This window comes from Commensalibacter sp. W6292M3 (assembly GCF_016101315.1).
Classification (GTDB): domain Bacteria; phylum Pseudomonadota; class Alphaproteobacteria; order Acetobacterales; family Acetobacteraceae; genus Commensalibacter; species Commensalibacter melissae.
In genome coordinates this window covers 634385-749727 of the sequence record NZ_JACFQT010000001.1, presented here as the reverse complement: position 1 = coordinate 749727, position 115343 = coordinate 634385, and the positions used below count along the sequence as shown (strand labels likewise).

General features: G+C 36.9%; 108 protein-coding genes and 2 tRNA genes (2 of these 110 running past the window's edge). 37 read left to right on the top strand and 73 right to left on the bottom strand.

Going from position 1 to position 115343, the window contains the following annotated elements:
- The 3 genes from dut to H3T57_RS03405 all read left to right on the top strand — a co-directional run.
- On the top strand, positions 1-316 hold the 3' portion of the coding sequence (dut, locus tag H3T57_RS03415) for a dUTP diphosphatase (RefSeq protein ID WP_198193191.1). The gene continues 143 nt to the left of window position 1, outside the view; the window shows 316 of its 459 coding nt (coding positions 144-459); the start codon falls outside the window, past its left edge; its stop codon occupies positions 314-316.
- A gap of 87 nt (positions 317-403) precedes the next feature.
- Positions 404-2128 carry an ABC transporter permease subunit gene (locus H3T57_RS03410; RefSeq protein WP_198193190.1) on the top strand — a complete coding sequence of 575 codons (1725 nt, stop codon included), beginning with the start codon at positions 404-406 and terminating at the stop codon, positions 2126-2128.
- A gap of 10 nt (positions 2129-2138) precedes the next feature.
- A complete protein-coding gene (locus H3T57_RS03405) occupies positions 2139-3470 on the top strand; it encodes an AAA-associated domain-containing protein (RefSeq protein ID WP_198193189.1) in 1332 nt (443 codons plus the stop codon).
- Between the two features lie 2 nt (positions 3471-3472).
- Here the strand turns inward: H3T57_RS03405 and msrA are convergent, their stop codons facing one another.
- The 4 genes from msrA to H3T57_RS03385 all read right to left on the bottom strand — a co-directional run bounded on the left by msrA (position 3473) and on the right by H3T57_RS03385 (position 9035).
- Complete coding sequence (msrA, locus tag H3T57_RS03400) at positions 3473-4030, bottom strand: peptide-methionine (S)-S-oxide reductase MsrA (RefSeq protein ID WP_198193188.1); 558 nt, start codon at positions 4028-4030, stop codon at positions 3473-3475.
- 126 nt (positions 4031-4156) lie between these two features.
- Entirely contained in the window at positions 4157-6838 is a 2682-nt protein-coding gene (locus H3T57_RS03395; protein ID WP_198193187.1) for a valine--tRNA ligase, read from the bottom strand.
- A 31-nt stretch (positions 6839-6869) separates the two neighbouring features.
- Entirely contained in the window at positions 6870-8333 is a 1464-nt protein-coding gene (locus H3T57_RS03390; RefSeq protein WP_110437977.1) for a TolC family outer membrane protein, read from the bottom strand.
- A 54-nt stretch (positions 8334-8387) separates the two neighbouring features.
- A complete protein-coding gene (locus H3T57_RS03385; RefSeq protein ID WP_198193186.1) occupies positions 8388-9035 on the bottom strand; it encodes a protein-L-isoaspartate O-methyltransferase in 648 nt (215 codons plus the stop codon).
- Positions 9036-9171: 136 nt separating this feature from the next.
- Between H3T57_RS03385 and H3T57_RS03380 the strand changes: the two genes are divergently transcribed.
- Positions 9172-9246: transfer RNA gene (locus tag H3T57_RS03380), tRNA-Cys, on the top strand.
- Positions 9247-9250: 4 nt separating this feature from the next.
- Here the strand turns inward: H3T57_RS03380 and H3T57_RS03375 are convergent.
- Complete coding sequence (locus H3T57_RS03375; protein WP_198193185.1) at positions 9251-10084, bottom strand: SDR family oxidoreductase; 834 nt, start codon at positions 10082-10084, stop codon at positions 9251-9253.
- A 97-nt stretch (positions 10085-10181) separates the two neighbouring features.
- On the opposite strand from H3T57_RS03375, the gene H3T57_RS03370 reads away from it, so the two are divergent.
- On the top strand, positions 10182-11348 hold the full coding sequence (locus tag H3T57_RS03370) for a hypothetical protein (protein ID WP_370552863.1): 1167 nt from the start codon (positions 10182-10184) through the stop codon (positions 11346-11348).
- Positions 11349-11357: 9 nt separating this feature from the next.
- On the opposite strand, the gene hflX is transcribed toward H3T57_RS03370, so the two are convergent.
- Genes hflX through dusB form a run of 7 tightly spaced genes read right to left on the bottom strand, consistent with a single transcriptional unit; the run spans position 11358 to position 20232 of the window.
- Entirely contained in the window at positions 11358-12647 is a 1290-nt protein-coding gene (gene hflX, locus H3T57_RS03365) for a GTPase HflX (protein WP_198193184.1), read from the bottom strand.
- 12 nt (positions 12648-12659) lie between these two features.
- Entirely contained in the window at positions 12660-12932 is a 273-nt protein-coding gene (hfq, locus tag H3T57_RS03360) for an RNA chaperone Hfq (protein WP_122124269.1), read from the bottom strand.
- Positions 12933-12986: 54 nt separating this feature from the next.
- On the bottom strand, positions 12987-14396 hold the full coding sequence (locus H3T57_RS03355; protein WP_198193183.1) for a sigma-54 dependent transcriptional regulator: 1410 nt from the start codon (positions 14394-14396) through the stop codon (positions 12987-12989).
- Positions 14386-16632 carry a PAS domain-containing sensor histidine kinase gene (locus tag H3T57_RS03350; protein ID WP_155566793.1) on the bottom strand — a complete coding sequence of 749 codons (2247 nt, stop codon included), beginning with the start codon at positions 16630-16632 and terminating at the stop codon, positions 14386-14388. The genes H3T57_RS03355 and H3T57_RS03350 overlap by 11 nt, the downstream gene beginning before the upstream one ends.
- Entirely contained in the window at positions 16602-18062 is a 1461-nt protein-coding gene (locus tag H3T57_RS03345) for a sigma-54 dependent transcriptional regulator (protein WP_198193182.1), read from the bottom strand. Before H3T57_RS03345 ends, H3T57_RS03350 begins: the two co-directional genes overlap by 31 nt.
- Positions 18063-18079: 17 nt before the next feature.
- Entirely contained in the window at positions 18080-19183 is a 1104-nt protein-coding gene (locus tag H3T57_RS03340; protein WP_198193181.1) for a nitrogen regulation protein NR(II), read from the bottom strand.
- Between the two features lie 5 nt (positions 19184-19188).
- Positions 19189-20232, bottom strand: coding sequence for a tRNA dihydrouridine synthase DusB (gene dusB, locus H3T57_RS03335; RefSeq protein ID WP_198193180.1), 1044 nt, complete (start codon positions 20230-20232; stop codon positions 19189-19191).
- A 132-nt stretch (positions 20233-20364) separates the two neighbouring features.
- Here dusB and H3T57_RS03330 point away from each other — a divergent pair, with 132 nt between their 5' ends.
- Positions 20365-21546: a bifunctional 2-C-methyl-D-erythritol 4-phosphate cytidylyltransferase/2-C-methyl-D-erythritol 2,4-cyclodiphosphate synthase gene (locus tag H3T57_RS03330; protein ID WP_198193179.1), complete on the top strand. Its 1182-nt coding sequence runs from the start codon at positions 20365-20367 to the stop codon at positions 21544-21546.
- A 45-nt stretch (positions 21547-21591) separates the two neighbouring features.
- On the opposite strand, the gene H3T57_RS03325 is transcribed toward H3T57_RS03330, so the two are convergent.
- From H3T57_RS03325 to H3T57_RS03305, 5 genes are all read right to left on the bottom strand, one after another.
- Positions 21592-22317, bottom strand: coding sequence for an ATP12 family chaperone protein (locus H3T57_RS03325; RefSeq protein WP_198193178.1), 726 nt, complete (start codon positions 22315-22317; stop codon positions 21592-21594).
- A 29-nt stretch (positions 22318-22346) separates the two neighbouring features.
- The gene (locus H3T57_RS03320) at positions 22347-24503 is read right to left on the bottom strand and encodes an AsmA family protein (protein WP_198193177.1); all 2157 of its coding nucleotides are present in this window, start codon (positions 24501-24503) and stop codon (positions 22347-22349) included.
- A 127-nt stretch (positions 24504-24630) separates the two neighbouring features.
- The gene (locus H3T57_RS03315) at positions 24631-25605 is read right to left on the bottom strand and encodes an RluA family pseudouridine synthase (protein ID WP_198193176.1); all 975 of its coding nucleotides are present in this window, start codon (positions 25603-25605) and stop codon (positions 24631-24633) included.
- Between the two features lie 5 nt (positions 25606-25610).
- Complete coding sequence (locus H3T57_RS03310; RefSeq protein WP_232349755.1) at positions 25611-26879, bottom strand: replication-associated recombination protein A; 1269 nt, start codon at positions 26877-26879, stop codon at positions 25611-25613.
- Positions 26880-26994: 115 nt separating this feature from the next.
- On the bottom strand, positions 26995-27255 hold the full coding sequence (locus H3T57_RS03305; RefSeq protein ID WP_110438584.1) for a hypothetical protein: 261 nt from the start codon (positions 27253-27255) through the stop codon (positions 26995-26997).
- A gap of 285 nt (positions 27256-27540) precedes the next feature.
- On the opposite strand from H3T57_RS03305, the gene H3T57_RS03300 reads away from it, so the two are divergent.
- Positions 27541-27903 carry a hypothetical protein gene (locus H3T57_RS03300; protein ID WP_198193174.1) on the top strand — a complete coding sequence of 121 codons (363 nt, stop codon included), beginning with the start codon at positions 27541-27543 and terminating at the stop codon, positions 27901-27903.
- Between the two features lie 48 nt (positions 27904-27951).
- On the opposite strand, the gene H3T57_RS03295 is transcribed toward H3T57_RS03300, so the two are convergent.
- The 6 genes from H3T57_RS03295 to H3T57_RS03270 form a co-directional block, all read right to left on the bottom strand.
- Positions 27952-30306, bottom strand: coding sequence for a phosphoketolase (locus tag H3T57_RS03295; protein ID WP_198193173.1), 2355 nt, complete (start codon positions 30304-30306; stop codon positions 27952-27954).
- Between the two features lie 60 nt (positions 30307-30366).
- Entirely contained in the window at positions 30367-31593 is a 1227-nt protein-coding gene (locus tag H3T57_RS03290; protein ID WP_198193172.1) for an acetate/propionate family kinase, read from the bottom strand.
- 190 nt (positions 31594-31783) lie between these two features.
- Entirely contained in the window at positions 31784-32266 is a 483-nt protein-coding gene (gene smpB / locus H3T57_RS03285; protein WP_198193171.1) for an SsrA-binding protein SmpB, read from the bottom strand.
- Positions 32267-33154, bottom strand: a complete 888-nt coding sequence (gene dapA, locus H3T57_RS03280) for a 4-hydroxy-tetrahydrodipicolinate synthase (RefSeq protein WP_122123581.1) — start codon at positions 33152-33154, stop codon at positions 32267-32269.
- A gap of 82 nt (positions 33155-33236) precedes the next feature.
- On the bottom strand, positions 33237-34076 hold the full coding sequence (locus H3T57_RS03275; RefSeq protein WP_198193170.1) for a prephenate dehydratase: 840 nt from the start codon (positions 34074-34076) through the stop codon (positions 33237-33239).
- Positions 34077-34088: 12 nt separating this feature from the next.
- On the bottom strand, positions 34089-34820 hold the full coding sequence (locus H3T57_RS03270) for a 3-deoxy-manno-octulosonate cytidylyltransferase (protein WP_155568111.1): 732 nt from the start codon (positions 34818-34820) through the stop codon (positions 34089-34091).
- A gap of 125 nt (positions 34821-34945) precedes the next feature.
- Here H3T57_RS03270 and H3T57_RS03265 point away from each other — a divergent pair, with 125 nt between their 5' ends.
- The 4 genes from H3T57_RS03265 to H3T57_RS03250 all read left to right on the top strand — a co-directional run bounded on the left by H3T57_RS03265 (position 34946) and on the right by H3T57_RS03250 (position 39246).
- Entirely contained in the window at positions 34946-35443 is a 498-nt protein-coding gene (locus H3T57_RS03265) for a cytochrome c family protein (RefSeq protein WP_122123584.1), read from the top strand.
- A 210-nt stretch (positions 35444-35653) separates the two neighbouring features.
- The gene (locus H3T57_RS03260) at positions 35654-36439 is read left to right on the top strand and encodes an inositol monophosphatase family protein (RefSeq protein WP_347400789.1); all 786 of its coding nucleotides are present in this window, start codon (positions 35654-35656) and stop codon (positions 36437-36439) included.
- Positions 36440-36464: 25 nt separating this feature from the next.
- A complete protein-coding gene (gene serA / locus H3T57_RS03255) occupies positions 36465-37724 on the top strand; it encodes a phosphoglycerate dehydrogenase (RefSeq protein WP_155580416.1) in 1260 nt (419 codons plus the stop codon).
- Positions 37725-37761: 37 nt separating this feature from the next.
- A complete protein-coding gene (locus tag H3T57_RS03250) occupies positions 37762-39246 on the top strand; it encodes a YifB family Mg chelatase-like AAA ATPase (protein ID WP_198193169.1) in 1485 nt (494 codons plus the stop codon).
- Here the strand turns inward: H3T57_RS03250 and metC are convergent.
- Positions 39238-40461, bottom strand: a complete 1224-nt coding sequence (gene metC / locus H3T57_RS03245; RefSeq protein WP_198193168.1) for a cystathionine beta-lyase — start codon at positions 40459-40461, stop codon at positions 39238-39240. The two genes, H3T57_RS03250 and metC, sit on opposite strands and share 9 nt — an antisense overlap.
- Positions 40462-40736: 275 nt before the next feature.
- Between metC and H3T57_RS03240 the strand changes: the two genes are divergently transcribed.
- A complete protein-coding gene (locus tag H3T57_RS03240; RefSeq protein WP_155566812.1) occupies positions 40737-41393 on the top strand; it encodes an endonuclease/exonuclease/phosphatase family protein in 657 nt (218 codons plus the stop codon).
- Here the strand turns inward: H3T57_RS03240 and cls are convergent.
- Entirely contained in the window at positions 41388-42824 is a 1437-nt protein-coding gene (gene cls / locus H3T57_RS03235) for a cardiolipin synthase (protein WP_198193167.1), read from the bottom strand. The two genes, H3T57_RS03240 and cls, sit on opposite strands and share 6 nt — an antisense overlap.
- 67 nt (positions 42825-42891) lie before the next feature.
- Between cls and H3T57_RS03230 the strand changes: the two genes are divergently transcribed.
- On the top strand, positions 42892-43287 hold the full coding sequence (locus H3T57_RS03230) for a YraN family protein (RefSeq protein WP_198193166.1): 396 nt from the start codon (positions 42892-42894) through the stop codon (positions 43285-43287).
- On the opposite strand, the gene H3T57_RS03225 is transcribed toward H3T57_RS03230, so the two are convergent.
- The 9 genes from H3T57_RS03225 to purB form a co-directional block, all read right to left on the bottom strand.
- On the bottom strand, positions 43284-43649 hold the full coding sequence (locus H3T57_RS03225; protein WP_198193165.1) for a hypothetical protein: 366 nt from the start codon (positions 43647-43649) through the stop codon (positions 43284-43286). The genes H3T57_RS03230 and H3T57_RS03225 overlap by 4 nt on opposite strands.
- A gap of 122 nt (positions 43650-43771) precedes the next feature.
- Complete coding sequence (grxD, locus tag H3T57_RS03220; protein WP_155565467.1) at positions 43772-44101, bottom strand: Grx4 family monothiol glutaredoxin; 330 nt, start codon at positions 44099-44101, stop codon at positions 43772-43774.
- Between the two features lie 24 nt (positions 44102-44125).
- Positions 44126-44353, bottom strand: coding sequence for a BolA/IbaG family iron-sulfur metabolism protein (locus tag H3T57_RS03215; protein ID WP_198193164.1), 228 nt, complete (start codon positions 44351-44353; stop codon positions 44126-44128).
- A 2-nt stretch (positions 44354-44355) separates the two neighbouring features.
- On the bottom strand, positions 44356-46566 hold the full coding sequence (purL, locus tag H3T57_RS03210) for a phosphoribosylformylglycinamidine synthase subunit PurL (RefSeq protein ID WP_198193163.1): 2211 nt from the start codon (positions 46564-46566) through the stop codon (positions 44356-44358).
- On the bottom strand, positions 46566-47264 hold the full coding sequence (gene purQ, locus H3T57_RS03205) for a phosphoribosylformylglycinamidine synthase subunit PurQ (RefSeq protein WP_198193162.1): 699 nt from the start codon (positions 47262-47264) through the stop codon (positions 46566-46568). The genes purL and purQ overlap by 1 nt, the downstream gene beginning before the upstream one ends.
- Entirely contained in the window at positions 47264-47665 is a 402-nt protein-coding gene (locus tag H3T57_RS03200) for a Rap1a/Tai family immunity protein (RefSeq protein ID WP_155566819.1), read from the bottom strand. Before H3T57_RS03200 ends, purQ begins: the two co-directional genes overlap by 1 nt.
- Complete coding sequence (purS, locus tag H3T57_RS03195; RefSeq protein ID WP_155565471.1) at positions 47662-47904, bottom strand: phosphoribosylformylglycinamidine synthase subunit PurS; 243 nt, start codon at positions 47902-47904, stop codon at positions 47662-47664. Before purS ends, H3T57_RS03200 begins: the two co-directional genes overlap by 4 nt.
- Positions 47901-48671: a phosphoribosylaminoimidazolesuccinocarboxamide synthase gene (gene purC / locus H3T57_RS03190; protein ID WP_155566992.1), complete on the bottom strand. Its 771-nt coding sequence runs from the start codon at positions 48669-48671 to the stop codon at positions 47901-47903. The genes purS and purC overlap by 4 nt, the downstream gene beginning before the upstream one ends.
- Before the next feature lie 137 nt (positions 48672-48808).
- Entirely contained in the window at positions 48809-50161 is a 1353-nt protein-coding gene (gene purB / locus H3T57_RS03185; RefSeq protein ID WP_155569258.1) for an adenylosuccinate lyase, read from the bottom strand.
- Between the two features lie 124 nt (positions 50162-50285).
- Between purB and H3T57_RS03180 the strand changes: the two genes are divergently transcribed.
- From H3T57_RS03180 to H3T57_RS03170, 3 genes are read left to right on the top strand one after another with little or no spacing between them, the layout of a single operon-like run.
- Positions 50286-50885 carry a YjbE family putative metal transport protein gene (locus H3T57_RS03180; RefSeq protein ID WP_198193161.1) on the top strand — a complete coding sequence of 200 codons (600 nt, stop codon included), beginning with the start codon at positions 50286-50288 and terminating at the stop codon, positions 50883-50885.
- 26 nt (positions 50886-50911) lie between these two features.
- Entirely contained in the window at positions 50912-52885 is a 1974-nt protein-coding gene (locus H3T57_RS03175; RefSeq protein ID WP_198193160.1) for a lytic transglycosylase domain-containing protein, read from the top strand.
- A gap of 34 nt (positions 52886-52919) precedes the next feature.
- Positions 52920-53429, top strand: a complete 510-nt coding sequence (locus H3T57_RS03170) for a CinA family protein (protein WP_232349717.1) — start codon at positions 52920-52922, stop codon at positions 53427-53429.
- Positions 53430-53496: 67 nt separating this feature from the next.
- Here the strand turns inward: H3T57_RS03170 and H3T57_RS03165 are convergent, their stop codons facing one another.
- From H3T57_RS03165 to H3T57_RS03130, 8 genes are all read right to left on the bottom strand, one after another.
- Positions 53497-53943: a hypothetical protein gene (locus H3T57_RS03165; protein WP_122123599.1), complete on the bottom strand. Its 447-nt coding sequence runs from the start codon at positions 53941-53943 to the stop codon at positions 53497-53499.
- Between the two features lie 187 nt (positions 53944-54130).
- On the bottom strand, positions 54131-54565 hold the full coding sequence (locus H3T57_RS03160) for a type II toxin-antitoxin system RatA family toxin (protein WP_122123600.1): 435 nt from the start codon (positions 54563-54565) through the stop codon (positions 54131-54133).
- Between the two features lie 40 nt (positions 54566-54605).
- Positions 54606-55541 (bottom strand): lipoyl synthase, encoded by a 936-nt coding sequence (gene lipA / locus H3T57_RS03155; RefSeq protein WP_198193159.1) that lies wholly within the window; start codon positions 55539-55541, stop codon positions 54606-54608.
- A 56-nt stretch (positions 55542-55597) separates the two neighbouring features.
- Complete coding sequence (trpC, locus tag H3T57_RS03150) at positions 55598-56455, bottom strand: indole-3-glycerol phosphate synthase TrpC (protein ID WP_122123602.1); 858 nt, start codon at positions 56453-56455, stop codon at positions 55598-55600.
- Between the two features lie 12 nt (positions 56456-56467).
- Positions 56468-57544 carry an anthranilate phosphoribosyltransferase gene (gene trpD, locus H3T57_RS03145; protein ID WP_155565479.1) on the bottom strand — a complete coding sequence of 359 codons (1077 nt, stop codon included), beginning with the start codon at positions 57542-57544 and terminating at the stop codon, positions 56468-56470.
- Between the two features lie 2 nt (positions 57545-57546).
- Positions 57547-58149, bottom strand: a complete 603-nt coding sequence (locus H3T57_RS03140) for an aminodeoxychorismate/anthranilate synthase component II (RefSeq protein WP_198193158.1) — start codon at positions 58147-58149, stop codon at positions 57547-57549.
- A 39-nt stretch (positions 58150-58188) separates the two neighbouring features.
- Complete coding sequence (gene trpE, locus H3T57_RS03135; protein WP_198193157.1) at positions 58189-59700, bottom strand: anthranilate synthase component I; 1512 nt, start codon at positions 59698-59700, stop codon at positions 58189-58191.
- 21 nt (positions 59701-59721) lie between these two features.
- A complete protein-coding gene (locus H3T57_RS03130) occupies positions 59722-61644 on the bottom strand; it encodes a peptidylprolyl isomerase (RefSeq protein ID WP_198193156.1) in 1923 nt (640 codons plus the stop codon).
- A 210-nt stretch (positions 61645-61854) separates the two neighbouring features.
- Here H3T57_RS03130 and tpiA point away from each other — a divergent pair, with 210 nt between their 5' ends.
- Genes tpiA through kdsA form a run of 4 tightly spaced genes read left to right on the top strand, consistent with a single transcriptional unit; the run spans position 61855 to position 65465 of the window.
- The gene (gene tpiA, locus H3T57_RS03125; RefSeq protein WP_198193155.1) at positions 61855-62610 is read left to right on the top strand and encodes a triose-phosphate isomerase; all 756 of its coding nucleotides are present in this window, start codon (positions 61855-61857) and stop codon (positions 62608-62610) included.
- A 40-nt stretch (positions 62611-62650) separates the two neighbouring features.
- Positions 62651-62944 (top strand): preprotein translocase subunit SecG, encoded by a 294-nt coding sequence (secG, locus tag H3T57_RS03120; RefSeq protein WP_155565483.1) that lies wholly within the window; start codon positions 62651-62653, stop codon positions 62942-62944.
- A gap of 56 nt (positions 62945-63000) precedes the next feature.
- A complete protein-coding gene (locus H3T57_RS03115; protein ID WP_198193154.1) occupies positions 63001-64632 on the top strand; it encodes a CTP synthase in 1632 nt (543 codons plus the stop codon).
- Positions 64629-65465, top strand: a complete 837-nt coding sequence (gene kdsA / locus H3T57_RS03110; protein WP_155566831.1) for a 3-deoxy-8-phosphooctulonate synthase — start codon at positions 64629-64631, stop codon at positions 65463-65465. The genes H3T57_RS03115 and kdsA overlap by 4 nt, the downstream gene beginning before the upstream one ends.
- Here the strand turns inward: kdsA and H3T57_RS03105 are convergent.
- Positions 65446-65922, bottom strand: coding sequence for a DUF3429 domain-containing protein (locus H3T57_RS03105; RefSeq protein WP_196424853.1), 477 nt, complete (start codon positions 65920-65922; stop codon positions 65446-65448). The two genes, kdsA and H3T57_RS03105, sit on opposite strands and share 20 nt — an antisense overlap.
- Positions 65923-66128: 206 nt before the next feature.
- On the opposite strand from H3T57_RS03105, the gene eno reads away from it, so the two are divergent.
- Complete coding sequence (gene eno / locus H3T57_RS03100) at positions 66129-67418, top strand: phosphopyruvate hydratase (protein WP_155565487.1); 1290 nt, start codon at positions 66129-66131, stop codon at positions 67416-67418.
- Positions 67419-67453: 35 nt separating this feature from the next.
- Positions 67454-67783 (top strand): septum formation initiator family protein, encoded by a 330-nt coding sequence (locus H3T57_RS03095; protein WP_198193153.1) that lies wholly within the window; start codon positions 67454-67456, stop codon positions 67781-67783.
- Positions 67784-67885: 102 nt separating this feature from the next.
- Here the strand turns inward: H3T57_RS03095 and rpmG are convergent, their stop codons facing one another.
- From rpmG to H3T57_RS03075, 4 genes are all read right to left on the bottom strand, one after another.
- Positions 67886-68053: a 50S ribosomal protein L33 gene (gene rpmG, locus H3T57_RS03090; RefSeq protein ID WP_008853818.1), complete on the bottom strand. Its 168-nt coding sequence runs from the start codon at positions 68051-68053 to the stop codon at positions 67886-67888.
- 156 nt (positions 68054-68209) lie between these two features.
- Entirely contained in the window at positions 68210-69625 is a 1416-nt protein-coding gene (gene bioD, locus H3T57_RS03085; protein ID WP_198193152.1) for a dethiobiotin synthase, read from the bottom strand.
- Complete coding sequence (locus H3T57_RS03080) at positions 69618-70283, bottom strand: alpha/beta fold hydrolase (protein ID WP_198193151.1); 666 nt, start codon at positions 70281-70283, stop codon at positions 69618-69620. Before H3T57_RS03080 ends, bioD begins: the two co-directional genes overlap by 8 nt.
- A 2-nt stretch (positions 70284-70285) precedes the next feature.
- The gene (locus H3T57_RS03075) at positions 70286-71458 is read right to left on the bottom strand and encodes an 8-amino-7-oxononanoate synthase (RefSeq protein WP_198193150.1); all 1173 of its coding nucleotides are present in this window, start codon (positions 71456-71458) and stop codon (positions 70286-70288) included.
- Between the two features lie 76 nt (positions 71459-71534).
- Between H3T57_RS03075 and H3T57_RS03070 the strand changes: the two genes are divergently transcribed.
- Complete coding sequence (locus H3T57_RS03070; RefSeq protein WP_198193149.1) at positions 71535-72785, top strand: adenosylmethionine--8-amino-7-oxononanoate transaminase; 1251 nt, start codon at positions 71535-71537, stop codon at positions 72783-72785.
- Here H3T57_RS03070 and H3T57_RS03065 read toward each other — a convergent pair.
- The 3 genes from H3T57_RS03065 to uvrC all read right to left on the bottom strand — a co-directional run bounded on the left by H3T57_RS03065 (position 72782) and on the right by uvrC (position 76037).
- Entirely contained in the window at positions 72782-73414 is a 633-nt protein-coding gene (locus tag H3T57_RS03065) for a hypothetical protein (protein ID WP_198193148.1), read from the bottom strand. The two genes, H3T57_RS03070 and H3T57_RS03065, sit on opposite strands and share 4 nt — an antisense overlap.
- 87 nt (positions 73415-73501) lie before the next feature.
- Positions 73502-74080, bottom strand: coding sequence for a CDP-diacylglycerol--glycerol-3-phosphate 3-phosphatidyltransferase (gene pgsA, locus H3T57_RS03060; RefSeq protein WP_155565494.1), 579 nt, complete (start codon positions 74078-74080; stop codon positions 73502-73504).
- Between the two features lie 94 nt (positions 74081-74174).
- Positions 74175-76037, bottom strand: coding sequence for an excinuclease ABC subunit UvrC (gene uvrC / locus H3T57_RS03055; RefSeq protein WP_198193147.1), 1863 nt, complete (start codon positions 76035-76037; stop codon positions 74175-74177).
- A gap of 448 nt (positions 76038-76485) precedes the next feature.
- On the opposite strand from uvrC, the gene xth reads away from it, so the two are divergent.
- On the top strand, positions 76486-77280 hold the full coding sequence (gene xth, locus H3T57_RS03050; protein WP_198193146.1) for an exodeoxyribonuclease III: 795 nt from the start codon (positions 76486-76488) through the stop codon (positions 77278-77280).
- 4 nt (positions 77281-77284) lie between these two features.
- On the opposite strand, the gene H3T57_RS03045 is transcribed toward xth, so the two are convergent.
- A complete protein-coding gene (locus H3T57_RS03045; protein ID WP_198193145.1) occupies positions 77285-78001 on the bottom strand; it encodes a response regulator transcription factor in 717 nt (238 codons plus the stop codon).
- A gap of 204 nt (positions 78002-78205) precedes the next feature.
- Here H3T57_RS03045 and H3T57_RS03040 point away from each other — a divergent pair, with 204 nt between their 5' ends.
- The gene (locus H3T57_RS03040) at positions 78206-79450 is read left to right on the top strand and encodes a sodium:proton antiporter (protein WP_155565497.1); all 1245 of its coding nucleotides are present in this window, start codon (positions 78206-78208) and stop codon (positions 79448-79450) included.
- Here H3T57_RS03040 and H3T57_RS03035 read toward each other — a convergent pair.
- The 4 genes from H3T57_RS03035 to H3T57_RS03020 all read right to left on the bottom strand — a co-directional run bounded on the left by H3T57_RS03035 (position 79447) and on the right by H3T57_RS03020 (position 84199).
- The gene (locus H3T57_RS03035) at positions 79447-80742 is read right to left on the bottom strand and encodes an RsmB/NOP family class I SAM-dependent RNA methyltransferase (protein WP_198193144.1); all 1296 of its coding nucleotides are present in this window, start codon (positions 80740-80742) and stop codon (positions 79447-79449) included. The two genes, H3T57_RS03040 and H3T57_RS03035, sit on opposite strands and share 4 nt — an antisense overlap.
- Positions 80743-80780: 38 nt before the next feature.
- Positions 80781-82265: an IMP dehydrogenase gene (gene guaB, locus H3T57_RS03030; protein WP_198193143.1), complete on the bottom strand. Its 1485-nt coding sequence runs from the start codon at positions 82263-82265 to the stop codon at positions 80781-80783.
- Positions 82266-82444: 179 nt separating this feature from the next.
- A complete protein-coding gene (locus H3T57_RS03025) occupies positions 82445-83164 on the bottom strand; it encodes an RlmE family RNA methyltransferase (protein ID WP_155569277.1) in 720 nt (239 codons plus the stop codon).
- Between the two features lie 36 nt (positions 83165-83200).
- On the bottom strand, positions 83201-84199 hold the full coding sequence (locus H3T57_RS03020; protein WP_155569278.1) for a Ppx/GppA family phosphatase: 999 nt from the start codon (positions 84197-84199) through the stop codon (positions 83201-83203).
- Between the two features lie 192 nt (positions 84200-84391).
- Between H3T57_RS03020 and H3T57_RS03015 the strand changes: the two genes are divergently transcribed.
- Together H3T57_RS03015 and H3T57_RS03010 are read left to right on the top strand one after the other, a co-directional pair.
- Positions 84392-84465: transfer RNA gene (locus H3T57_RS03015), tRNA-Gln, on the top strand.
- Between the two features lie 35 nt (positions 84466-84500).
- Positions 84501-85202 (top strand): NUDIX hydrolase, encoded by a 702-nt coding sequence (locus H3T57_RS03010; protein ID WP_155569279.1) that lies wholly within the window; start codon positions 84501-84503, stop codon positions 85200-85202.
- Here H3T57_RS03010 and H3T57_RS03005 read toward each other — a convergent pair whose 3' ends face one another.
- From H3T57_RS03005 to H3T57_RS02995, 3 genes are all read right to left on the bottom strand, one after another.
- Entirely contained in the window at positions 85203-86750 is a 1548-nt protein-coding gene (locus tag H3T57_RS03005; RefSeq protein ID WP_155569280.1) for a peptide chain release factor 3, read from the bottom strand.
- Positions 86751-86841: 91 nt separating this feature from the next.
- Positions 86842-87459 (bottom strand): 30S ribosomal protein S4, encoded by a 618-nt coding sequence (rpsD, locus tag H3T57_RS03000; RefSeq protein ID WP_110438048.1) that lies wholly within the window; start codon positions 87457-87459, stop codon positions 86842-86844.
- 244 nt (positions 87460-87703) lie between these two features.
- Positions 87704-88630, bottom strand: coding sequence for an SEL1-like repeat protein (locus H3T57_RS02995; RefSeq protein WP_198193142.1), 927 nt, complete (start codon positions 88628-88630; stop codon positions 87704-87706).
- Between the two features lie 172 nt (positions 88631-88802).
- On the opposite strand from H3T57_RS02995, the gene H3T57_RS02990 reads away from it, so the two are divergent.
- Positions 88803-89333, top strand: a complete 531-nt coding sequence (locus H3T57_RS02990; protein ID WP_110438050.1) for an HdeD family acid-resistance protein — start codon at positions 88803-88805, stop codon at positions 89331-89333.
- A 5-nt stretch (positions 89334-89338) separates the two neighbouring features.
- Here H3T57_RS02990 and H3T57_RS02985 read toward each other — a convergent pair whose 3' ends face one another.
- Positions 89339-90106, bottom strand: coding sequence for an RNA methyltransferase (locus H3T57_RS02985; protein ID WP_196424250.1), 768 nt, complete (start codon positions 90104-90106; stop codon positions 89339-89341).
- Positions 90103-91458, bottom strand: coding sequence for a cysteine--tRNA ligase (gene cysS / locus H3T57_RS02980; protein ID WP_155569396.1), 1356 nt, complete (start codon positions 91456-91458; stop codon positions 90103-90105). Before cysS ends, H3T57_RS02985 begins: the two co-directional genes overlap by 4 nt.
- A gap of 92 nt (positions 91459-91550) precedes the next feature.
- Here cysS and H3T57_RS02975 point away from each other — a divergent pair, with 92 nt between their 5' ends.
- Positions 91551-92930 carry an MATE family efflux transporter gene (locus H3T57_RS02975; protein ID WP_155569284.1) on the top strand — a complete coding sequence of 460 codons (1380 nt, stop codon included), beginning with the start codon at positions 91551-91553 and terminating at the stop codon, positions 92928-92930.
- Positions 92931-92937: 7 nt separating this feature from the next.
- Here the strand turns inward: H3T57_RS02975 and H3T57_RS02970 are convergent, their stop codons facing one another.
- From H3T57_RS02970 to H3T57_RS02945, 6 genes are all read right to left on the bottom strand, one after another.
- Entirely contained in the window at positions 92938-93963 is a 1026-nt protein-coding gene (locus tag H3T57_RS02970) for a lipid A deacylase LpxR family protein (protein ID WP_198193141.1), read from the bottom strand.
- 136 nt (positions 93964-94099) lie between these two features.
- Complete coding sequence (gene dnaQ, locus H3T57_RS02965; RefSeq protein WP_198193140.1) at positions 94100-94795, bottom strand: DNA polymerase III subunit epsilon; 696 nt, start codon at positions 94793-94795, stop codon at positions 94100-94102.
- Positions 94792-95388 (bottom strand): dephospho-CoA kinase, encoded by a 597-nt coding sequence (gene coaE / locus H3T57_RS02960; RefSeq protein ID WP_110438055.1) that lies wholly within the window; start codon positions 95386-95388, stop codon positions 94792-94794. The genes dnaQ and coaE overlap by 4 nt, the downstream gene beginning before the upstream one ends.
- A gap of 9 nt (positions 95389-95397) precedes the next feature.
- Positions 95398-96237 carry a shikimate dehydrogenase gene (locus H3T57_RS02955; protein ID WP_198193477.1) on the bottom strand — a complete coding sequence of 280 codons (840 nt, stop codon included), beginning with the start codon at positions 96235-96237 and terminating at the stop codon, positions 95398-95400.
- The gene (locus tag H3T57_RS02950) at positions 96234-97022 is read right to left on the bottom strand and encodes an N-formylglutamate amidohydrolase (protein ID WP_198193139.1); all 789 of its coding nucleotides are present in this window, start codon (positions 97020-97022) and stop codon (positions 96234-96236) included. Before H3T57_RS02950 ends, H3T57_RS02955 begins: the two co-directional genes overlap by 4 nt.
- Before the next feature lie 28 nt (positions 97023-97050).
- Positions 97051-97794, bottom strand: a complete 744-nt coding sequence (locus H3T57_RS02945; protein WP_198193138.1) for a JAB domain-containing protein — start codon at positions 97792-97794, stop codon at positions 97051-97053.
- Between the two features lie 50 nt (positions 97795-97844).
- Here H3T57_RS02945 and H3T57_RS02940 point away from each other — a divergent pair, with 50 nt between their 5' ends.
- The 7 genes from H3T57_RS02940 to H3T57_RS02910 all read left to right on the top strand — a co-directional run bounded on the left by H3T57_RS02940 (position 97845) and on the right by H3T57_RS02910 (position 105960).
- Positions 97845-100058 carry an ATP-dependent helicase gene (locus H3T57_RS02940; protein ID WP_198193137.1) on the top strand — a complete coding sequence of 738 codons (2214 nt, stop codon included), beginning with the start codon at positions 97845-97847 and terminating at the stop codon, positions 100056-100058.
- Positions 100055-100960 carry a 50S ribosomal protein L11 methyltransferase gene (locus H3T57_RS02935; RefSeq protein WP_155568154.1) on the top strand — a complete coding sequence of 302 codons (906 nt, stop codon included), beginning with the start codon at positions 100055-100057 and terminating at the stop codon, positions 100958-100960. Before H3T57_RS02940 ends, H3T57_RS02935 begins: the two co-directional genes overlap by 4 nt.
- Complete coding sequence (locus H3T57_RS02930) at positions 100957-101463, top strand: GNAT family N-acetyltransferase (protein ID WP_155568155.1); 507 nt, start codon at positions 100957-100959, stop codon at positions 101461-101463. The genes H3T57_RS02935 and H3T57_RS02930 overlap by 4 nt, the downstream gene beginning before the upstream one ends.
- Before the next feature lie 21 nt (positions 101464-101484).
- Positions 101485-103242, top strand: coding sequence for an aminopeptidase P family protein (locus H3T57_RS02925; RefSeq protein WP_198193136.1), 1758 nt, complete (start codon positions 101485-101487; stop codon positions 103240-103242).
- 96 nt (positions 103243-103338) lie between these two features.
- The gene (locus H3T57_RS02920; protein ID WP_198193135.1) at positions 103339-104367 is read left to right on the top strand and encodes an isocitrate/isopropylmalate dehydrogenase family protein; all 1029 of its coding nucleotides are present in this window, start codon (positions 103339-103341) and stop codon (positions 104365-104367) included.
- 159 nt (positions 104368-104526) lie between these two features.
- Positions 104527-104862 (top strand): DoxX family protein, encoded by a 336-nt coding sequence (locus H3T57_RS02915; RefSeq protein ID WP_110438064.1) that lies wholly within the window; start codon positions 104527-104529, stop codon positions 104860-104862.
- Positions 104863-104943: 81 nt separating this feature from the next.
- A complete protein-coding gene (locus tag H3T57_RS02910; protein ID WP_198193134.1) occupies positions 104944-105960 on the top strand; it encodes a HoxN/HupN/NixA family nickel/cobalt transporter in 1017 nt (338 codons plus the stop codon).
- A gap of 7 nt (positions 105961-105967) precedes the next feature.
- Here H3T57_RS02910 and H3T57_RS02905 read toward each other — a convergent pair whose 3' ends face one another.
- Together H3T57_RS02905 and H3T57_RS02900 are read right to left on the bottom strand one after the other, a co-directional pair.
- Entirely contained in the window at positions 105968-106432 is a 465-nt protein-coding gene (locus H3T57_RS02905; protein WP_198193133.1) for a hypothetical protein, read from the bottom strand.
- Positions 106433-106461: 29 nt separating this feature from the next.
- Entirely contained in the window at positions 106462-107133 is a 672-nt protein-coding gene (locus H3T57_RS02900) for a glycine zipper domain-containing protein (RefSeq protein WP_230873059.1), read from the bottom strand.
- Positions 107134-107410: 277 nt separating this feature from the next.
- Here H3T57_RS02900 and H3T57_RS02895 point away from each other — a divergent pair, with 277 nt between their 5' ends.
- Positions 107411-108934, top strand: a complete 1524-nt coding sequence (locus H3T57_RS02895) for a carboxylesterase/lipase family protein (protein ID WP_198193132.1) — start codon at positions 107411-107413, stop codon at positions 108932-108934.
- A gap of 63 nt (positions 108935-108997) precedes the next feature.
- On the opposite strand, the gene H3T57_RS02890 is transcribed toward H3T57_RS02895, so the two are convergent.
- The 5 genes in view from H3T57_RS02890 to H3T57_RS02870 are tightly spaced (each overlapping or abutting the next) and all read right to left on the bottom strand, a layout consistent with a single transcriptional unit that may run on beyond the window.
- Positions 108998-110572, bottom strand: coding sequence for an SUMF1/EgtB/PvdO family nonheme iron enzyme (locus H3T57_RS02890; protein WP_198193131.1), 1575 nt, complete (start codon positions 110570-110572; stop codon positions 108998-109000).
- The gene (locus H3T57_RS02885; protein ID WP_198193130.1) at positions 110569-111795 is read right to left on the bottom strand and encodes an ABC transporter permease; all 1227 of its coding nucleotides are present in this window, start codon (positions 111793-111795) and stop codon (positions 110569-110571) included. The genes H3T57_RS02890 and H3T57_RS02885 overlap by 4 nt, the downstream gene beginning before the upstream one ends.
- Complete coding sequence (locus tag H3T57_RS02880) at positions 111788-112498, bottom strand: ABC transporter ATP-binding protein (RefSeq protein ID WP_198193129.1); 711 nt, start codon at positions 112496-112498, stop codon at positions 111788-111790. The genes H3T57_RS02885 and H3T57_RS02880 overlap by 8 nt, the downstream gene beginning before the upstream one ends.
- Positions 112498-114450: a vWA domain-containing protein gene (locus H3T57_RS02875; RefSeq protein ID WP_347400959.1), complete on the bottom strand. Its 1953-nt coding sequence runs from the start codon at positions 114448-114450 to the stop codon at positions 112498-112500. Before H3T57_RS02875 ends, H3T57_RS02880 begins: the two co-directional genes overlap by 1 nt.
- On the bottom strand, positions 114447-115343 hold the 3' portion of the coding sequence (locus H3T57_RS02870) for a sel1 repeat family protein (protein WP_198193128.1). Its footprint extends 339 nt past the window's final position; 897 of the gene's 1236 nt are visible here — the last part of the coding sequence; the start codon falls outside the window, past its right edge — the gene reads right to left on this strand; it ends in the stop codon at positions 114447-114449. The genes H3T57_RS02875 and H3T57_RS02870 overlap by 4 nt, the downstream gene beginning before the upstream one ends.

Below are 115343 nucleotides of genomic sequence, written 5' to 3'. Positions count from 1 at the left end.
AGAAATAGCGCTTATTCCTACAGGGTTACAGATAGCTTTACCCCATAATTATGAGTTGCAAATCCGTCCCAGATCAGGATTGGCCCTGAAACATGGAATATTACTTCCCAATTCTCCCGGTACGATTGATGAAGATTATCGTGGTGAAGTTAAAGTGATTTTATTGAACACAGGGAATGAATCCTTTGTGGTCGAACGTGGTATGCGCATTGCGCAAGCTATTATAGCCCCAGTTATTCGGGCAGTTTGGGAAGAAACAGATATTCTTGAAGAAACGGAACGATCGTGTGGAGGTTTTGGAAGTACGGGTGTCTGATCATTTTTTATACAATATGATCGAGTTTAGTGAATAATTATCGTTCAATCTAACAATAAAATACAATTAAGAGGACTAGGCGGGCAAATGAAAAAACAGAATATTCCCGCCAGCGTAACTGTTCAATCGAAACCAAATATCTTTGATGCAATCACCATCATATGTGTGATTGCACTAGGGGTATCGATTGCAACAGCTACACGGCACGTTATACAACCCTTGAATATGCCAAATGCGCAACTTATACACCTGGATCCCATCTATTTGCCAGGATATGCCATGCGTACAACTTTACGCATGTTTGCCGCTCTTTTCGCTTCTTTACTTTTTACCTTTGGATACGCAGTCTTGGCAGCCAAAAGTCGTAAGGCGGAAATGCTGCTAATTCCTGTTCTCGATATATTGCAATCTGTGCCCATTTTAGGGTTTTTAACCTTTACAGTTGTCTTTTTTATGGGATTATTTCCCGGCAAAATTCTTGGTGCCGAACTGGCTGCAATTTTTACGATTTTTACCAGTCAGGCATGGAATATGGCATTTAGTTTGTATCAATCCCTCAAAACGATACCTCCTGATATGGAAGAAGCCGCACGTTGTTTTGGTTTAACTGGATGGCAACGTTTTTGGAAACTGGAAGTTCCATTCGCTATTCCAGGATTGATCTGGAATATGATGATGTCCATGTCCGGTGGCTGGTTCATGATTGTCTATTCAGAAACAATCACTGTTGGAAATACAAACATTGTTTTGCCTGGAATAGGATCGTATGTAGGTATGGCAATTGAACAAAGAAATCTGGCCGCAATTTTTTATGCAATTGGAGCAATGTTGTTTGTTATTTTGGCATATGACCAATTACTATTCCGTCCCTTGGTTGCATGGTCATCAAAATTTAGATTTGAAACTACACAAAGCGAAACAGACACTGCTCCTTGGTTTTTACGTCTTATACATAAAACCTATTTTATTCGGTGGGTAATGACCTTTATTGGTAAATTAATGCATAAGATTGCAAACCTGCCTCTTGGCAGAAAAAATAATTTCTTCAATGAAAAATCCATTGCAACAAAAACATCAGATGTCATTTATATTTCTGTATTATGTTTTCTGGGCATAATCGCTGGTTTTTACATTTATCACGCTGTCCATGACCAATTGACCATTCATGAAATTTTATATGTTATCTGGCTGGGATTTTTAACATTTTTAAGAGTTATAAGCATGATAATTCTGGCAAGTATCATTTGGGTACCTGCAGGAATATGGTTGGGATTACGTCCCAAATGGGCAAAAAGAACACAGGTAATCGCGCAATTCATGGCTGCCTTTCCAGCCAATCTGTTTTTTCCCTTTTTTGTTGTTGGAATTGTTCATTTTCACTTAAGTAGTAATATTTGGTTGACGCCATTGATGATCCTGGGAACACAATGGTACATTTTATTTAATGTTGTTGGGGGTGCCTCAAATTTTCCCGGTGATTTAAGAGAGGTGGTAAACAATTTACAAATCCATGGAAAATTATGGTGGTTTAAGGTTATGTTGCCTGCCATTTTTCCCTATTATGTTACTGGAGCACTCACTGCGTGTGGAGGAGCTTGGAATGCCTCCATCGCTGCAGAATTAGCAAGTTGGGGCAATACAACCTTGATTGCTGAAGGTTTGGGATCATATATCGCACTTGCAACAGAAATGGGCAATACATTTAAGGTCGGACTTGGCATGGTTGTAATGTCGGCGTTTGTCATTCTTTTCAATCGGATTGTCTGGCATCCTTTATATAGTTTTGCGCAACGACGCTTGTCCTTTATCTAAGGAAAAAACCATGAATCAAAAACAGGATATTTTACTTCAAATCAAGAATTGTCAAAAATCATATAAAAAAGATAATAATTCTGAATTGGTGGTTTTAGATAACGTCAATTTAACCTTGAAACAAGGGGAGATTGTCGGATTATTGGGACGTTCTGGCTCTGGAAAATCCACTTTATTGAGAATTATTGCTGGTTTAATCCCACCAAGCAAAGGAGAGGTAAAATGGAAAAACCAATTATTGTCAGGTCCGGCAAAAGATGTAGCAATGGTTTTTCAATCTTTCGCTCTTTTTCCATGGTTGACTGTACAAGATAATGTTCAGCTGGGACTTGATGCAAAAAACACCCCACGAAAAAATATGGAACAGTTAAGTGAAGAGGCAATAGATCTTATTGGTTTAGGGGGTTATGAAAAAGCTTATCCAAAAGAGCTTTCGGGTGGAATGCGTCAACGTGTTGGATTGGCAAGAGCGTTGGTAGTGCATCCAGATCTTTTATTGATGGATGAACCTTTTTCTGCCCTTGATGTTCTTACAGCTGAAAATTTAAGAACTGATCTTATTGAACTGTGGGTAGAAAAAAAATTACCAGTAAAATCCATTTTGATTGTTACACATAGTATCGAGGAAGCTGTATTGATGTGTGACCGTTTACTTATATTTTCTTCAAATCCGGGTACAATTGCCCACGAGTTGGAAGTTACGTTTCCTCATCCCCGTAATCGGGAAGATCCGGCTTTTCGACAATTTGTTGACCGGATTTATATTCTCATGACTCATCGTGATCCAATCAATGTCGATCCAAACAATATCGATATGAAACAAGCGGTAAATAATCGTTATGCAGCGCTTCCACGTATGTCAATGAATCTTATGATCGGTATGATGGAAACATTATATACAGAACCCTATTGTGGAAAGGCAGATTTGCCTCAATTGGCTAAAAGTCTGCAAATGGAGCTGGATGATTTACTGCCTATTGGTGAAACCTTGCAAATGCTTGAATTCGCTGATATGGCCGAAGGTGATATCCGCTTAACTGAATTGGGAAAAAAACTTGTTAATTCTGAACTGGAAGAACGTAAGGATATTTTCCGTAAGAGCTTGATAAAGAATGTTTCATTGATTCGTTCGATACGTTCCATTCTGGATGAACGACCCAATCATAGAGCAAGTGCTGAAAGGTTCCGCGATGAATTGACTGATACCATGTCACCAAATTCAGCACGTCAGACTTTGTTAACCATTATTGGTTGGGTCAGATATGCAGAAATTTTTGATTTTGATGAGGAAACTGACCAGTTTTTTCTTGATGAAGATGATAAGAATATTGATAAATCATAATATTATTTTTTTAGGTAGTCGATAAATTTCTGTTGGAATTTCCTGACTTTTGGTTCAATTACAGCCTGACAATAAGCCACTTCAGGATGTAATTCAAAATAATTTTGATGTTCTTTTTCAGCTGGATAGAATTTATCCAGCATTTTAATTTCTGTTACAATTGGATTTTTCCATATTTTTTCATCTTGAATTTCTTTTATAATTTTATAGGCAATTTTTTCCTGCTCTACAGATGCGGGTAAAATTATTGAACGGTATTGCGAACCGATATCTCCACCTTGTCGATCTTTCGTCGTGGGATCGTGAATAACAAAAAATAATTTTAATATGTTATCAAGGCTAATAGTATCAGGATCATAAGTGATTTTTACCACTTCGGCATGCCCAGTTTGATTAGTGCATACCTCCTTATAAGTTGGGTTTTCAGTATATCCTCCTGAATAACCAGGTATTATAGTACGGATACCCTTAACATTTTTTAAAATTGCTTCTATACACCAAAAACATCCACCACCCAAAACTATATTGTTTGTCAATTGATTTTTTTCATTTCCATGCATATTTTTTCCTTTATACAAGATAAATTTTTTCGATGAATAATCAACCATGATATTTGTAAATATTTGTACAATTAAAAGGATATTGAATTACCTTTTCAACATCCTTAATAGTTGAAAGTTTTACTTTTAATTTAAATGCAATAAAGCGGTTTTAAATCGCTTTTCAGATTTTACCAACTGTTTTAACCGTTCACGATTTTCTTCAACAATTTCAGGTCTTGCCTTACTAAGAAAATTCTGGTTGGATAATTTTTTATTCAGCTGTTCAATTTCCAATGCAATTTTTTCGATTTCCTTTGTTAAGCGTTCTTTTTCTTTCTTTATATCAATAATGCCTTGTAAAGGTAAGACTAAGATTGTATCATCTATAACTGTTTGAATCGAACCAGATGGTATTTCATTCTGTAATTTGGCAATAGATTGCACTCTGGCCATTCTGCCAATGGCATCTGACCATTGTTCAATAATTTGGAAATGTTTTTGATCAATATCTTTAACCAGAACAGGTATTAATTTTGCTGGCGGGATATTCATTTCAGCTTTTAAAACACGAATTTCAGTTATTAATTTTATTATAAAATCTATTTCATCATTTGCCTTTTGAGAAATAGCTGTCTCCAATTCATAACTTTTTGGCCATGAAGACGTGATCAGGCTTCCTTTTTTACCAAATCCAAATTCAGCCCAAATAATTTCTGTTACAAACGGAATAACGGGATGTAAAATTTTTAACAAATTCTTTAATACAAAAGCAGTGATTGTTCTAACTTCTTTTACTGTATCGTGGTTATTTTTTTGAAACGCTGATTTTGCAAATTCTAAAAACCAATCACAAAATTTATCCCATGTAAAATGATAACAAACAGAAGCATATTCATCATAACGAAAATTATCCAGAGCAGCTGTGGCCTGTCTAATCGTTTTTGATAATTCTGCTAAAATCCATTGACTTAGGGATAACTGAATATCGGATAGTGAAAATTCAGTATTTTCAGTCACTTGATTCATTTCGCAAAATCGTGCAGCATTCCATAACTTGGTGATAAATGTACGATATTCTTCAATACGTTTTTTACCTAGTTTGATATCTCGACCCGGCCCTGTCAAAGCGCAAATAGTGAATCGCATTGCATCAGCACCGAACTCGTCGATTATTTCAATAGGATCGATACCATTCCCTTTGGTTTTGGACATTTTTTGACCTTTTTCGTCACGTACAAGTCCATGTAAATAAATGGTTTTAAAGGGAATATCTTTCATAAAATGCATTCCCATCATCATCATTCTCGCAACCCAAAAGAAAATGATATCAAAACCTGTTATTAACACGTTTCCAGGATAATAACGGTCTAGCTCTATTGTTTCATTTGGCCACCCCAATGTCGAAAATGGCCACAATGCGGATGAAAACCATGTATCCAAAACATCTTCATCTCTTCGTAATTCCTGCTCACATCCATAATATTTTAATGCTTGCTGTTTAGCCTCGTTTTCATCATAGGCTACAAAAACAGTATTATCTGGACCATACCACGCGGGTATTTGATGCCCCCACCATAATTGACGACTTATACACCAGGGTTGCAGATCCCTCATCCAAGCAAAAAAAGTGTTTTCCCATTGTTTGGGGACAAATTTCATCCTTCCCGATTGTACCGCCCTGATAGCAGGTTCAGAAAGCGTTTTTGCGTCACAATACCATTGTGTGGTTAATCTAGGTTCAATAACTGCCCCTCCACGTTCAGCATGAGGGACCTGATGTTTATGCGATTCTATTTTTTCAATATATTCAAGCTTTTTTAATTCTTCGACAATGATTTTACGTGCTTTATCACGAGGTAATGATTGTAAAGAACATATAAAATCTGATTTTTCATTTTCAGATAACTCATTTAGATCAATTGCTGCACTTTCATCCAAAATTGTTATCAATTTCAGGTTGTGACGACGACCTACTTCAAAATCATTAAAATCATGAGCAGGTGTAATTTTCACTGCTCCTGTACCTTTTTCAGGATCTGAATATTCATCGGCAACAATTATAATTTCACGATTAGTTAATGGAACAACAACTTTTTTGCCTATTAGATCTTTATAACGGTCATCTTTTGGATGAACAGCGATCGCAGTATCACCCAACATTGTTTCTGGACGAGTTGTTGCAATAACGATAAATTGAGTATTATCCTCCACTAACGGGTATTTGATATACCAGAGATTTCCCTGTATTTCTCTATTCTCGACTTCAAGATCGGAAACGGCAGATCTGAAAACAGGATCCCAGTTCACCAAACGTTTATCCTGATAAATCAATCCTTCTCGATAAAGCGTGATGAAGACTTTTTTAACAGCTTCAGACAAACCTTCATCCATTGTAAAGCGCTCTCTCCTCCAATCAAGAGATGCACCAACCCGTCTCAATTGTTGGGTAATTTGACCACCAGATTCCTCTTTCCATTGCCAGACACGTTCAATAAATTTTTCCCTGCCCAAGGTTTTACGATCAATGCCTTGAGCTGTTAATTGACGATCAACAACCAATTGAGTCGAAATACCAGCATGATCCGTACCTGGTTGCCACAACACATCATATCCCTGCATACGACGAAACCTTACAAGGGTATCCTGTAAGGTCATCGTTAGAGCATGTCCTATGTGCAAGGTACCCGTCACATTTGGTGGCGGGATCATTATGGCAAAAGGTTTTCTTTCATTTATTTCCGGGTTGGCTGAAAAAGAACCATTTTTTTCCCATATATGGTATAAATCGTTTTCACAAGCAGATGGATTAAATTTTTTATCTAACATTTATTATTTTTATTATACTAAAGAAAAATTATTAACGTCCAGGTTGATCCTGTGCGTAGTCACTCATACCCCACCATCTGTTTTTAACAGCATTATAATATGCTGTATAATCATAATGGGGAACATTCAGTTTAAGGTCTTGTGCCGTTAAACGCCCAATGGCTGAAGCAATACTATAAGATGCCGTTACCATTGAGCTTAAATTCTGAATAAGTGTGGTTTGTGAATTTAGCAAGGTTTGTTGCTGTTGCAACATTTCCAATGTTGTACTTGTTCCAACAACAGCCTGTTTTTCAACACCAGCCAAAGCAATAATATTTGACGCAATGGCGGCACGGTTGCTTGCTATGGCCGCTTTGGCTGCCATTAATTTTTGCCAGTTTGTAGAGGCAAGCTGCATGGCACTTCTTCGTTGAGAACTGACTTGACGATGTGCAGCCTGAGCCAACTGTTTTGCTTCACGTATTTTAGAATATTCCGCACCACTTTGATAAATGGGAATGTTTAATTGCAACATACCCATTTTTTGATCTGATGTATTCTGTCCTACTCCTTGATTGACCATGCGTTGATAGGATAAAGAAGCATTAAGCTTAGGCATAATTTCCGATATAGCCACATTTACATCATCTTTTTGTGATGCTTCAGTAAACAGGGCTGAAATCACGTCTGGATTATTTGATGCTGCCTGTGCAATTGCCTCTTGTTCTGTTTTGATCGGTAAAATCAGAGGTTGAGGTGGTTTGAGATTAGGAGCTGGCGCAATCCCCACAACTTGGGTATAGGTTGCCTCAGCACCACGCAAATCTCCTTCAGTCGTTTGACGCTGTGCTCGTGCTGCGGCTAATGCCGCTTCTGCCTGTGCAGAATCGGTTCGCGTAACTTCTCCAAGATTAAAACGCTGATGTGTGGCCTTGACCTGTTCAGCCAGAATTTTTTCATTGTTAATATTAATCTGTAACAGCTGCTGATATTGTATAACAGCTACATAAGCATCAATAACCTTGCTAAAAACCTTTTGTTCAGTTGATAAAAGTTTTGCCCTTTCAGCCATGACCTTGTTTATTGCCTCATGCGTTTGAGCAGTCGTTTTCCCACCCTGATAAATAGGTTGTGTTATATTAACATTTGCACCATATCCAAGTCGTCCACCTGATTTTTGTTCTGTAGTAGATTTAGGATAATGAACCCCTGCAGCACCTAATGCCGGTTCAGAAACACCTAAGTTATAACCCTCTGTCACAACACCAGTCAAACCTGTCGTGATAGTCGGTCTCCAACCTGCATGTGCTGTCGAAACCTGTTCATCCACGGCTCTCAAGCTGGCACGTTCCTGTTGCAAATCTGGATTGGTTAGATAAGCTGTCGCCAGAGCTTCTTCAAGCGTATGCGGAATAAAACTTGGCATACCTGATCCATCATAATTTTGAGCATATACAGTAGTCGATGCAAAAAATGTTAATAAACTTATTCCAAAATTACGATTGACGATCATGATAATACCTTATTAATAACACTTCAAAATAAAATAGCAGCTCAAAAATATAAATTATTTCATGAATTCTGGTAAATAAGGTAAGGCAGCATAAAAACTTTTTTGTATTACTATACCTTCATCAGTCTTTTTTGCTATAACTGCATGACCTATATCACCATCTTTTTTTAAAACCGTAATAATATGACCATTTTTATTTAATTGATCAATCAGTTTTTTTGAAATTTCCTTAATACAGCCGTCAATTATTATAGCATCATAAAATTTATTTTTTGGATATCCATCCTGTAATATTCCATCACACCATTGCACGTCAGATGCATATTCATTACAGAATTTTTTTCCAATAACAGACAACTTTTCATTTTCTTCCAGTGCATATACTTCCGCACCCATTAAGGAAATAATGGCTGAAAGATATCCAGTCCCTGCACCAATAACCAATATTTTTTGCTTTGCCTCAATATTTGCTAGTTGAACAAGTCTGGCAAGCACTCTTGGCTCACTAAGATACCGTTGATCAAAAAGTGAAATATTAATATCTGAATAAGCCATTTCTTTTTGGTTATTCAGAACACAATATTCGCGTGGTAAAACACGCATTATTTCTATTAATTTAACATGACTGACTTCAGCAGGACGTAACTGATTTTCAATCATGTTTTGCCGGGCCTGAACAAAATCAAAATTCGGATGGGTCATTGTTTATAAAATCTCTATATCTATGCTTTCAAAATTAATACCATGAACTACTCAAATATGAAAAGTAAAGTTTTTATACATTTTTTTCTTGACCTTTTTACCAATTTCATTGATATAGGCAATAGCTTGATCAAATGGTCCGGTGGCAGAGTGGCTCATGCAGCGGATTGCAAATCCGTTTACGGGGGTTCAATTCCCTCCCGGACCTCCAGATTTCAAGATTGTTTCACTTTAAGACGAGAGAGAATAAAGTCTTTTAATCTGTTAGGCATAACAAGATCAATCCATTTTAGATAAACAAACAATTTAGGCATAATTAGCTCTGTTTTTCCCTCATCAACCGCTTTAATTATTTTTTGAGTTGCGGTTTCTAATGAAATCATAAAAGGTTTGTTACATTCCAACCTTTGGCTCATGGGTGTATCGACAAATCCAGGAGTGATTAAAGTGATTTTTATATTCCATTTTTTCACGGAAATTCTCAAAGAATCAACAAAACGACTTAAACCAGCTTTTGAACTACTATAGGCAGTTGCAAAAGGCAATGAATGAAATGCAGCAACCGAACCGACAAAGACCAATTGTCCATAAATTCCACGATCAATCATTTGTTGAGCTATTTTATTACCCATGACACATGGTGTTACATAATTCAAATGCATCAGTTTCAATAATAACTCATCACTTTCCAAATTGTTTTGATCCTCCCTTATATCCCCAGAACCGGCAGCCATGATTGCCATATCAATTGTATAATTGATTAATAATGTTTCCAGTTGGTGTAAGCTATTTTTTGAATCTGCAAGATCGATACCAAATATTTGAACCTTTGCCCCTCTGTTTAGACATAATTGTGCCGTTCTATCCAACTTTTCTTGAGAACGACCCCATAAAAAAAGAGTTTTGCCTTTGTTTGCACATGCTATTGCCAACGATTGGCCTATTCCACTGGAAGCCCCGGTAATCAGAATATTTTTTGCAGAATTAAATTGAGTTTTTGGTTGATAATTTAAGGTTTGATTGTTTTTTGATAAATTTATATCTATCAAGACAAAATCCTTTTATATATAAAAGCAGAAAATGCTATTTTATAGTTTACATTGGTAAAATTCAAAAATAATAATTCATAATTTCTATGGTTTTTACATGTCCCTTAATTCTTGCTCCATGAATAATATTGATATTGTTCCTGTTCAAACCAAACAACAGCTTAAACTTTTTATTCAATTGCCACGTCTTCTATATAAAGGTTTATCTGGATATGTCCCTCCCTTGGACTGGCAAGAATCAAACTTATTAGATCCTAAAAAATCAGCTTTTTTTCGATATGGTTCAGCAAAATATTTCATAGCATATAAAAATCATCAACCTGTTGGACGTATTTCTGCACAAATTGATCCGAATGCGTTAAGACAATGGAAGGAACCTGTCGGTTTGTTCGGTGCGTTGGATGCAATTGATGATTTATGCGTCGTAAAAAAATTAATAGACGCTGCAACCAAATGGTTGAAACATAATGGCATGGAAAAAATCAGGGGACCTTATACTCTAAATGCCAATTCTGAAATAGGGATAATGATAACAGGGCAAAATGCCTTACCAACCGTTGCCATTCCCTGGCATCCAACCTGGCTTCATCACCATATTGAAGCAGTCGGTCTTGAAAAAGCCATGGATCTACTTTCATATCAGATGAAATTCGGTCCACAAGCTAAACAGGCCCATAAAATACCTGCAGGTTTGAAAATGGGATGTGGAAAATTGGGTAACATCACAACCAGAAAATTAAATACAAAAGAAATTGCGCGGGATGGTGAAATTCTTCGCCAACTTTACAATGATGCATGGCATGATACTTGGGGCTTTGTTCCCCTCACCTCAATCGAGATGTCTGTATTAATTAAAGATTTAAAATCCATGCTAAAACCTGATAATTTTGTTCTGGTTGAACAAAATTATATTCCAGTGGCTGTTGCTTTGGTAATTCCCAATATTTATGATTTAATCATTGATATCGGACCTGATCCATCCCTTTTGGGATATAGTAAATTGATTTATCGAATCTTACGACACCAATTTCATTCAGCCCGCGTTATTTTACTTGGTATAAGTGGATCCATAAGAGATACAGCTCTAGGAGCTTTGATGCCATCATTGGTTATATCCGAACTTTTTGAACGTGGAGAAGTTTTACCCTATAAAACAATTGAATTGGGATGGATTTTGGAAACAAATCATGGTATGCGAAACTTAATTGAACGGATTGTTCCAGAGCCCAATAAAATTCATCGAATGTATGAAATGAAAATATAAAAAAAATTTTTAGTACGTATAAAGCTGTTCAAATCGAGCTTTATCTATAGGAGAAAGTAACAGCGTTACCTGAATGATTTTTTCGCTATCATGACGCTCAAGAATTTCTCCATGATCATAAAGCCATGCTAAAGCTGAACCATCAACAATATCAATAGCATATGTCAATTTTTCCATTGAACATTGCAATCTTTGGTCAATTTTAGAAATGAGCGAGGGTAGATTTTGTCCTGTCAAGGCAGATACACCGACAATATTATCATTTTTGCCTGTTAATTCAGTATAATCTACGAGGTCAATTTTATTGAGAACTTCAATTGTCGATGACCTCCAGTTTTCACTCAATACATCATCTTTCACCATCATGTCCAATACAGAAGAAACATCTTGTTGTTGTTGACGGGTCTCTGGATGTGAAATGTCTCTTACATGCAATATGATATCCGCTTCGGAAATTTCTTCAAGCGTTGCTCTAAAAGCAGCTATCAATTCAGTTGGGAGGTCGCTAATAAAACCAACTGTATCAGAAAGAATGACTGTTTTTCCTGATGGCAGATCAATCTTGCGCATGGTGGGATCAAGTGTAGCAAAAAGTTGATTCTGAGCATGAACAGAAGCCCCTGTCAAATGATTGAATAAAGTGGATTTTCCTGCATTTGTATAGCCAACTAAGGCAACTATAGGAAAAGGGACTTTTCTTCGAGCCTTACGATGCAATCCTCTTGTCCTTCGAACCTGTTCAAGATCTTTTTTTAAACGGGTAATCCGTTCATCAATCAGTCTTCTATCCGCTTCAATTTGGGTTTCACCGGGCCCCCCCATAAACCCAAACCCACCTCTCTGCCTTTCTAAATGAGTCCATGATCTAACTAGTCGGCTACGCTGATATTGAAGGTGGGCAAGTTCAACCTGTAACACACCTTCTCTGGTCTGCGCTCTTTCACCAAAAATATCAAGTATTAAGGCTGTTCGATCTATAACCTTACAATTAAGTTCTTTTTCAAGGTTTCGTTGCTGAATTGGACTTAAACGTGCATCAAAAACAACAACTTGAATCTTTTTCTCAATAATAACAGATTTTAATTTTTCGATATTTCCCCGCCCTATTAAGGTTGAAGAACGGAATGACCGAATATTTATAATCTCTCTATAGACAATATCAATTTTAATAGATGATACTAATCCAACAATCTCATCAAGCCTAGATTTAGAATTCCTATCATTTTGTTTTAGATTTACATCCCATGGAACAATGACTGCAGCAAAATTTGATGATTTCACTGAATCGGATTCAATCATAAATATAAATTCTCACTTTTCTTCAGATGTTGTGGAAGTTGAAGTCGCTGCAGGTGCATTAAAGGGGAGTTGAACAGGTGACGAGGGCATAATCGTACTTACAGCATGTTTATAAACGAGCTGCGCATGACTTTCTCTACGTAATAATATGGAGAAATTATCAAATCCAGAAATGATTCCCTGTAATTTCACGCCATTCACTAAGAAAACAGTAACTGAAACTTTGGAACGGCGGATCTGATTTAAAAAAACATCTTGAATATTTTGATATGTATCTTTTGACAAAATAAAACCTTTACCAATCACTTTATGAAATTGAAACTTGCATATATTAACAGTTTAATTATTTATATTATTATTATTTCTTTCTTCTGACCCGGTAACTCCTAACTGTTTCAATTTTCTGTGTAAAGCACTTCGTTCCATTCCAACAAAACCAGCAGTCCGACTGATATTGCCACCAAACCGCATTAATTGAGCTTGTAAATATTGCGTTTCAAAAATATCACGAGCCTCTCTTAACGGAAGACTGATGATATCAGTTTGTGTATCGATTTTCAATAAACCCGGTGCGTTTTGACCGACATTTGATGGCAACATATCAGTACGGATGGCTTCATTAACATTTCCAGGCATCATGATTAAGAGCCGTTCCATTAAATTGCGTAATTCACGTACGTTTCCTGGCCATTCATAAGTCTGTAAGGTTGTTAGAGCATCTGCTGATAATTCAATGACTGGCACTCCGGTTAATTCAGAATAATGCTTCAAAAAGAAAGTTGCGAGTTCAGGTATATCTTCTCTTCTTTCCTTCAAGCTTGGAATTTTCAAAGGCACAACTGCAAGACGATAATATAAATCCTTGCGGAATCTTCCATTGGCAATTTCTTGGTTTAAATCCTTATTCGTAATGGCAATAACCCTCACATCAACCTTAACGCGGCTGGAACCGCCAACACGTTGAAATGTTTGATCCTGTAATGCTCGAACAATCTTTCCCTGTGTTTCAAGAGGCATGTCGGCAACTTCATCTAACACCAGCGTACCTCCATGAGCCTTTTCAAGAACACCGGTACGTCTTTGCAAATTATTTTGTGTATTGCCCTCAATACCAAACAATTCCTCTTCAAATCTTGTTGGGGAAAGGGTTGCGCAATTTAATACAAAAAAAGGCCCCTCTGCTCTTTTGGATAATTTATGTATAGCTCGAGCAGCCACTTCTTTTCCCGTACCTGGCGCACCATATATTAAAACTCGAGAATTAGTTGGCGCAACACGCTCAATTTGACTTTTGACAGAATTGATAGTTTGACTTTGTCCATTTAATTTAACTTCGTATCCACTTCGAAAACGTAATTCTTCATTTTCCCTTGCCAATTTTGCAGCTTCCAGAGCACGACGGACTACTACTAGCAGATGATCTGTCTTGAAAGGTTTTTCAATAAAATCATATGCACCATGTTGAAGTGCGGAAACAGCAGTTTCTATTGTTCCATGACCTGATATCATGATAGTGGGAACAGCAGGTTTTTCATTTTGTATGAGTTTAAGAATTTCCAAACCATCCATTTTTGACCCTTGCAACCATATATCAAGAATGACTAAGGATGGTCTTCTTGCATGAAAGGCCTTAATCGCTGAAGCCGCATCCCCGGCAAGTCGAGTTTCATACCCCTCATCTTGTAAAATTCCCTCAATGAGTAGTCTAATATCTGGCTCATCATCGACGATTAAAATTTCATGCGTCATATTGTCCTCGTATTTGAAAAGTCAAAATTGATATTGTTCCCCGACCTTCGATCCGATCTTTTAACTGCAATGTCCCATTATGTTCTTCCATAATTTTTTTTACAATAGCGAGACCTAATCCTGTTCCCTTAGGTTTATGGGTTACATAAGGTTCAGTTAACCTTAACCTGTCCTCCTGTGGAAGACCAATTCCATCATCTTTTACTGAAATGATAATAGTATTCTTATTTAACTCTAATGTAACCCAAATATTTCCTATGTAATTTTCATGACCGTTACTTTTTTCATTTTTCATATTTATAGCATCTGATGCATTTTGAAACAAGTTAGTGAGAGCCTGACTTATCAATCGCGCATCACAATTCATTTCAATTTTGTCATTAGGCAAATCCGTATGATATCTTATTTCACAATGTGCATTCTGCTGAAGAAATAATGTTTCCCTAATAATGCGTGTCACTTCGTTTGTTTTGATAACAGGTTGGGGAAGTCGAGCAAAAGATGAAAACTCATCCACCATTCTACCTATATCACCAACGTGACGTACAATTGTATCAATACACTGATTATATATATCCTGATCTTTGGATATCTCTTTAAGAAAACGTCTTCGAAGTCGTTCTGCAGAAAGTTGGATAGGTGTTAAGGGGTTTTTGATTTCGTGCGCAATTCGACGGGCGATATCTGCCCAGGCGGCTTTTCTCTGCGCCGCCTGTAAATCCGTTATATCATCAAAGGTAATTACAAATCCCTCAATTTCATTTCCCCTGATTTCTGGCCCAATCTGAGCAAGCAACATTCTACTCCCAGCAGAGGTTTTGATCTGAATTTCCTTTTGAATTAATTTATGATTGTTATTGATGATATCTATTTCTTCGGAAATAATTGATAGCAAGGGAGAGAATTCTGGTACAACATCTGTAATTTTATGTCCTATATAATTCATTAAATCAATAGATAGAAGCTGATTTGCTGATCGATTAGGCAATTCAATTACTGCCTGCTTGTCCAACCCAATCACTCCACTGGAAACACCGGATAAAACCGCTTCGGTGAAGCGTCTGCGTTCATCAATTTGCTGATTGGCCTCTATAAGTTCTTTATGCTGGACAGAAAGTTGATTGGTCATTTGATTAAAGGCACGTGCCAAATCGGTTATTTCATCATCCTTACCATATTCAGGTACCCTAACATTTAGGTTACCCTTACTGATTTTTTGTGCGGCTAACGTCAATAACCCGACAGGACGAGCAATTTGATTGGCAATAAAAAGCCCTATCAAAATGGCCACTAAAACAACAAGCAATGCAATCAATGCAAATATAATTACAAACATCACCTGAATTTTTGAACTTTTGTTGTTCAAATCATTATACTGCATAACAACTTTTTCAGTTTTATGCATATGATTAAGAATAACCGGATCAACAGGCCTTATAATCAATAAAACGAGCGGCGGAGTATCGTTAATAGGAATGGCAGCACGAACTGTTTCCTCATCAGGTGAATCCAAAATTGCCACATCATTATGCGACATCAAGGTCGCTGATCGAGGCAATTGTTTGGCGTATGATGTATTATTGAATAGACCGCCCGACGCAATTATTTTTTGCGTAAAAGAGTTATAGACAAACGCAGCATTTAATCCTCTTAATGTTGCTTGAGAATCAAGAATCTGATCAAGGCTATTACTATCATCATATAGATCCTGACCTGCTTGAGCGTAATTGTTTTGAATACCTTGTATATAATTGGCCAAAGAAAAGGCTTCAGTGCGTATATTGTCATTATGTTCCTGTAAATAACCTTTTGAAGCCAGCAAAGCCTCGTTAAGCGCTGTGCTTACCCTGTTATTAAACCAGTTTTGAATGCCAAAATGAAATAAAATTGTCGCAAAAATTCCAACCAAGATGGTTGGAACTATGGCAATAATACTAAATAACACAATTAGCTTGATATGTATTTTTGAACCAACCAATCGTCGTCTATGTTCGGAAATCAAACGAAATATACAAAAGAATAAAGCTAGTATCAATAAAACAAGAACTAATCCGTTAATACTTAAAATAACAAATTGTACCGATGATTTATGAGATGTAACAATTCCACCTGAAAGAATAACAAAAGTGATGATTGTAAAAATCAAGGCTAGCACAACCAAGAAAATAGTGGCTTTTCTATTAGAAAATTTTTCAGTAACCTTATTCACTTTCTGCTTATAGATTTTTCCAGACATGTTGAGCCTTTATGTTTTTTACTCAATTCAAGAAGATTAAACATTTTCATTTTTTTACGTAACGTATTTCGATTTATTCCCAGCATCGAAGCCGTTTTTATTTGATTGCCTTCAGCTTCCACAAGAGCCATTTCAATCAAGGGTCGCTCAACTTCCATTATAATTTTTTCATGTAAATTTGAAATTGGTTGACCTTTATTTTCAATAAAGTAACGGTTTAGATGACTTTCAATCAGTTTTGACAAAGGCTTTAAACTGTCCAACTTGAATGATTTATCAATCATGGAAGAATCATTTAAAATCTTTTTTACAAAATCAACCTCGATTGTTTCATAGGGATATAGAATCAATAGACGAGTTATGATATTCTTTAATTCACGAATATTTCCTGGCCAACTATAAGTCAAAAAATAATCCATAGTCTCGTTAGAAAAATTTATAATATTTTGATCATTTTTTAAAAAATGTTGGATAAGTAAAGGTATATCCTCAGTTCTCTCCCTTAAAGGGGGAAGATATAATGGTGCAATATTTAAACAATAAAAGAGATCTTCTCTAAAATGCCCGGTTTTAACCAACTCAAATAGATTGTTTTTTGACGTCGCTATGATACGGTAATTTTTTGTGTTTGAATTATTCGTTGAGAAACAAAAATTTTTTTCAAGAAATTTCAATAGATGAAATTGAGCAGATAATGATAACTCACCTATTTCATCCAAAAATAATGTACCTTTATAGTTTTTCTCCAGATTATCTATTTCTTTTTTATTTTCATGAATAAAAGGAGTATATTTCAAAAGCTCATTTTCAATATCATCATCTTGTAAAATAGCCAAATTTATCGTTATAAATGAATTGTTTTTTCTATTACCATAATTGTGTAAAACTTTTGCAACGAGCTCTTTACCTGTTCCGCTTTCTCCCGTGATAAGAACAGTCAAATCAGATTGAATTAGCCTAGCGATCATACGATACAATTCCTGCATCGCTGTTGACTGACCAATTAAGGGTAAATTTTCTTCATGAATAATTCCATCAAAATTGTAAAAATTGACTTTTAAGGATTTTAATGCTTTTTGTACCGTTGCAATTAACTTATTAAGGTCAAATGGTTTTGGGAAATATTCAAAAATATTCTTTCTTTCAACCTCTAATGCCGTTGAAAGTGTTGATAATGCACTTATAGCAATAATGGGTATGTCAATATTAAATGATTTAATCCTGTCAATAACATCAAAGCCATTTATATCAGGCATCATTATGTCTGTTATGACAAGATCAACTTTATTTTTCTTAACCCAATCCAATCCCAATTCAACTTTTGTCGTTGCCATTACATTATATTCTAGTCGTGTAAAGGCCTGACTTAAAACTGTTCTGATCGAGGTATCATCATCCAGAATTAAGATTGTTGATTTTTTTATAACCATTTTTAATTAATTACAACTTAATATCTCAGGTTCGCTTTGGATTGTTTGATGGGAAGATATATCTTAAAATCAGTGAATTTTTTATTTCGTTCAACATCAATCATACCTCCATGATTTTGAACAATTTTTTTACATAAAGCTAATCCGATTCCCAATCCATTTTCCTTGTCACTAATAAACGGATTAAAAAGATGATCTTTTATTTTTTCAGATACGCCTGCTCCAGTATCTCTAATAACAATCAATAATGGTAAAAAATTATAGTGATGACACGCCTCTTTTATCATCAAATCTGATTGATATTTGGTTATTATACTTATTTCATCTTGATTATCAAAATTTTGCAATGCTTCTGAAGCATTTTTGATAAGATTAAGAAATAATTGTATTAATGCATCTTTATCGCCCATTATTAAAGGTAGAGATGGATCGTATAATGCATTGATTCTGATATCTTTAGCAAAACCGTTTTTTGCGATTTGCATAACATGATTCAAAATAGCATGAATATTCAACTTCGAATATTTGATATGTTTATGCGTTTCATCAATATATCTATCAAGCATTTTACTTATGCGCTCAACTTCTGTACAAATTAAGTCGGTTAGTTTTTTATCTTCATTTGTAACAGTTTGTTGCAGCAATTGTGCCGCACCAAGAATACCTGACAATGGGTTTTTTATTTCATGCGAAAGCATTAATGCCAGGTTTTTTTCAATTTGATTGAAATCAGTTGTTTCCCGTGAATTCCTGATTATATTGAATAAGGAATGATCATGAAATGTAACGATGTATAGATCATCATTATTTTCAACTGGAGCCAGAGAAAGAAAAAATTCTTTATTATTACCGTTTTTCAATCTTAATTTCATTTCGTATTGTCTAACAACACGTCTATTTTCTTTTACTTGCGAAAACAATGTTGAAAAAGATATATTTTCCAGCAAAAAATCATTCAATTCACAACAATGGGCAGATTTTCTGGAAATATTCAAAAACAATTCTGCCTGATGATTCAGATAAACAATTTTTCCGAAATGATTGATAATCACCAATGGAAAAGGTAAAGCCTCAATTATCTCATTACTATCTGTAAAAACATGAATATTTTTGCTCATCATAAATTTCAATTAACGAATTCATGCCTTATTAAAAATTCATCACTATGGATATCATAGAATTCGTTAATTGCAAAAATTACATCCCTGGCGTTGTCCATTTTATTAATTGACGCTCTGAATGAAGCGGAATCAGGTAAGCCCGCACAATACCATGATAAATGTTTACGGGCCAATCTTAATCCAGAATATTCCCCATAATAGGTTAACATGGAATCATAATGAGATAGAACGATCTCTTTTTCTTCCTGCAAGGTTATAGGTGCTGGAATATCCTTGCATTGCAGGTAATGGATAATCTTGGATAAAAGCCAGGGTTTTCCGTAAACACCCCGTCCAATCATAATTCCGTCAGCCTTTGATTGTTGCAAAGCAATCACAGAAGTATTGAAATCAACAATATCACCGTTAACGATTACTGGAATTTTAACAGCTTCCTTAACATACTTCACAAAAGACCAATCTGCTTTCCCCTTATATAATTGCTGTCGTGTTCTGCCATGCACTGTAATCATTTTAATCCCACATTCTTCAGCAATTCTGGCCAATTGCGGGGCATTTAGGGATTGATGATCCCACCCCATACGCATTTTAAGCGTAACCGGAACATCAACGGCTTTAACCACTGCTTCCAATATAATTGATGCTTTTAATTCATCCTTCATCAGGGCTGAGCCAGCTTGTTGACCCACAGCCACTTTCTTGACGGGGCAGCCAAAATTAATATCAATAATATCAGCGCCTTTATCAACAGCGATTCGTGCCGCCTCAGCCATGGCTTGAGGATCTGAACCGGCCAATTGGGTAGAGTTCAAGCCCTTTGTAATGGGTTCAGCCATTTGCAACGTTGTCTTGTTTTCACGAATCATGGCCCATGAGGCTATCATTTCGGAAACAACCAGGCCCGCACCGAATTTCTTGACCAATTGTCTGAATGGAAAATCTGTCACTCCTGCCATAGGTGCCAGAATAACAGGATAGTTGATTATTTTATCCCCAGCAAGGCAAATTGGTTTCAAATCAGGAATGTCTTTAGCGGTATCTGTAATCATTATCGGTATTATTTTCAATTTGATTTCGTAAAATTTATCACAATTGATTTATTATTTAAAACATGATTAATAAAGTCTTTTACTTTAATTATAGTTTAACAAAAATATCTTTTTTTATACAATTCAGTTATTATGCGCATCGCTCTTATTCTTCTATCTGCCGGTTCAGGTAAACGGTTCAATCAAAATGGAACGTTACCAAAACAGTATGTTCAATTGCTGGGTCATCCTGTCATCTTTCATGCTGCCAAAGCATTTTTACCTCATGTTGATCTTGTACAGCCCGTAGGTGATGCCTCATTGCTGTCTCCAGTTTTAAATGATCTAAAAAGTAATAAGATTTTACCAATCATTCAAGGGGGGGAAGAACGACAGGATAGTGTAAAGGCCGGTCTGGAAGCATTGGCAAAACTTCCCGAACCTGAACAGCCTGATGTTGTTCTAATACATGATGGAGCAAGACCGAATGTATCATCTGAGATTATTACAAAGGTAATTGACGCTCTTAAACAATATCCTGCAGCTATTCCCGCCATTCCCGTTGCTGAAACACTTAAAAAATCTAAACAAAATATTATTGAGAATACAATTTCGAGAGATGATTTATATCGTGCACAAACACCTCAAGGATTTAATTTTCGCCAATTACTTAAAATTCATCGCGGTTCATTCTCCAAAGGAGCGACAGACGATGCAGCGCTTTTTGAACAGGCGGGATTACCCGTTATGTTGGTCATGGGTGATGAAAACAATATTAAATTAACCTACAAAAATGATTTGAAACGATTGGAATGCCTTATGTCTAAAGTGATGATTCCGAGAATAGGTTCCGGTTTTGACGTGCATGCTTTTGAAAAAGATCGTCCATTGATCCTGTGCGGTATTAATATACCCTATGAACATGGATTGGCAGGCCATTCAGATGCCGATGTTGCTCTGCATGCTTTATGTGATGCTATCTACGGTGCTTTGGCTGAAGGGGATATCGGCAGTCATTTTCCTCCCTCTGATCCTCAATGGAAAAATGCGGATAGCCAAAAATTTATTGTTCATGCCGGAAAACGCATAATAGAACGTGGTGGTAAAATAAGTAATCTGGATATTACCCTGATTTGTGAAAAACCGAAAATGCGTCCGTATATCGTTTCAATGAGGCAAAAAATCTCAGAATTGTTGCAACTCAAACTTTCAGCTATATCCGTTAAAGCGACAACTACCGAAAAACTGGGATTTACAGGCCGCCAGGAAGGTATTGCCTGTCAAGCGGTAATATGTTTGCTTATGCCAGAAGAGGAAACTTGGTCTAAAATTTAACTTTCAAACTATTTTCTGAGATTTGATAATCAAATTATTTGAACCTCAATTATTGATATATTCAAGATAATCTACACATTCATTGATTTCTTTCTGTATAAGGTTTAATCTTTGTTGTTGTTCTGCATCATAACCCCAAATTTGAGATTGAATATGTTCATCCAGATAAGCATACTCAAATCCCTGCTGTGCTGATAACTTTCTTTCAAAAATGGCAATTGATAATACAACACTTCCCAATAATGGTATAATTACAGCAAAAAAAGTCAACTCTTCATCAGAAAGCTTCATAATATAGGTTTTTATCTTATTAACTGTCAGTTTATCCTGCACAATAGGCATAACCCCTTTTGTCACCCTAAAGGTTATATGTAAAAACTCTTCAATCCATTGCAAAATAGGTTGCCATAGCTGATTTTGTCTATTTACTAATTGTTTAGGTTTTTCCGCACGATAGCAAAGCAATTCACCATTTACATAGGGAAGAAGGACATCAATATATTTCTTACGATCAGGTTTGATTTTTTCAATAAGAGTACTGATTATTCGCGTAATGGGTAAAGTATCAAATGAAAAAATATCTCCTTTTTTACAACCGGCATTTTGCCATTCATCTACTATTCTTTTTGCTAGCGTTTCGTTAGATACTTTTAGTATCGATTTCTGCGGAAGACGTAATAATTGTTTATCAAGATATATCCTAAAACCATCATCATCTTTGATATAAGTTGCCTTATCCCAAAAACGGCGCAATTTTAATGGTTTGTTCATATAATTTTTCCAATATCAGGTATTTATAATTATTGTGCTCTAGCTTTTGATAAGGAATCTGAACAATAATCGGTGCGTTCAAGCATTTTTTTTATCGTATTAATAATTAGGGTAAAAACCTTATCTTTATTTTTTTCAAAGTTTATGATCGGTTTGTCAAGATTGCCTTTAATAATGATTGGCACGGAGGCACTGAATGAACCCAATGAGATATCGGGAACAATATGAAAATCAATTTGATGTGCGGGTATAGAATAATACCCTGTTCCATTCAGGGCAAATTTTTTAGCCTGAAGTGTAAATGTATCAAAATATAATTGATCATTTTTCAGGTTAAGATGTACCGCCAAGCATTGCGTTGAAAGATTCTTTTTCAATGGCAAAGTATCAGCCGCTTTACCTAGATAATGTCTTAATCCTTCAGCCTTGACGATTCCTCCAATTCCGGCTATTCCAACACGTCCAACCATTGAATGAATCCACTGATCATAATTTGAACCTTTAGCTGAAATATTTCCAGTCACTTCAATAGGACCACTATACAATTCTGCCAACTTATATCTTTGTTCCAGCCACTCCATCGGAAAAACGGATGGATGGATCGTAACATACAGTTTTTGATCATCATTGTTATGATTATAGGCGATATCAAGATTAAGATGATTTTGTTTATTAATGAACTGTGCATTGTTAATTTTTAACTGGTTGTTATTCCAATTAAAATATCCTGAAAAATTATTAAAATTATATTGATTAAATTGAAGATTTTTACCGTTTATACTACCTTCTGCACCCAAATTGTGCAAAATTTCATCGCGAATATGATTGATTGACTGAATGTTAACTCTAAAAGGCAAATATATTTTACCACTATAAAATATATCATGTGCTTCAACAAAACCAATTTTAGAAAATTGATGGTCAATTTTTAATGCATTTAATTTTATTTTGAGAGATGGATTTTTTCCTCCCACTGTCCCATGAATCTGTGCCGAATAATTATCTGATGACAAATTTCCCTTTATGGGTATTTCCTTGAGATTATCTGAAAACAATATTTGTTGAAAATTATTCAATGTTCCCAAATCGCCAACCCAACTGAATATATTGTCATTCAGTTTTCCCTTAAACTGGATATTTATATTTTCATTAAACTGATTGGCCATGATTTGGACATTCGTCAAATCAAAATCTTTGTATGATTCCCTAATTGGAATATAACCCATATTTAATTGTAACAGTTTTATTTTTGGTTTTGAATTTTTCTCCGTTTCTGTATCAATATCTTCAAGTAGCGTATTGAAGGTAATATTTTCAACCAATGGTAAATTGGCATGTGGGAATAACAAATTAAGGTTCCGCAGGTTTAGAATCGCACCTCTTGCCGATATTGAGAAATTTTTCAAATTGATAGAATCTTTTACAGTTCCATTGACATGTATATTTCCGACATTTTGGTTTTGAAAATACTCTGTTAAAACCATTTGGAATTTAACAGGAGATGAAGAAACTACATTTCTATGCAATAGCAAAGCATCCGCATGATTAATACGTCCAGATAATGAAAAATTCGCTTGATGATTATGTCCATTAATTTCAAAACGTATCTTATTCCCTTCAAACTGATCAATATCAACAGTTTTCAAAAGAAAATGGGCATGTTTATTATTTCTAAAATTATCGTAACATGTCTGAACATGACTGAAATTGATTGTCCTGAAATTAACTGTCCATTTTTTCTTATTTTTTTTCTTATTTTTTTCAGACGGAATATCTGATTTTTTATAGGGATGAAATTCCCAGTTTTTTATGCCTTCTTGATTTTCTTCCAAATTTAATTTTACATTTGAAAGTTCCAATGCATGAATATTGATATTTTTTTTTAACAAAGACAATAAATTAATTTTCGCTGAAAATTTCCCTGCATGAATGAAATAATCAGCCTTGCCATCTTTTATATTTTCCAAAGCAATATCCGATGCTTTGATTTCAGGCCAGGGAACCAATTGAAGAGACAAATGATTTAAATGGACTTTTCGTCCTGTTTTTTTTTCAATTATTTCTGATAATTGATCATTGATTTTTTGCCGGTCAATCATGTAATTGATTGCAAGGTTACTTCCCGCTATCAATAATACAGAGGCTCCCAAAACACCAATAAATATCTTTTTCTTTTTTAGCATCATTAATCTTTGGATTCATTTAATAATGGTAAGTTAAAAATATAAACTAATCAGAAATAACATGATGGTTTTTTTATGCAATCATAAAACGAAATTAATTTTTCAAATGAAATATTTTCAATTATATTTCTTATCTTTTATTAACTTTGACACAATTACCGGATGGCATATCAAATCCCAATCTCTTAAATGTTTCTTTCATATGGGATGACAATTCAACTTCAACCTCCAGATATCCACCCCGGGGATGAGGAATGATTATTGCGCGGGCATGAAGATGTAGTAATTCTGGAAAACCTTCGAGTGAGCCATTCACTTGATTATATTTTCTATCCCCCAATATAGGACAGTTCATCGCCGAACAATGAACACGAAGTTGATGCATGCGTCCAGTAAGGGGATATAATTCGACCCAGGCAAATTTCCTGGCGGCATAATCTTTAACCATATATTCCGTTACAGCTTTTTGCGCATTTTTATTTTCTTCTGAAACAACGACATATGATTCGCCCGGACGTTCAACTTTCAATAATGGAAGCGTCACCCTACCACTTGATGAAACGGGACGACCTGTTGTAATGGCCCAGTATATTTTTTTTACTGCCCTGCCTCTGAACGCAGCAGTCAGTTTTGCTGCAGCAGCTGGATGACGAGCAATCAATAATATACCGGAAGTATCTTTATCCAAACGATGAACCAAACAGGGACGATAGTTACTATTTTCCCTCAATGCTTCGAGCATTCCGTCAATATGAAATCTTACATTACTACCCCCCTGAACAGCAATACCGGACGGTTTATTTATAACAAATAGATCGCTATCTTCATAAATAATCCAGCTTTTAACTTTTCTTGAAAAATGGGAATCCATGTCATGATTTTTTTTTGATGATAGATCATCTTTTTCAACAAGAGGAAGCCGAACAACATTTCCAGTATTCAAATGTGTAGATGCCTGAATTCTTTTTTTATCAACCCTTATTTGACCGGTTCTGCACAATTTTTGAATCATGCCCTGCGTAAATTGGGGGTAATTTCTTTTTACCCAACGATCAAGACGCACTTCACCATCTTCATCTTTAACCGTAATATTTAAAATTTTCATATAATCTATTTATTTCTAAGTTTATTCCACTGTTCAAGACGTTTTGAAATGATCTCTTCTGTTCCTCGATGTGTGGGAAAATAAAACTGTTCACGTTTCATACGATCAGGAAAATAGTTTTGTCCAGAAAATCCCTCTTCTGTATCATGATCATACTGATATCCCTTGCCATAACCAAGTTCTTTCATCACTTTGGTTGGCGCGTTCAATATATGGGCTGGTGGCATCAAGCTTCCCGTTTTTTTTGCAACCGCTCTCGCTTTGTTATAGGCTTTATAAACAGCATTGGACTTTGGTGCTGTTGCCAAGTAAACTACCAGTTCAGCCAATGCGATTTCCCCTTCAGGTGATCCTAACCGTTCATAACTCTCCCAAGCTGAAATTGCCAGTATCTGAGCATTAGGTGAGGCTAATCCAATATCTTCCGATGCAAAACGGGTCAATCGTCTTGCAATATATCTTGGATCCTCTCCACCCTCCAACATTCTCGCGAACCAGTACAAGGCAGCATCGGGATCCGAACCTCGAAGTGATTTATGCAGGGCTGAAATCAAATTATAATGCCCATCCCTATCCTTATCATACAATACTGCTTTTTGGCTTAGTAATTCATTTAACGCATTTTCATCAATTTTATGATCAAAATTTTGTTTGATTAATTGTTCTACCATATTCAAGAGATAGCGACCATCTCCATCTGCCATGGCAATAAGAACATGTAAGGCTTTATCCGTAAGAGGCAATTTCTTTTCAGTATTAATTTCAACACGCTGAATGAGTTGTTTCAACGCTTCTTCATCAAGACGTTTCATTACCATCAATTGGCAACGGGATAACAAAGCACCATTTAACACGAAAGATGGATTTTCAGTGGTCGCCCCTATCAGAATAATAGTTCCATCTTCAACAACGGGTAAAAAACTGTCTTGTTGAGTACGGTTGAAACGGTGAATTTCATCCACAAATAATAGGCTACCCTTACCGGTTTGTTGTCTATATTTTCTTGCCTCGTCAAAAATTTTTTTTAATTCTGCCACCCCGGAAAAAATTGCGGATATTTGAACAAATCTCAAATTTGTATACTGGGAAATAATCCGGGCAATCGTCGTCTTCCCTGTTCCAGGATAACCCCACAAAATCAAACTTGATAAAGTACCATGATTAATCATACGGGTAATAATGCCCTTTTTACCAACCAAATGATTTTGTCCGACAACTTCCTCCAATTCCACTGGCCGCAATTGATCAGCCAGAGGAACCTTATTATCAATCATTGACTTCTTATTTGAATTCTCACTTATAAAGGTGTGATCAGAGGCAAAAAGATCCTTGTCATTCTTTGATGAGGAAAAGATCATGAGGAATTCCGAATTACCTTGTCAATTTTATTTATTTCGCGTGAACATTACCGTAGGAGGGCGCTCCCACGCCAGGACAACTGCATGGAGAGCCCAGAGGAACTTGATATGGGGTATGACAGCTATAAATTCCTGCCTTGCAAACAGATCCATAACCAACAGATGATTGTGTTCCTGCCGGAACTGGTGTTTCAGCTGTTCCTGAACATCCATTAAGAAACAGCGCGGATGAAACTAAACATATACCGATACAAAAACAATGTTTGATATTATTTATTCTTAAATTTACCATTTTCTTTCCATTCATGTTCTTCAATACTATTTTTATTAACTTTATGATTGAATATTATAATTTTCTATTCAAGGATTGATTTTTATCCGACATAAAGTTATCCACAATTTGGGGGATAAACTTGAGGAATAGTTTGTGTGTTATTATAGGATAATATGCTAAAAAACTGTATAAATATATCATTTAAGTTATAAACATATATAATATAAAGGTTTTTATCTAACTTTAACAGCTGGATAACATAAACTTTGCAATTATGAAATGAAGCCTTAACTAGAGATTAAATTGAAAAATAGAACAAGATTTTTAACTTTTATAATCACCCTATTTCCCTTGACTGTTTATGGACAATCAAGTGATGAAAAATCAATCAGTTTTTCATATGAACAATTACAACCTATTTTCAAAATTTTACGAACCCAATCAACAACAATAAGTCCCTCATGTATTGAAACCTTAAAAGATATACATGAATTGAAAAAACAAAAAGCCAATGACAAGTTTGACAATGACAGGGATGTCAACAGTAAAATATTGAGATCCCTATACAACAATGCATTGGAATTTTGCAAAGTGGACGCGAGAAATATATGCAGTCACCAAGTTCCCATTTCCATACGCATGGAATGTAGAAAACTTTCAAACTAACAATCCATACGCTGAAAAACCAAATCAATATATATATTTACAATTTTTTTATTTCCAACGCCAGTTTTTGATTTCTGGCATATCTTCACCATATTGGCGAATATATAATTCATGCTCAACAAGTTTGTCTCTCACAAACTGGTCTATATAAGCTATTTTTGATTTGTAACGATCAACTCTGTTCATGATATTTGATACCAAGTGATAACGATCAAGATTGTTTAATACAACCATATCAAAAGGTGTTGTTGTTGTTCCTTCTTCTCTGAAACCATGAACATGAAAATTTCTTGAATTGCTTCGTTTATAAATAAGCGAGTGAATTAATCTTGGAAAACCATGATAAGCAAAGATAACTGGTTTGTTGATTGTAAACAAGGCATCAAATTCTTGATTTGACAATCCATGTGGATGCTGATCATCTGTCATGAGAGTCATCAGGTCAACAACATTGATAAAACGAATTTTGAGATCTGGTACATATTCGTTAAGAATTTTGGTCGCCGCCAATGCTTCAAGCGTTGGCACATCACCAGCGCATGCCACAATGACATCGGGTTCTGTTCCTTTATCGTTACTGGCCCATTCCCAAATGCCAAGGCCTTTATAACAATGTTTAATTGCCTCATCCATGGTAAGCCACTGGGGCTCTGGCTGCTTGCCGGCAACAATAACATTGATACGGTCCGAACTTTTTAAACAGTGACTCGTGACCAGCAACAGGGTATTAGCATCTGGTGGCAAATAAACCCTGCTCATTTTAGGTTTTTTCGAAACAACATGATCTATGAAACCGGGATCTTGATGACTGAACCCATTATGATCCTGCCGCCAAACATGAGAAGTCAAAAGGATATTTAAAGACGAAATTGGCCGCCGCCATTCCACCTTGCTCGCCTCGTCCAACCACTTTGCAAATTGATTGACCATTGAGTCGACAATATGGATAAAAGCCTCGTAACAAGAAAAAAATCCATGTCTTCCAGTCAATAAATATCCTTCAAGCCAACCCTCAACCGTATGTTCACTTAAAATTTCCATCACCTGTCCCTTATGGGCCAAATGATCATCGAAATCATATATTTCGGCATTCCAGACCCGATCGGTTACTTCAAATACCTTATTCAAACGATTTGAATTATTTTCATCAGGGGAAAGAAGCAAAAATTTTTCAGGATTATCTTTAATGACATCTCTTAAAAATTCCCCCATAATCCTGGTTGATTCAGCAATTAAATGACCATGTTTCGTCATTTTTACTGCATATTGTCGATAATCAGGTAACTTCAACGGTTGTCTGAGCAACCCGCCATTCCCATTCGGATTGGCGCTCATACGTTTATCCCCCTTGGGTGCCAATTCTGCAATTTCTGGAAATATTGCCCCTTTTTCATCAAATAATGCATCAGGATGATAGGATCTCATCCATTTTTCTAATAATTTCAGATGTTTTGGATTACTCAAATCCCCAAAAGGAACCTGATGTGCACGCCAATAATCCTCCACTTTTTCTCCATCAATGGTTTTCGGACATGTCCAACCTTTTGGGCTTTTAAAAATAATGGCTGGCCATAATGGACGACCGGTATCATTATTTTTGCGTGCATTCTGTTGTATTTGATGAATACGATTGAATGCAGTATTCATGGCTGAAGCCATTTTCTGATGCATTGAATCTGGATCATTGTCTTCAACAAAAATTGGATCGTAGCCGTACCCCTTGATTAAATTGATTAATTCCTGATGGGATATACGTGCCAATATAGTCGGGTTTGCAATTTTATAGCCATTCAAATGAAGAATGGGTAAGACAGCACCATCTGTTTTTGGATTAACAAATTTATTACTGTGCCATGATGTTGCCAAGGGCCCTGTTTCTGCCTCACCATCACCTATAACACATGCAACGGTCAGATCAGGATTGTCAAATATTGCCCCATATGCATGTGAAAGCGAATATCCAAGTTCTCCACCCTCATGAATGGATCCTGGTGTTGGTGCACCTGTATGGCTTGGAATGCCGCCGGGAAAGGAAAATTGTTTGAACAATTTCTGCATTCCCACTTCATCCTGTGTAATCTCGGGAAAAAGTTCTGTATAAGTCCCTTCAAGATAGGTTGACGCCACAACCCCAGGAGCTCCATGACCTGGCCCAGCTATAAAAAGAATATCGTTATCTCGTTCTCTGATAATACGGTTCAGATGAAGATAAATGAAATTGAGGCCCGGGGTTGTTCCCCAATGTCCAAGCAATCGTGGTTTGGTATGTTCCAGTTTCAATGGTTCCCTCAATAAAGGGTTATCCATTAGATAGATCTGTCCGATGGATAGATAATTGGCGGCATGCCACCATTTATTAAATAAGTCCACTTCATGTTCAGATAAAAGCTTTTTATCAGTCATTTTTTACTCCTTGATAAATAGCTATTGTTAAACTCAATAAGAGTTATTAAAACCCCGGATTCATGCACGCTGTTTCGAATTTAATAAAAGCTGTTGTATTTCTTTCAATATGATGAACTCCTCATTGGTCGGGATTGTATATACCTTGATATTGCTTTCTGAAGTACTGATCAGTTCATTTCCATCTTTATTTGCCTGTTCATCGATTTCAATCCCTAGCCAGGACAAAGTCTGACAGACTACAGACCGAACATATGTGGCATGTGCACCGATACCAGCTGTAAAAATCAATCCGTCAATCCCTTTTAGACAAACAATTAGCCGACCTATTTCTCCAATCAGTTTATAAATAAACAAATCCAGTGCCTGTTTGGCAAATTTCGATTTTGGTCCATTTTGGGCAATTTCATGAATAAGACCTCGCATATCACTTGAAACCTCGGATACACCTAACAAACCAGATTGTTTCCAGATTATATCCTCAATTTCATCGGGAGACCTTTTTTCTTCACGAGTCATATATAAGACGACATTTGGATCGATCTGTCCAGTACGTGTACCCATCACCAAACCGTCCAAGGGCGTAAAACTCATGGACGTATCAATGGACTTTCCCTTATTTATAGCCGCAACGCTTGAACCATTTCCAAGATGCGCCACAACTATTTTACCCTTAATCAGGGGGGATTTATTTTTTTGCAAATAATGCACGATATAATGATAGGAAAGACCGTGAAACCCATAACGTCTCAATCCACTATCATAATATTTTCTTGGAAGGGCAAAGCGTTTGGCTTTATCTGGCATCGTGGCATGAAAAGCGGTATCAAAACAAGCAACCTGAGTAATATCCGGATATTTATCCATTATGACTTTCATGGGAGCAAGGCTGGCCGGTTGATGCAAGGGTACAAATGGTGTTAATGAATCCAGATAACTGTAAATTTTTTGATCAATAACAACAGGACGGTAATATTTCATCCCACCATGAACCACACGGTGACCGATTGCCAGAATTCTATCTTTTTTTATAAAATCGAAAAGCCATTTCAATACCTGATCCAACAATTCATCCCTGGCATCAAGTTTTGCATACCGGCCATCTGTCCATTTTTTTTCATGAATGATTTTATCTTGACGATCGGTTATTTTCAAATGGGGTCCTGATCCAATCCCCTCTAGTAATCCTTTGGAATATAATTCAAAATCTGAATTATTCTTATCCCGATACAGAGAAAATTTTAGACTTGATGAACCCGCATTAATGATTAATACGACCGATGCCATACACGAAACCCTTCTAGAAAAATAACCTATATATCTAGAAAAGCATAAAGTTAAAAAACTGTTTTAATCAATCAATAGCATAAATAATTGTGGATAAATCAATTAATTCATAAATTTATATTCAGTTTCTCTTCAGCCTTTCACATACTTAATGATTAATCGTAATTCTTTTTTTGTCAAAAGGATAATGTTAAAATTTATTCCTTAATAATCTTGCCTGATCACGTTTCCAGTCACGATCAGCTATTGCCTGACGTTTATCCGATTTTTTCTTACCCTGACCTAGACCTAGTGTTACCTTGGCTATCCCCCGGCTGTTAAAAAAAATATCCAGTGGAACCAATGTCATACCATTCCTACTTATAGCCCCTAGCAATTTAAAAATTTGTTTTTTATGAAGTAGCAGTTTCCTGGGGGCGCGTGGATCAAATTTTGAAAAAAATCCGCCCTGATATTCAGGAATGTAGCTATTGAAAAGCCATATTTCCCCTTCCCTTTCCCCTGCATGGGCCTCGTTAATCGTGGCCCGTCCTAAACGCAAACTTTTTACTTCCGGACCCTTTAACATTAAACCCGCTTCCACCTTATCAACAATGGAATAGTTGAACGTGGCTTTACGGTTTTTTGCCACGTTTCCAAAAGAGATTAGAGAATTTTTCTTTTTTTCCGCCATTTAACCCAATAATCCCACTTTTTCCAAAGCCTCTTTAACCCTAATCCGCGTTTTCTCCGCAACAGGCGCAAGCGGTAAACGGCAAGTCTCTCCTGCCAACCCCAGAACGGACGCTGCAAATTTAACGGGGCCTGGATTGCTCTCAATAAAAAGGGCATCATGTAAAACAGACAAACGATCCTGCATAGCCATTGCATTGGCAATATGACCATCCTTCCAGGCCTGTTGCATTTCTGCACATAATTTTGGTGCAATATTTGCCGTCACACTGATACAACCATCACCACCAGCGGCCAAAAATGAAATCGCGGTACCATCTTCCCCCGACAACTGGTTAAAATTCTTTTTAACCGCCCGTCTTACCTGAATGGGTCGGACAAGATTAGCCGTTGCATCTTTGACACCAACAATATAGGGATTTTCTGCAAGTCTTGCCATAGTCTCCACAGACATGTCAATTACTGAGCGGGCTGGTATATTATAGATATAAACAGGAAATTCCGTCGCCTCTACAATTGACATATAATGACAATACAATCCTTCCTGGGTTGGTTTGTTATAATAAGGTGTTACGACCAAAGCAGCTGTCGCGCCAATTTCTTTTGCAAATTTAACCATTTCAATAGCTTCAGATGTACTATTTGATCCGGCTCCTGCCAAAACTGGAACCCTACCATTTGCAACCTTGACCGCCACTTCAACAATTTTCCGATGTTCTTCATGAGATAAAGTTGGACTTTCCCCTGTTGTACCAACGGGAGCCAGGACAGAAGTCCCCTCCTGGATCTGCCAATCCACAAATTTTTCAAAAGTAGGAATATCCAGTGAACCATCCTGTTTCATCGGGGTAATTAATGCCGTGATTGAACCTTCAAACCATATACTCATGTTGTCATTATTCCTTATCAATCATTGATATTCAATTATATATTAAATAAGTGTATCAAAATTTTATAAAATTATATATGGACTATACACTCTGACGATATTGTGAAGCAGGATACACCCCCAAAAGAACATAATCATCTGAATAAAATTTCAGTTCATTCAAGGCCTGATTTAACGGGTCATTGTGAACATGTCCTTCCACATCAACTAAAAATTTGGTTGCAACAAATCCCCCTTTATCCATACAGCTTTCCAAACGTGTCATATTTACATTATTTGTCGCAAAACCTCCCAATGCCTTGTAAAGGGCGGATGGAATATTTTTCGTTTTAAATAAAACAGTCGTCATCATGTTTTCACGTTGCGTTGGAATTTTCTTCTCACGTGAAACGATATAAAAGCGGGTTGTATTATAATTTTCATTTTCAACATTGTATCGTAATACATCCAGCCCATTCAATTCTGCCGCAAGTTCCGATGCGATTGCCGCATCTTCCCTGTTATTCATTTTTGCTATAATTTCAGCAGCACCTGCGGTATCAAATTCTGTTATCCGTTCAAGCGACAAATCATTGATTATTTCCGAAACCTGCCCCATTGCCACCGGATGTGTGTGAACCCTTTTGATATCAGAAATTTTTGCATTCTTGATACCTATTAGACAATGTTCAATCCTTTGGAAATGCTCACCAACAATGAAAAGTCCCGAAGAAGGCAAAAGATTATGAATATCAGGCACTCTTCCAACTAAATTATTTTCGCATGGCAACATGGCTTGTTCAGCCTTTCCAGACTGCACAGCTTTTATCGTTTCAATAAAATTTTCACAAGGTAACGTTTTCCATCCCCGCCTTGCCGAACGACAGGCCATATCCGAATAGGCACCTGGTCGACCCTGAAAGGCAATAATTTTGGCAGTCATAAAATAATCCTATTAAATAATTCGTTTTCTTATCCGTTCAAGATCGTCTGGTGTATCAATTCCCAATGGCGCTTCATCTATTACAGCACAACCAATATTCATTCCAGCTTCCAAAGCTCTCAATTGCTCGAGTTTTTCACGTTTCTCTAGTAAAGATTGAGGCAAGTTTATAAAACGGTTAAGAGATTTTCGCGTATATGCATAAATACCGACATGGTGCCATAATGGACCCTTTCCCCATGGAATTGTTGCACGAGAAAAATACAGAGCCTTCGCAAACAATAAATCCTCACTAAAACTGCAAGCCACCTTTACTACGGAAAAAGCCGTCTTTTCAAATTCATTTTTCACGGGAGCTATTAAGGTTCCGATATCTATTCCAGAATATTTCAGCGGTATCAGTGATTTACCAATATCTGATGGATCAATGAGGGGTAAATCGCCCTGAACATTGATAATCGTATCAATGTGATCATATTCCTGCAGTAAGGATAGCGCCTGATAAATTCGGTCTGAACCAGATAAAAGATTTGGATCCGTATCAATTGCCCTGCCCCCGTTTTCCCTGACAATCTCCGAAATTTCCCTGTCACCTGAAGCTACAACCACTGGTCCGATTTTCGTTTTTAAAGCCTGTTCCATCACCCTGACTATCATAGGTTTTCCACCGATATCAACTAGGGGTTTTCGTGGCAGTCGAGTTGAGGCCAATCGTGTTGGAATAAGGATCAAAGCAGGCTTCATCAACAATTCTCTATAAATAATATATATATCAGTTTTTCTTTATGTTGTATTATTAATAATAAGCTTTTATTCTATAATCAATTTAATAATCATAGTTGTTATTCAAGAAACCAAAGAAAAACAAAATGGATAGTTTTGACTGGAACCGTATAGCTGCAGCTTGTGTCATATCCTGTGGAATATTGTTTGGTAGCTGGTTGATAAGTAAGATCCTGATTCCTTACTCACCGCTTACATCATCGGTATATGCTAGTGAAAATCAAGAAACCATTGATCTCAAAACCGCCGATATAGGCAAAGGAAAAATCATTGCCTCACAACAATGCGGAGTATGCCACAGTTTCAGACAGGGTGAACCTGATAAAATAGGGCCTTCACTTTTTAATATCAAAAATAAAAAAATTGCCTCCAGTCCAAACTTTAATTATTCTTCCTCGCTTAAAATTCATGAAAACGAATACTGGACAGTGGAAAATCTAAATAAATGGCTTGCCAAACCACTCGCTTTTGCTCCCGCTACTCTAATGGCTTATGGTGGTCTTTCATCTAATAAGGATCGGGCGGATGTTATTGCATATCTGAATTCTCTGACAGGCAATAATCCTCCTTCGGGACAAAAATAAAAAAACTAAAATAAAGAACCATTTGCATATGTAATAGATTGCAACTATGCTTAACCCAAAAAATGATTTTTGAAAAATTATAATATTTTAAATTTTATTGATTTCAAACAATAGGTTTTATAGTCTTTATGCTCCAACAATTTTAATGTTAAAATTATAAATCAATTAATTTTTTACCCTTATCACCTATTGTCTAATCAGGAAAATATAGTGAAGAATTTAAATTCTTATCTTCAGATTGCTGAACATGCCCTTCAAGAGGCACAAAAAGTTATTTGTCCCTATTTTAGACATTCAATTCATGCAGATGACAAATTTGATGAATCCCCCGTAACAAAAGCCGATCGTGAAGCTGAACAAACGATCCGACAAATCCTAAAACAAGAAACACCCGATTTTGGAATTATTGGAGAGGAATATGGATCAGATAATATAAATTCCAAATTTCAATGGGTTATAGATCCAATTGATGGAACCAGGGCTTTTATAACAGGCCGTCCCTTATTTGGAATATTAATCGCCTTATTGTATGAGGGTAATCCTGTATTGGGAATCATTGACCAACCGATACTCAAAGAGCGCTGGATTGGTCTTGAAGGGTATGAAAGCCAATTTATTTCAGAATTTGGTGGTCATATAGGTACAAGAAAATGTATTGACCTTTCCATAGCCGAAGGTTCTTGCACTGCACCTGAAATCCTTGATCATTCTCCAAACATTCGCTGGAAATCATTGTGTAAAAAAATCAAGAGAATGAGCTGGGGTGGAGATTGTTACGCGTATGGTTTATTGGCATTGGGTCAAATTGACCTCATAATTGAATATGGCAATAAAATTTGGGATTGGGCGGCCTTGGTTCCAATCATAAAAGGAGCCGGAGGATCAATAACCGACTGGAATGGAAATTCCCTATCTCTTCAAAACAATAATAAATCTGTGCTAGCTTTGGGTGATCCAGGCTTAAAACAGGACGTTATCAAAATTTTAAATTTTTAGTTTCTATATATTAAAGAGAAAATTAATGAATTCACATCTATCATTACCCAAAGACAAAATTCATATTCTTTTATTAGAAGGTGTTCATCAAAGTGCCGTCGATTTATTAAAAAAGAATGGGTATAACAACATTACCTATCTTAAGACAGCCTTGGAGGGCGATGCTTTAAAAAAAGCGATCAAAGGTGTACATTTAATCGGTATTCGCTCCCGTACACAATTAACCAAAGAAATCTTGGATGAAGCCGATAAACTGATTGCTATTGGATGTTTTTGTATCGGCACAAATCAAGTTGATCTTAATGCTGCACGCAATCTGGGTATTCCTGTTTTTAATGCCCCCTTCAGCAATACCCGTTCGGTGGCGGAATTGGTAATGGGTGAAATCGTCATGCTGTTAAGGCGCATTTTTGTTCGCTCATCCGAATGTCATAAAGGACTCTGGGACAAAAGCAGTATAAACAGCTGGGAGGTAAGAGGCAAAACTTTAGGAATTGTGGGATATGGATCCATCGGATCACAATTATCAATTTTAGCCGAATCTTTTGGATTACAGGTTATATATTATGACATAGTTGATAAGTTAAGTCATGGAAATGCGCGTCCTGTCCAGTCATTGAAAGATCTTTTACAGATAAGTGACATTGTTAGCCTGCATGTGCCTCATAATAAAGGCACTATCAATCTGATAGGCGAAAAAGAGATAGCCTTGATGAAACCAGGTTCATTTCTTATCAATAACGCTAGAGGACAGGTTGTTGATATTGATGCCCTTGTACAAGCATTGAAATCCAATCATCTTTTAGGTGCGGCAATTGATGTATTTCCTGTAGAACCCAAAGTTAAAGGTGAGGAATTCACTTCACCATTACGCGGATTGGATAATGTTATCCTAACACCTCATATAGGTGGATCCACAATCGAGGCGCAAGAACGAATTGGTCGGGAAGTAGGAAATAAGTTTATTGAATATTCGGATGTCGGTTCAACCCTAAGTGCCGTAAATTTTCCAGAGGTTCAGTTGCCAATCCGTTTAAAGGGCACACGATATATGCATGTTCATCAAAACATTCCTGGCATCATGCAAAAAATTAACAACATATTTACCAAGGTCAACGCCAATATTTCCGCTCAATATTTACAGACGGATGGTGAAGTGGGTTATGTTGTCATTGAGGCAACAACCGATGGGGATAAGGAAATTGATATTGAAATTTTGCGAGCCTTACGCAATCTTGAGGGAACGATCAGGGCTCGAATCCTTTATCGTCCAAATGAGTTGTAATTAATTAAAATTTTAAAGTCAGGATCCATATTCTATAATGGCAATAACCAGAATATCAACTTTTGCCTTTTCTGGTATTGATCCTATTTCTGTGGAAATTCAGGTTCAAATTTCTCGAGGCTTACCCACATTTACAATTGTTGGCCTGGCTGATAAGGCCGTGACTGAATCCCGTGAACGGGTTAAGGCCGCCCTTATCTCAATGGGTATAGCCTTACCACCGAAACGGATTTTGATAAATCTTTCTCCAGCCGATATTATTAAAGAGGGCACTCATTATGATTTGCCTATTGCATTGGGACTGTTGGTCGCTTTGGATATTATTCCTGAAGGAATGTTATTGAATTATGCAGCTGTTGGCGAATTATCACTTGATGGAAAAATTAGTGCTGTCAACAATGTAATTTCAGCAACTATTGGAGCTGTTTCTCAAGAAAAAGGTTTGATTTGTCCAGCCATACAAGGAAGCGAAGCCCTATTGGGTGGAGATATAGATATAATTGCTGCTCCCGATCTGCTTTCTATCATCCAGCATTTTTTGGGAAAACAGATTTTAACGCCTCCTAAAATGTTACAGTCTCCAAAAACCTCCCATGATTATGATTTGTTTGATATCAAAGGTATGGAAAGTGCAAAACGCGCCCTGGAAATTGCCGCTTCAGGTGGGCATTCAATGTTGATGATTGGGCCGCCAGGATCTGGCAAATCCATGCTTGCAACAAGATTGCCCAGCATTTTACCTGATTTAACCGCACAACAATCTTTAGAGGTTACTCGTATTTATAGTGCTGCGGGATTATTAAACGGTTCTGTCCCTATCAGACAACCTCCCTTTCGAAACCCGCATCATTCTGCCAGTCAAGTTTCATTAACTGGAGGAGGAATAAAAGTGAAACCGGGTGAAATAAGCTTGGCTCATCATGGAATATTATTTTTGGATGAATTTCCTGAATTTACGAGGAACAGTCTTGAAGCATTAAGACAACCGCTTGAAAATGGTAAAGTATCTATTGCCAGAGCGATGAATCATATAACTTTCCCTGCGAAATTTCAATTAATTGCCGCAATGAATCCCTGTCGATGTGGATATATGGGCGATACAGAACGTGAGTGTCATCGTGTCCCCCGCTGTGGTGAAGAATATACTCGTAAGATTTCTGGTCCATTATTGGATCGTATCGATATTGTTACCTATATTGAACCGATACCACCACGCGATATCGTTTCCATACCGAATGGTGAAAAAAGTGTAAAAGTTGCAAAACGTGTAAAAAAAGCCAGAGAAAAACAATTTGAAAGACAGAACTATTTAAATTGTGAATTAAATAATAATCAAATATCATTATCTGCCTCGGTGGCGGAAATAGTAGAAAAAGCTTCAATGCAATTACGCCTTTCTGCCCGAGGCATCACAAGATTATTGAGGGTGGCTCTTACAATCGCAGATCTTTCAGAAAAGGATGAAATTGATATTTCCAGTATTACTGAAGCGTTGTCCTATCGAAAACGTAATCTACTTTAACGTTTTATCAAAAGCTTGTTTTAAATCTTCAATCAAATCATTTTCATTTTCTAAACCGATATGAAACCTACAAGCCGAACCAGTTAAAGTTCTGCTTTTATATTTCCTTCTTATCTCTCCATCAGTGAGTAAAACCAGACTTTCATATCCCCCCCAAGAAGCACCAATTGAAAAAAATTTAAGATGATTAATCATTTCAATAACTTTTTGCAAAATAATATTTTTTTTGAAAACCACTCCAAATACACTGCTTGCACCTGTAAAATCTCGTTTCCAAAATTCATGCCCATAACAACTTGGCAATGCGGGATGAAGAACCCGTTCAACATAAGGTTGCCGACTGCACCATTGTGCAATTTTTAATCCGGTCACTGATTGTTTTTCGAGTCGCGCTGCCATAGTTCTCAACCCACGCAATGTTAACCAGCATACATCTGGTGCTGCCACCTCTCCCATGGCGACAGCATAATCCCTTAAAATATGCCAGTCATCATCACATTTAACTGTAATGGCACCAAGTACTAAATCTGAATGACCATTGGCATATTTTGTTAATGCCTGAACAGATATATCCACTCCATGCTCGAAGGGCTTAAATATACCTATTCCCCATGTATTGTCTAATATTAGTTTAGCTCCATATCTATGAGCTATTTCAGCCGTACCGGCAATATTCTGAATTTCAAAACTATGACTACCGGGACTTTCCGTAAATATTAATTTCGTATTGTTTTGAATATAGGTTTCAATTTCATCAAGATTACAATCAGCGGGGTAGTAGCTGATTTTAACTCCAAATTTTCCCAAAACAGTCTCTGCAAACCGTTTGGTTGGCCCATAGATACTGTCAATTATCAAACAATGATCACCTGACGATAAAAAACCTAATAGAGGTATAGTACAAGCTGCCAAACCCGATGATACTACTTGACAATGTGATCCTCCTTCAATTTGGGCAATAACTTGCTCAAGCTGATGCTGATTTGGTGAACCCATTGCTCCATAAAGCGTTTCATGTTCATACTTACCTTTTTCCGAACGACGCATAGCCTCAACTGAAGGATATATAACTGTCGATCCCCGTGCGAGCGGATCATTTACAAACACACCTTTCTCGGGTAATGAGTATGTCTGTCTACCTATTTGGACCAAAAATGTTGACAAAATTTTCCATCCATAGGAAACGGCCAATTCTTCAGATGATATATGAGACATGCTTTAACCTTTTTGATAAAAAATCTTTTACTTACTGAAAAATCATTTTATAAAGATTCGTCATATTTTTATATTTAAATACTGTTAGCAATAATTGAAACTCATACTTTATAATATTTGCAAATTAGTAATTGTTATCGATAATTAATTATCCCAAAAATGTTACTAAAATTCTTATATATTGAAAAACAAAGATTAATTCTTAAATTTGTTGGATCAGAAATAGGTAGTAATATTAACTATATTATCAGATAACTATCCAAGAATATCAATTCATGACCCTTTCAATTACGCCACATTACAAAATTCCTAACATTCCTAAAATATTTTCTCAAATGAAAATTATCAGCTGGAATTTGTTAAGAAAAATTGGAGCATCCCCATATGACGTTGCTTATTTAATCAATAATCACAAACCTGATTTATTGTTAATGCAGGAAGCAACAGAGGAAATTAATATTTTACCCGATCTTGTTGGTGGTTATTACAGTCGTTTTCCATTACCTGGCAGAATTCATGGTGTTGCTTGCTGGAGTCCTTACCCATTTTTTTCGCCACCCACGATTTGCGATTTACCCCGAGGCACATTAATCAAACGTGTTGCCCAATTGATCGATTATGGAAATTTCTGGATAGCTAATGTCCACCTATCCCATGGTCAGATATTGAACCGTAAACAATTACAGGCTCTTGCCGGTATTCTACCTGATCACGCTGCAGTTTTAGGTGACTTTAACCAGATTGGTCCCGCATTATTACATGGATTCAGAGATGTTGGGCCCAATGAACCAACACATAAAATGGTCAATCTTGTGCCAATTCGTCTCGATCGTTGCTTGATCAAGGGTATGGAATGTATTGCAAGTCAGGTTTTATCCAGATTTACATCCGATCATCATCCAATAATGGTGATATTACGTCCAGTCTTATAAATATGGAAGCAGCAATCGAGTGGTAGCATCTCTTAATTTTACTAGGAAGAATCTTTTTTCAAGCTCTTTTAATTTTAATGGCTTGTTTTTATGCAATATAATGAAATCGTCGATTTTTTCTGAAAATTTTTCATGATAAACTTCCATATTGATTTCAAAATTCAATCTTAAACTGCGCATATCAATATTTGAACTACCAACAAAGGACCATAAACGGTCAATAACCATCAGTTTGGAATGATTGAAAGGGGGTTTGGCCAACCAGATTTTACATCCATAACGTAAGGGTAATTTATTGTTTATGTTTCTGGCCCAATCAACCAAAAACTGATTGCTTTGTTCAGGGGTAATTATATCAGTTTCCACCCCTCGAATGGCAGCCATACATAACAATGATAGAAAACGGTCATCTGGCAAAAAGTAAGGGGTCATAATCCTTATTGATTTACGCGCCAAACTTATTGCCTGCATCATTGTATATTTGATTTTTTCCATATCTGAATCAGGACCAGCGGTTATAATGCGACATACCATATCTCCTTCCTTTTTCACTTCAGGAAAAAATTTTTTATCATCCAGCTTTTCCGATGTAATAAAAAACCAGTCCTGCAAAAAAGCTTCGGTTAATTCATGAACAATGGCGCCTTTTACTCTAAAATGAGTGTCTGAAACCGGATTTTTAGGGCATTTTGATAACACATTTACAGCAGCGATATTTAAACCTCCTATAAACCCAATCTTTCCATCTACCACCAAAATCTTCTTATGAGTTCTTAGGTTTATAAACGCCATTTTCCATGGAAGAAATGTATGCATAAACCTGTCTATACGAACGCCATGAGCTTTTAAATATTTGGCAATGGGACAATAGAAATAACCGCTACCTATTCCATCGACAAGTACACGGACAACAGCGCCCCTTTCATGTGCCCTGATTATCGCATCGGCAAATTTCCTGCCAATATCATCACTTTTAAGAATATAAGAGGATAAGAAAACGCAACTTTTTGCAGAATTTATTGATTCCAGCATAACGGGATAGGCTTCATCCCCATTATGATATATATCAATATTATTTCCTTTTAATAATGCCCTTTGTGTAAAGCTTTCTACAACTTTAGCCAATGGATAAAAATGACCTTGAACTGTATAATTAAAATTGCTTTTGGTAAATTTATGATGCCAGGGCCTGTGTGTGGCCAATTTTTGTGCCTTTCGGGTAACACGATTTATACCAAACATAAAATACAGAATAAAACCCGTAATTGGCATTATCCACGAGAATCCGATCCATCCTATCGCAGATTTGGTATCTCTCACATGTTTCAAAACATGATATGTAACCACTATTAATAAAAATAATCTTAGAACCGCCATTACCCAATCTTGCTTGACATCAATAAAAAACAGATAAGTATAAAAGGCAGTCATAAAATTCCATTCCATATAATTAACAACATATATTTTTATTCTATTTTAATTATGTTATGCTTTAATTATGATCAAATTTAGTAATCGTCAAAACGATTTTAATTCTTATTCTTTCACCAATAAAAATTATTCTGCTGGATTATTAGCTGAAGAAAAAGTAGCGAACTATTTAAAAAAACTTGACTGGAACATATTGAATCAAAGATACCGCTGTCAATTTGGTGAAATTGATTTAATTGCACAACGTGCTGACTATATATTGTTTGTGGAAGTCAAGAAAAGAAAAACCTTGCGAAAAGCTCTTTTCGCTCTTACCAATAGACAAAAACAAAGATTGATTAATTCCGCGAATTATTATCTTGAAACGTATAACATGAATAATATCAATAATGTTCAATTTGATTACATTATACTAGATTCTCAAAATCGAATTGAACATCTTGAAAATATTACCGCTTATTAGCTGCGATGGCGACGACCTTTAGACTTTTTATGGGATGAAACATTATATAGAGCGTTTCTTACCCTCATTTTTCCTAGATTTTTTTGTCTGTAGGAAATTTTATGAACCAATGATGAATAACTTTTTTTTGAACTCGTGTGATAGGCAACATTCCTTAGCATTGGATGTCTTGATTTTCTCACGGTACGTTTGACAGGACGGTAATGATGTACTATAGGTGCAGCCGTAAGGGATGCAAGGGTTAACTTACCAGCTTCCGATTCCGTAACAATATGTTGTGCCTTAACAAAAGAAGGCGTTGAACATCCTAATATTGTAACCCCTAAAACCCAATAAAAAGTTTTTTTTACATTTTTTATCATTATCCCAGACCCTTAAACCAAATACCAACCTAGATATCAAGAAACACATTAAAGGATAATTTAGCAAGAATAAAAAGAAATAAAATAGAATTTTTATTCTTGCGTTGTAAAAATTCTACTATTTACTTGCTGATAATATTTTCATCCTGAAAAAGGGTTTTCAATTCGCCAGTGGCATACATCTCGCGAACAATATCACAACCACCGACAAGCTTTCCCTTGACATAAAGCTGAGGAAAAGTTGGCCAACTGGAAAACTCCTTTAATCCCTGCCTTAATTCATCATTTTCAAGAATATTTACATCCTTGAAGGAAACGCCCATATCAGAAAGAATATGAACCACTTTTGCAGAAAAACCGCAACTTGGAAAGTCTGCTGTACCCTTCATGAAAAGAACAACAGGATTGTTATCGATTTCTTTTTGGATTTGTTGAAATAACGGATTACTCATTTATTGTATAATTCCTTGATTAAATTATTTTAATACAGACGTTTGTAAAGCCAAGGCATGTAAATCTTTATCCATATAATTTTCCAATGCCTTATAGACAAGCTGATGTTGCTGAACTTTGCTTAATCCATCAAATTCTTTAGCGCTGATCTTGCAATAGAAATGTCTTCCATCATTTTTCAATGAACCAACATCAATAATAGCATCAGGAAATACTTCGACTAAGCAATCTTTAATTTCTGAAATATTCATCTTTAAACTTTCATTAAATTTTCAAAGAAGGACTTGGACGCAGCTTTCATTCTTGCAATTGTAATCATGGCACCTGATGGCATGACAAGGCTATCCCCACCAGTATACCCTATTAATCTTGCAGCAACACCCTGTTCTTTTGCTTTTGATATAATTAAATCGGCATCAGAAGTCATGACAATATAACGTCCCTGATCTTCACCAAACCAATAGGCTTCTGGTCGCATACCACTTTCAGGAACATCAAGCGTGCAACCGGTATTTCCTGCCATTGCCATTTCAGCAATTGAAATAAGAAGACCACCATCAGATACATCATGACAAGCTGCAACTAGTCCCTGGTTAATAATGGTGCGAACAAAATCACCATTGAGACGTTCGGTATTTAAATCAACAGGTGGTGGGTAACCTGCCTCTTGTCCCATAATTTCCCTGAGCCATAGCGTTTGACCCAAATGACCTTCCGTCTCACCGATTAGAACAAGTTTGTAATTTTTCTGTAAAGCGTTACCCACTGATTTTGAAACATCTTCAATAACACCTAAACCACCAATGGCAGGTGTAGGCAATACCGATACATTTTCATTTTGTGCATTACGTGTTTCATTGTAAAGTGAAACATTTCCACTGACAACAGGAAAATCTAGTGCGTTACAGGCATCTTTCATACCTTCAATAGCAGCAATAATCTGTCCCATTATTTCAGGTTTTTCCGGATTACCAAAATTTAAATTATCGGTTATTGCCAGTGGTTTGGCACCTACTGCGGTAATGTTGCGCCATGCTTCGGCAACAGCCTGTACTCCACCCTGATAGGCATCGGCTTGACAGTAACGGGGTGTACAGTCTGTTGTTAACGCAAGACCTAAATGATGACCATCAACCTTTACCACCGCTGCATCACCTTGTCCTGGACGATAGACTGTCTGACTACCAATCGTGCTGTCATATTGATCCCATATCCAGGAACGGGATGCCAAATCGGCACAACCCAGCAACTTTATGACGGATTTTTCAATATCGATAGTAATATTTAAAGGCGCGATAGGTTGTGGTGCAGGATAATTGGAGGATGGTCGTTTATAAAGTGGTGCCTCATCAGCCAGGGGTGCAAGGGGAATATCAGCTTCTGTCTGGTTATTATGTTTGATAACAATACGTCCCGTAGCCGTCAGATGTCCAATAATGGCAAAATCCAACTCCCATTTTTCGAAAATTTGCTTGGCAATCTCCGTTCGATCTGAATGCAAGACCATAAGCATTCTTTCCTGACTTTCGGAAAGCATCATTTCATATGCTGTCATCTGGTCTTCACGTTGCGGAACGTGATCCAAATCCAGCTCAATACCGACACCACCCTTTCCGGCCATTTCCACAGCCGATGAGGTCAGACCAGCAGCACCCATATCTTGGATGGCAACAATGGCATCCGTTGCCATTAATTCTAGACAGGCCTCAATCAGCAATTTTTCAACAAATGGATCTCCAACCTGGACGGTAGGCCGCCTTGATGCTGAATCCTCATCAAATTCCGCAGAAGCCATTGTTGCCCCATGAATGCCATCACGACCCGTTTTGGAACCAACATAAATTACAGGGTTACCTACTCCAGCTGCAGCTGATAAAAATATACGGTCTTTTCTTGCAATTCCAACCGTCATTGCATTGACAAGCGGATTGCCGTTATAACTTTCATGAAAATTGACTTCTCCACCGACCGTAGGAACACCTACACAATTTCCATATCCTCCAATACCCCGAACCACTCCATCCACAATATGACGAGTCTGGGGATTATCGGGGCTTCCAAATCGTAAAGCGTTCAGGTTGGCAACCGGTCGTGCACCCATGGTAAACACATCACGCAAGATACCGCCAACACCCGTTGCCGCACCTTGATAAGGTTCAATAAAAGAGGGATGATTATGGCTTTCCATTTTAAAAACCGCCGCCAAACCCTCGCCAATATCGACAACACCAGCATTTTCACCTGGACCGTGAATAACCCATGGAGCTTTTGTCGGAAGATTTCTTAACCATGCACGGGAAGATTTGTAAGAGCAATGTTCTGACCACATGACCGAAAAAATACCCAATTCGGTCAGGCTGGGTGTACGCCCCATGATAGACAAGACTTTCTGATATTCATCAGCAGATAAACCGAACTGTTTTGCCAAAGCTTCATTTACAACTAATTTTTGTATCTTACTCATCAAGCCAAGGTCTCCATAATACCCTGGAATAAAGGTTTTCCATCTTCACTTCCCATTAAGGGATTCACCATATCTTCAGGGTGAGGCATCATTCCACAGATTCTTCCATTCGAACTTACAATACCAGCTATGGCATTAATGCTGCCATTTGGGTTTAACTGTCTATCTTCCGGATTTACAATTCCATTTGCTGAGCTATATCTGAAGGCAATCTGTCCCTCTCCTTCAAGCTGTCTTAAGGTTTCTGAATCACAAAAATAATTTCCATCTCCATGCGCAGTTGCTGTCTTGAAAACATCACCTTTATTCCACCCGCATGTAAAAGCGGTATCATTTCGTTCAATCTTTAAATGACAATCACGAGATAAAAATCTTAGGCTTGCATTCGGTAGCAAAGCACCGGGAAGTAATTTGGCCTCTGTCAAAATCTGAAAACCATTACAAATTCCAAGAATATATCCCCCTTTATTCGCAAAATCACAGATTTCTCTCATTATTGGTGAATGCGCCGCCATTGCACCACAACGCAAATAATCCCCATAACTAAATCCACCAGGCAAAACGATCATATCCAAAGAAGGTAAAGTTGTTTCACGATGCCAAACGATAACGGGAGTTACACCCGTTACCTGTTCAAAGGCAATCACAACATCTCGCTCACGATTGGTACCTGGAAAAACAACGATACCTATTTTCATTACCTTACCCCAACAGATGCGTTTTTACATGGATAAGATTCATGCAAAGCACTAAAGACAGTCGCTCCTGCTGGCTGGTTCAATTGATCTGGATGTGCCTTCATATAATCAATAATTTTTTGACGCATTTCATTGCCAGATACGGAAGGATCAATGCAAAAACCGGCCGGCGCCTTGGGATCGCCTTCATTTTTGGCATAGACTTTTGAAAATGCGACAGAATCAGCAATACCGCTAATATAAATATTACATGCCCTAACCGTCTGTGATTTTTGACATAATTGCAGAAAATCGGCAGCTTTAACTTTACTCACTCTTTGCGCCTGCACTGTTGAATTTGCGCAAGCCATTAACAAAGCGATACCGGATACAGTAAATAATATTTTCTTACCTATACTCATGATAAAACCTCGACTTCAAAATCTTCGATAACATTATTGGCCAATAAATTTTGAGCCATTTCTGTTGCCTTTTTTTTGGCTTCACTTACTGACATTTCAGATAGTTCAAGATCAACTACACGTCCAACGCGCACATCTTTTACTTCATTAAAAGACAGATTATGCAATGCATGGTTAATCGCCTTACCTTGTGGATCGAGAACACCCTGTTTCAACTGAATAATCAAACGTAATTTCATTCCATATGCTCCGGATTGCTACTTTCTATAACCTCAAAATTTTTTTCAGGAATAATTTTCAATCGCTTGGCGATTTCCTGATAGGCTTCTTCCACTCTACCAAGATCACGACGGAAGCGATCCTTGTCAAGTTTTTCACCACTTGCCATATCCCAAAAACGACAATTATCAGGTGAGATTTCATCTGCCAAAACGATATGAAATTCATCATCTTTCCATAAACGTCCATATTCAAGCTTGAAATCGATCAGCCTGATTCCGATACCCGCGAACAATCCTCTGAGAAAATCATTGATACGTAAAGTATAACTTACGATTTCATCCATTTCCTGCAAGGTCGCCCAATTGAATGTTGTAATATGATCTTCCAGAACCAGTGGGTCATTCAGTTCATCATTTTTCAAATAATATTCAACAATGGGACGGGGAAGTTTTTTCCCCTCATCCAATCCCAGACGTTTGACAATACTACCCGCCGCAACATTTCTGACCACAATTTCCAAGGGAATGATCTCAACAGATTTTACCAGTTGTTCCCGCATATTCAAACGACGGATAAAATGGGTAGGTATATTAATTTCAGCAAGCTGCAACATTAAATATTCGCTTATGCGATTATTCAATACACCCTTCCCCGTGATTGTACCCTTTTTTGCACCGTTACCAGCCGTTGCATCATCTTTAAAATATTGAACAATTGTTCCAGGTTCAGGTCCTTCGTAAAGAATTTTTGCCTTACCTTCATAAATTTTTCGCCGACGGGTCATCATGTCCCTTAATTTTACAATGTGATTAAAATAAATTGAAATAATAAGTACTTGAAATGCAAGCAAATATTATATGAACTTAAATCCATAATATTGCGAGAATTACTGGATTTACAAGCTCTTTTATTCAAGAATGTTTATTCTGGTACAGGCCCGGTTTCACCAAAAACATTCGCATAAATATAATCAAGATTTTTTGTATGCATACTGCCATCCATGGCTTTATCCAGAACCTCAGGACTGATTTTCCCCATGATTTCTGGATCATTTTCCAGATTTTCCCTGAATGTTTTTCCATCTGCTGTATTCAATTTTGTCCAGGTAGCCATGGCACACCGTTGAACGATACGATAGGCCGCCTCTCGTGATAAACCTGCCTTGGCCAATACCAGCAATACCTCACCAGAATGAACAACACCTCCAAGACTTTCAAGATTTGCCTTCATTTGGTCAGGATAAACGACCAGTTTTTCCATAACTCCTGCCAATCTATTCAAGGCAAAATCAAGAGTTACGGTTCCATCAGGACAAATCATTCTTTCCACTGAAGAATGACTGATATCTCTTTCATGCCACAATGCTACATTTTCAAGTGCTGGAATAACATGTGATCTTACAATTCTTGCCAATCCTGTTAAATTTTCTGATAAAACGGGATTGCGTTTATGAGGCATTGCGGAAGACCCTTTTTGATCAGGATGGAAATATTCTTCCGCCTCACGCACTTCAGAGCGTTGCAAATGTCTTATCTCGATTGCTAGACGTTCAATAGAACTTGCAATAATAGCCAAGGTTGAAAAAAAGGCAGCATGCCGATCACGAGGAATAACCTGTGTTGACACGAGTTCCTTTTGCAGTCCCAAATGTTCGGCGACATAAGCCTCAATCCGTGGATCAATATGCGCATAGGTACCGACGGCACCAGATATGGCGCAAATGGCAATTTCCTTACGGGCAACGGTCAAACGTTCCTTGTTCCGTTTAAATTCCGCATAATATCCAGCCAATTTCAAACCAAAGGTTAGTGGTTCTGCATGTATCCCATGACTTCGACCAATGGTCATGGTATATTTATGGTCATAAGCCTGCATCTTTAGAGCTTCAAGAACTCGGTCAAGATCTTTTATCAAAAGGTCAGCAGCTTGTGTCAACTGAACAGAGAGACATGTATCCAACACATCCGAAGATGTCATTCCCAAATGAACAAAACGACTATCTTCCCCTATTTTTCCTGCCAACCATGTTAAAAAAGCGATAACATCATGACGAACCTTGGCTTCGATTGCATCAATAGCCTGAACATCCTCTTTATTGAATGTGGCCATTGCATGATCCCCATTCTGTCGAATTTTTTTTGCTGAATCCGCTGGGATATACCCATAATTCGACATTGCTTCACAAGCCAAAGCTTCAATTTCAAACCAAATACGATAACGATTCTCAGCATCCCATATAGAAGTCATTTCAGGACGGCTATAACGTGGAATCATTCTCTGGTTTCCTTTCTTCTTTCCGATAGCTTAAAAAAAGTTTATATCATAGATTTTATATAATTCGTCCAGCCTTATTTTGAATAAAATTAAGTTAAATCATCATGAAAGTAATTAATTCCCGATGCTTGATTATATCCTTTCCATTTTTATCGGTCTTATTCGGATAATCCTGCTTGATATAACGCTTGCAGCAGATAATGCCATCGCAATCGGTCTGGCGGTGAATGGATTGCCCGAAAACCAGAAAAAGAAAGCAATATTCTGGGGATTGGGAGCGGCCGCAATTATCCGGATAATGTTTGCTCTTGTTGTACAGTATCTCCTACAGATCCCGGGACTGAATTTGATCGGTGGTTTCCTTCTTTTATGGGTCTGCTGGGAAATAGTTGATGGAATAAGAAATTCCAGTCATGATAAACACAATATCACCCCACCGATTCATAATACTTTAAAAAAATCCATAAGAAGTATCATTATTGCGGATATTTCAATGAGTCTCGATAATGTTTTGGGTGTTGCAGGCGCTGCAGGAAACAATTTATGGTTAATGGCGGGAGGAATTTTCCTGTCCGTTACCTTGATGGGAATGGCTGCTTCCTATATCGCAAAATTATTGAACCGTTATAAATGGCTTGCATGGATCGGTGCATTGGTTATTTTAAGTGTTGCTATCGAACTTATCTATAAAGGTGGTGTGCAGCTATATAATCTATTGGGTTAAATTTTAGACTTATAAGGATAATTTTAATGAGTTTTTTGATTAATAACAAAAATAAAATACCTTTCATTTCAATTTTAACTTTTATATCCTTATCATCTATTGGCTGCAGCCAGAGTCATTCAGTGCAAACAAGATCCAGTCATGTCTCTCCTTCACAAAAACTGGCCGTTTCTTTATCTCACAAAACCGGCAAAAATCTTAAAATAAACGATAAGCTCAATCTATACTTACAATTACTTCAGACAAATAACTTTTCAGCAACAACCTATGCTGATTTCATAACCAACAATCCGACATGGCCCAATCAAAATGTTCTGTTAGACCTTATGCAAAAGCAACTTTTGAATGAGACAGATAAAAATGCCATTTCAAACATTTGTAAAACCCAACCCATAAAAAAGGCATCTGCTCTTAAATTTTGTGCACAACAAACTGAGATGAAACCTGAATTAATTCAAAAAGCTCGATCAGCATGGATATTCTCCATCAATTTACCTGCTGATGAACAAGATATTTTATCTGCTTATAAACAATATTTCACCAAACAAGACAATTGGAACCGATTTGATAGGCTGGAAAACACGGGTTTAACACTTGCAGCGTCCCGTCAGGTTATGTATCTTACCTCCGAACAAAGCAATTTGGCTTTGGCACGTCTTGCGTTTAGAAAAAAACAACTAGATGCGGAAAATTACCTAAGTAAACTTTCAAAATCCGATTTAAATGATACAAGTCTAATATACAATCGTCTAAGATGGTTACGGTTACAGAACCGCAAAGAAGAAGCCTTGAAATATTGGCGGTTTACAGGATTAAATGAAGAATTGAAATCAAACCAAAAACGTTTTTGGTTAGAGCGAAACAATCTTATTCGTGAATTTTTGAAAAATAATAATATTAAACAGGCGGCTTCATTAATTACGGATGCCAGTTGCAATCCATCCTCATGTCAACAAGATGAAATATTCTTGGGGGGGTGGATACAATTAAGAAAACTGAATAATGCTTTAAAATCAATAGATTATTTTAAAAAATTAATTCAATCCAATAACATATCAATTAAGTCTCGTGGATATTATTGGCTTGGACGTGCCTATCAAGCCAATAATAATAACGATGAGGCAAACCAGGCATGGAGGGCGGCCTCTAAATATCCTGTTACATTCTATGGACAACTTTCCATTGCTCAACTACACCATTTGAATGTTCAGAATTTACTATTAAATCCAAATTCCCTACAAAAAATTCTTCAAACATATCTTACCAATATCAAGGAGGCTTCCTCTTCCAATTCTCAATATATTTTTTTTAAAAACAATGAGTTAATACAAGCGGCTCAAATTTTGGTTGAACAGGGTGATTATAATCATGCCCGTCCTTTTTTAGCAGCCTATAACAAATTACATTTTGATATTGCAAATCAGATCATTAATGCAAATTATGCCAATCAGATACATTTACCGGACAATGCTGTAACCATATCTCGTCAAGCTGCAGCAAAGGGTTATATATTTTTGAAAAATGGCTGGCCAAGACCTTATGAATCACTTGCAAACGAAGGATTGCCACCGGGTTTATCCTTGGCAATTATGCGCCAAGAAAGTAGCTTTAATCCAGTTATTGTTAGTCGTGCCCATGCATATGGTCTTATGCAGCTTCTTCCCTCAACCGCTCGTGAATTGTGTCATCAGAAAAAAATACCCCTCAATATGGGTAACCCCGGCAATCTTATTGTTGCTGACAACAATATTCGTTTGGGTACCGCCTATCTAGCAAAACTGATGGAAAGATTTGATAATAATCTCATTTTCACAATCGCGAGTTATAACGCTGGACCCAACCGTGTGAAAAACTGGTTAAATTCATCAGAAAATAATTCAGTACAAACTTATACTGATATGATAGATTGGATTGAAATGATTCCATATACCGAAACAAGAAATTATGTTCAGCATGTAATGGAAAATCTAATGATTTACCAAACCAATATAAATAAATAGAGCCTCTTAGTTTATCAATGAAGGGAATTTGTTTATGAATATGACATTATTGAAAAATAAATGTGATAAGCTTTGTCAGGATATCGCTTTGCTATCACAAAAATTTCCTTTAAAACTTGTCACAGCTGAAAGTTGTACAGCTGGCCTGATTTGTTCAAGTCTCACCAATTTAGCGGGTTCTTCGCACTATATTGAGGGTGGACTGATCACCTACTCCAATGAAATGAAAAAAAATATTCTGGACGTTTCAGAAAACAGCCTAAACCAATTTGGTGCAGTCAGTGAACAAGTTGCCAAAGAGATGGTTCATGGAGCATTAAAAAAAACACCCAATGCCAATTGTGCTGTTTCAGTAACGGGTATTGCAGGTCCAGATGGTGGTTCTTTTAATAAACCTGTAGGATTAGTCTGGATAGCGTTTAAACAATCAGATCATCAGCCTGTTGTGCAAAAAAACAATTTTTACGGTAATCGAGATGAAATTCGATTACAGGCCACCATAAACGCTTTGATATTAATTAAAAAACATTTTACTTGGGTATAGATTTTTTATTTCTTATATCAGCAGATCATTTTAAAAAGATCTGCTGACAAACCAATTTTATATAAAATTAATTTGCAGGAGGCATATTATTTGGATTGACTGCACCCTGCGCATTCGCGGGTCCAACAGGTGCCCCCATTGCAGGAGGTGCCGAAGCGTTAATTGGTCCATTTACAGAGGGAGAGGACTGCATAGGAGGTTGTCCCACAACAGGTGTTGAGGGTTGTTGACCCGCTGGACTTTGTGGAGCAAGTACACCAGTGTTGGGATCACGATTTACTGATTGTGCAGTCTGCAAGCTACGGGCATTCAAATCACGCGTGGCTTGATTTTGGCTGTCTTTATCTTGATTATAGGCAGAATGATGATGTCTCGATTTATGAGACTTACCATGTCTTACTTTATGATTGGCAACATGAGAAGCACGATGACCATGCGTTGCAGCCATTGTTGTAGCAGGTAAAGCAAAGGCAAAAGCAGCAGCCATTAGAGATAATTTAAATGTAGAATTCATGATTCTATCCTTTAATATATATAATCAACATTTTAATTTTTATTTTTAGTTAATAAAAATCAGTTCATGTTTATTTGTGTTATTAGTCACAATTTCATTATACTTCATTATCATTTAAATAGCTACAATTAGGAAAGTAAATAATCCCTCATTATGGGCTTAAACTGGCATCCATAATAAAAAATTATTATGCTGTTGCATAGATATCATCGGCACGCTTGATAAAAGCGGAAACCATTTTTTGAACCGCTTCATGAAAGATCAACCCCATAGCTTTTTGCATTAGCTTTGACTTGAACTCGAAATCGACAAAAAAATCAATTGTGCACCCTCTTTCATCGGGTAGGAAAACCCAATGATTACTTAAATATTTCAAGGGACCCCGATCATAGGTCACTTCAATCTTATCAGGACGATATAACTCAACACGACTACCAAAAACCTCGGTAAAAGGTCCAAAACCGACTTTTAAATCAGCGAGTAAAAGTTCACTATCCTTATATCGAATATACGCTCCGTTACACCAAGGTAAAAATTCTGGGTATAAATCAACCGCGGCAACCAGATCAAACATTTGTTCGGGTGTATGGTTAATTAAACGTTGTTCGGTATGCGTAGGCATCAATCATCACTCCAGAATATTTTATTATAAACACAACAGCTTAATGCAATGCATACCTTTTACGTTTCAACACCGTAAAATCTGCATCGGCATGATAGGATGAACGTGTTAAAGGAGAAGCGCTTACCATTAAAAAACCTTTTGATTTAGCCAATTTTTCCAATTCTTTAAATTCATCAGGATGAACATATTCCACAACAGGTGCATGTTTGAAAGAGGGTTGTAAATATTGACCCAACGTTAAAAAATCTACCTCAGCACATCTTAAATCATCCATAACCTGAATGATTTCTTCCTTTGTTTCACCCAGACCAAGCATTAACCCCGATTTTGTGAATATGGACGGATTCAGTATTTTTGCCTCATGCAAAATTCTCATTGATTGAAAATAACGAGCGCCTGGACGAATGGATGGATATAAACGTGGAACTGTTTCCATATTATGGTTGAAAACATCGGGTTTGGCTGCGCTGATAACAGCCATCGCCCCATCTTTTCTAAGAAAATCTGGTGTCAGCACCTCAATTGTAACAGTTGAAGAAATATTTCTTATAGCCTTGATAACATTTGCAAAATGGGAGGCCCCACCATCTTTTAAATCATCACGATCAACAGATGTAATTACAACATGACGCAACTTTAATTTTTGAACCATATCAGCAATTTTTGATGGTTCATCATGATCAATTGGATCAGGTTTTCCCGTTGCAACATTACAGAACTTACATGCTCTTGTGCAAATGCTTCCCAAAATCATTACTGTTGCGTGACCCTCTGACCAGCATTCCCCAATATTTGGACAAGCAGCCTCTGCACAAACGGTATTTAGTTGATAATTCTGAAGCAAGGTATCCGTTTCATTAAAACTGGAACTATGTTTAATCCTTGTTTTAATCCACGCCGGTTTAGGAAGTTTCGCAATATTCTCACCAGATAAAACTGTCTGATGACGAACTACAATACGTTTTACAGTCATTTTAAATCATATTCCCGATTGTAAAAAACAGATACGCAAAACAACATAAAACAATTTTATTTAATTCCTAATAGATTTCTGGCCGCTGCCCCTGCATTTTTTTGTGATAATAGGCTTTCACCCACCAATACTGCACCAGCTCCAACTTTCTGGACAGCCTGAATATCCTCAAACGTTTTTAATCCACTTTCTGAAACAATAATACGGTCAGGAGGAACCAATGGAGCAAGATGTTGAGTTATCGATATATCCGTTTTAAGGGTTTTCAAATTTCTATTATTGATGCCAATAAGAGAAACATCCAATGCCAGCGCCCTGTTCAATTCTTCCCTGTCATGTACTTCTACAAGCACATCCAGCTCCAAACATGTAGCCAATTCCAGTAAGGCGGCCGCTTCCTTATCTTTTAGTGCGGCCATGATCAATAAGATGCAATCTGCTTCAATCACGCGACTTTCGTAAACTTGATAAGGTTCAAGAATAAAATCTTTACGTAGAACAGGAAGAGAACAAGCATCTCTTGCAATTTTGAGATCCTCATTATTTCCATGAAAATATGCATTTTCTGTCAAAACGGATAAACAACAAGCTCCTGCATTTTCATATTGAACCGCGATCATCGCCGGATCATAGTCAGGACGAATAATTCCTGCAGATGGAGACGCTTTTTTACATTCAGCAATTAATCCAATCTGTTTTTTTGCCACCTGGTCTTTTATTATTTTAGCAAAACCGCGAGTTGGCGTATTTTTATTTTTTGCTTCTCGAATAATATCCTTGAAGGATTTTATTTCCGCCCTTTTTGCAACTTCGGCCCTTGTTCTTGCACAAATTCGCTCCAATACATCAGAAGGATGATTTTCAGATTGCAAAATGGCATTCAAAACGGAATTGGATTTTTCTTCGTCATTCATGATATTGTCTAATTAAAAATGGTTTTCATTTTGTATGGCCCGAAGAACTGATAAAGCCTTACCGCTATCGATCGCTTCAGACGCTTGGTTTATAAGTCTCTTCAAGATACAAGGATCAATTTCACCATGTGAATTTATCAAAGAATAACCTTTTACAATATGTAGCGCAATAGCGGTATTTATCAAGACTGTGTCACGATAGGCACCTTTTTCACCATAAAGAAGATCCAGCAATGCCTTCGCATTTTCGGAAGGTGTTCCACCCTGTATCTCTGTAAGTGGGGTATGTCTCAGACCGGCCGCTTCCATAGTGGATAATGTTAAATCAACCGGTACAATCCTGTTATTTTCCAGGGCCAGTATCGTTGATGGTCCTGCCAACGTAATTTCATCAACACCGTGTTCGGATTTATTGGGATCAATAAACCCATGAACAGCCCATACCCGTTTTGAACCCAGTTTTTGCAAGACCTTGATTAGAGGATACAACCATTTTTCATGATATACCCCAATCATTTGATATGAAACATTTGCCGGATTGGATAAAGGACCCAGTAAATTAAATATAGTCCGAATTCCAAGTTCTTTACGTACAATATTAATTTCTTTAAGAGCCGGATGATGAATAAAGGCCGATAAAAAAGCCAATTTATTATCACGCAAATTATTTTCAATAACTTCAAAATCATCCTCTGGCATAATACCCAGAGCAGATAGTACATCAACACCACCACTTTTGGATGACTGTGCCCGGTTTCCATGTTTGGCAACCGGTATTCCAAGAGCGGCCAGAACAAAACTGACAGCAGTAGAAATATTCAAAGTGCTACGTCCATCTCCGCCTGTTCCACATACATCAATTGTTTCATCATCAATCAGTTTTATGGACAGCATGCGTTGACGCATTGATTGAACAGCCCCTAAAAGCTCTTCAACCGTTTCACCCCGCATTCGTAATATTATTAAAAAAGCCGCTATTTGAGCATTTGGAACATTACCAGAAAATATATGCTCGAAAATTTCATAGGACTTTTCCGTAGAAAACTTTTGTCCTTGTAAGGCTTGTTGTAAAATATGTGTAAAAGACAAAGTTAAATCCTGTTTTTCAATGACTTTTTTTCATTCCATTCATTTGATAAAAAAAGGAAGTTTTTCAATAAATCATGACCTTGTTCAGAAGCAATGCTTTCTGGATGAAATTGCACACCATATAAAGGAAATCTTTTATGTTGCAAAGCCATTAAAATATGATCGTCGGTGAATGCCGTTAAATTAAAATCATCAGAAAGACTTTCCGTTTCAATAATTAAAGAATGATAACGAGTTACCTTTAGGGGATTGTGCAAACTCTTAAATATTCCTTTTCCATCATGTTTGATTTTAGAAATTTTTCCATGCATGGGATTTGTCTTGATAATTTTGGCTCCAAATGCCTGCCCAATAGCCTGATGTCCAAGACAAACACCCAAAATGGGGATTTTTGATGCGGCACTTTTAATCAATTCACAACATATTCCTGCATCAGAAGGTGTACAAGGGCCAGGTGAGATAACAATTGCCTCGGGTTTTAATAATATGGCTTCACTTACAGAGATTGAATCATTTCTGTAAACCTGACAGTCACATCCCAAATCACCAAGATATTGGACGAGATTATATGTAAAACTGTCATAATTATCGATAAGTAAAATCATGATTTCTTCGAGTTCCAAAAATTTGATTAAAGCATATGACTAATTTGCTTTTTTAGAAAAATTCCTGTTGGTAAACGTATATCGCCAAGCCTCTTCAGCGGCACGAAATAATGCTTTTGCCTTATGTTTTGTCTCTTGGTATTCCGCTTCCGGATCGCTGTCAGCAACCACCCCACACCCTGCTTGAACATACATGTGCTGATCCTTAATGAGAGCTGTTCGCAATCCTATACAGGTATCCATACTTCCATCCGCTCCAAAATAGCCAATACATCCTGCATAGGTTGTTCTGCGTGTTGGTTCTACCTCATCAAGAATTTCCATCGCTCTTATTTTGGGTGCTCCCGTCAATGTTCCAGCTGGAAAACCGGCAATCAAAGCATCCAGAGCGGTTAGCCCTTTACGCAATTTCCCTTCAACATTTGATGAAATATGCATTACATGGCTAAATCGTTCAATAACAAATTTTTCTGTTACTTTTACACTTCCAATTTCACTGACACGCCCAACATCATTCCGACCCAAATCAATCAGCATAAGATGTTCGGCCAATTCTTTTTTATCAGCCAACAATTCTTTTTCTAACTTGAGGTCTTCTTCATAACTTTTACCTCTTGGACGAGTACCCGCCAAGGGGCGAACCGTTACTTTTCCACCTCTCAACCTGACAAGAATCTCAGGTGACGAGCCAACCAGGGCAAAATTTTCAAGTTGAAGACAAAACAAGAAAGGTGCCGGATTGATTCGTCTTAACGCACGATATAATGATACTGGTGATAGAGGAAAAGGAACAGAAAAGCGTTGACTGGGGACAACCTGAAAGACATCACCATCATAAATATATTTTTTGATATTTTGAACAATATCCCTAAACTGATCTTTGGTTAATGTTGATTGCGGTTTTGGTAATGTTAATGGATTGATATTCGATTTTTTTTGCTCTAAAGGAAAAGGCTCAGCCAATGCTTCCTGAATTTTTTGCAAGTTTTTTTTTGCCTGAAATTCTGTTTTGTCTGACGTATCCCTTAGAGGTGCCGCCAAAATCAGTTCGTCCTTAACAGCATCAAAAATTGCAAAAACAGAAGGTCTGATCATGATTCCTTCAGGCAAATGAAGATCATTGGCCGGAGGATTGGGCAGATTTTCCATCTGTCTGACCATATCATATCCCAAATATCCAAAGATCCCACCAACCATGGGTGGAATATCCATATCAATTTCTAATTGGCTTTCAGAAATCAATGCACGCAGAGATTCCAGAGGCTTTTTATTTTCCTTAATGTAATTTTCCGCATTGTCTGATGGATTTCGATTAATATAGGCAATTCCATCTATAGATTTCCATATCAAATCGGGAAATAAACCGATAATGGAATAACGTGCTTTGTTTATTCCTCCTTGCACGCTTTCCAGCAAAAAAATATTGGTCAGATTCTTTCCAACCAATTCGGATAATCTTAAAAACGCAGCAACAGGGGTCAGTAAATCAGCTGATTTAATTGAATATATTACTGTTTTTTGTTGATTAATCTGAAAATCTTCATTCAACACGAAATCTTAATCCCTTTTGAGTTAATGGCTCAGCTGATCAATTAACGCATCAAGCGCTTTTTTATTGATTGTGGGTTTACTTGATTGTTCTAATGATATTGCATAACTAGCCTCAATATCGTTTTGTAAAGACTGAACTAATTTATCTTTCAAAATTTGGTAGTTGTCCTGATCATTTTTCGATTGCGGTGTTTCAATCAAATTCAAACTTGCCACCACAAAACCATCATTTGATTCAATCATAGTGACATCCCCAAGTTTCATTGAAAAAGCTGCATTCTGCAATACTGGCGATAGATTCTGGGCTGGCTTTTGTCTAGTAAATCCCTGACTTAACTGTAAGGGAAAACCTGACTTTATTTCTTCAAGTTTCTTTTTCTGAACAAAAACAGCTTTATATATGTCTGTAGCGGCAATATTTGCCTGATGATAAATATCTGCATTTTGCCAGGCTTTTATAACCTTGTTTTTTGCTTTATCATAAGGTTCCTCATGAGCAGGCAATATATCCTCAATTAAAAATGCATAATATGAATTATTTCCGCCATCTATCACAGAAGGATAGGTATTTTTGGCAGTTGAGAAAATTTTGGTCAACATATTCTGTCTGAATTTTCCACTTGCGGGTATAGGTGCCTGTTCTCCATTAAGGGTCAATCCCTGTTCATTAATTGTTCCTTCCACTGCATCAGCACCTATATCAGATGTAATTTTATCAAGACTGCTTCCTTCTGCCAAAATGTTCTGTAATTTGGAAACACGACTTCCCAATTCCTGTTTGGCTTGTTCATTTGCAATTTCAGCTTTCAATTGTGATTTGGCCTGTTCAAAACTAACAATTTTGGAAGGTAGTATCCTGGTTACTTTAACTACCGACCAACCTAAAGTTGTTTTGAATGGTTCTGTCACTGTTTCAGGATTTGCATTGAAAACCTCATTACCCAGTTCGGGCAAAGGAATTGCCGTTTTTTCTAGATCTGTCATTTCCAAAGCCGTTCCTTGATTATTATGCGCATACTCCTGTATTTTTTCCCAGTTGTTTTGATGACGCCAATATACAGATGCTGTCTGCGCCTGATTTTGCTGGTTAAAAGTCAAGACTTGAAAACTTCTGGCTTCAGAATGAACAAATTGCTTTTTCTTGTATTCATAGGCTTGATGTAAACTTTTATCATCAATCTCCAGACTTTTGGCTATTGTGTCAGGCGATAAAATGACAATTTTTACCCTTCTATATTCAGGGATTTTAAATTCCCATAAATGATTGTCATAATAACGCTTCAATATTTCTTCCTTTGGCGTTTCTCCTGAATGAAAATGACTATATGGCACTGAAACAAAGGATAATTTTCGCGTCTGATTCAAAAATTGATAATAGGGCTGCACAAAACTATCAGAAACTTTAACCCCCGATACAATTGGATCAATCATGTTTTGAATGGATATTTGATCCCGGACCATGGAAAGAAAATATTTTTCGGATATATTTGCCGCTTTTAACTGTAAATTGAATTTTTCACGATCAAATTTTCCATCTGTTTGATATTCAGGTATATTCCAGATTGTATCTCTAATCACCGTATCAGGCACATTAAGCCCCAATGAATGAGCGTTATTAATCAAAATATTTTGCAAAATCAGCTGCTGCAACGTTTGATTAATTGTCATATTTTTAACTATGGGTGGAATTTGGGAAATATCCGAATATCCCTCTTTCATAGCCTCTTGGTATATTTGCTTTTGGGAAAGGTTATCCAATTCCATTACAGAAATTTTTCTATCACCAACCTTGGCAACAACATTAGGATCACCATTAAGGCCATTGTTCCAGACATTCATGAATATGTCACTGACGCCCCATCCAACAAATACAATAAATATGAGTGCGACGAGAATTCGCCCAAACCAGGAATCAATAAATAAATGCCTTAACCGAGATAACATGTGATATAACCCAACCGCGTTATTTTAATTGATAATGAATCATTCTATAATTGATAAGACCAAACTGATCCACAAAAACATTTGAAAATATTATTCATAAACAGCTTTAAAAAACATCCTTTCATAACATATCCACATTATATACTATAAGCTTTATATCTTATCTATCCTGATTATCAAACATTACCTTATTCAAAGGAGTATATTAAAATGAGCAGCCCGATTATTATTGGTAATTGGAAAATGAACGGATTAACCCAAGAGGCAAAACATATTGTTTCAACTTTGCTTACCTATGCAACAAATCATCAGAATTTTGCAAAGACAGTCGTGTGCCCACCGTTCACCCAGTTACAACTTGTTAAAGAAATGATCGAAAGCAGCCCTTTTGTACTTGGTGCTCAGGATTGCCATTTTGAAGATAAAGGTGCACATACGGGTGATATTTCCCCTGCCATGTTACAGGATATTGGAGTGGAATACGTTGTTTTGGGTCATTCTGAGCGGAGAAAAGATCATCAGGAGAGTGATCAACTGGTTTTAAAAAAAACAATCGCTGCACAAAACAAAGGGCTATTACCTGTTGTATGTATCGGTGAAACCAAACAAGAACGAGAAACAAACCAACAAGAAAAAATTGTAGAGGCACAGTTAAAAGCTTCCCTACCTCAAAATTTTAATGGGTTAGTCGCTTATGAACCTATTTGGGCCATTGGTACCGGATTAACGGCCAATAATGATCAGATTTCTGAAATGATTCAATTCATTCGAAAAAAACTTGTTGCTCAATATGGAGAAAATGGTAAAAAAATATCTATATTATATGGGGGTTCTGTAAAACCTGGTAATGTTAGGGATATTTATGCCACTCCTGAACTGGGCGGTGTTCTAGTTGGAGGTGTCAGCATTGTTCCTGATGATTTCATAAAATTAATTGACATAGCTCAAGAATTTATTAGGTCTTAATCTTTATTATCCCTATCGATTGTGAAAGTATATATACACCATGATGACTGCTCTATTAATTTTGCATATAATCGTAACCTTTGCACTGATCGGAATTGTTTTAATTCAAAGAAGTGAAGGTGGAGGATTAGGTATTGGAACCAGTCAAGGCATGGGGGCATTTATGACCGGTCGAGGAACAACCAATCTTTTGACTCGCACTACAGCGATTCTTGCAGCCATTTTTATGATCTTATGCATTACAATGGCTGTTATGAACAAGGGGGCTTCGACCAAAACAAATGATATACTTGCACAACCAGTGCCCAATGGAAAAAACATTCCCCAAAAATAGTTTTTCCCTTAATTACTTCAATTCTTATAAAAGCTACTCCGTGTAAAGAAAGCTGCATGACACGATATATATTCATTACTGGTGGTGTTGTATCCTCATTAGGCAAAGGCATTGCCTCTGCCGCTTTGGCAAGTTTATTGCAATCTCGTGGTTATTCTGTCCGACTGAGAAAACTTGATCCCTATTTGAATGTGGATCCGGGTACCATGAGCCCTTACCAACATGGGGAAGTGTTTGTTACGGATGATGGAGCTGAAACCGACCTAGATTTGGGTCATTACGAACGTTTTACAGGAGTCAATGCAACTAAAAATGATAATGCAACAACCGGTCGTATTTATTCTGATGTAATCATGCGCGAAAGACGTGGAGACTATCTAGGCGCAACCGTTCAGGTAATTCCCCATATTACTAATGCGATCAAGTCCGTTATCCTTAACAATTCTGGAGATGTGGATTTCATGTTGGTTGAAATTGGGGGAACAGTCGGTGATATTGAAAGTCTTCCTTTTCTTGAAGCCATACGACAATTAAAAAATGAACTCGGAACAGATCATACATTATTCATTCATCTCACTCTTGTACCATGGATTGCTTCAGCGGGTGAACTTAAGACAAAACCTACCCAGCATTCTGTCAAAGAATTGCAGAATGTTGGAATACAACCCCAAATTTTATTATGTCGTTGCGATCGCCCTATTCCCAAAAATGAACGACAAAAAATTGCGAATTTTTGTAATGTAAAACCTGAAGCTGTCGTCCCCGCCTTAAACGTTGACACTATTTATGACTGTCCAATTGCCTATCATAAAGAAGGACTTGATACGGAAGTGTTGAAACATTTCAATTTACCATATCAAACTGAACCTGATTTGAGCAAATGGCAGGAAATTGTCGATGCCATTCGTCATCCTCGTTCAGAGGTTAATGTTGCAATCGTGGGTAAATATACTGCCTTGCTCGATAGTTACAAATCCCTCATTGAAGCGTTAATTCACGGTGGAATTGCCAATAAGGTTAAAGTCAATTTGCAATGGATTGAAGCCCAAAAACTTGAAACAATGGATAATCTTTCCGGATTTTTTGAAAATGCAAATGCCATTCTGGTTCCTGGTGGATTTGGTGAACGTGGCAGCGAAGGCAAAATCAAGGCCATACAATATGCAAGGGAGCATAATATCCCTTTCCTTGGTATTTGCTTTGGAATGCAAATGGCGGTTATTGAATGTGCCCGTAATCTGGCAAATCTTACAAATGCTTCCTCTTCTGAATTTGGACCAACGGATGAACCTCTTATTGGTATTTTAACTGAATGGATTGATGCTGATCAGGTCAAACATCGATATTCAGGAAATAATATGGGAGGCACAATGCGTTTGGGATCTTATCAAGCTGTTTTGACCCCAAATTCAAAAGTTGCCGAAATCTATGGAGATGTCAAGATTCAAGAACGGCATCGTCATCGTTATGAAGTTAACATTCATTACAAAGATCAACTTGAAAAAACCGGCCTTAGATTTTCAGGACTTTCTCCGGATGGTGTTTTGCCAGAAATCGTAGAATATACCGACCATCCCTGGTTTATTGCAGTACAGTATCATCCCGAACTCAAATCCAAGCCATTTTCACCTCATCCTCTTTTTTCAAGCTTTATTAAAGCTGCAACAGAACAGGCCATTCCAAAATGATTCTGAATAAATCAGTCAATGTTCAATCCCTGACACTTGCAAATAATTTGCCTTTCATATTAATTGCGGGTCCTTGTCAAATTGAATCTCTAGATCATGCACTTGAAACGGCTGGTATTTTAAAAAATATTTGTCGGGAATTAAATATTGGGCTGGTTTATAAAAGTTCTTTTGATAAAGCTAATCGCACCAGTATTGAAACGAAAAGAGGGCCAGGAATGGATAAGGGTCTATCCATTCTTGAAGAGGTAAAGTCAAAGTTGAAAATTCCTGTTTTGACTGATATTCATCTACCAGAACAATGTGCGGAAGTGGCATCAGTTGTAGATATATTGCAAATACCTGCTTTTTTATGCAGACAAACGGATTTGTTGATAGCTGCGGCGAAAACTGGAAAAGTTGTCAACGTCAAAAAAGGTCAGTTTCTTGCACCATGGGACATGAAAAATGTAGCCCAAAAAATAGCATCTACAGGCAATGAAAATATTTTGCTATGCGATCGTGGCACATCTTTTGGATATAACACGCTGGTTAGCGATATGCGGGGATTGCCTATAATGGCGCAAACAGGCTATCCAGTTATATTTGACGCCACCCATTCTGTTCAGCAACCCGGTGGAATGGGAGGATCATCTGGTGGTCAGAGAGAATTTGTTCCATATTTATCCAGAGCCGCTGTTGCTGTGGGAGTTGCAGGTCTGTTTATTGAAACGCATGAGAATCCAGATCAGGCCCCGAGCGATGGACCAAACATGTTACATTTAAAAGATGTTGCCCCATTAATGAAAACCTTGATTAAAATTGATCAAATTGTTAAATCAGACGGGCAATAAAAACGCTTATTAAACAAACTTCAATCATGATTGTCAATATCCAGCGAATTGAATAATATCCACCTGGCAACTCGCTGGAAAGATAAATTTTTTTCTCATAAGAGAATAATAGCATATAACTTGATATCAAAAGAAAAATTGCGATCAGATCATATTTATAAATTGTCAGTACAATTGTTATTTCACCTATAATGCAGGGTGATATGGCCAGCAACATTCTTTTTTTATTTATTTCCTCACTCTCTGATTGCAAATAGAGAATTGGTTTTTGCATTGCAAGTATCCAGTTTATTCCCCCAGTGAAAGACAAAAGAATTACCGCATAACTGACAAAAGAAATTATCAATTTTTGAATTGAAACAGAAGCAGGATAAAATAGAATGAAAATTGTCATTAAGAACAAGGGTAAAGGCGACAGTATTCCTGTAATAAAAAATATAAAGGGAATACGATTCATAGATTTCTCCATAATGATCAATTATTTTTTTAAAATTAGCTGAATATTGTAAATAGCTGGCAATTTGACCATTTCTTGATTATACTTGGTAATGTTTAACAAAATGTCCAATATTCTTGGCATTTTACTAAGTTATCAATCTAGTTAAATAGATTTGGAAATACAAATTTTTACTCTTATTAAAAATAAAATGTAAGGATTAAATAATGAGTACAATTGTTGATATTCATGCTCGGGAAATCCTCGATAGTCGCGGAACCCCAACAATTGAAGTCGATGTAGAACTGGAAACAGGCGTTATTGGACGTGCCGCTGTTCCATCCGGGGCTTCTACCGGCGTTCATGAAGCCGTTGAACTTCGTGATAATGATAAAAACCGTTATAATGGCAAGGGTGTTCAAACAGCTGTTAAAAACGTCAATAGCGAAATATTCGAAGCAATCGTTGGTCTTGAATCCTTGGATCAGTTACAAATTGATCAAACCATGATTGAACTCGATGGTACTCCGAATAAAGGACGTCTTGGCGCTAATGCACTTTTGGGTGTTTCAATGGCTGCTGCCAAGGCGTCAGCAGAGGAATTGGGTCTTCCATTATATCGTTATATAGGTTCTCCATATTCACATATTCTTCCAGTTCCAATGATGAACATCCTGAATGGTGGTAAGCATGCCGACAATCCTATCGACATTCAAGAATTCATGATTGTTCCTCACGGGGCATCTTCAATTGCTGAAGCTGTGCGCATGGGTTCTGAAGTTTTCAATGCATTGAAAAAAGACCTTAAAGCAGCGGGACTCAATACGAATGTTGGTGATGAAGGGGGATTTGCCCCTAACCTCAAATCAGCACATGAAGCATTGTCCTATATCGTAAAAGCTATTGAAAAAGCTGGATACAAAGCTGGTGAGGAGATTTCCTTGGCGCTAGATCTTGCCTCTTCAGAATTTTTCAAGGACGGTAAATATAATATGACAGGTGAAGGGAAAATTTTCAATTCCAGTCAGATGGTTGATTATATTGCCGAACTTTGCAATAGTTTCCCGATTATTTCTGCAGAAGATGGATGTGCTGAAGATGATTGGGAAGGATGGACTGAATTAACACAAAAACTGGGAAATAAAATCCAATTGGTCGGCGATGATTTATTTGTAACCAATCCTGAAAGACTTGCAAAGGGAATCAAAGCCCATGTAGGTAATTCATTGTTGGTTAAAGTCAATCAAATCGGAACATTATCTGAAACTTTCAAGGCGATGGAATTGGCACATCGTCATGGTTATACAACCGTTGTAAGCCACCGTTCTGGTGAAACTGAAGATGCTACTATTGCTGATTTGGCTGTTGCAACCAATGCAGGACAAATTAAAACCGGTTCCCTTTCCCGTTCTGACCGCATGGCAAAATATAATCAATTAATCAGAATTGAGGAAGATTTGGGAAATACAGCCAAATATGCTGGTCGTAACGCCTTTAGAGCTTTAGAAACCTTGTAATTCTTTTTCAATTGATAAACACGGGGAGAAAATCAATGCATATCATACATGCAATCAAAAGATTTGTAAAAGCAACGATTCCTCCCCTTTTCTTCTTGTTACTGACAGCATATTTTGTAAAAAATACCTTTGATGGGGATCATGGCCTAAAAAGTTATCATATTCAACAGGAACAGATGATAAGAGCACAGCAAAGTCAGCAAGATGCAATTTCCGAACAAGCAGCCTGGGAAAGAAGAGTAAAAGGATTAAAAGAAAATGCCCTTGATGCAGACCTTTTAGATGAGCGAACACGGGTTATGTTAAGTTATTCAAACCAGGAAGAAATTGTTATTCCTTATAAAACAAATGAATATCTTTATTAATATAAAAGATTATTGATTTATTGAAACAAATCTGAATAAAAAAACCCTGACTAAATCAATAGTCAAAGTTTCTTTTAGATCCATAAATTAATTTAAGATTAATTACTTAATTTTTGCTTCACGGAAAACAACGTGTTTACGAACAACTGGATCGTATTTTTTCAATTCCATCTTGCCGGTATGGGCTCTTGCATTTTTTCTGGTTACATAGAAAAAACCAGTTTCCGCCGTTGAAAGCAATTTAATTTGTATTGTGTTACTTTTCGCCATTCTGTCCTCATTTTGATCAGGCTGATTTACTAAAATATAACCATATATTTAAAGGTTATATTTTACATATAAAAGCAAGTCTATTCTTTAATTCAACTTACTTACAAAATTTTAAGATTTTGTCAAATATTATTTGTTCATAATATTTTACGGATTTTAGACCATTTCTTCAGGAATGGAAATACATTCACATAACGTGGAAAGATTATCTGGATTTACATTTGATAGAAAAGGCACTTGTCCCAAAATCTTGACTTTTCCATGACTTATTATAGAATTTTTACAATCTTCGTTCAACGGGCCATTTAAAATTACCCCTGAAATTTTTATATTTCTATTTCTTAAAGCCTCGATTGTCATTAGGGTATGATTCAATGTTCCCAAAATAGTTCGGGCTACAACTATAACAGGTAAATTAATCTTTTCAATAAGATCAATGATAAACAAATGATCATTGATAGGTACAAAAATCCCACCCGCCCCTTCAACTATGTATTTGTTTTCTTGTTTCAAATCAGATACATTCACGTGATCAAGGCTTAATTCACGATTTTCCAGCCTTGCGGCATCTTCAGGAGATAAAGGTGCTTGCAATTTTATAATTGGGGATAAATATTGTGTCTCGGAAAGTTCGGCTAAATGGCAAACTGTATCTGTATCTCCAATATCGCAATTTAAACCTGTTTGAATAGGTTTCCAATAAACCGCATTTAGCAATTTTGTTAAACATGCAGAAATTAGTGTTTTTCCAATATCTGTATCAGTTCCCGTAACAAAAAAACCTTTAGCGGAAAATTTACGGAAAACACCATAGGCTATATGATAAGAACAATAATTGTAATTTTTACTAAAATCAGAAAGAACTTTCTTAAACTGAGATAACTTCAAGGGTTTTGAGGTTTCGAGAGGAACAGAAGCTCCTATAGAGCGAAGTCCTTTGAAAAAATCAATTGCTGTGTCAATTTGAACAATGATCTCATCAGTTTCCCAACGACCGGTTCCTGTTTCTGGCCAAACTGATTGAATAGATTCAATTGATGGATAAGTCTGTAAATTACAGCTAAAATCATTGTCGTTATAGATAGAACGCCATTCTTTAAACGTTTCAAACGTTAGGGTAGAACAAATCAAATAGCCATTTTGTTTCAAATAATTTGTAAGAGTCCTGATTGCACTTGCAACATTATCAAACCATTGGAAAGTCAGGCTTGAACAAATCAAATCATATTTTTCATCCAATTCTGGATATTCACCATCCATAAGCTTAAATATTAAATCGTATTTATGGTTTTTGAACTTATTTTTTGCACGATTCAGCATTTCAGGTGATATATCCGTCAATACAAAATGTGCATCAGGAAAAAAGTCGATAAGATATTGAGTTAATAATCCAGTTCCACAACCAATTTCAAGAATTGATATTTTTTCTTTACGATCGACTGAAGTGCTGCACTGTTTCCGAATATAATCAGACAATTTTTTCGCAACAATTTTTTGTATTGAGGCAAATTTTTCATATTGATCCGCCTGATCAAAAGCTTTGATTATTTTTTCTTTATAATTTCTAGACATTATTTATAAGTTCTCTGATGATTTCCGCACAGGCATTCGTTTTTGATAAAGGCAATATATGTGTATCATCGTCAAGCCACAAATAGTTGCACTCTTGAAATGATTGTATGGTCATGGTTTCATTAACAACAGGATCTTTTTTTGAAGCTATAACTGTGAGTTTATTTCTGATCTGTGGAATGATACTTCGAACATCCCCAAATTTAAGAAATTCAAGTCCTTTTTGCAATTCTTCAATATTAAAGCTGGGCAAAAAATTTACTACTTGACCACATTGCTGATAAAACTGTTTCATTATAAGATTTGAATCAGTGGATAATCCTCTAGACATACGATCCAGAACCCTTAATGCCACACCTTTCGGAAATGTAGGATCTCTGGAAAATCTAGCGAAACTGTTAATAGCCACGTAATATTTGAAACGAAAAGAAAAATTTTTTAAGAGATATAAAAAACCTAAAGAGTGTCCTACAGCAATATATTTCTTTTGTAAGTTTAAAATTGATTTAAGATTACAATTTTTATCCGTGTTTTTCCCTATAAAACCCAAATCAATTGTTTCCGAGTGGTATTCTTTTAGATTATTTTGTAATTTTTGCCAAAATGATGATGAATATCCCCATCCATGGACAAATAGCAAACGATAATTATTTTTCATGATCAATGAATTGAAATTAGATCAATTGAATGAAAAGATTTTAGTAAATACTCTATTTCATCCTCTCGATGACCGGCGCTAAGGGTCAATCGTAAACGACTTCCATGAAAGGGAACGGTGGGTGGACGAATTGGGGTAATCCAGATATTTTTTTCCTTCAAAGCATTTGCCATTAATTGGGCCTTTACCGGTGATCCAACAATAATGGGAATTATATGTGAAATAGACTGACCACATTGATATCCCAGTGACTCTAATTGTTTTCTAACCTTTTCAGACTGTTTAACCAAAAAGGCACGTTGGTTTGTTAATGAAGGCATTAATTCTAGTGCTGCCTCGATGCTACCGATTACGGCGGCGGGCAATGCAGTCGTGTGGATAAAAGCAGAACAAAAATTCACCAGCCATTCACACAAATCTCTAGATCCAGCTATATAGGCCCCAAAACTTCCCCACGCTTTACTAAATGTTCCCATCGTTAAATCAGCAAAGGCAGGGGCCAATCCCTCGCCCTTACTTCCAAATATTCCGGTTGCATGTGCGTCATCTAGAAATAAAAAGGCATTAAACTGGTCGGCAATTGATCTCAATCTTTTCAAGTCACAAACATCGCCATCCATACTGAATATGGTTTCCGTTAAAATTATTCTTGAACCTTTTTCCCCCTCAATTTTTTTCAATCGTGTTTGTAGATGGTCAAGATCATTGTGACTGAAACGGATCTGTTTAACTTGACCAGCTTTGCATCCATAATGCAAACTGGCATGATTCAATTTATCCGTAAATACCCATACTGGTTTTGGAAAATTTTCAATAAGGGAAGCAACAACCCCAACATTTGCCTGCCAACCTGATGGAAATATTAATGCCGCTTCAGTTCCTAGAAAATTAGCTAGTTTCTCCTCGATTTTACCATAATATGAAGCATTGGACGAAATTAATCTGGATGCCCCGCTTCCAGTACCATATTGTCTTAAAAACTCCTCACCTTTAATTTTTAAATTTGCATTGTTTGATAATCCCAGATAATCATTACTGGAAAAATTTATATAACTTTTACCCTTATTTTTTATATGTAATGAATCAATTATTTCAAATGTTGGCAATTCTCTTTTTAAATCCTCTTTAGCTCTTTTGTCTAATTCCCGAGAAAAAAAAATATCAAATCGGTTCATTAAGTTAGTCTTTTCAAGTTTTAAAATTTTTGTTTAGTTATGCAAACTCTATCTTAACAATTATAGGCAAAATCCCATGTTCCATTCAACTTTAAAAAATATATGGTTACCCTATACGCAAATGAATAATTGTAATGCCCCAATTGTTGCAAAAGCCACGCATGGAAGTACAATTATCCTAAATGATGGAGCTAAATTGATTGATGGTATTGCTTCATGGTGGACAGCCTGTCATGGGTATAATCACCCACATATTATCAAAACGGTAAAAAAACAACTTGAACTAATGCCTCATATTATGTTTGGTGGCATTATTCATCAACCTGCAATTGATTTGGCAAAACATCTGGCAAACCTGTTGCCTGGAGATTTAAACAAAGTTTTTTTTTCTGAATCAGGCTCCGTATCTGTGGAAGTGGCACTAAAAATTGCAGCCCAATTCTGGTTAAACCAAAATAACAATATCAAAAACAAAATCATTTCTTTTCATGGTGGATATCATGGTGATACCATGGCGACAATGGCGGTTTGTGATCCTGAAGAAGGAATGCATAATTTATTCAAGAATATTATTCCCCACCAATACAACATTCCTTTGCCTGATACCTTGGAAAAACAAAAGGATTTCATTCAGTTTCTAGAAAAGCATCACCAAACCATTGCTGCAATCTTAATTGAACCTTTGATACAGGGAGCTGGAGGCATGTTATTTCATTCTCCAGAAGTTTTAAGATTTTTGCGAAAACAAGCTGATCATTTTGAAATTTTATTGATATTTGACGAAATTTTTACTGGGTTTGGCAGAACGGGAAGTTTTTTTGCCTGTGAACAGGCAGATGTCATTCCGGATATTATTACACTTTCAAAAGCATTAAGTGGAGGCACGATGGCATTGGCTGCAACCATTGCGAAAGAATATATATTTGACGGGTTTTTATCTGATAGTGATCAACATGCCCTGATGCATGGACCAACATTTATGGCCAATCCCCTGGCCTGTTCCGCTGCCAATGCATCCTTGGAAGTTTTTGATCAATACAATTGGAAGAATGCCGTCAGTTCCATTGAAAGACAAATGAAAAAAGAATTAACACAATGTAAAAATTTAAAAAATGTCAAGGATGTTAGGGTAAAAGGGGCCGTTGCCGTTGTTGAGTTATACAATATTTCAAACTTAAACCGTCTAAAGACAAAATTTATCCAACAAAATGTATGGATACGTCCCTTCAGAAATATCGTTTATCTTACACCCTCTTTCACCATAACACCTGAAGAATTATCCTTGTTAACTAATTCAATATATGATGTGATCAAACATGAATATTAATTTTCACCATCATTTTTTGATGATTTATTTTTACCTTTTTTACTTTCATTTTTAAATGTCGGCAATTGGCTATCCGGGATAATCTTTACAACACCCCTGGAATTGATAATGGTACTGGTTCCATCCCCATTCGGAACGATTACTGGAGCGTCCTTACCTTTTTCAATATATTTCGCTCCCTGATCCTTAATTGAGTCAGGCAGCCTTCCATTGATGAAATCCGTCATTCCATTTTTGATCTGATATTGTTCCCCAACATTCAGATTACCATCTTCTGGAAAATCAACAGGAACAGATTGCTTATTGATTTGATCATGCGTTACGCTGTCTACATCACCACCTGCCGCTCTACTGTAATCTGATAGGGAGAAACTTTTATCATCACTCGCAACATCACTCAACGTAGGTAATGCAGGAGGACGAGAGGGCCAAATATTTTCACTTTGAGGTAACAAAGGGGTTGTAGCTATCGCCATATTGCCTTTTACCCTTTGCATATTTTCCGCATATCCTTCTGGAGCCTCGGGATTATTTCCTGGTAAAGAAACGGTATCATCAAAAAATTTATCTATCCCGGAACACCCACTTAATATCAAAAATGTGGTAATAAGTGCAGCATAATTCCGCATGATTGTTCTCCATCCGTTTTAAAAATTTGATGATACATAATTTAAAAAAATACATATCCAACAAGATAAAATTCAAATATAAGTTTTTTAAAAATCCGTTTTATTAATAAATCTGATACCCGTATGAATATAACCCCAACCCGTAATCATAGTTAAAATTGCCGCAATCCATAATAATATCGATCCAATAACATTAACCGGAAACCAGTTAATGTTCAATAATTCTGCACTGCTATCTCCAGCAAGTAAAAAACCAATAGCCACCATTTGAAAAGTTGTTTTCCATTTTGCCAGTTTTGTGACAGGTAGGCTGATCTCGAAAGAGGAAAGATATTCTCTTAATCCGCTGACCAGTATTTCTCTTGCCAAGATAATCATTGCAGGAATCAGTCCACCGTATGGAAGACGATCGTAACCAGCCATAACAATCAATATGATACCTACCAGTAATTTATCCGCAATGGGATCAAACATTTTTCCAAAGTCGGAAAGCTGTTGCCATGCACGGGCAAGCTTACCGTCTAAATAATCCGTAATACCAGCGATAATAAATAGTATACAAGCCAATAAATCTGTTACCGGCTTATGAACCATTACAAGAACAGCCACCAATGGTATTATAATTATACGAGACAAGGTAAGACAATTAGGTAAATTATAAAACATTTCTATTTAGGATCACGGCTGAACATTTATCAAAATAGTTATTTAACATTTTATAAAAAAAATGGAATAAAAAATATATATTTTCTTATATTTGTTACTTATATACACCAGGTCTAAAATAATCATATATTGATTCAGCCAATATTCTATTAATACCTGGAATATTTTCTAAATCCGAAACACTGGCCTCTTTAACGGCGCTGGCAGAACCAAAATGGTTTAGTAGATTACGTTTTCTCTTATTACCTATACCCGGAATTGAATCCAGTTCGGATTTTTCTATGCTTTTTAATCTTCCCACTCTATGAGTAGTAATGGCAAATCGATGCGCCTCATCTCTTAATCGTTGCAGATAATACAGAACAGGATCTCTTTCGGACAATTGAAAAGGATTTTGATCACGTGTAAAAAACCACTCTCTCCCTGCATTCCGATCCGGTCCTTTGGCAATACTGACCAAGGCTACATTTTCAATCCCGAGCTCTTTCAAAATTGTATCAACAGCCGAAAACTGTCCCGCACCACCATCTATTAACAGTAAATCAGGGAAATTCTGCCAATCAGCAATTTTACCCTTGTTAAAACGTCTGAATAAAACTTCACGCATCATACCAAAGTCATCTCCAGGGGTGATATCAGATTTAATTGAAAATTTACGATAACCAGACTTAATAAAACCTTCAGGTCCAGCCACAACCATTGCCCCATATGCATTGGTACCCATTATGTGACTATTATCGTAAATCTCAATTCTTTTCGGAATATCAGACAGATGAAAAATATCACGAACCTGTTCTAATAATTTTGTTTGTGATGCAGTTTCAGCCAATTTTCGATCAAGCGCCATATGGGCATTATGTACCGCATGATCAACAACTGCCCTTTTCTCCCCTATTTTTGGTACATACAAGCTTACCCTTTTCGATGCCCTCATACTTAATGCCTTACTCATCAGCGCTTGGTCAGATAATTTAATATTCATGTATATTTGTGATGGCGGCGGCTTATTTTCATAGAATTGTCCCAAAAAGGCGTCCAAAATTTCTTCGGGGCTTTGATCCTCTGTTTGTATCGGGAATAAAGCACGATTGCCATTATTTCTTCCCCCTCTAATAAAAAACACCTGAATACAGGTTAGATAACCTTTTTGCGCAAATGCTATTATATCAGCGTTGTCAATTGTAGCAGGATTAATTACTCCATTTGTTTGAACATAGGTAAAGGCCCGAATACGATCACGTATCACCGCGGCACGTTCAAAATCCAATTGTTCTGACGCCTTCTCCATTTCGGTAGCCAATTGCTGCTGAATAATGTTTGTTTCTCCAGAAAGAAATGATTTTGCTTGATTTATGAGATCATCATAATCTGTTTTACTAACGCGATTATCACAAGGACCAGAACATCGTTTGATCTGATAAAGCAAACATGGTCGCTTTCTGGAATTGAAAATACTGTCTTCACAACTTCTTAACAGAAATATTTTCTGTAAAAGTTCAAGAGTCTGATTGACTGCCCCAACAGAAGCAAACGGCCCCCAATAATAATTTTTCTTGGATATTTTTCCCCGATGTTTATCAATTCTAGGCCATTTTTCTTTTGTTATAACTAACCAAGGGTATGATTTATCATCCCTCAACAAAATATTATATCGTGGTTTAAGACTTTTAATCAGATTGGCTTCAAGTAGTAGAGCCTCAGCTTCCGTATAGGTGGTTATAATTTCCATGGAAGTCGTTTGCAAAATCATTTTACGTATACGCTCGGTCAATTGTGTCAAGCGTGTATAGGAGGATACGCGTTTTTTTAAATTTTTTGCTTTACCAACATATAAAACTCCCCCTTTTTCATTAAGCATACGATAAACCCCTGCCGTTTCGGGCATTGTTTTTAAAGCATGCTTAATTGCTTTTGTTCCCTTATACGAATCCAAAGGTTTGTAATCATGAAGTTTCATTGCATTTTTTTACCATCATCACAAATAAGTTCTGTTATCCTTTTATTTTCTAAGACTTATCTTACTTCTCCACTGATCTTGTGGATAACTCTATGGATGAATATCTAATATATGGATGTAAAAGGCAGTTTATCAAGCCCTTATATGTTTTGCCTAATTTTTAAGCAATTAATATAACTCATTGATTTTTAATCATTTTTATTGTTACATGGAATTATTCAATATTTTTAACTAATTTATCACAAACCCTAAAATCACTGTCAAGTCCAATAGTGGACAAAATGAAAATTTTAATTTCAATAATGTAATTATCCACAATTTTCAATATTAAGATTTATTTATTTTTTACTGGACATTTTCTGATTAAATTCCTAAATTGACCTTCTTCTCTTAATTTGAATTTATTTTAAATTATAATCAATTTCCCATTTTAAATTGAAATTTCTATATGCGTATTATTAGTTGGAACATTAATTCATTAAGGTTACGCTTGCCCTTGTTAAAACAACTGATAGAATTAGCAAATCCCGATATTTTATGCCTTCAGGAAACAAAAGTCCCTGATCCTCTTTTTCCCCAATCTGAAATAGAATTGCTCGGTTTTCACAATTGTCTTTTTAAAGGAATGAAAAGTTATAACGGCGTTTGTATTTTATCAAAACATCCATTAGGATATCATATTTCCAATACCAGACAATGGTGCGGTAAAAGTGACTGCAGACATATTTCAGTTCAATTCAATTATAAAAATAAAAAAATAAACCTTCATAATTTCTATATTCCTGCAGGTGGGGATGAACCTGATCCAACTATAAATCCCAAATTCAAACATAAATTAGATTTCCTGACAGAAACAAAAGAATGGTTTTCTCAAAATAAGGAGACCAGTTCAATTCTTGTAGGAGATTTTAATATTGCACCCTTGGAAAATGATGTATGGAACCACAAACAATTATTGAAAATTGTCAGTCATACACCCATTGAAACTGAAAAACTCAATCAATGGTTACATACGGGTTATATTGATGCAATGCGTGAAATAATTCCTCCCCACGAAAAACTATATACCTGGTGGTCTTATAGAAACCGTAACTGGGAAAAGTCAAACCGGGGAAGAAGATTGGATCATTTATGGATTTCTCCAGATCTACGATCACACCTAAAAACAATTCAGGTTTTTAAAGAGGCTAGAAACTGGGACAAACCTTCTGATCATGTCCCAATCATGCTTGAATTAAAATAAATAACTATTCTTCTTTTTTATCAGAAATTGAACTCAGTCGATATCCACCAGCCTCAGTTATCAGAAGGGTTACATTCGAAGGATCAGGCTCGATTTTTTGGCGTAGACGATAAATATGGGTCTCAAGTGTATGGGTTGTCACCGCTGAATTATATCCCCAAACCTCATTCAACAAAACTTGTCTTGGTACTGGTCTTGATCCTGACCGATATAAAAATTTGAGTATGGCAGCCTCTTTTTCAGTTAAACGGATCCGACGATTTGAATCCTGTTCCTGCAACGACTTTGCAGACGGACGGAAAATATAATTGCCAATTGTGAAAACAGCATCCTCACTACTAGCAAAAATACGCATCTGTGCCCTTAATCTTGCCAGTAACTCGGCAATGCGAAATGGTTTTGATACATAATCATTACCGCCTGCATCAAGCCCCCTTACAACATCCTCTTCATTATCTGAACCCGTCAGCATGATAATGGGCGTTCTGCAACCTTCCTTACGTAAATAGGCACATAGATCACATCCATCGCCATCTGGAAGCATTACATCCAATATGATTGCATCATAATGCCTATCAGAATCCAGAATTTTGTTTTTAGCCTCTTTTACCGTTAAGGCACTTGAAACCTCAAATTCCTGATTTTCTTGCAATTGTTCGGTTAGCGTTTCAATTAACTTTGGATCATCATCAACCACTAAAACAGGATGAATGCCTGTCATTGAATTTACCCTTCTTTTAAAACCATATCCCTATTACATATAAGGATGAAGTTAGAGATTAGTATCTTTATACTCAAAATTACGTTAATTTTTAATAATTTTTAACTAAAAATTACAAAAATTTTCAATTTTATAGCTCAAAAATAATTTACTTAAACTCAAATTACCCTAAAATTATATCTATGATAATAAAGGGAAATTAACATGAGTATACTGACCCTTATTTCTTTATTGTTTCTTCTTACCGCAATTTGCGGGGCAATTAATCTGAAATATCTCAAACTTCCCATGACCATAGGGATCATGATTGCCGCATTCATATTTTCAATAATCCTGTTTATCTCGGATTATTTCCTTTCATTTGTTTCCGGATATTCATTTGCACAGAAAATTATCTCACAAATCAATTTTCCCACTTTGCTTCTCAATGGTGCTCTAGCATTTCTGCTTTTTGCAGGAAGTTTGCAAATTTCATTACATGAGTTGTGGAAAGCTCGCTATAATATTGCTTCCTTGACAATTATTGGCACTTTATTATCGATATTATTTCTCGGTCTTGTTTTTTGGGTTCTGTTTTATCTATTTTCTATTCCCATTTCTTTACTCTGGTGTCTCACCCTAGGCGCTATTATAGCCCCGACAGATCCGGTTTCAGTTATCAGTATGTTCGGCAGACTAGGCCTTTCCAAACGGTTACAAGCAATTTTTGCTGGAGAAAGTCTTTTCAATGATGGTATAGCTTTAATTGCTTTTACAACATTTTTATCCGTAATCATTCATCAAAAGACCCCATCCACAACCAGTCTATTCTTGATTAGCATAAAAGAGATTGTTGGCAGTGGTCTTCTGGGTATTATAACCGCCACCATTGTTATTTTTATAATCAGACGATTGTCCCACAACGAAATTACCATATTATTTTCACTGGCTTTGGCGGCAGGTACCTTTTCTATCGCAAGTGATCTTAACATGTCAGGTCCCATTGCAGTTGTGGCAAGCGGTTTATTGATCGGTAACCATCTTCAAAAACAGCCTGCGGAAAAAAGTGATTCGGTTATTTACTGCTGGCATGTAATTGATGAAATCCTCAACACCATGCTATTTTTGATAATTGGGTTGCAGATTGTCATCATCCCTTTCAGTTATCATATTCTGGTTATCACATTCCTGGCTTTTCCATTTCTGGCAATTACACGTTTCATAGCCCTCAGTCTAAGTGGTTTTGTATTATTATATCAGGATTCAAACCCGAAGGGTTTAATTTCCATTCTAACATGGGGAGGACTAAGAGGAGGCATTTCCCTGGCAATAGCCTTATCTCTCCCCAATATATTTCCAAAAAATGAAATCCTGCTCATCTGTTATGGGTGCGTAGTGTTAACCGTTTTAATTCAGGGATTAACCATGGAATATGTTGTTAATTATTTTTACAGGAAAGAAATAAATTAATTCTTCACCATAACCGTGCAAAAGAAACCATCCGTTTGATTTTGCGCTGGTGTTAATTGAAAACTTGTTTTCTTCATGAATTCTTCGGGTAACAATTCTGGAATCGTATCAGGCTCTACGAGTGAAAAATTGTTATTTCTTTCCAGAAAATTATTGATTTGATCTTGATTTTCCTGACGTAATATTGAACAGGTTGCATATATCAACCTTCCACCTTTTTTTACCATTCTGGCTGCAGAATCAAGAATGTGGGCCTGTTTTTCAACAAGTTCCAATAAATCATTTTCCTTAAACCTTAAACGCGCATCAGGATTACGTCTCCAAGTTCCGGTACTGCTACAAGGTGCATCAACCAAAACACGATCGAAACTTTCAACACGCCTTTTTAACCATTTTGCATCTTCAGCAAAAATATGGGTTTCACAATTAAAAACACCTGCCCTTCGCAAACGACTTTGAGCGGCATTTAACCGAGCGGGAAAGATATCTGATGCAATAATATGCCCCTTATTTTCCATCATCATCGCCATAGCCAACGTTTTACCTCCGGCTCCCGCGCAATAATCCAGGACACGCATTGACGATTTAACACCGGTCATGAGTGCAATTAATTGGCTACCTTCGTCTTGAATTTCAACCAGACCATTTTTGAAAGCATTTGTGGATGTTATGGATTGTCTTCCTTGCGCTCTCAATCCCCATGGAGAAATATTCATTAATTCTGTTTGTATATTTTCAGATACTAGAATCTCCCTAGCCTTATATCGATCTTCCACTTTTAGAAAATTGACGCGCAAATCAAGAGTAGCTGGTTCCAACAACATTGAAAGTTCTTTTTCTGTCTGATCCCCGTATTGGCCATTTATGATAGGATATACCCAATCTGGAACTTCATAAATTACCGCTTTGGACATTTCATCGGAAACAAACGGTTTGTTTACCAAAGATTGCAAATATAAAATTTCGTTACTATTCAACAATAATGGCGCATATTTTTCACCCGAATAAAAATTATGCACTTTAGGTATAGAATTTCCTGACAAAACCAAATAAGCTGCGACCATCATACGAGGATTGATCGGACTACCTATTCTTTTCAGCCACCATTCCAACTTTCGGTAACAACGTAAAATTTCCCAAACTTTGCCTGAAACAAAACGACGATCCCCTCCTCCAATATAACGGCGCCGCCTGAAAAACCGATTGGCTGTTGAATCTGCCGGAATATATTTTTCTTTCTGAATAGCTAAAAGCAGTTCAATCACTGCCGAAATTTGTGCTGAAGGGGTCATACGTCTTTACTTAAATATCTGATAGACAAATTTATTATTTAATTATGATGATAGTTAGGCGCTTCACGCGTAATTACAACATCATGAACATGGCTTTCCCTCAATCCCGCTCCCGTAATTTTACGGAACTGAACATTTTTTTTCATTTCTTCAATCGTCGCATTGCCAGTATATCCCATACCTGCTTTCAAGCCGCCAACCATCTGATGTATCACTCCTTCTGCCGCCCCTTTGTATGGTACCTGCCCTTCAATGCCTTCAGGAACAAGCTTATGGCTTTCCTTGATATCCTGTTGAAAATAACGGTCAGCAGATCCACGAGCCATGGCACCAAGACTTCCCATTCCGCGGTATGATTTATAGGAACGTCCCTGATATAGAAATACTTCACCAGGAGCTTCATCAGTACCTGCCAGTAAAGATCCAATCATGACAACATCTGCACCCGCACCGATAGCTTTAACAATATCGCCAGACGTGCGAATTCCACCATCTGCTATTAAAGGAATATTGGCAGCATGACAAATTTCAGACACTTCTATTACTGCCGAAAATTGGGGAACTCCTACCCCTGCAACAACACGGGTTGTACAGATTGAACCTGGACCAATTCCAACTTTTACTGCATCAGCGCCAACATCAATCAATGCTTGAGCACCTTCTGGTGTCGCAATATTTCCCGCAATAATTTGAACGTCAGCATAATTTTTCTTGAGGCGCCCTATCGAGTCCAAAACACCCTGGGAATGTCCATGTGCCGTATCTACGACCAAAACATCAACACCAGCCTCTATAAGCGTGACAGCCCGTTTATATCCGTCCTCACCAACACCTGTGGCAGCAGCACAACGTAAACGACCATATTGATCCTTGTTGGCCAAAGGATAAACGACTGATTTTTCCATATCCTTGACAGTCATTATTCCGACACAACAATCATTTTTATCAACGACAAGCAATTTTTCGATACGATTTTGATGAAGCAGTTTTTTAGCTTCATCGGGACTCACACCCTCTTTGACTGTAACCAGGTTATCTTTTGTCATTAACTCCGCAACGGGTTGTTTTGCATTTGTTGCAAACCGGACATCACGATGCGTGACAATACCAACAAGCCGATTCGTATTTTTTTCAATAACAGGGAGTCCACTTATGTTATGGCGTTTCATTGTTGCAATGACTTCTTCTAAAGTCTGTTCAGGATGAACAGTTACCGGATCAACCACCATTCCCGATTCAAAGCGTTTTACCTGCTTGACCTGATTGGCCTGTTCCTGAATGGATAGATTTTTATGAATAACCCCTATTCCTCCATTTTGTGCCATAGCAATGGCCATTGCACATTCTGTTACTGTATCCATGGCTGATGAAATCAAGGGTATATTTAAACGGATAGATCGGGTCAAATTGGACCGAACATCAGCCTGATTAGGCAATACATTAGATTTTGCTGGAATAATCAAAACATCATCAAAAGCAAGGGCTTCTCGAATATGTTTTTGGGAAATAGAAGAATGTGCCATTATGGTACCCTTTATTAAAAATTAGAAAATTAAAGATAAAAAGGGATAACCGAAAAAAAATCGGGTTCCAATTATTGGCAATTCTTCATACCTAAAAAATTGTGATTAGACAAGCCAAAAATCAATTTTGTGTCAAATAGTGACAAAATCAAATTATCCTTGAAATTTTATCAACACATTCACGATTTATCTTCAGAATTATTCCCTTTAAACCCTGTAGCAATCACATATAACTCTCTGGATTCCTTACGACTTGCTGGAGGTTTTGCATGTTTTACAATTTTGAAGGATCGCTTGAGTTTATTTAACATCAATTTTTCACTTCCCCCCTGGAAAACTTTGGCAATGAAAACTCCATTCAAATTTAAAATTTTTATTGCAAAGTCCAAAGCCTGTTCTGTCAAATTAATTATTCTTATATGATCCGTTGCTGCATGTCCTGTCGTGTTCGGTGCCATATCAGACATGACCAGATCCGCCTTACCCTCTAATTTATCCAGTAAAACTTCAAGATTATGGGGCTCTGTAAAATCACCCTGAAAAATATCAGCTCCCATGACTGGTTCAACTTGCAACAAATCAATACCTACAACTTTGGATGCCTTGTGATATACCGCAACCTGAGACCATCCTCCTGGTGCTGCACCCAGATCAACAACCTTTATCCCCTTTTTTAAAAAATGAAATTTATCATTTAACTCTATCAGCTTATAAGCGGCACGGGACCGCCAGCCATACTGTTGTGCAGCTTTTACATAAGGATCATTCAACTGACGCGTCAACCATCTTTGTTGAGATGTTGAACGACCTTTTGTTTTTTTTAAGGTAACCGTCAATCCAGTATCAAAACGCGATTTCTTTTTTTTGCGCGAATTCGAATTCGCATTATCTTTATTCATAATTTTTACTTTAATTATACTGATTAATTAAATTTATTACTGGTTTAACAAATAATGATGATTTTTATAATAGTTTCTTAACTTATTTGTCGTCATTTTGGCAATTATTCCATCCCGAATACCCCGATCGGCAACGACAATGTCATTGGCGGGCCACAAGGTATGTATGGCATCAAATATTGCGCATCCAGGTAAAAGATAATGAATTCTTTTTTTATATCGGTCGGAAAGAATTTCAGTCTCTTTGAATTTCTGATCTAGCAAAGTCCTGATTATTTCCTTAAGTTGGGCTGTTTGCAAAGACAAACCATCAATCGCCGCACGATTATACTTGTTTTGATTTAACAAAATGCTTGCAAGGGTGGTTATAGTTCCACTTACCCCTATGAATTGAACCTGATTTCTTACAATCTCTGCCTGAATACGGTGAATGGCCTCGAATTCCATGACCTTGGATAAAACAAAATCAAACATTTGATAGTAATTCTGCAAAGTGGCAATATTGAATTGCTCCCTTAACGTAAGAATGCCAACAGGTATACTGAAACATCCAATCAAAATATATTTTCGTCGCGCAAAATCAATTTTAACCCATGCAATTTCAGTGGAACCACCTCCAATATCAAATAATAGTGCCTTGGTCTTATTACGTTTCAACACATTGTCATATAAAAATGAATTGCAGCCGGCCAAAGCCAGCTCAACCTCTTCCCGTGGTGAAATAACCTTAATGTTCAGTCCTGTTTCATATAAAACCTGACTAAGAAAATGATCAGCATTTGAGGCGCGTCGACAAGCTTCGGTAGCGACAGCATAAAAGGCGGAAAATCTTTTACCTTCAATTTTGGATGCACAATGTCGGAGGGCGATCATTGTACGTTCCATGGCAGCTTGACTCAACTGACCTGTTTCATACAATCCCTCACCCAATCGAACTACTCGATTATAATGGTCAACAATTCTCAACCTGCCACGATCAGATGACACGATCAGCAGACGACAATTATTTGTGCCTAAATCCAATGCCGCAAACATATTTACGCCCTAATAACTTTATCCAGTCAAAGTTAATTCCTTATTTTTTGTATAGCTCCTTAATATTAACACAATTTATTATTAATTTGGATTTTTTTATTAAAATAACTAAAAATTTTTGTAATTAATTTATTTTACCATACCCTTGTTTTATAATTTTTTACATGATATAAGCATCCACATTAAATATATTGGGAGATAGTTTAGCGGTAGAACTACCGGCTCTGACCCGGTCAGCCCTGGTTCGAATCCAGGTCTCCCAGCCAAAAATGTTTCCGTTATGACATTCAAAGATAATAAAATGGAATGGAAAACATTTGCTTTATACCCAGAATGTTCCGTAAAACTTATAGATTATAAAACTGAATTATCTATAAATCTTGAAAAACGGATTGAAAATTTATGGGTTGTCAAAAAAAGATTATACCCAAAATTGTTTAATGGACGTGTATTTACCGCTACTTTGATATTACCCCATCAAATAACGGGATATTGGACAGAATATAGATATGTTTCGGCCCAAATGGAAAATAAGGAGTTCAATGAATTTCTTTGTCTTAAACCTTTGGCTGTAACAGGTTTAATTTTTTGCGATGATGGTTTTATTCTTGGAAAAAGAAACAGTAACAGCGTTTATCTACCCAATTACTGGCAATGTGCCCCTGCGGGTAGCGTGGAATCACGTCATGAAGAAAAAACTGTAAATTTGCATGAACAATTATTTGTGGAGGCAAGAGAAGAACTTGGATTAAAAAAAGATTTTTTTTCAAATAGCCGCATTCTTATTGCAACTCAACATCCCGAAAAAGGAATAATCGATATCGGAATAATGTTGAACACACACTTGAATTTTCAACAAATATATAATTATTGGCAAAAAAAAGGCAACTCAGAATATGATGAACTTATATGCATATCCGATTTAACCCTTTTACCTAAACCAATTATTCCATCCACCAGATATTTAATCAAGGCCAGCTATAAAGATAATAATAGGATATGACTAGCTGTTTTTAACAATGCCGATCTGTTTGATATCATGAAATTTTAAGTCTTTTTGCATTTCAACAGTCCGTTGCATCATGAATTCAGAAGTGGCCAGAAATACTGGATCTCCGTCTATGTCATCAGCAATGGCACTTTTGTTGGAATTAATAAATTTCTCAATTTTGTTTTTTTCACCCTCAAACCAACGGACCTGTGTAAAAGATACAGTATCAAATCCTATTTCAACGCCGTACTCATGTTTCAAACGCGTCTGTAAGACATCAAGTTGCAATATTCCAACCACACCAACAATAGGCGAAGACCCGTCCTGTGGTTTAAAAAGCTGGACAACTCCCTCTTCTGCAAGCTCAATTAACGCCTGTTTTAATTTCTTGGCTTTCATTGCATCAGCAAGGCGAACCCGTCGCAATATTTCAGGGGCAAAATAGGGTACTCCTGTAAACTGAAGCTCCTCTCCTTCCGTCAAGGTATCTCCAATACGTAATGTGCCATGATTGGGAATTCCAACAACATCTCCCGCAAAAGCCTCCTCTGCCAATTGTCTGTCTCGTGCAAAGAAAAACTGAGGGGTATGTAATGCAAAAGTTTTTCCTGTACGAGTATGTTTCAATTTCATACCTCGTTCTAAACGTCCAGAACAAATACGGGCAAAGGCGATACGATCCCGATGATTTGGATCCATATTCGCTTGAATTTTAAATACAAGGGCAGTCATTGATGGTTCATTTGCCGCCACCAGACGTTGATCACTTTCCTGATTTCGTGGACTTGGGCCAAATTCAACCAATGCATCCAAAAGATCATGAACCCCCAATTCCTTAATCGCACTTCCAAAAAAAACCGGGGTTAAAAAACCTGCCTTAAAATCATCAATATTAAATTCCGGCAGAGCCGCCTTAACCAATTCCACTTCTTCTTTTAATGCTATAACACGATCATCTGTTTCTGGAATTCCCTCTTTTAGGCGCATGGTTTGTTTCCGAACATCATAAGCACCCAAAAATTTGGCAGCCCGTCCCACAGGCCATGTTAAAGGTGTTGTTTCAAGAGCCAGTGTAGAGGCCACTTCATCAAGCAATTCAAAAGGATCCTGAGATTCCCTGTCCATCTTGTTGATAAAGGTTACAATCGGTATATCGCGCAAACGACAAATTTCAAAAAGTTTCCGTGTTCTTGCCTCAATCCCTTTTGCCGCATCAATAACCATAACTGCGGCATCAACAGCCGTCAAAGTCCTGTATGTATCTTCAGAAAAATCTTCGTGGCCAGGCGTATCCAACAAGTTAAAAATGCAACCACCATATTCAAACGTCATAACAGAAGTTACAACTGAAATACCGCGATCCTTTTCAATATTCATCCAGTCCGAACGAGTTCGACGCTGTTCCCTTTTAGCACGGACATTTCCCGCCATCTGTATAGCCCCACCAGCATGCAATATACGTTCAGTCAAAGTCGTCTTACCCGCATCAGGATGGGAAATAATAGCAAAAGTGCGACGACGGGAAATTTCTTTATCCAGACTCTGAACTGTATCTAACATCAAGCAGACCTAAATTTATATTGAAAACAATAAACGCACAAAAGCCGAGCAAAAAAATTGCTCGGCATTTTTGTATAAAAATAAAATGTGATTAACGAGAATAAAACTCGACAACCAAATTGGGTTCCATAGTTACAGGATATGGAACATCATTTAATTTTGGCGTACGAACAAATGAACCCTTCATTTGACGATGATCAACCTCTAAATATTCAGGAATATCCCGTTCTTTACTTTGAACAGCATCCAGTACAATGGCAAGTTGTTTTGATCTTTCCCTAACTTCAACAACATCATTATCTTTTAATGAATATGATGGAATATTAACACGCTTGCCATTTACTAAAATATGTCCATGATTAATGAACTGACGTGCAGCAAATGGAGTGGATGCAAATTTTAACCGATAAACAACAGCATCCAAACGACGTTCCAACAAATTGATCAAGTTTTCAGAAGTATCACCTTTACGACGAGATGCTTCAGCGTAATAACGACGGAATTGCTTTTCACTGATATTTCCGTAATATCCCTTGAGTTTTTGTTTAGCCATTAACTGAACGCTAAAATCGGAAGGCTTTGCACGGCGGCGCTGACCGTGTTGACCAGGACCATATTCACGCTTGTTAACCGGTGATTTAGCACGTCCCCACAAATTAACCCCTAAACGACGGTTAATTTTATATTTGCTTTGTAAACGCTTACTCATACGTCTAAATATCTTTCTTTATATATGTTAAAACATCGCATTGAGGTAAAGCAATATTAGATTTTATTGTACCAGTAGTTCTTTAACTCGCATCAAAGACGGGTTTATATTTGATACAAAGTAACCTCATCACTTCTTTGGATAAAGATAAACCACTTTTCTGGCAGTAGAAGCCTATATATTCAAACTTTAATGAATTGTCAAATAATTAACAGTTTGAATAATATTAAAAAAAATTTAAAAATTAATTCGTATTCAACAACCTATATTTGTCGCAGCCTTTTTGAGATCTATTTAAACATGATTGTTTAAAATACTCTTTTGCCGCAACCTCATTTTGAGGAACCAACTTCCCCTCATGATATATTTCCCCAAGTCGCAATTGGGCATCCGTATTTTCTTGATCTGCAGCTTTATGATAATAGAAAAGAGCCGTCTGAAAATCTTGTAATACACCGTGACCCGCTTCATACATTGTTCCCAACTTGTATAAGGCGCCCTCATATCCCTGATCAGCTGACTTCTGATACAATTCTTTCGCCTTGAAATAATCTAAATCTGTGCCTTTACCTGTATCATATAATGATCCCAGGATATACTGGGCAAAACTATTTCCTTGTTCTGCAGATTTACGGGTCCATTGAAAGGCTTTGAAAAAATCTTGTTTACATCCCTTACCTTCTAAATACATAATTCCAAGAGCGGATTGAGCCATTAGATTCCCTTGCAAAGCAGCCTTATGAAAATAATCAAACGCTTTGTCATAATTCTGCTCAATCCCTTCACCATTCTGATACAAATTACCTAAATAAAACTGAGCTTCAGCATTCCCCTGTCCTGCGGAATAGTTAAACCATTCAATCGCTTTATTATAATCTTGCGGCACAATAACACCCAAGGCATAAAATCGACCTAAAACAAATTGTGCTGGCGCAAATCCTCCGCTGGCAGATTGTGTAAAAAATATAAGGGCTAATCTCTCATTTTTCTGAACCCCTTTACCTGTTAAATAATTTACACCTAATCTGTAACAATATTCAGCAGAGGGTAGATAGAGAATTTTTTCAAATTGACCGAACCAGTATGATAAATGGCTTTCATATGCATGGGAACGAACAGGATATGTGCATATAAAAAAAGTAGCGACAAGAATAACAATAATGTTTTTCATTATGAACCTTAATGATTTATAAAATGAAATAAAAAAATATCGTTAACTATCTGTTCATACCAAATTATGACTGATTTTATTAATAAATAAATAGATTAATTTCATAAAAAAAATTAAACTAACTACAATTAACCGCTTTACAAAATTATAAAATATTTTTTCGGAGATCATAATGGATCAATTAATAGCCCAAAAATGGAAATGGTTCGTAGGATTGGGAATATTGTGTTTGATTACCGGCATTCTGTGCCTAATTGACACGGTTTTTGTAACAATTGCAATGGTTATAATTATTGGAATTTTATTAATTATTACAGGTTTGGCCCAACTCATTCACGCCTGTTATCTTAAAGATTGGAGCAGTTTTCTCTGGTCAGCCCTATGCGGTATCATTTATCTTATTGGCGGTATATTATTGATTCGTGAACCTGTTAATGGTTCGGTTATAATTACCATTTTTCTTGGTATTTGTTTTTGTTTTGGTGGAATCATGCGTCTTATGATTGCTTTTAACAATAAAAATACCAAAGGATGGGGGTTGTTGGTATTCAGTGGTATTCTTGGCTTGATTTTAGGGTTTATTCTTTTTGTCAATCCTATAAACGGCCTGTGGTTTATCGGATTCATGGTTGGTTTTGACCTTATCTTCAATGGAACTGCATGGTTGCAACTTGGCTTTACGCTCAAATCCCAAATCAAATAATTTAATTATTTCATGGGGCCCTTAACCAATTCCGCCACAACACCATGAAGGGTTCGTAATTCTTGTTCTGTCACTTCTCCCCTTTGAAAAAGATGATACAAATTACGAATCATTCCTGGCCGTTTTTCCTGATTGCGTAGAAATCCACAATGATCAAGCTCCCTGATCAAATGATTCATAAAATTATTCAGCTCTCCTTTAGTAGCGATATGCGTTTTGTTAGTCTGCAACTGCCGCTCCGGTGTTTCTTCAGTGGACATCCACCACTCATAAGCCATAATCATAACCGCTTGTGATAAATTCAATGACATGAATCTTGGATCCAAGGGATAACGGATCCAATAATCAGTCTGAACAAAATCCTCATTTTCCAACCCGGTTCGCTCTGGCCCAAACAAAATACCGATTTTCAATCCACGATTGGTCATTTCCCGCATTTCACATGCGCCACCACGCGCCGTTAATAAAGGTTTGATAATTTGACGAGGTCTGGGACAGGTTGCAAAAACATGCTGTAAATCCGCAACAGCGGCTTCTACCGTATCGAAAACTTTTGTATGATCCAATAAACGGTCTGCACCAGATGCTGCTCTCCAGGCTTTTGGCTGTGGCCATCCATCTCGCGGGGCCACCAACCGCAAATGGAACAATCCCCCGTTCGCCATCGCTCGAGCTACACTGCCAATATTATCAGCAAGCTGTGGGCGAACCAAAATAACGACAGGTGTATTTCCAACTGGGATCAAATCAGCACCACCATCACGACCTGTCATATTTTTCTCCATGTCGTACCTTGTGGACTGTCTTCCAATAAGATACCCTGAGCTTTGAGCTGGTCACGTATTTTATCCGCCTTGATAAAATCTTTCGATTTTTTTGCATTATTTCTTTCTTGAATTAAGATCTTAATCTCATCTTCATTATCAATATCTTGAAACCATTGAGTTGGTAGACTATTAAACAAGCCAAGCTGTTGACCCGCCTGTTTCAATTTTAAGGCAGAATGTTCATCACCTTGTAAGGCTTTATCTGCAAGTTGATGCATAAACACCAAAGCTTGGGGTGTGTTTAAATCATTTGCCAAAGCATCCATGACTAATTCTGGTAAATCCATTTCTGAATTAAAATTCTGTTCATAAGGCAACAAGGCGCGATAGAAACGATCCATAACCTTTTTAGCATCTTTTAAGGCTTCATCAGTGAAATTCAAAACAGAACGATAATGAGATTGCAATAATAATAACCGTAATGCTTCTGGATTATGCTTTGTCAATATTTCCCGTATTGTAAAAAAATTGCCCAGAGACTTGGACATTTTTTCACCATTTACCAACAGCATGGCATTATGTAGCCAATAATTGGCAAACTGACTGCCTGGAAAACAACATAGACTTTGTGCACATTCATTTTCGTGGTGGGGAAAAATAAGATCCTGACCACCGCCATGAATATCAAAATTTTCACCGAGGTAACGATGGGACATTGCAGAACATTCAATATGCCAGCCTGGCCTACCCTTTCCCCAGGGACTATCCCATCCTGGTTCATCCTCATTTGAAGGTTTCCATAAAACAAAATCACCGGGATTTTTTTTGTAAGTCGCGATCTCAACTCTTGCCCCAGCCAGCAATTCATCTGGATTGCGGCCTGATAAACTCCCATATTTCTTGTATTGATGGACAGAGAAAAGAACATGACCATCAGCTTCATAGGCATATCCCTGACTGACAAGACTGATAATCATCTCTTGTATGTCTTCAATATGTTCTGTAGCTTTTGGTTCAATATCAGGGGGCAAGATAAACATTGAAGCCATATCTTGATGAAATTCTTCAATCGTTCGACAGGTCAATGCTTGAATAGATTCATGATTGGCTCTGGCACGGGCATTTATCTTATCATCAACATCCGTAATATTCCGTACATAAGTCACTTTAGGATAAATTTTCCGCAACAATCTTACCAAAATATCGGCTGTTAACATTGCACGCAAATTGCCAATATGTAAAAAATCGTATACTGTAGGGCCACAAAAATATAAACGGATATTTAAAGAATCTAATGGTTTAAAAGGTAAAATCTTATGATGACGACTGTCATATAGGGAAATTTCTGGCTTATTCATTGTTTTACCTTGTTCATATCCTGTATTCGATTGTGTCCAAACAACACTCAATAAATTAAATCTTTATTCTTTATTAGTCATAAATAAATATAATGCAACTTTCTCAACCAGCTTTTCTGAAAAAAGAACTTTCTGCGATCTTTTTTATTGCCATACCAATCGCATTTGCCCAACTATGTCAAATGGCTATGGGTGTAACCGATACGATTTTATTGGGAAAAGTCGATAAAGAAACCTTAGCAATCGGTGGATTTACAACACAGTTATTTTTTACTGTTTGTGTTGTTTTGCAATCGGCGTTGAGTTCAGCTGCAATTTTAATTGCTGAATATATAGGATCAAGAAGAATTTCACAGATATCCAAAATTTATTGGACAACCTATATATTTGGATTAATTCTCTGTATTCCCTGCTATTTTCTTTTGAAATCGACAAACTTTATATTGATGTGGACAGGTGAAAATCCTGATATGATTGCAAAATCCAGTCATTTTATGGATATTCTCTTATGGGGTATGCCCCCTGTTCTTGTTGGAACAGGTTTAATAAGAGTTGTTTTACCAGCTTTTAATGCCTCGAAAATTCTTTTGCAAATAACACCTTTAACAACAATTATCAACGCCTTGTTAAATGCAGCCTTTATTTATGGTTTATGGGGCGCCCCTAAAATGGGCTTGTATGGTTCAGCAATTGGCAGCACAATTACTTTGTGGGTTTCAACAATTTTATTTATTGGAGTAACCCATTGCAAAAAGAATTTAAAACAATATCTTTATCCTTTTAAAATTGATTTATCCTTGCTTTTACCCTTGATGCGTCTGGGGCTGCCCATCTGTGTCAGTTCAGCAGCTGAAATGCTTCTTTTCCTTGCAACTTCTTTCCGGGCAGGACTACTTGGAACCGATGCACTTGCCGCCCATCAAATTGCCAACAGCTTTGCCACTTTTACGTTCATGATACCCCTTGCCATTTCTCAGGCCGCCAATGTTCGGGTAAGTTATTGGGTTGGCGCTCAAAAACCTTTGTATGCAAAAAATTCAGGTTTTTTATCTATCGGTCTTGGTTCTGTTTTTATGGGGCTGATTGGTATAATCATTTTCATTTTCCCGAAAACCATTGTCAGCCTTTTTATTGATATTCATTCAGTCAGTAATCAATCAACAATTGAAATTGCGATCGTTATATTGAAAATTGTTGCTCTTTTCCAGATTGTTGACGGTATGCAAGGCGTTGCGATGGGTGCATTACGCGGATTGAAAGATACCACAATCCCAATGATCTTTGCTTTGATAAGCTATTGGGTAATTGGATATACACTGAGTGGTTGGTTTGCATTTTCATTGAACTATAAAGCACCAGGATTGTGGACAGGCATGGCTATTGGCCTTGCTGTTATTGCTGTATTGGCAACAGCACGTTTTTATTATCTTACCTATCGCCCAAGCAGAATAATGGAACGTGCCTTACGTTAGAGAAAAATCAAAATTTAAAGGATACGGAAACAGATCCATAATTAAATAATCCACTTTTTTGTCCTCTGAATTCTTGGGTCTGCCAAGTTTGGGTATAAGCGATTTTATATCCTTTGATAATTAAAGCGGCCCCTGCAAGAATTTCGCCAACATCTGATCTTTTTGAAACATGTTGCGCATGTGATTTAGAGGGATCCCCTTGCAAAGTGGCATTATAGGCTACAGCCTGACCATCTACACCACCAAATAAATACCAGTTAACAAAACGGGTTCCAACATAGGCATCAGTACCGTCATTTCCCGAACCAATTCTTGTAGGTCCGAAATCACTTTCAAGACCCTGTCCAAAACGGAATAGGGAACCGATTTGTCCATAAATTCTATAAATCCCCATTGCACCATTAGCTGAAGGTAAGATATCAAAATCAACCGATCCAGCATGCCCTGCGAGAAATCTCCATGTTCTACCCATTTGAACCTGAAAAACGGGCACACTCTTTAACTGGTTGTGCCAGCCACGGTTTTTGTGATCCCCAGTAATGGCATGAAAACCATTTTGAACCTGACGTCCCATAGCTCCGGGGCCTAAAACACCGGCTTGAATACCAAACACACTCCTCGTATCATCCGTGTCACTTATAAGATTAACGGTTGTTAATAAAACCCCGGCATAAGGTCGATCATGTGGCAATCTCTGGCTCGATTGAGTATCACGTGGTGTAAATATCGACTGCTGCAATCCCCAATGAATTCGTTGCATTCCCTTTCCCAAAAGAAACGTGTTCATATCCGCAACAGGTTGAGGCAACGTGTCAGTAGGAGATGTCCACCCTATTCTAAGTCCGTTTGTATAATATTGATCAGACGTTCCTTTCAAGGTTGAGGCTGCATCATTTTCCCATTGTATTGTTAGGGTATTATATGGATCTTGTTTTGGTGTTGAAAAAGAAGGATGAGAATAGAATAAACCCATTGAACAGATGGAAAAACATGATAATAAATTTGTTAATGACAAATAATCCCGTTTGCCCATTTTCAACCTTTTGACTCTAAATATTCTATTTAACCTAAACTTATAAAATTAAAAAACAAAATTTGAATATAGTATATTAAAATAAAAGATTATTTTCTTAATATGCAACCTATTCACAAATTAAATTATTGAATAATCAATTTTTATCCATAAAATGATTCCATAAGGCATTTGGTATTTTCTCATTCAAAAATTCCTTGTGAATCTTCAATTCTTTTTCAGTGGCTTTCATGAAAACGGGTTGATGAATATGATTTTTTTTATAGGTTTTTCTTATTTTTTCCTTTGTTTGATTATCAAAGCTCAATCCTCTCTGACGGCCTCCCGTAAGCTGAATATACACCTCTGACAATAATTTACAGTCCAACAATGCGTTATGTGTTGTGCGTTCTGACAAATCTATTGAAAACCGTCGACATAATGCATCTAGGCTATTTGGCGAGGATGGATATTGAGCGCGGGCAATTTGTAAGGTATCAACCATTCTGTCCAGTGATAATGTTGTACGATTGATATATTTCAGTTCTGAATTTACAAATTTAAAATCAAACGGTGCATTATGCGCGATCAGGGGATCATTTTGAATAAAATTCAGAAACTCGTCAGCAATATCCTTGAATTTTGGCTTACCTTGCAGATCTTCAATTGTAAATCCATGAATTCGTGTTGCCTCAATAGGAATATCTCGCTCTGGATCAATCAAAACATGATAAAAATTATCTGTTGGCAAATCATTGATTAACTCTATTGCGGCAATTTCTATAATTCGATCGCCATTATCTGGATTGACACCTGTTGTCTCTGTATCAAAAAGGACAGACCTTTTTTTCATAATTGATCTTTCTTCATTAATATAGCCAAGCGCTTTACCTGAATGTAAGTATATGCCCTATTCAATCCTGTTTGAATAACTCTATCCGCCCATTGACATTTCAAACTATTGGGAAGCTGATGAGAAATTAATATTTCAGCCTGTTGCCAAGACATGCCACCTCGATTGATAATGCGTATTTTTTGAATTTGCTTTGGTGCATTAACCAAAAGAGTTTTGGTGCATACTTGATCTATCTTTTTTTCGAACAATAAGGGAATATCCAATACACACCATAATTTTCTTTTTCCCTGCCAAAATTGGATGAATTTTTTTCGTTCCATATCAACCAATGGAAGGATAATGCTTTCAACTTTTTTTAGATTATGCCGATCCTGTGAAATTAATTTCCTCAAATAAGATCGATCAAGTATATTGTCATGCACTGACCCGGGAAAAGCTTTGGCAAGAAGTGATAAAGCTTTACCATCAGATCCCTGTAATTGATGCACAACATGGTCAGCATCAAAAACTGGGAAACCCTCTTTACGCAACAGTGAACATACCGTGGTTTTACCCATACCCATTCCACCTGTTACGCCCAATATCTTCATAATGAAATATTATTCTCTAATTGTTTTGGCAACATATTCGATTGTCTCGAAATCAACCATGGGATCCACTCCAAACCATTCGCGAAAACCGAAACGGGCCTGATGAAGCAGCATCCCCAATCCTTCAATGGTCTTCAAATTGAATTCTTTTGCCACTTTTAACAGAGGGGTTAAACGAGGAACATAGACAATATCCGTAACAACCAAACCTGATTTTGCTTTGGATAGATCAAAATCAAAACTTTCTTTCCCTTCCATTCCCAAAGAGGTTGTATTTACCAGTAAGTCATATTGACCCAATAAAGATGTCCAGGTATCCCATGCGATGACATTACCTGTTCCAAGATCTTGAGCAAGCTGCAATGCCCTGGAATTTGTGCGATTTGCTATTGTAATCTTCGCTTTCTCATGGGCCAGCGATGAAATAACCGAACGTGCAGCCCCACCTGCTCCAAGTATTAGTACATTACAATTTTTAATTCTGATGTTATGATCCCTAAGGGATTCTATAAAACCAGCACCATCTGTAGAAGTGCCAAATATCTTACCGTCATTTTTAAAAGTCAAGGTATTGACAGAACCTATTTTCCTTGCGATTTCATCAACCTCATCACAACAAGAAAAGGCAATTTCTTTATTGGGGATGGTTATATTGCATCCTTTAAACCCCGAAGCTGACAGGCCAATTATGACTTTTTTGAAATTTTCAGGCTTAACGGCCAGAGGAATGTAAACCCCGTCAATTCCATACCGATTCAACCAAAAATTATGAAGCAGGGGAGATCGGGAATGTTCAACTGGCCACCCAAGAACCGCAGCAACTTTAGCTTTTCCTGTAATAATATTCATCGTTTTCCGTATTCCTGTAAAGTCAGTGGCAATAAGTAAGCCAGACGATCCGCCCATTCCCTTTGCTGAATTTCCGATCTTATTAAATCCTGTCGAATCTCCAGTTCCAAATATGGCAATTTTCCTCCATACGCATGACAAGGTACAGAATAATCATTCTTCTCATTTAATCGATAGGGTTCATTATCTCCAATTGGAAAATCATAATATTGCTCAAGATATTTTTTGAATATTAATCCGAATTCCGGATAACGATCATGCAAAATACCCGCATGCCAGGGTCTTTCAATATTATCCATTTGAGGTGTAAAACTGTGCAGCGCTATTAAACAGGTTGAAATCTGCGCATTTTGTCGACGTTCAATATCCTGTTCAATACAAGCATGATAGGAATTGTAAATTGATGAAACACGTGATTTTTTTTCCTCATCAGACAAATCAAGATTACCTTTTATAACTGTTTTATCGCTAATTTCAATAATCAGGTTTTCATGATTTGGATTTCTGTTGCAATCAATGACAAGTCTTGAATAGTTTTGAAGAATTAACGTGGCATTTAATTTTTTTGCAAGTTTTTTCCCTACCCCTTTTATTCCAATATCAAAAGCAATATGTCGCTCAAGATCATTTGGCTCCAATCCAAGGTTATTTAGTTTTTCAGGAATGAATTTCCCTGCATGATCACAAATAATCAAAAAGGGTGAAATCGAATGCCGGTTTATCATATTCACAGGATCAGGATCATTGACTGATAAAATACTGGATGATTTTGATTTGTAAAACATAAACGCAGTCAGTTTGTTGGGTTCTGGATTATTTTAATATACTAACATAATGATGATTAACACAAAATAAATGTTCACTGAGATTTAAATCAAAAAAACCAACCTTTGATTGCAACATTTTGGAGAATTGTTCAATCTGATATTTCATATCAGGAGTTATTTCTTCATTAATATAATGTACCAATACAATTTGAGTCGCATCATTTTCAATCGCTTTCTTTAGTATAGTCGCAACAGAATTTTTTGATGGATACACCATAAAATATTCTTTGATGAAGCTATATTGACTGTTTAAATAAATTATCCTCAAGGATTTAAGATTGATTTTATCCTGTTTTGGAAAGTTTTTTTCCAAAAAAACAACCATTTCATTCAAGCGTTTAAAACTTGTTGGCACAATTAAATCAGACATGCATAGACGCAAAGCCACCAATTGAATGAATTGTATCAATTCAGTAAATCTCTTACTGTATATGATCTGATCAGTACGATCTGTATTTGCTTTGATAACATGCCCCAAAGAACCATGCTGGTTAATCAACTGTTTTGCCAGGGGTTTTGTATCCTTTCTGGGAATGACTGAATATAACAGCATTTCAAGGATCTCGTAATCTTCGAGAACATCTGTTCCCCTGGATAAAATTTTTGAACGCATACGGTTGCGATGTCCCCTACCGTCCAAATTTTTAAAAGGTTTGCTTCCTTTATCATTCGAGGGTAAAGAAGAATTATGATCCATTAATATGTTCAACCTGTTATCATTTGATTTCATCAATCACCTTATCAACAATATTGAAAATTAATTCAATCCTGTAAAGCGTAATGACCCAATATCTAAGCCAACTTAACGAAACGCAAAAAAAAGCTGTTGAAACAACAGAAGGTCCTATTCTAGTGCTGGCTGGTGCCGGAACCGGTAAAACTCGTGTTTTAACATCACGTTTTGCCCATATTCTCCTTTCAGGAAAAGCGTATCCCAATCAGATTTTAGCGGTGACTTTTACCAATAAAGCTTCAAGAGAAATGAGCGAAAGAATTGCCAGCCTTATAAATAAACCAGTCGAGGGATTATGGTTGGGAAGTTTTCATAAAATATGTGCAAGGATGTTAAGGCAAAATGCTACACTTGTCGGATTAACCTCTAATTTCACCATTCTGGACACAGATGATCAATTACGCCTAATCAAGCAAATTACACCCGCTTATTCAATCGACACAAAAAGAGTATCCCCACAGTTAATTCTTGGTACAATCCAGTTCTGGAAAGACAAGGGTTACTCACCGGATAACTTGCCTAATGATGAAATAAATAAATCCGGAAATTCCCTAATCAAGACAATTTATGCCCATTATCAAAAACGCCTGCGGGAAATTAACGCATGTGATTTTGGCGATCTTATGCTGCATATGTTTAATATTTTTAACCAGCATCAACATATCTTGGAAAAATATCAGCGTTATTTTACGTATATTATGGTTGATGAATATCAAGACACCAATATGATACAATATTTGTGGTTAAAATTATTAGCCCAAAAAAATGGACAAGAAGCCAATATTTGCTGTGTGGGAGATGACGATCAATCCATTTATTCCTGGCGTGGGGCAGATATAACCAATATTTTGAGATTTGAAAGGGATTTTCCAGGGGCTAAAATTATCCGTTTGGAAAATAATTATCGTTCAACCTCCTCTATCCTTGGTGCCGCATCAGGCTTGATATCATTTAACTCGCAGCGATTGGGAAAAACTCTTCACGCTGCCAATGCCACCGTTGAAGGAGAAAAAATCAAAATTCTCTCAACCTATGATTCCGATGAAGAGGCAAGAATCATTTGTAAAAATATTATTGATTTTCACAAAAAGGAACAACATTTTGGCGATATGGCAATCCTGATGCGTACCAGTTCCCAAACCCGTCCTTTTGAGGAATGCATGATTAAATTGGGAATACCCTATAAAATCATTAGCGGGGTAAGGTTTTACGAACGTGCTGAAATACGCGATGTCATCGCTTACATGCGTATTGTCGCCCAGCCGTCAGATGATTTGGCATTTGAAAGAATCATTAATGTTCCGAAACGCGGGGTTGGCAAAGCCGCCCTTCAGAAATTGCATCTGCTTTCCCGAGAGTCCAATATTTCCCTAACGATGGCAGCACAGCAAGCATTAAATCAGGAAATAATCAGGGGTAAGGTAGCGAGTGAACTGAATCAACTGATGCTTCAACTTGAAATGGCAAGATCCACAAGTGAAAAAGATGGTCATCTAAAGGCAATTGATAACCTGATTCATCAGTGCGGCTATATTGAGATGTGGCAGCAAAACAACTCTGTTGAATCAGAAGGCAGACTTGAAAACATCAGGGAACTTTTCCGGGCGATGTCCGAGTTTCAATCTTTGAATGAATTCTTGGAACATATCTCTCTTATAATGGATAATGATGAACTGAGTGGAGATGACAAGGTCAATTTAATGACACTTCACGCCGCCAAGGGTCTTGAATTTGATACTATTTTTTTGCCGGGATGGGAGGAAGGCCTTTTTCCTTCACAACGCACACTTGATGAAAATGGATTGAATGGCTTGGAAGAGGAAAGACGTTTGGCTTATGTTGGCATTACCCGTGCCAGGCGAAATCTGATGATATCCTATGCCGCAAACCGCCAGATTTATGGAAACTGGCAATCAGCAATTCCCAGCCGTTTCATTGAAGAATTACCCAGCCAGTTTATTGTAAATCCGTCAATCAGAATCAATAGAAACCATAGTAATCCAAATTATTTTGATAATTTGAATTTTGGAAAAAAACAGAAAGAAACCCGAGACACCATTTCTTTTGGAAATATTTTTACACCGAATAAACAACGTCAAAATTTGCCAAAATCTAAAAATATTCCTGTAGGTGCCCGTGTGTTTCATCAAAAATTCGGTTATGGAACTGTATTAAAGACTGAACAGAATAAACTTGAAATCAATTTCGATAAAACCGGAATTAAAAACGTTATAGACAGCTTTGTGACGGAAACATCATGACATTAAAAACTAAACGGCATGCCAATGCGCTTGAAACCATTTCACTAATTGTTCCAGAAAAACATATTGAAATATTCGAACAGGCCCTGAACACGGTTTGCCCGACCGTAGGAATATTTGAGGAAAATGAAGACAAGAATCTTTGGCGATTGGAAGGAATCAAGGATACAGGCTATGGAGATAAAGAGCTTAACAGTGCAATTACGTTAGCAGGCGGCCTTACCCAGTTCTTTCCAGAAATCCAAAAACATTTCACTGAAACAGAAGGATGGCTTGCAAAAACATATGAATCTTTTCCTGCTCAAAAAGTGGGTAATATGTTCATTATTCGTGGCACGCATTTGAACGATCCAATCACTTCTTCACGTGTTGTTTTAACCCTTGATGCAGGTGTGGCTTTTGGATCTGGTGAACATGGTTCAACTCGTGGATGCCTAATTGCCCTTGAAAAGATCGCTTATAAAAAACCTCGTAAAATTCTTGATCTTGGATGTGGTTCAGGAATTTTGGCAATGGCTGCAGCTGCCTTATTCCATCAAAAGGTTCTGGCTGTTGATATTGAACCATGGTCCGTTCGAGCTGCCCGAGAAAATGTTAAAAGAAACAAACTGGGGAATTTCGTCCATTGTGAGGTTGGTAATGGTTGGCTGACACCTTCAATTCGAAAGCAAGCCCCATATGATCTTGTTTTTGCCAATATTCTTGCACGTCCCTTATGTAAAATGGCCAGAAATCTAGCCAGAAATTTACAACCTGAAGGTATAGCAATATTATCGGGTCTACTTGTATCCCAAACAGCAATGGTATTGTCCGCACATCAAAAACAGGGTCTGAAGCTTGAAGACAAAATTACACAGGGACATTGGGCGACATTAATTCTTAAAAAACCGAGAGAAACATGATTCAAATCCGCCATGCATTAATTACGGATCTTAACAGTATCCTCGAGATCGTTAATCGAGAGATCATTTATGGAACGGCTTTCTGGATGACAAAAGTCCGCACCTATGATGAACAGCTAGTATGGTTCGAAAACCATGAGAAAGAGGGATTCCCGATTTTTGTTGCCGTCAATGAACAGCAAAAAATCCTCGGTTTTGCCACATATGGACATTTCAGGGCCTATGACGGGTATAAACATACTGTTGAGCATTCGGTTTATCTCATTCCGGAAGCCCAGGGCCGAGGACTTGGCAAAAAACTGATGAAGCATCTTATGAATTATGCTTGTCAAAATAATGTACATGTCATGGTCGCTGCCATAACCGCCAATAATCAAGCCTCGATACGATTACATGAATGGTTCGGATTCAAACATGCAGGTATCTTACCGCAAACAGGAATAAAATTTGAAAAATGGCTGGATCTATTATTCATGTACAAAATAATAAATTCAGATCATTAATAATCTTGAAAAAATCATCTTATGCAACATACAGAAAAACTGTCTTCGCTTCGTTACATACTAAAAAAAGATCATCTTGACGGATTTATAATCAATCGCGGGGATGAATTTCTCAATGAATATGTCGCCCCTTATGCCGAACGCCTTGCGTGGTTGACTGGATTTACTGGAAGTGCAGGCATAGCTGTTGTATTACCGGATAATGCTGCTGTATTTTCAGATGGACGCTATATTCTTCAAATGCAACAGCAGCTTGACCAAGAATTATGGGAATATCATCATATTTCCCATAAATCACCTCTTGCATGGATCTTAGATCACAATCATCTGCAAAAATTAAAATTAGGATATGACCCAAGATTAATGAGTCAAAAAAACTTGGAATCACTACAAAATAATAAAATAATACTTGTTCCAATCACTGATAATCCAATAGACACAATTTGGCTGGATCAACCAGGCTATCCAAATCAACCTATTGAACCTCATCCTCTGGAATTTTCTGGTTTATCACATCATAATAAAATCGAAAAATTGCAAAAAGAACTACTTTTCAACAATGAAGATGCATTTATATTTTGTGATCCAGCCTCTATATGTTGGCTTCTTAATATTCGTGGTTCCGATGTTCCATATAGCCCTATCCCACTTGTTTTTGTAATTTTATATAGAGATCGTGTATGTTTATATGCAGATCAGGAACAATATTCCGAGACTCTGTCAGATTTTCTCGGTCACACTGTAAAATTATGCTCGCGAAATGATATATATGCAGATTTAAGAAAAATCAAATCTTTTGTCATAGGATTGGATAAAAATCAGACACCGATAGGATTTATTCAACTTCTCAAAAAACAAGAAATATCAATTCATTATCGTACAAATCCCATTCTATTGCCCAAGGCATGCAAAAATCAAGTTGAGCAAAAAGGTGCCATAAATGCCCATATCAGGGATGGTATTGCAATATGCCGTTTTTTATTCTGGCTTGAGAAACATGGTATTGATAAATCTGAAACTGTAGTGGCAGAAAAACTCAACCAGTTCAGAATAGAAACCGGGGGAAAATTTTACAAAGAGGAAAGTTTTCCGGCAATCTCTGCCACCGGTTCCAACGGTGCGATTATCCATTACCAAGCAACAAAAACAAACCACTCGATTATAAGGGAAAATCAGCTTTACCTTATTGACAGTGGCGGACAGTACAAAGACGGAACCACAGATATCACCCGCACTATTTGGATGGGGAAAAAATTTGCCCCCTCCTCAATTCGTGAACAGGCAACAATGGTTCTAAAAGGCCATATCGCACTTTCATCAGCCGTTTTTCCAATTGGAACAACAGGGAGTCAACTTGACGTATTGGCACGTTACGCTTTATGGCAGAACGGTTTGAATTATGATCACGGAACTGGTCATGGTGTGGGAAGTTATCTTTCCGTACATGAAGGTCCCTGTCGAATATCATCACAACCCTTTCCTATTTCCCTAAAAGAAGGAATGATTCTTTCCAATGAACCAGGATACTATCTTGCTGGACATCATGGTATCCGTCTTGAAAACCTTTTACTTGTTTGCAAGGCTCCTTATGATAACTTTTTGAAATTTAAACCCTTAACGCTTGTCCCTTTTGACTGGAAAATCATAAATCCAACTTTGTTAACCCCACAGGAAAAAAATTGGTTAAACAATTATCATAAACAAATTACCGATTTGATCTATCCTCATCTGAATAAAAATGAACAAACATGGCTCATGAAAATGTGCACGTTCATTTGATAGTTGATGCCTTTATTAACCCCGAGATCGATGATAAAAAATATATGAAATTAACATAGATTTAATTTTTATTTAGAATCATTCAAAGGTACAATTATGTCAAATCTATCTCTAATTCCAGCCACCCTTATCCCAGGCGATGGAATAGGTCCCGAAATTGTTGGTGCAACTATCGAAATTCTCGATGCCATTCAGGCACCATTCAAATGGGACAGACAACTTGCGGGCATGGCTGGCGTGGATGCATCAGGCGATCCATTACCTCAGTCAACAATCGAGAGTATTCACAAAACTGGCCTGGTATTGAAAGGACCCCTGACAACACCTGTAGGTAAAGGTTACCGTTCAATCAATGTTACCCTACGCAGGGAATTCGGACTTTATGCAAATGTTCGTCCCACCAAAACTCTTATTCAGGGTAGCAGATTTGATAATATTGACATTGTTGTAGTACGTGAAAATCTCGAAGGTTTTTATGCTGCCATGGAAAATCATATCCCTGTTGATAATGATCTGAAAGCTATCGCTACATGTGCAGGTTACACCTCACGTAAAGAATGCCGGAGAATTGTTAAATTTGCCTTTGATTATGCAGTGCAAAACAATCGTAAAAAGGTTACACTTGTTCACAAGGCCAATATTCTTAAAGAATTATGCGGTCTGTTTCTTGAAGAGGGTCGCAAGGTTGCCAAGGAATACGAAGGCAAAATTGCCTGTGAGGAACGTATTGTTGATGCCTGTTCGATGGAACTGGTTATAAAACCCGAAACCTACGATGTAATCGTTACAACCAATCTCTTCGGGGATATTCTATCAGACCTGACATCAGGTTTAACAGGTGGGCTGGGTCTTGCACCAGGCGCTAATATCGGTGAAAAAGCGGCAATGTTTGAGGCTGTTCATGGTTCCGCTCCAGATATAGCTGGTAAAAACTGCGCCAATCCTATCGCTGTGTTGAGAGCCGCAGCCTTAATGTTGAAACATGTTAAACGTGACGATCTTGCAAAAAGAATTGATAAGGCAATTCATAAAGTTGTTGTCGAGGATAAAGTCAGAACCCGTGATCTGGGAGGTAATGTAACTACGAAAGAAATTACGGCGGCATTAAAACAAGCTGTAGCTTAATTTATCATAATCTTCGATTTATATAGATTTTCTTACAGGCATTTTGTAAAATATATTTATAGTTTTAAATAAGTTCATTTCAAATTTATTTACTTAATTTCTTGGAATGATAATTGTTACACTTATTTACAAAATATTCATATTTAGGAGATTATAATTATGGCTAAATGTTGCAAAAAAATCTTTAAAACCCTTGTTGGTTTGGGATTTGCTGCATGTGGAACAAGCAAGGTTTTAGGCGCTAGCATCCAAGAAAAAAGATTTTCTGAAATGAATTGGTCTCAAACCAATATGAAAATAGTTGGTGGCCTTGAAGTTGCTGGGGCATCAATGCTTTTATGCAAAAAAACCTCTAAATTGGGTGCTCTTACCCTATTGGCAGCTGCAACATGCATGTTTGCTGCAGGTTTGAAGCATAAAAGAAAACAGGATCTCGCTCTTGATGGTGTTGGTATTTTTGCCGCTCTCTCGCTTTTACGGTGTAAAAAAAATTAAAATCTGAATCTTAATGCCCCTTTTATTTAAGGTTAAATTACTTTAATAAAAGGGGTTTTAATATATATCTCAAGGATTTTGATGCGAATTTCTCCTAAACGTCCGATAAAATCAGTCATTTCCATTTATTTTTTCTTGATACTTGCAAATATATTTGCATGGATTTGGGCCCTGAAATCATTTTACCAATCACCTCTTCTTCTCAACACAGCGTTTTTGGCTTGGGTATTTGGTTTACGTCATGCAGTGGATGCAGACCACATTGCTGCCATTGATAATGTTGTCAGACAATTTACCCAACATAAAAAACCTTCCCTTGCCACTGGATTATGGTTTGCTCTTGGTCATTCAAGTATAGTTATTCTTTTTTGTCTGCTCGTTGCAACTTTTGCCAATCGGTTCAAAACACAAATTGATGAATTCCAATTAATTGGTGGCACCTTGGCCACTTTGGTATCCGGCAGTTTCTTGTTGATCATAGCATTTATCAATTTTTTTATATTTTTGAAAATTTGGAAAATATTCAAGGATTTTCGTGCAAATAAATCCTATTCAATCAAGGATATGGATAATATACTCGCTTCAAGAGGATTTTTATCGAGAATTTTAAAACCCGCCTTTCGCATGGTGTCCAAGGAATGGCATATGTTACCATTGGGTTTTCTTTTCGGTTTGGGATTTGATACTGCAACCGAGATCGGTTTGTTGGGAATTGCCGCCATACAGGCAGCTAAAGGCATGGCCACGTGGGATATTATGGTTTTTCCGCTTTTATTTACTTGCGGAATGACCTTGATTGACACTACAGACAGTATTGTTATGACAGGTGCCTATAATTGGGCATTTAAAGAACCACTAAGGAAATTATGGTATAATCTAACCATGACTGGCCTTTCAATTTTTATCGCGACTGTCATTGGTGGAATTGAAATTCTAGGGTTGTTACAGGAAAAATTCAAGCTATCCGGATTTTTTTGGGATCAAATTCAAGAATTACAAGAAAATCTAGGGTCTGCAGGTTTCATAATTATCAGTATATTTATACTCTGCTGGATCTCATCCTTTACAATATTTCATAAATTTAGGAAAGCTACCTAATTATTCATTACATTTTACCCAAGATTGCTGACAGAGCATTTAGATCCTGTTGTGAAGGATCATCATTTACCTTGGATCTTCTTGCATTGTAATTATCCAGCAATTTTTGTTTCTGATTTAACTGCTGTTGCGTCAAACTATGATTCGCTCGAGCATCCTGCAATTTTTTCCTTGCAGCCCAAGCCTGATTATCTATTTGAGTCAATTGATTGCGTCTTTGTTCTAACCTGGACTGCAATTCAATGGATTGTGAATGAGCCTGAGCCGCATTTTGTTGCTGATTTACCGCATTTTGCTGTTCATATTGCAATTGATTATTCAAATTCTGGGAGCGTTTATTATAACCATTACCAACAGAACATCCCAATCCGCTAAAAAAATTTGTTTTATCAGGATCACAACTTTGAGGATTGGAACAGTTTGTTAATATCATGAATGAAGTTAAGGGTATGATAAATTGATAGAATTTCATTAATAAATCCTTTTGAAAATTTATTTTAATCAACCTGCAGGTTGATTGTTCATGCCATTCACTAGAATATTCTCGGCATATTTTAAACGGCTAACTGCTGCGTCTGTTGATTGTGCTTCCTGCTCAAAACGATTATCATGAGCTATCTGAGCGTATTGGTGCATTTGGTCACTTTGTTTAGAATAATAATTTATCTTATTGTTTAATTGGGCTTTTTGATTATTAAAATGAGATAATTGTTGTTTATATTGTCTAACAGTAATTTGTTTTGACGCTATCTGTTTATTAAGGTTTGCCAGTTGTCTCTGTAACTGAGCAACCTGCAGCGATGCCTGTTGCGCGTCATTACTTGCATTCAAAGCTATCTGATGAGCGGCGGCAATTTGTTTGTTCAATTGATCTTCCTGTAACTGCTGATTTTCTGTACGATGTGCAACAGCATATCCAGCACCGGTTCCCAATGCCGCTCCACTTAATGAACCAATCAAAGCCCCCTTACCATGACCAGCCAAACCTCCTACCAAAGCTCCAAGAGCTGCACCGCTCAATGCTCCTGTCCCAAGCGTTTGATTGAATTGGGAATTTCTTTGCATTTGTCGATTTTGTTCGGGAGATAGATTTGGATTATAGGCAGGTGTACATGCCATTAATGAAAAACAGGAACAGCCAATAATAATTTTAGTAAAATAGGATCTGGACATACGTTACCTTAATATTTTATTAAATACAAATAATCTAAACCAAATGGGTTCATGATCCAATCCTTTAATAAATTTTGGAATCACGATAATTGTTGTAAGGTGATAATTATATCATAAAAGAGATATTTATTTATACTATTTGAGTTAACTGGCTTATAAACATTCAGATTTGTTCATTTCATATAAAAGTACAATACGCATGTATGAATACCCTTTTTTAAAAAAAGTAATATTTCAATTTTTTCTCACATTTTTATCATCTTTGGCACTTATTACAATGACTTCAGCATCAACATCACATCCTTTTATTGAATTAAATGATCAAGGAAAACTTCAGGGATATTTTGATAACCAACTAGCTATTTTCAAAGGGATTCCGTATGCCACGCCTCCTGTTCGTTCATTCAGGTGGTTTCCCCCACAGCCTGTTCAGCCTTGGCAGGGAATCAAAACAACCACTGAATATGGACCAAATTGCAGTCAGTATCCCAATCGATGGGATAAGAAAGAAACCTTTCCTATAACAAGCGAGGATTGTTTATATCTTAATATCTGGATGCCAAAATCCTTTTTTGAAAAAAACGAAACCCAAAAAAAATATCCTGTAATGGTCTGGATTCATGGCGGTGGATTTGTTTCCGGCGGAAGTAATCAGGAAATCTTCGATGGCAGTTCAATGGCAAATGAAGGGGTTATAGTTGTCACTTTCAATTATAGACTTGGACGTTTTGGTTTTTTTGCACGTCCGGACTTGCAGCAAGAAAATGAGGAGAACAAATGGGCAAACTATGGAATTATGGACCAAATTGCAGCTTTACAATGGGTACAGAAAAATATTTCCTCTTTTGGGGGGGATAGCGATAATATCACCTTATTTGGCGAATCTGCAGGCGGCGCCTCAATTATATCCCTAATGACCATTTCAGAGGCAAAAGGTTTATTTAATAAAGCCATTATTCAATCTGGAACAGGGCATTCACGCTTTTTCCCACCCAGAACCATTGATGACGCAGAAAAAACAGGCCTAAATTTCGCAAAAAAAAATAATATCCAAAACGATGAATATGCTTTGGAAAACTTGCGTAAGCTACCTGCTGAAACCATTGTCGATAAATTGAATTTAGATGATCTACAACCTGACTATTTTTCAGGATTGGTTATTGATGGTATCATGTTGAAGCAATCCCTTGATAGTGCTTTTGAAAAAGGTGCTTTTTATCCTGTTCCTACATTAATCGGTGATACGAGTGGTGATGGTTTTATGATTAACCAATCAGGTTTGAAAGGTATGGCAGGCAAGCTGGGAATGAATATAGAGGATCTCAATAAAATTTATAATCCGAATGGAAAACTATCCGAAACTAGAATTTTGCATCAATTTATGGCCGATATTCAAATTCTTGAACCGACCCGGTTATTGACACAACAAATTGCCAGTAAAAATGTTCCTGTCTATCGCTATCGTTTTTCCTATATTACCAGTTCGGCCCGTCCTTATACTTCCTATGGGGCACCACATGCATCAGAATTACCCTATGTTTTTGGAACGTTGAACAAAGTCTACTCATCCTTGACACCTCAAGACAATGCCATGTCAGAAGCAATAAAAAAATATTGGGTCAATTTTGCAAAATATTCAAAACCTAAAGTAGACGGATTATCGGAATTTTCCGAATTTAAAATTCATCCTGATAAATTACTCAATTTTTCAACAACCGGTATCAAATTTGAAACTGATCCATTTCAATCGAGATTGGATTATATTGAAAATGCATTAAAAAATAAAAAAAATCCTGACTAAGAGATCAAATCTGTATTGTTCTATGATTCTCTCTCGAGGTCTGTAAAATTAAATTTATAGACTTCAATTATTGTTTTTATTATTGATGTTCACAGAATCTCTTGCCTGATTTGACTGAATATTTTTCATATCTTGCAGAACATATACCTTTGTCCACTTACTTTTTGGTAAAGAGAGCAATACCTGTATTCGATTGGCAAAAAATGCCAGATTATTGAGTTTTCTAGCTTTATATGCTGTTTCAATCATGGTGAATTGTTTTTTTCTATCAATAATCGATGATGAATCTGCTATTTTACGGATAGTTTCCAAATACCCGTCAATTGAATTATTTAAGATTTGTTTATGATTGATAATGTTTGATTTTATATCGTTTTTTTGTTTTTGGCTCAACATATTTAAAAGCGATAATTCCTTTTCCAAAATCAATATTGTATGTTGATTTTCCCAAATATTTAATGCCAAAGCGGATGCCGCTTCAATTTGGGCACGCATGGTTGCCGCCAAGAAATCATTACGAGCTCTGGCATCCTGATCCAGTTGTGTTGATATCTGTTCAAGCCCGGCCTTTAAAGATGCCTCTGTTGTCTGTTTCTTCAGCTTATCAATCAGCTGATGCGTATTGGCTGTCACTTTTTGGGATTTTTGCAATAATTGATTAAACTCTGATGAAGCCTGATTGGTTTCTTGCAGGCTACCCAATGTAGGTGCGGAAATAACAACTCTAAAACCCATGGTTGCGAGATGTGTCGGTTGATTGGTATTTTGATCATATAGAGGGATTTCCTCACGTAATGCCGTATTGAGATCCGATGGATTAAATGTATAATTTCCACCTTTTACAATTATTCCACCTGTTAGTCCATGCTGACGTCCCACACGATTCAAGTGATAATAATCCTGCATCATTTGCCCAACTTCTCCCAACATATCATATAACCCCAAAGGATTTGGTTTCATGCTACCTACCGTTTGAACCTGACCATTTGCCAGTTCCGAACCAGCCATAACATATTCTTCAATTCCTTCTGGCATTGGCCATGTTGGTGCAAGAAAATCCGTTTCGCTAACCTTGTTGCCTCCCTGAGCGGCATAATACCATTCCGCTTCTGTAGGTAAACGGATATAACCATATTTATTACCACGTTTTGGCAATGAATTTTTAGCATGCTGCAATAGCCAAACAGACCACTTTTCAGCAAAATTTTGAGCCTCAAACCATGAAATATTATTGACAGCTTTCTGTCCTGACTGATCGGGTTGTTTACATGAATCCTGATCTAGAATGGCATCATATTGATTTCTTGTAACGTCATATTTCCCAATATAATAGAAATTACTTCCATTCACCCCGCTCGAAAAAGGTGCTGCAAGCTGCTCTTGCCTTATATAATCGCTATAACCTTGCTGGGTTTCAGATTGCCCTATCTGAATTGGTAAATCATCCAAAACTCCACCTTCTGTCGGCACTTCAACCTTACGAAAAACCATTTTACCACCACAAGGCAATGGCAAGGCAAAATCTTCCTTCATTGGATGGATATCTATAAATTTACTTGGCCATGATGCGTTTATTGCTTTTGAAATAGTAGGAAAAAATCCAATACCAAGTCCAATAATCAAAACAATTTGTTTCATAAAGCAATTACCCCTTCCCATGGTTGTATTTTGGCAGCTCTCTTTCCCGATAAAAAACTGATTATGAAACTTGCCCCAAAGGTTAAACAGATAGTTGCCAAAATCAATTCCTTATTCAACAAAAATAAAACATGATTTTGTGGTAAAATATTTTTGAATAAATGATTAATCAGTTCTCCTGCTCCTATCGCGGCAACGAACGAAATTGCCAGACCGCAAAATGCAAGAATAAAAGATTGAAAAAGTGGAAAAAAAATTAAATCCAATGAACAAAACCCAGAATAGCGCAATAAAGCCAGAGATCTATGTTTACGTTCGGTATTTGCCCAAAGGCCAGATCCCAATGAAATACATAAACCGCCCCCTCCTAATGACGCGATTAAGATGAAAAGATATTGCAAGCGTTGTTTTAACGATAATAATCCAGAAACATCTCCTGCTCTTGATATGATATCTATATTGTTATTACGTAGATTCCTGTCTAATTTTGGCACATCAGTCAAATTTTTGGCATATAACCGGAAACCAGAATACATGATATTTGGCGGTATTTTGAAATTATTAACTTGAACGGGCCAGTCTTCAATACCATCCTGATAGGTTTCCACGGCAACAGCCAAAGACAAGGATACAAAGGCGCAATCCTTATCTGTAACGGAGGGTTGCAATACAGATACGACTTTCAAAGGAAAATTTATTTGCTGTTTAGTATTATGATATATTCTTTCAAGAATGGCATTTACTTGGTCTCCCTCATGAATATGCAAATAGCTGGCCGCTGAGGCTGATAAAAAAATTTCATCATTTTTTTGTATAAAAGCTGAAATATTACCTAACAAGGGGTCACCCTTGGCTGAAGGTACTAACATGATATGCCTGCCATCACCATTATTCTTGTCAGTCATATTTTCCATAAACAAACTTGCTGCCAGTGTACGGGTTCGAGGCATGATAAATGCAATATCGTTATTTGAATTAATGTTCTTTATATCATTAAGGGAAAAACTATGATTGGATATTGTGACTATTTCCCTGACATGAGGATCTTCAAGCAATGATTGCCTAATACTGGTTAATACACCACTTCTTAATCCGGCAATGACAATTAAAGGGGCCAAAACTGCGACAATGCCCAGAATATGGCATAATGATAAAATTGGTTCATTTTTCAAGTCTTTCCAGGCAAGTTTAGCGGATAAAAATAAATGCAGATTTTTATGCATGGATCCGTAACCGAGTTATTTTCGTTTCATTATCAATATAACACACCATCTCCTTTAGACCATATTGTAACGCCCGTTTAACATCATGTGAGGTCATGATTAAAACGGATCCAGCCTCTGTTACTGTCTCAACCAATAAATGTAAAATTTCGTCGGCTAGAGTGGGATGAACAGAAGCCGTGGGTTCATCCGCTAAAACAATCATGGGTCTATTGATTAATGCTCTTGCAACAGCCACCCTTTGACGCTGGCCAACAGATACTTGACATGGCTTTTTAGATAAAATTGGTCCAATTTCAAGAAAGGTAATCAACTGATCAAACCAGATTTTGTTCTTTTTTCCAATAATCGATAAGGGTAGAGTTATATTTTCCTTTACAGTTATAAAAGGAATTAGGCCCGCTGTTTGCGGAACAAAACCAAAATATGCTGACCTTAAATGAGCCAATTGATCCTGCCTGTAATTATTCCATAATTTTAAAATATTATTTTGTTCAAAATAGAAATTACATCCTTTTGTCGGTTTCAAGGATAAGGATAGCATTCCCAATATCGTACTTTTACCACATCCTGAAGGACCGGAAATGAGTATACGATCACCATGTTTAATTTCTGCATGATCAATATTGATTTTGATTCCGTCAGAAAATTCATATGCAACATTATCAAGAAAAATAAAGGGATTCCCCGAAAATTCTCTCATCAAGGCAAGGCTTCCAAGGGAACAGGATAAACCGCTTCACCAGGATCTTTGCTTCCAGTTAACTGTACCCAAAGATCAGGATGAGACTCATATTCCTGATAAAGTCGTAAACGGCTTTCAACATTATTCAGAACTGTTCTTTGCGCAATTGCTCCCATTGCCAGCCAATCCTGTTCCGAAATGTTCATGATATCCGACTTATAAGGTAAACCTTGCAAATATTCTCCCAGTAATCCGCCAATATTTTTAGATTGGGAAATTTTTTGCGGATCACGGGCTGCTGTTGCAAAGGCTGAACGAAGTTGGGTAAAAAACGTCTGTGGTTCGGTTCTTCCCGCTAATCCTGTTTTCAAGATGATCTGTAAGGATTGGGCTAAATCTGACAACTGGTTTTTGGTTAAGAGAACACGTACTTCAATGGCCTTTTTAACTGGATTAGTCAGATCCCGATCTGTTGTATAACTCGAAATCACATCAGGAACGGAAGTATTTTCCTCCTTACCCATATAGGCAAGACGCATAGCCTGGCTGACAACTTTGATTTGATCCTCTGCTTTTTTAGATTGAGCATTTTTCTTTGACGGATTCAATCCTGCTATAGGTCGACCTGTTGTATCCGCTACCTGTTGCAATAATGCCATTGTGAGGGTCTGAATCACTTCTGAAAAAGCCTCTGGTGTCCCCCCCCTAACAGGAAAATATAAGGATCCAGCCGTACCAAACTGACTTAGCTTTCTATATTGGCTTGCGGCCCTGGTATGATTATTGATTTTCTGACCTGCAGGCGTTAATAAATGAACAACAAATACAGCAACACCTTTTGATTCAGCAAGCTGTTTGATTTCTTCAATTCCCAGTTTAGTTATACTGTGAGGATCATTTGCCTCCCTTGCACCTGCATCCGTCACCAGAATAATATATTTACCAGCCGATTGATTCCAGTCAATTTCATCAAGTGCGGTTTTAATTCCAGCGATAGCGTCCTCGTCAAAAGATTTTGACGAAACTTTTGCATCATGAACAGAAGCTATGGCATTGTTAACACTATCCACAGGTTGCTTGAAATCGGGTCTTGCAAAAACCTTTGTTTCATATTCCAGTGACGGATTATCTTTTAAACTGTCCCGAAAGGCAACCAATCCAAAACGAAAATTATTTTTAACCGCTGTATTTTTTATTGAATTAATCAATGATTTAACCGCTGCCTGAGTTTGTTCAATATAGGGTTCCATACTTACAGTCGTATCCATAACAAACACCAAACTGGCCTTGAAATTCCTCAAATTCGCTGGCGATGAATCAGGTTTGCTTTTTTGTGACGGAGCGGAAACGACATGAAGCAAACGTAATGGAGGACCACTAGGACGATCTATCTGCTGGGCATCAAGAATTGGCAGCAAATAGAAATTATGAGTGATATCTACATATGTTTCAGGTTCCATGGCTATCACCGGGCCAGGATTACCGGCCAGCGCATTTCTTGCTAATTCCTTGGCTTTATCCCCACCAGATTGATCCAGCAATATCTGTTTTTCATCCTGTTCATTTTTCATGAACAATGAACGCTCACGTCCAGCCGGATTGGTAAAGGCACCAACCATTGTATGCGCCCAGTTAATTACTTTATCAGCTGGCACCCAGCCTACAATATGACCCTGGGTATCGCTTCCAACCTGCAACCAATCTTCATTTCCCTGTGTATCTTTCTGACGTTTATAAACATAAAAAACCTTGAAACCCTCAATCGGTTTCGCATTCTGATTTGAGGGTGAATCTGATAAGACAACACCAGGTCTAGTTATGATTTTTTGATAAAGATTATGTTTTCCTTCCATAAGCAATGGTGTGGAGGATGGGGAAACAGCAGTATCAGCAAAAATAACTGAGGAACTTTCTATTGCTGAAAAATACAATAGCGAAAGAATTAATGATTTATTCAGAATTTTTCTCACTGCCAAAAATCCTTTAACGTAAGACGGGCCATTTCGTCCCCTGTTTCAGCTTTTTTACTTAACCAGTCATACAATGCTTGACGTGGGGCTCTAACTTCTTGGGACCCTTTTTGGGCAGCCATCTGGAAATATCGTGCCGCTTCACGCATATCAGGACTGGGAATGGGACCATCCACCTTGAAATTTACAGGACTGTAAAGTAAACCCAACTTGACCATTGCTTCACTTTCCCCCTTGGATGCTGCATTTTCCAATAACAAAATTCCATCATCAGCCTGCTTATTTTCTAACCGCCTTTCCCCCTCTTTAGTAATAGCCAATGTGCTGGGCGCTTTGCTAAGAACATCCTGTAGTGGCATCAATTCCAGATTCTCCGCCTTGTTTTTGGAATTGGATTTGGTTGATTCAGGAAAAGATTGTTTCTGGGAATTTTCAGATTGTTTTCCATTATCATTATTCTTTTTATCATTACTCTGTTTTAGTACTGGTTTGTTTTCTATAGTTTTTTCCTTAACAGAAAGATTTTTATTGGGAACATGATGTTTTTTTATATAAATTCCTGTTCCAATGCTGAATAACGACAAAAGACCCAAACCTGATCCTAAAATTATCCATGGTAGTTTGCTTCTGGTCTTGTTTGATTCTCCATGCAGATTTTCACTATTCAATAAATCCTCTTTCTGTGGAAAAAAGGAGCGTTTCTTTTGTATCTCTGGATTTATGACCGGTAAATCAGGTTTGTTTTCATTCTGATTAACTCGATTATTTTCAGTATCCATTACAACAGTTTCTATATCCGGTTCAGCTCCCGATTGATCCAGGAAAACAGTGGGTTCTTCTTGTTGCCCATTTATTTTATCAACTATTTCTAAATTTTTTTTCTCTTTCCCGGG

What these genes read in the sequence shown, in the direction of transcription:
- H3T57_RS03410 (WP_198193190.1), top strand. Translation starts at nt 404, where the DNA reads ATGAAAAAACAGAATATTCCCGCCAGCGTAACTGTTCAATCGAAACCA.
- H3T57_RS03405 (WP_198193189.1), top strand. Translation starts at nt 2,139, where the DNA reads ATGAATCAAAAACAGGATATTTTACTTCAAATCAAGAATTGTCAAAAA.
- msrA (WP_198193188.1), bottom strand. Translation starts at nt 4,030, where the DNA reads ATGCATGGAAATGAAAAAAATCAATTGACAAACAATATAGTTTTGGGT.
- H3T57_RS03395 (WP_198193187.1), bottom strand. Translation starts at nt 6,838, where the DNA reads ATGTTAGATAAAAAATTTAATCCATCTGCTTGTGAAAACGATTTATAC.
- H3T57_RS03390 (WP_110437977.1), bottom strand. Translation starts at nt 8,333, where the DNA reads ATGATCGTCAATCGTAATTTTGGAATAAGTTTATTAACATTTTTTGCA.
- H3T57_RS03385 (WP_198193186.1), bottom strand. Translation starts at nt 9,035, where the DNA reads ATGACCCATCCGAATTTTGATTTTGTTCAGGCCCGGCAAAACATGATT.
- H3T57_RS03370 (WP_370552863.1), top strand. Translation starts at nt 10,182, where the DNA reads ATGTCCCTTAATTCTTGCTCCATGAATAATATTGATATTGTTCCTGTT.
- hflX (WP_198193184.1), bottom strand. Translation starts at nt 12,647, where the DNA reads ATGATTGAATCCGATTCAGTGAAATCATCAAATTTTGCTGCAGTCATT.
- H3T57_RS03355 (WP_198193183.1), bottom strand. Translation starts at nt 14,396, where the DNA reads ATGACGCATGAAATTTTAATCGTCGATGATGAGCCAGATATTAGACTA.
- H3T57_RS03350 (WP_155566793.1), bottom strand. Translation starts at nt 16,632, where the DNA reads ATGTCTGGAAAAATCTATAAGCAGAAAGTGAATAAGGTTACTGAAAAA.
- H3T57_RS03345 (WP_198193182.1), bottom strand. Translation starts at nt 18,062, where the DNA reads ATGGTTATAAAAAAATCAACAATCTTAATTCTGGATGATGATACCTCG.
- H3T57_RS03340 (WP_198193181.1), bottom strand. Translation starts at nt 19,183, where the DNA reads ATGATGAGCAAAAATATTCATGTTTTTACAGATAGTAATGAGATAATT.
- dusB (WP_198193180.1), bottom strand. Translation starts at nt 20,232, where the DNA reads ATGATTACAGATACCGCTAAAGACATTCCTGATTTGAAACCAATTTGC.
- H3T57_RS03330 (WP_198193179.1), top strand. Translation starts at nt 20,365, where the DNA reads ATGCGCATCGCTCTTATTCTTCTATCTGCCGGTTCAGGTAAACGGTTC.
- H3T57_RS03325 (WP_198193178.1), bottom strand. Translation starts at nt 22,317, where the DNA reads ATGAACAAACCATTAAAATTGCGCCGTTTTTGGGATAAGGCAACTTAT.
- H3T57_RS03320 (WP_198193177.1), bottom strand. Translation starts at nt 24,503, where the DNA reads ATGATGCTAAAAAAGAAAAAGATATTTATTGGTGTTTTGGGAGCCTCT.
- H3T57_RS03315 (WP_198193176.1), bottom strand. Translation starts at nt 25,605, where the DNA reads ATGAAAATTTTAAATATTACGGTTAAAGATGAAGATGGTGAAGTGCGT.
- H3T57_RS03310 (WP_232349755.1), bottom strand. Translation starts at nt 26,879, where the DNA reads ATGATTGATAATAAGGTTCCTCTGGCTGATCAATTGCGGCCAGTGGAA.
- H3T57_RS03305 (WP_110438584.1), bottom strand. Translation starts at nt 27,255, where the DNA reads ATGGTAAATTTAAGAATAAATAATATCAAACATTGTTTTTGTATCGGT.
- H3T57_RS03295 (WP_198193173.1), bottom strand. Translation starts at nt 30,306, where the DNA reads ATGACTGATAAAAAGCTTTTATCTGAACATGAAGTGGACTTATTTAAT.
- H3T57_RS03290 (WP_198193172.1), bottom strand. Translation starts at nt 31,593, where the DNA reads ATGGCATCGGTCGTATTAATCATTAATGCGGGTTCATCAAGTCTAAAA.
- smpB (WP_198193171.1), bottom strand. Translation starts at nt 32,266, where the DNA reads ATGGCGGAAAAAAAGAAAAATTCTCTAATCTCTTTTGGAAACGTGGCA.
- dapA (WP_122123581.1), bottom strand. Translation starts at nt 33,154, where the DNA reads ATGAGTATATGGTTTGAAGGTTCAATCACGGCATTAATTACCCCGATG.
- H3T57_RS03275 (WP_198193170.1), bottom strand. Translation starts at nt 34,076, where the DNA reads ATGACTGCCAAAATTATTGCCTTTCAGGGTCGACCAGGTGCCTATTCG.
- H3T57_RS03270 (WP_155568111.1), bottom strand. Translation starts at nt 34,820, where the DNA reads ATGAAGCCTGCTTTGATCCTTATTCCAACACGATTGGCCTCAACTCGA.
- H3T57_RS03265 (WP_122123584.1), top strand. Translation starts at nt 34,946, where the DNA reads ATGGATAGTTTTGACTGGAACCGTATAGCTGCAGCTTGTGTCATATCC.
- serA (WP_155580416.1), top strand. Translation starts at nt 36,465, where the DNA reads ATGAATTCACATCTATCATTACCCAAAGACAAAATTCATATTCTTTTA.
- H3T57_RS03250 (WP_198193169.1), top strand. Translation starts at nt 37,762, where the DNA reads ATGGCAATAACCAGAATATCAACTTTTGCCTTTTCTGGTATTGATCCT.
- metC (WP_198193168.1), bottom strand. Translation starts at nt 40,461, where the DNA reads ATGTCTCATATATCATCTGAAGAATTGGCCGTTTCCTATGGATGGAAA.
- H3T57_RS03240 (WP_155566812.1), top strand. Translation starts at nt 40,737, where the DNA reads ATGACCCTTTCAATTACGCCACATTACAAAATTCCTAACATTCCTAAA.
- cls (WP_198193167.1), bottom strand. Translation starts at nt 42,824, where the DNA reads ATGACTGCCTTTTATACTTATCTGTTTTTTATTGATGTCAAGCAAGAT.
- H3T57_RS03230 (WP_198193166.1), top strand. Translation starts at nt 42,892, where the DNA reads ATGATCAAATTTAGTAATCGTCAAAACGATTTTAATTCTTATTCTTTC.
- H3T57_RS03225 (WP_198193165.1), bottom strand. Translation starts at nt 43,649, where the DNA reads ATGATAAAAAATGTAAAAAAAACTTTTTATTGGGTTTTAGGGGTTACA.
- grxD (WP_155565467.1), bottom strand. Translation starts at nt 44,101, where the DNA reads ATGAGTAATCCGTTATTTCAACAAATCCAAAAAGAAATCGATAACAAT.
- H3T57_RS03215 (WP_198193164.1), bottom strand. Translation starts at nt 44,353, where the DNA reads ATGAATATTTCAGAAATTAAAGATTGCTTAGTCGAAGTATTTCCTGAT.
- purL (WP_198193163.1), bottom strand. Translation starts at nt 46,566, where the DNA reads ATGAGTAAGATACAAAAATTAGTTGTAAATGAAGCTTTGGCAAAACAG.
- purQ (WP_198193162.1), bottom strand. Translation starts at nt 47,264, where the DNA reads ATGAAAATAGGTATCGTTGTTTTTCCAGGTACCAATCGTGAGCGAGAT.
- H3T57_RS03200 (WP_155566819.1), bottom strand. Translation starts at nt 47,665, where the DNA reads ATGAGTATAGGTAAGAAAATATTATTTACTGTATCCGGTATCGCTTTG.
- purS (WP_155565471.1), bottom strand. Translation starts at nt 47,904, where the DNA reads ATGAAATTACGTTTGATTATTCAGTTGAAACAGGGTGTTCTCGATCCA.
- purC (WP_155566992.1), bottom strand. Translation starts at nt 48,671, where the DNA reads ATGACCCGTCGGCGAAAAATTTATGAAGGTAAGGCAAAAATTCTTTAC.
- purB (WP_155569258.1), bottom strand. Translation starts at nt 50,161, where the DNA reads ATGATTCCACGTTATAGCCGTCCTGAAATGACTTCTATATGGGATGCT.
- H3T57_RS03180 (WP_198193161.1), top strand. Translation starts at nt 50,286, where the DNA reads ATGCTTGATTATATCCTTTCCATTTTTATCGGTCTTATTCGGATAATC.
- H3T57_RS03175 (WP_198193160.1), top strand. Translation starts at nt 50,912, where the DNA reads ATGAGTTTTTTGATTAATAACAAAAATAAAATACCTTTCATTTCAATT.
- H3T57_RS03170 (WP_232349717.1), top strand. Translation starts at nt 52,920, where the DNA reads ATGAATATGACATTATTGAAAAATAAATGTGATAAGCTTTGTCAGGAT.
- H3T57_RS03165 (WP_122123599.1), bottom strand. Translation starts at nt 53,943, where the DNA reads ATGAATTCTACATTTAAATTATCTCTAATGGCTGCTGCTTTTGCCTTT.
- H3T57_RS03160 (WP_122123600.1), bottom strand. Translation starts at nt 54,565, where the DNA reads ATGCCTACGCATACCGAACAACGTTTAATTAACCATACACCCGAACAA.
- lipA (WP_198193159.1), bottom strand. Translation starts at nt 55,541, where the DNA reads ATGACTGTAAAACGTATTGTAGTTCGTCATCAGACAGTTTTATCTGGT.
- trpC (WP_122123602.1), bottom strand. Translation starts at nt 56,455, where the DNA reads ATGAATGACGAAGAAAAATCCAATTCCGTTTTGAATGCCATTTTGCAA.
- H3T57_RS03140 (WP_198193158.1), bottom strand. Translation starts at nt 58,149, where the DNA reads ATGATTTTACTTATCGATAATTATGACAGTTTTACATATAATCTCGTC.
- H3T57_RS03130 (WP_198193156.1), bottom strand. Translation starts at nt 61,644, where the DNA reads ATGTTATCTCGGTTAAGGCATTTATTTATTGATTCCTGGTTTGGGCGA.
- tpiA (WP_198193155.1), top strand. Translation starts at nt 61,855, where the DNA reads ATGAGCAGCCCGATTATTATTGGTAATTGGAAAATGAACGGATTAACC.
- secG (WP_155565483.1), top strand. Translation starts at nt 62,651, where the DNA reads ATGATGACTGCTCTATTAATTTTGCATATAATCGTAACCTTTGCACTG.
- H3T57_RS03115 (WP_198193154.1), top strand. Translation starts at nt 63,001, where the DNA reads ATGACACGATATATATTCATTACTGGTGGTGTTGTATCCTCATTAGGC.
- kdsA (WP_155566831.1), top strand. Translation starts at nt 64,629, where the DNA reads ATGATTCTGAATAAATCAGTCAATGTTCAATCCCTGACACTTGCAAAT.
- H3T57_RS03105 (WP_196424853.1), bottom strand. Translation starts at nt 65,922, where the DNA reads ATGAATCGTATTCCCTTTATATTTTTTATTACAGGAATACTGTCGCCT.
- eno (WP_155565487.1), top strand. Translation starts at nt 66,129, where the DNA reads ATGAGTACAATTGTTGATATTCATGCTCGGGAAATCCTCGATAGTCGC.
- H3T57_RS03095 (WP_198193153.1), top strand. Translation starts at nt 67,454, where the DNA reads ATGCATATCATACATGCAATCAAAAGATTTGTAAAAGCAACGATTCCT.
- rpmG (WP_008853818.1), bottom strand. Translation starts at nt 68,053, where the DNA reads ATGGCGAAAAGTAACACAATACAAATTAAATTGCTTTCAACGGCGGAA.
- bioD (WP_198193152.1), bottom strand. Translation starts at nt 69,625, where the DNA reads ATGTCTAGAAATTATAAAGAAAAAATAATCAAAGCTTTTGATCAGGCG.
- H3T57_RS03080 (WP_198193151.1), bottom strand. Translation starts at nt 70,283, where the DNA reads ATGAAAAATAATTATCGTTTGCTATTTGTCCATGGATGGGGATATTCA.
- H3T57_RS03075 (WP_198193150.1), bottom strand. Translation starts at nt 71,458, where the DNA reads ATGAACCGATTTGATATTTTTTTTTCTCGGGAATTAGACAAAAGAGCT.
- H3T57_RS03070 (WP_198193149.1), top strand. Translation starts at nt 71,535, where the DNA reads ATGTTCCATTCAACTTTAAAAAATATATGGTTACCCTATACGCAAATG.
- H3T57_RS03065 (WP_198193148.1), bottom strand. Translation starts at nt 73,414, where the DNA reads ATGCGGAATTATGCTGCACTTATTACCACATTTTTGATATTAAGTGGG.
- pgsA (WP_155565494.1), bottom strand. Translation starts at nt 74,080, where the DNA reads ATGTTTTATAATTTACCTAATTGTCTTACCTTGTCTCGTATAATTATA.
- uvrC (WP_198193147.1), bottom strand. Translation starts at nt 76,037, where the DNA reads ATGAAACTTCATGATTACAAACCTTTGGATTCGTATAAGGGAACAAAA.
- xth (WP_198193146.1), top strand. Translation starts at nt 76,486, where the DNA reads ATGCGTATTATTAGTTGGAACATTAATTCATTAAGGTTACGCTTGCCC.
- H3T57_RS03045 (WP_198193145.1), bottom strand. Translation starts at nt 78,001, where the DNA reads ATGACAGGCATTCATCCTGTTTTAGTGGTTGATGATGATCCAAAGTTA.
- H3T57_RS03040 (WP_155565497.1), top strand. Translation starts at nt 78,206, where the DNA reads ATGAGTATACTGACCCTTATTTCTTTATTGTTTCTTCTTACCGCAATT.
- H3T57_RS03035 (WP_198193144.1), bottom strand. Translation starts at nt 80,742, where the DNA reads ATGACCCCTTCAGCACAAATTTCGGCAGTGATTGAACTGCTTTTAGCT.
- guaB (WP_198193143.1), bottom strand. Translation starts at nt 82,265, where the DNA reads ATGGCACATTCTTCTATTTCCCAAAAACATATTCGAGAAGCCCTTGCT.
- H3T57_RS03025 (WP_155569277.1), bottom strand. Translation starts at nt 83,164, where the DNA reads ATGAATAAAGATAATGCGAATTCGAATTCGCGCAAAAAAAAGAAATCG.
- H3T57_RS03020 (WP_155569278.1), bottom strand. Translation starts at nt 84,199, where the DNA reads ATGTTTGCGGCATTGGATTTAGGCACAAATAATTGTCGTCTGCTGATC.
- H3T57_RS03010 (WP_155569279.1), top strand. Translation starts at nt 84,501, where the DNA reads ATGGAATGGAAAACATTTGCTTTATACCCAGAATGTTCCGTAAAACTT.
- H3T57_RS03005 (WP_155569280.1), bottom strand. Translation starts at nt 86,750, where the DNA reads ATGTTAGATACAGTTCAGAGTCTGGATAAAGAAATTTCCCGTCGTCGC.
- rpsD (WP_110438048.1), bottom strand. Translation starts at nt 87,459, where the DNA reads ATGAGTAAGCGTTTACAAAGCAAATATAAAATTAACCGTCGTTTAGGG.
- H3T57_RS02995 (WP_198193142.1), bottom strand. Translation starts at nt 88,630, where the DNA reads ATGAAAAACATTATTGTTATTCTTGTCGCTACTTTTTTTATATGCACA.
- H3T57_RS02990 (WP_110438050.1), top strand. Translation starts at nt 88,803, where the DNA reads ATGGATCAATTAATAGCCCAAAAATGGAAATGGTTCGTAGGATTGGGA.
- H3T57_RS02985 (WP_196424250.1), bottom strand. Translation starts at nt 90,106, where the DNA reads ATGACAGGTCGTGATGGTGGTGCTGATTTGATCCCAGTTGGAAATACA.
- cysS (WP_155569396.1), bottom strand. Translation starts at nt 91,458, where the DNA reads ATGAATAAGCCAGAAATTTCCCTATATGACAGTCGTCATCATAAGATT.
- H3T57_RS02975 (WP_155569284.1), top strand. Translation starts at nt 91,551, where the DNA reads ATGCAACTTTCTCAACCAGCTTTTCTGAAAAAAGAACTTTCTGCGATC.
- H3T57_RS02970 (WP_198193141.1), bottom strand. Translation starts at nt 93,963, where the DNA reads ATGGGCAAACGGGATTATTTGTCATTAACAAATTTATTATCATGTTTT.
- dnaQ (WP_198193140.1), bottom strand. Translation starts at nt 94,795, where the DNA reads ATGAAAAAAAGGTCTGTCCTTTTTGATACAGAGACAACAGGTGTCAAT.
- coaE (WP_110438055.1), bottom strand. Translation starts at nt 95,388, where the DNA reads ATGAAGATATTGGGCGTAACAGGTGGAATGGGTATGGGTAAAACCACG.
- H3T57_RS02955 (WP_198193477.1), bottom strand. Translation starts at nt 96,237, where the DNA reads ATGAATATTATTACAGGAAAAGCTAAAGTTGCTGCGGTTCTTGGGTGG.
- H3T57_RS02950 (WP_198193139.1), bottom strand. Translation starts at nt 97,022, where the DNA reads ATGTTTTACAAATCAAAATCATCCAGTATTTTATCAGTCAATGATCCT.
- H3T57_RS02945 (WP_198193138.1), bottom strand. Translation starts at nt 97,794, where the DNA reads ATGAAATCAAATGATAACAGGTTGAACATATTAATGGATCATAATTCT.
- H3T57_RS02940 (WP_198193137.1), top strand. Translation starts at nt 97,845, where the DNA reads ATGACCCAATATCTAAGCCAACTTAACGAAACGCAAAAAAAAGCTGTT.
- H3T57_RS02935 (WP_155568154.1), top strand. Translation starts at nt 100,055, where the DNA reads ATGACATTAAAAACTAAACGGCATGCCAATGCGCTTGAAACCATTTCA.
- H3T57_RS02930 (WP_155568155.1), top strand. Translation starts at nt 100,957, where the DNA reads ATGATTCAAATCCGCCATGCATTAATTACGGATCTTAACAGTATCCTC.
- H3T57_RS02925 (WP_198193136.1), top strand. Translation starts at nt 101,485, where the DNA reads ATGCAACATACAGAAAAACTGTCTTCGCTTCGTTACATACTAAAAAAA.
- H3T57_RS02920 (WP_198193135.1), top strand. Translation starts at nt 103,339, where the DNA reads ATGTCAAATCTATCTCTAATTCCAGCCACCCTTATCCCAGGCGATGGA.
- H3T57_RS02915 (WP_110438064.1), top strand. Translation starts at nt 104,527, where the DNA reads ATGGCTAAATGTTGCAAAAAAATCTTTAAAACCCTTGTTGGTTTGGGA.
- H3T57_RS02910 (WP_198193134.1), top strand. Translation starts at nt 104,944, where the DNA reads ATGCGAATTTCTCCTAAACGTCCGATAAAATCAGTCATTTCCATTTAT.
- H3T57_RS02905 (WP_198193133.1), bottom strand. Translation starts at nt 106,432, where the DNA reads ATGAAATTCTATCAATTTATCATACCCTTAACTTCATTCATGATATTA.
- H3T57_RS02900 (WP_230873059.1), bottom strand. Translation starts at nt 107,133, where the DNA reads ATGTCCAGATCCTATTTTACTAAAATTATTATTGGCTGTTCCTGTTTT.
- H3T57_RS02895 (WP_198193132.1), top strand. Translation starts at nt 107,411, where the DNA reads ATGACTTCAGCATCAACATCACATCCTTTTATTGAATTAAATGATCAA.
- H3T57_RS02890 (WP_198193131.1), bottom strand. Translation starts at nt 110,572, where the DNA reads ATGAAACAAATTGTTTTGATTATTGGACTTGGTATTGGATTTTTTCCT.
- H3T57_RS02885 (WP_198193130.1), bottom strand. Translation starts at nt 111,795, where the DNA reads ATGCATAAAAATCTGCATTTATTTTTATCCGCTAAACTTGCCTGGAAA.
- H3T57_RS02880 (WP_198193129.1), bottom strand. Translation starts at nt 112,498, where the DNA reads ATGAGAGAATTTTCGGGGAATCCCTTTATTTTTCTTGATAATGTTGCA.